Source organism: Bradyrhizobium sp. SZCCT0231 (assembly GCF_018130245.1).
Classification (GTDB): Bacteria; Pseudomonadota; Alphaproteobacteria; order Rhizobiales; family Xanthobacteraceae; genus Bradyrhizobium; species Bradyrhizobium japonicum_F.
This window is the reverse complement of sequence record NZ_JAFCKP010000022.1, coordinates 1-86,398: the sequence shown is the minus strand read 5'-3', so window position 1 is coordinate 86,398 and position 86,398 is coordinate 1. Positions and strand designations below refer to the sequence as shown.

Here is an 86,398-nt window from a genome sequence, read left to right as displayed (position 1 = left end):
CCCTCGCACCGCGCCAAACTCACTCAAGCCAACCGAAAGGCCTTGACTCGCAAATCCCCATATGAGGGTGGGCAAAGCGTAGCGTGCCCACCATCGCGTGCGACACTGCCGATGAATGGTGGGCACGGCGCGCGAAGAGCGCGCCTTTGCCCACCCTACGAACTCGCCACTCGCTCCCGTCATTGCGAGGAGCCCTTGCGACGAAGCAATCCAGACTGTCTCCGCGGAAACGTCACTGGATTGCTTCGCTTCGCTCGCAATGACGGTGTTTGTGGCGACGACCTATCACAATCAGGACACCTCCATGGCCTCCATCCACAACGACATCTCCCTCCCCGCCTCCGCGCGCGACGTCTGGGACGCGGTGCGCGATTTCGGCGCGCTGCATCAGCGGCTGGTGCCGGGCTTCGTCACGGCGTGCACGCTCGACGGCGATGCGCGCATCGTCACCTTCGCCAATGGTTCGGTCGCGCGCGAGGTGCTGGTCGATTGCGACGATGCGCGGCAGCGCCTCGTCTATGCCATCAACAACGAGCGGCTGGAGCATTACAGCGCCTCGGTGCAGGTGATCGCCGAGGGCGATTCACGATGCCGGCTGGTCTGGATCATCGACATGCTGCCGAACGAGCTCGCGCCTTACGTTCAGGGGCAAACCAAAGAGGCCGTGATCGCCATGCACCGGGCATTCCCGCCTGCGTAGCTCTTTGTCTGAGCATGATCTTTTCGGAAAACCGCTGCACACTTTTCCGGATCATGCTCGCGTGCGTGATGTTTTTCACAGAGCCACGCCCTCGCCGGCCGTAACCATGCCCCGCGTGCGTCCGGTTGGCTCTGCTCTCCCGGCGGCGCCACGCACGCGAGGAGCATGCCATGAGAGGTGCGGACAAGGTGATCTGCCAGGCGGCCGCCGTGCTGCTGCTGTTTTCGATCTCGAGCGTGCCGGCAAAGGCGCAGCTCCTCGGCGGCGGCGGTGCCGGCAGCGAGGACATGATGACCCAGATGGCGCCGATGTTGGAGATGATGAAGGCGAAGATGGGCAAGCGCCGCTTCGCCATGCTGATGCAGACCATGGGCCCGATGATGAGCCGCATGATGGAAAATGGTGGCGGTGGACTTGGTGGTGGTTTTGGCGGCCTGAATGGTCTGTCCGCCGGCAATCTCGGCGGCGGCTTCGGCGCGCCCAATCACGGCGGCTATTCGCCGATGGGCGGCGGCACCATGCCGGCCGGCTTCGGCGGTGGTGGCGGCGACATCATGGGCATGCTCGGTGGCGCCGGTGGCGGCGACATGATGGCGATGATCCCGCAACTGATGCGGCTCGCCAATGTCGGCGCCGGCAGCGGCCATCGCCGCCACAAGCATCGTTAGTCGGCGGCGCCTGATAGCGCCGGTCTGATCGCAGCCTTGCTCGCACGCGGTCCCCAGCGCGTCAGCAAGACGCTGGAGGATGAGAGCAGGCCGAGCACGACCATCGAGCTCGCAGCCAGCCAGAAGAAGCTCTGCGCGGTGGCCTCATGGGTCGACAGCCACCAGCCGACCCCGGAGATGTAGGCCAGCCGCGCCGTCTGCGCCAGCACCGGCCCGATCACCTTGGCCGCGCCTTGCGAGGAGAAATACATCGTCGTGGCAAGGCCGAAGAAGGCGTAGAACGGCCCGACCGTCGCGAGATATTGATGGCTCGCCGCGCGCACGGCCGCGCTGTCGGTGAAGATGTTGATCCAGAGATCGGGGAACATCGCAACGACGCACGCCGGCGCGCCCACGGCGACGAAGGCGGCGGCACTGGCGATCCAGGCGACGCGCCGGGCGCGCGCGATGTTGCCGGCGCCGATTGCCATCCCCACCATCGGCACGCAGGCGATGCCGAACGAGAACGCGATCGAGGTCAGCAAAAATTCCAGCCGCGCACCGATGCCGTAGCCGGCGAGGATCGCTGTGCCGAACTTCGCCAGCATGTGGGTGAAGATCGAGATCGTCAGCACCCCTTGCAGCGGCGAGAAGCAGGCGACGGCGCCGACCTTGAGGATGTCGAAGAACATCGCCCATTGGATGCGCAAGCCGCGCAGCCTCAATGCGATCCGCGCGCGGCCGGAGAACAGGTACCAGCCCATGATGCCGATGTTCATGGAATAGGCGATCAGCGCGCCGGCCGCGACGCCGCGCATGCCGAGCTGCGGCACCGGGCCGAGCCCGAGGCCGAGCGTGCCGCCGAGCAGTATCTGCCAGGCCGCGGAGTTGAGGATGAGGAACGACGGCAGCTTCATGTTGCCGGTGCCGCGCAACACGCCGGCCATGGTGTTGAGCAGCCAGGGCAGCACGGCGCCGCCGAAAAACACCTGCGTGTAGGCGATCGCATGCGTCAGCACATCGCCGCGGCCGCCAAGCATTTCGAGCACTTTTGGCCCGAAGATCAGCATGCCCAGCATGAAGACGAGGCCGAAACTGATGCCGATCAGCATCGCATGCATGGCAAGCGTGCCGGCACGCTCGCGATCGCCGGCACCGAGCGCGCGCGCGATGGCGGACGCCACCGCGCCGCCCATGGCACCGCCGGACATGGTCATGGTCAGGATCACGGTCGGAAACACCAGCGCCATCGCAGCCAGCGCCTCGACGCCGAGCCGGCCGATATAGGACGTCTCCGCGATGACGACGCACATGCCGGCCGAGAGCCCGATCACGTTAGGCCAGGCGAGGGAGAGCAGCGTGCGCAGGATCGGCCCGTCGGTCAGCGCGCTCTTGACGGGACTCGGGGGCGGCGGCAGCGGGCGCTCTTGCTCATCGACCGGGATCTCGGCGATGTCGGACATGTCCTCTCCCGGACGCAGGCGCCATTCGCGGCGCGGCAATCATTTGGTGTGCCAATGACTTTGTTCGCGCCAAAGGCGCGGCAGGAGCTTGTTAGCACGGCGATTACCGATTCCTCCTGCGCAGGGCGCAGCCGTGCCCTGCGGCAGCGCATTTCAATGAGAGGCGAAGTGCGCGGCGATAGCATCGCCTACTCGATCGTCCAGACCAGCGGCGGTCGACCGCCTGCGGCAGTGCGCATCTGCACGCCGATGTGCCGACCACATCCCGCAGCCAGCCCTTCGAACAATCCTTCCAGCACTTTGGCGCAGGCGCGGTGATAGTCGGCGACGCCGTCCATCAGCTTCCAGCTCTGCTGGCGGATTTCGAACGTGCCTTCGGACTGCGCCATCTCGGCGGCGTCATCCTGCGCGGCGAACAGCGCGTTCAGGAACGATGCGAACTCGCCCGCTCCGCCGCGGCTCATCGACAGCGCCGCTGCAACCTCGTCGAAATATTGCATCCCGATCAGCTTGCCGGTGAGGTGCAGCAGATAGCCGGCATCCTCGGGGCCGAACAGCTGCACCATCACGGGCGCGGCGGTGCGGACATATTCCATCGCGTAGTTGCGATAGGCTTTTTCCAGCCGCGGCTTCGGCCAGCTCGCGACCGGGAGCGCCGGCGCGGTCTTCACATCGAACAACGGTGCTTCCAGATGCCGCGCGAACACCAGGCGCTGGTCCAGCTCGAGCGGATGGTCGTATTGATGATAATAGCCTTCGAGCCCGTCCTGGCCGTCGACGCTCTGCTTGGTGCAGACGAAGCCGAGGCGGAGATCGCCGAGCGCGACGCCGTTGTTGGCGTGCCAGCCGCGCAGCATCGCGCGTGAGACCTCGCCCGGCACGCCGCAGATCGCGGTGCCCTTCCAGATCCAGCGCGGCGGCGGATAACGGATCCAGGCCTTGGTGTCGCTCTCATACATGTATTCGACATGCACGCCGCCGATCCAGTTGGAGAGATAGTGATATTGCGCCGCAGCCACCGCCGGCGGCAGATGGTCGATGCCGAGCTTTTGCAAGCCGGGCAGGAAGCGCTCCTGCTGCTGGCGGCGGAACACGCGGAAGACGAATTCGGCCGCATCCGCGGTGCCGCGGCGCGTGACCACGGTGAGGATGAGGCCGGTGAAGTAGGCGTGATAGAGGTCGGCGACCGCGCGCCACCGCTTCCATTGCGCTTCCTGCGCGGCGTCTGATGCGGCTGTCATGTTCACTCCCGGCTTGTTGTTTTGCGGGAGTGTGTCATCGCGGATGGAACGACGCAACCGGACGCGATCTCGGTGTCATCGCCCGCGAAGGCGGGCGATCCAGTACTCCGAGACGGTCATGCTTGAATCGAGAGGCCGCGGCGTACTGGATTCCCCGCTTGCCGCCTGCGCCAAAGCTTCGGCGCGCCTAAGACCGAAACCTCGGCGAAGCCTTGGCGTAGCCGGGTCGCGGGGAATGACAGCGGAGGCGGAGGCTGAGGCTGGCACTACACCCTGAAATGCTTGCTGAGCTTCAGGCCCTGCGCCTGGTAGTTCGAGCCGATGCGCTGGCCGTACATCGCGTCGGGGCGCGCCAGCATCTTCTCGTAGACGAGACGGCCGACGATCTGGCCGTGCTCGAGGATGAACGGCACCTCGCGCGAGCGCACCTCGAGCACGGCGCGCGATCCTAGCCCGCCCGCACCGGCATAGCCGAAGCCGGGATCGAAGAAGCCGGCATAGTGCACGCGGAATTCGCCGACCAGGGGATCGAACGGCACCATCTCCGCGGCGTAGTCGGGCGGCACCTGCACCGCTTCCTTGGAGGCGAGGATGTAGAACTCACCGGGATCGAGGATCAGGCTGCCGTCGGGACGGGCCGAGATCGGCTCCCAGAAATCTTCGACCGCGTAGCCGGAACGGCGATCGACGTCGACGACGCCGGTATGGCGCTTGGCGCGGTAGCCGACGAAGCCGTTGGCTTTCTCGCCGGAGAGATCGACGGAGACGGCGACGCCGCCGGAGAGGTCGGCATCGTCGATATCGACGAGGCGCTCGGCGGCATGCAGCGCCTCGAGCTCGTCGGCGTTGAGGATGGCATCGCCGGTGCGGAAGCGCACCTGCGACAGGCGCGAGCCCTCGCGCACCAGCACCGGAAAGGTCTTCGGGCTGATCTCGGCGTAGAGCGGCCCGTGATAGCCGGCGCCGATCATGTCGAAGCGGCGGGTGCCGTCGGCGATCACGCGGGTGAAGACGTCGAGCCGGCCGGTCGAGCTCTTAGGGTTCGCCGCCGCGACGATCTCCGGCGGCAGAGCCAGGCTTTCGAGCAGCGGCACGATGTAGACGCAGTTGGTCTCCAGCACCGCGCCGTCGGCGAGGCTGAACTCGTGCAGCTTCAACTCGTCGATACGCTCGGCGACGGTGGCGCCGGGACCGGGCAGGAAGCTGGCGCGGACGCGGTAGGCGATGTCGCCAAGGCGCAAATCGAGGCTCGCCGGCTGGATCTGGCTCTCGACGAAATCGTATTCGGGCAGGATGAGGCCTGCCTCCGCCATCGCCGCGATCATGCGGTCGGGCAGGATACCATTGGCGTCGGCGGCGACCGTGAACGTCAACCGGGGGTCCTCATCAGGGGTCAAACGCATCCCGAAATGCGGGACATACCAGCTTTTTACGGCTAGCCGATGGACGCCTTGACGGAAAGGGGATTGCGGAATATGAGCATCACTTATCCCGTGGTGATTTGAGCCGGCCGGCTTGCAGCCACGTTAAATAAGTCGCTAAACAGGCCGGGGACCTCTGTGATCCCGGCCAGTGGAGATATCCAGGCCGGTTTTTTTGTGACCATTTTTGCCCGATGGTCATGTCGGAGGACCCTATGTCGAAGTCGCCTGCCAACTACCGCCCCGAAACCCGCCTGGTCCATTCCGGGACCCTGCGCTCGCAATTTGGCGAGACGTCGGAGGCGCTGTTCCTCACCCAAGGCTACGTCTACAACAGCGCCGAGGAGTGCGAGGCGCGGTTCAAGGGCGAGGATCCCGGCTTCATCTATTCGCGCTACTCCAATCCCACGATCGCGATGTTCGAGCGGCGGATGATCGAGCTCGAAGGCGCCGAAGCGGCGCGTTCGGCGGCAACCGGCATGGCGGCGGTGACGACCGCGATCCTCGCACCGCTCAAGGCGGGCGATCACGTCGTGGCTTCGCGCGCCCTGTTCGGCTCGTGCCTCTACGTCATCCAGGATCTGTTGCCGCGCTACGGCATCGAGACCACGCTGGTCGACGGGCTCGATCTCGACCAGTGGCAGCGGGCACTTAAGCCCAACACCAAGACGTTCTTCCTGGAGAGCCCGACCAACCCGACGCTCGACGTGCTCGACATTCCCGGCATCGCCGAGATCGCGCACAAGGGCGGCGCGCGGCTCATCATCGACAACGTGTTCGCAACGCCGATCTGGCAGAGCCCGCTCGCGCTGGGAGCCGACGTCGTCGTCTATTCCGCGACCAAGCATATCGACGGCCAGGGCCGATGCCTCGGCGGCATCATCCTGTCCTCGGAAGCGTTCATCGCCGAGCACATCCACAATTTCATGCGCCAGACCGGCCCGTCGATCTCGCCGTTCAACGCCTGGGTTTTGCTCAAGGGCCTGGAGACGCTCGGCGTGCGCGTGCGCGCGCAGACCGACACTGCGGCGCGCATTGCCGAGGTGCTGGCGAGCCATCCGAAGATCTCGCGGCTGGTCTATCCCGGCCGCGCCGATCATCCGCAGGCGGCGCTGGTGAAGAAGCAGATGCGCGGCGGCTCGACGCTGGTCGGCTTCGAGGTCAAGGGCGGCAAGGCGGCGGCGTTCCGCGTGCTCAACGAGCTGAGGCTTGCGAAGATCTCGAACAATCTCGGCGACGCCAAGAGCCTCGTCACGCATCCGGCGACCACGACGCATCAGCGGCTGAAGCCGGAAGACCGCGCCGCACTCGGCATCAGCGAAGGTTTCATCCGCTTCTCGGCGGGACTCGAGCATGCGGACGATCTGATCGAGGATCTCACGGCGGCGCTGGAGAAGGCGTGACGAGCGAATGAGCTCTCGTAGGGTGGGCAAAGCGAAGCGTGCCCACCATTCAAACCTACACTGCCGATAGATGGTGGGCACGGCGCGAAGAGCGCGCCTTTGCCCACCCTACGACACCTGGAGAAGGCGTGAGCAGCGAATGGCGAATAGTGAGTAGCGAATAGATCAAACCCTATTCGCTACTCGCCATTCCCTGCTCGCCTCTACATCGGCCGGTACGTTCTCACATCAGCCGGCACGTTCACACCCAGCTTGATCTGGCCGACGGAACGGATGATGTCGTCGCCGAGCAGCTGGGCGAAGCAGGCGTAGCCCCAATCGTTCATGTGCAGGCCGTCGGCGATCACGAAGCTCTCGACCGGGATCGATTGGTTCTCGTGCCAGTCGCGCATCACCTCGAAGCGCGGGAAGATCCCGACGTGGCGGAGCTCGGCAACCTTGCCGAGCAGCTTCACCATCTTGCCGGCACTCTCCTTGCGCTGGTTGACGGCCGGCGAATATTGCGGATCGACCAGCACGATATCGGCGCCGCCGGCGGCCTGAATGCGGCTGATGCCGTCCTCGACCAGCTTGGCGGTGTCGCCGGGATCGAGATTGCGCAGCACGGCGTTGGTGCCGACCTGCCAGATCACGAGATCCGGATGCACGTCGATCACCTGCGTCTGGAGGCGCCTCATCATCTCGGGGGCGTCCTCGCCACCGACACCGGCATTGACGACGGTGATGTCGGCGATCGGATAGTGCCGGCGCAGCTGCGCGGCGAGACGATTCGGATAATTGAACTCCGGCGAGCTCGCGCCGAACCCCTGGGTCGACGACGAGCCGAACGCGACGATGACGACGGGCTGGCCGGCGACGAGCTTGCCGGCGACGTGCGGCAGCGAGCCCATCGCCTTCGAACCGCCCTTCGGCGGCAGGCAGGGCACACGGTTGAAGATGTCGCTGGCGGATTTGGCGGCCTGCTTCACCTTGTCGATGGCGCGCGCCGCGATGCCGCGCTGCTCGGGCGAGGTCGCAGCGACGGTGGTCTGGGAGGGCGAAGCGGCAGCGGGATCAGCCGGCTGGACAGGTGCGGGTGTCGCCTGCGCGGCTTGCGTCTGCGCATGCGATTGCGAGGCCGGCGTCAGCAACAACAGCACTGCTGCTGCAGGCGCAGCCAGCCATGACATCGGGCAAAAAGGGCGGAGAGAACTCATTAACGCTAGACCTCAATTTTGCTGCTGGGCCGGCTCCAGATGAGCTGCGTCGATCACGAACTGTGCCAACGCCCGGCCAAGGCAATCATGGACCTGCTTCGCCAGCTCAGGCCCGCGGGACGGGCTGAACAGGTCGAACTGGCCCTGATCATTCCACTGCCGCATGATCGCGAAACGATCGAACAGCGGGATGTCGTGCTCCTGCGCCACCACGCGCATATTATCGAGAAAAGGCTGCGCCGAAATCATGGTTTCGGTGCGCGGGCTGTATTGCAGATTCATCAAGACGACGTCAGCCCCCGCCTTTTGCAGCGCAGCAACCCCGTCGGTCACCGCGCTACGAAATTCGTCGGGATCGATGGATCGGATAGCATCCACCGTCCCGGTCTGCCAGATCACCAAGGTAGGCGTTTTTGCTTCCATCAGCTTAACGAAGGTGGAGGCGGTCTCCTCTGCCGTCTTCTTGCTCTGTATTTCTACGGAGACGTGCACCGCCTCGGACGCCGGCAGCTTCTCCTTGAGATTCGCCTCCATGCGCGCCGGATACGAGCTGCTTTCCGAAGACGGAATCGTGGTCGAGCGGCTGCCGACGACCAGGATGTCGAGCGGTTTGCCGGCCTTGACCGCATCGGCGACCTTGGGCAGCTGGCTTTCGCTGGTCAGTAGATAGGACGGCAATTCGCAGGCCGCGGGCGCAGGGGAAGCGGCAGGCGTAGCATCGCCCGCACGCGCCACAGGCGCGGCGAGGCCACCGCATAACAGGATCAGGCTCAGGAGAACCTTCGCCTTCATCAGCCCCCTCCCGCCAGATCGGCGTTGCCGACGGCGTTTTTGGTTTTCGCACCGCTCTTGTCAGCCACGCGCTTGTACCACGAAATCACCCAGGCCACGCCCCACATGATCAGGACTCCAGAGAGACTTATCAGCGCATGCATGGCTGCGCCGCCGGAGACTTCGGCCAGGATGAAATGGCCGGCAAAGGCCAGGAAGACGCCGAGACAGAAGATCTCGAGGGAATGCTGGCCGCACAGGATCAGCGGCCGCAGCCAGGGCGATTTCAGGCCCGGCCAGTCCGTCGGCAGGAAGCGCACGGTGAGCGCGGCCAACGCCAGGAAATGCGTGAAGCGCAGCACGTCGAGGTCGGTCTTGTCGATCGGATACATCCATTGCTCGATCAGCTTCGGCATGAACTGGGAGAGCTGCGGCACGTACCAGGTCATCGTCACGTAGAACGCCGCAACGAGATAGGCGATCGAGATCCACATCGTCACGGGCGAGGCCAGGATGCGCGACATGCGGCGCGCACCCCCGAGCGCGCACCATGCACCGAACACGAACAGCAGCTGCCAGGCAAAGGGATTGAAGGCCCAGAAGCCGTTCGGATAAGCCGATAGATAAAGATCGTACTCCCAGGTCACCACGTAGAGCACGACCGAAAGGCCGAGCGTGACGTCGGGCCGCCATTTCATCGACCACAGGATCAAGGGCAGCGCCAGCATCAGCACGATGTAGAGCGGCAGCACGTCCATATTGACCGGACGGAAGCGCAAGAGCAGCGCCTGCACGATGGTGACGTCGGGCTGCTTGAGGAAGTCCATGATGCCCATCTCTTCGGTATAGAGCGGGTTCTCGAACCTGGTCGCCACATAGGAGATTTCGGCGAGGAAGATCGTGAACAGGAAGACGTGGGCGACGTAGATCTGCCAGACCCGGCGCAGGATGCGCGCGGTGGCGATGACGACGCCGCTCTCCAGCATCGCCCGGCCATAGACGAAGGCGGCGGTGTAGCCGGAGATGAAGATGAAGATCTCGGTGGCGTCGCTGAAGCCGTAATTGCGGATCGTGAACCAGGTCAGCAGACTCGGCGGCAGATGGTCGATGAAGATCAGCCATAGCGCGAGCCCGCGGAACAGATCGAGCCGGAGCTCGCGCTCGCCGATGGCGGGCAGCGTGATGGCCGGCGCAGCGGCGCGCGGCTTGGTCCCCGCGGTTCCCGCGATGGTCGATCCCGTCACTTGGTCGGCAATGGTCATCGGGGGCCTAAAAACCCTTCCGCAAATCGCGACGTTGAAGGAGTGTAATGGTCCGGCTGTCGTCTCGCAAAGCGGCCGGATCACATAAAGGGTATCTCGCTTGAAGGGTATCTCCCTTGGGGGTGTCCTTTCCCTCGAATTCTGGCGGGACGATGTCGCCAAAGCCGTCCGCGGCGTTTGGTTCCCGGGACGGATTTCGGTATGATGGCAACCATGTACCGCGCCGTGACCCGCCAGATCGAAGTGACCGTCGAGCCGAACTTTGTTCCGGAGCAGTCGTCGGCCGACCGCTCGCGCTACTTCTGGTCCTACACCATCGTCATCACCAATTCGGGCGAAGAGACCGTGCAGCTCAAGACGCGGCACTGGATCATCACCGATGCCTCCGGCCGCCAGCAGGAGGTGAAGGGCGAGGGCGTGGTCGGCGAGCAGCCGATCCTGGCCCCCGGCGAGCGCTTCGAATATACCTCCGGCGTGCCGCTCTCGACCGCCTCGGGCTTCATGACCGGCCGCTACCAGATGGTCAGCGAAACCGGCGAGCGCTTCGAGATCGACGTGCCGACGTTCTCGCTGGACAGCCCGGACAACAAGCGGGTGTTGAATTAATCGCGCACCGTTCACCTCGTGTCCCGGACAAGCTGCAGCGCGGAAGCGCTGGTGCGCCGAGCCGGGACCCAGGTCCACACGGCGTAGTGCAGCGAGATGGACCCCGGCTCTGCAGCGCACCGTCGAAGTGACGCTGCGCTGCGTCCGGGGCACGAGAGCAGAGTGTGGTGTAGGCACTCTCAACGTCGTTGCGAGCGCAGCCAGACTGCCACCTCGGAGAGACTCCGGATTGCTTCCGCCTTCGCCAAGGCTTCGGCGGACAAGTCGCTGCGCTCGCAATGACGAAGGAGATGCCTACGCGTCCTCCGCGCCCGCCTCGTGCGGCGTGAACTGGTACACCGAAGAGCAGAACTCGCAGGTGACGACGACCTTGTCGTCCTTGACCATCGCTGCGCGGTCGTCGGGCGAGAAGCTCTTGAGCATCGAGGCGACCGCATCGCGCGAGCAGGAGCACCGCGCATCGAGAGCTTGCGGATTGAACACGCGCACACCGCGCTCGTGGAAGAGGCGGAACAGCAGCCGCTCGCCGGAGAGCTCGGGATCGATCAGCTCGACGTCCTCGACGGTCTCGATCAGCGAGCGCGCCTCGACCCAGGCGTCGTCCTCGGCGACGCTGTGCGCCTCGGCGCCTTCGGGCGCATCGCCGGGATGCAGATCGGCCTGCCGCGCGCGCTCCGGCGCCTTCGGCAGAAACTGCATCAGCATGCCGCCGGCGCGCCAGCGATGCTTGCCGCCGTCGCTACTGCGCCACTCCTCGCCGACCGCGAGGCGCACGCGCGTCGGGATCTGCTCGGAGCGCAGGAAATATTCGTGGGCGGCGTCTTCCAGGCTGCCGCCATCGAGCGCGACCAAGCCCTGATAGCGGCTCATATCGGGGCCCTGGTCGATGGTCATGGCGAGATGGCCGCGGCCGAGCAGCGTGCCGGAATCCTTAGCCGTGCCCAAGCGCGAGGCATCGAAGCGGGCATAGGCGCGCAGATGGTCAGGCGCCTTGTAGTCCACCACCAGGAACGACACCGGGCCGTCGGTCTGGGCCTGAAGAATGAAGCGGCCCTCGAACTTCAGCGCCGATCCGAGCAGCGTCGTCAGCACGATGGCCTCGCCGAGCAGCTTGCCGACCGGCGCCGGATAATCGTGCTTGGTGAGGATGTCGTCCAGCGCCGGACCGAGCCGCACCAGGCGCCCGCGCACATCGAGGGCGTCGACTTCGTAAGGCAGCACGGCGTCGTCGATCGGAACCGCCGATGGTGCGCGAACCGGGCCCTCAGGCCCGGTTTTCATGTCAGGGGATTGAAAAACCATGGCGCTCTATCTGGGGTCGGAGGGCGGGGATTGGAAGGGGCAGGATGCAAGTTGAACCATACCAAGCCACCTCAAACTCGACGTCGTCCCGGACAAGCGCAAGCGCCGATCCGGGACCCATAACCACAGGACTACGTCACGACGCGAGATGGCAACTCCGAGTCATCGCCACACGACGTCTTGTGGCTATGGGTCCCGGATCGGCGCGCGCTTTTGGCGCGCTTGTCCGGGACGACGGCGAAGCGTGGCGCAGCCGCGTAGCCCGGATGGAGCGAAAGCGTAATCCGGGAAGGTCGTTCCGCGCGTTGAGAACCCCGGATTTCGCTGCGCTCCATCCGGGCTACAAGAAGCCTACTTCACCGCATCAAAGCACCAGGCCAAAATGCCCTTCTGCGCATGCAGGCGGTTTTCGGCCTCGTCGAACACGACCGATTGCGGACCGTCGATCACTTCATCCGTGACCTCCTCGCCGCGATGGGCGGGCAGGCAGTGCATGAACAGCGCGTCGGGCTTGGCCAGCGACATCAGCTTGGCATTGACCTGGTAGGGCTTGAGCACGTTGTGGCGGTGCTCGCCCTCCTTGTCTCCCATCGAAACCCAGGTGTCGGTGACGACGCAATCGGCGCCGCGCACGGCAGCTTCCGGATCGGTGCCGAGCACGATCGGCGCGCCCGACGTCTTGATCCAGTCGCGCATTGCCTTTTTCGGCGCGAGCTCGGGAGGCGTTGCGACGTTGAGCTGGAACTTGAAGCGCTCGGCGGCGTGCGCCCACGACGCCAGCACGTTGTTGTCGTCGCCGGTCCAGGCCACGGTCTTGCCCTCGATCGGGCCGCGATGCTCCTCATAGGTCATGAGGTCGGCCATCACCTGGCAGGGATGCGAGCGTCGCGTCAGGCCGTTGATGACAGGCACGGTGGCGTTGGCCGCAAGCTCCAGCAGAGCATCGTGATTGAGGATGCGGATCATGATGGCGTCGACATAGCGCGACAGCACGCGCGCGGTGTCGGCGATGGTCTCGCCACGGCCGAGCTGCATCTCGGCGCCGGTAAGCATGATCGCCTCGCCGCCGAGCTGGCGCATGCCGACGTCGAACGACACGCGGGTGCGGGTCGAGGGACGCTCGAAGATCATCGCCAGCGTCTTGCCTTCGAGCGGCCTGACCGGCTGATGCGCCTTCTGCTTCGCCTTCATGGCGGAGGAGGCGGCGAGCATGCTCTTGAGCTCCGACAACGGCAGCTCGTTGATGTCCAAAAAGTGCTTTGGAGCTTTATTGGGCGTCTTGCTCATCAGCTTGCCGCCCGCTTTGTCTGGCTGGACGAGATCGCAGTGCAGGCGCGCTCGAGCCGCCCGACGCTGTCCTCGATCTCCGCCTCGGTGACGATCAGGGGTGGCAGGAAGCGCACGACATTGTCGCCGGCGCCGACCGTGAGCAGTTTTTCATTGCGCAAGGCCGCAACGAGATCGCCCGAGGGCACGACAGCCTTGATGCCGATCAGGAGGCCCTCGCCACGCACCTCGCTGACGACATCAGGATGACGGTCGATCACGGAGGCGAGCTTCTGCTTGAGCAGCAACGACATCTTCTGCACGCGGTCGAAGAAACCGGGCTTGAGCATGACGTCGAGCACGGCATTCGCAGCCGCGATCGCGAGCGGATTGCCGCCGAAGGTCGAGCCGTGGGAGCCCGGCCCCATGCCAGCGGCCGCCTCCGCGGTCGCCAGCACCGCGCCGATCGGGAAGCCGCCGCCGAGCGCCTTGGCGAGCGACATCACGTCAGGTGTGACGCCGGTGCGCCTATAGGCGAAGAGATCGCCGGTGCGGCCCATGCCGGTCTGCACCTCATCGAAGGCGAGCAACAGGCCGTGCTCGTTGCAAAGCTCGCGCAGCGCCTTCAGGAAGCCGGGAAGCGCAGAACGAACGCCACCCTCGCCCTGAATCGGCTCGATCAGGATGCCGGCAGTGTGCGGGCCGATCGCCTTCTTGACGGCGTCGAGATCGCCATGCGGCACCTGGTCGAACCCGTCCATCGGCGGACCGAAGCCCTCGAGATATTTTGCAGATCCGGTGGCGGCGAGTGTCGCCAGCGTCCGGCCGTGGAAGGCGCCCTCGAAGGTGATGATGCGGTAGCGCTCCGGATGTCCCTTGGAGAAGTGATGGTGGCGCACCAGCTTGATCACGCCCTCCATCGCCTCGGCGCCGGAATTGCAGAAGAACACGAAGTCCGCAAAGCTCTCGCTGCACAGACGCGCGGCGAGTTTCTCGCCGTCCGGGCTCTGGAACAGGTTCGACATGTGCCAGAGCTTTGTCGCCTGCTCCTGCAGCGCCTTGACCAGCGCGGGATGGGCGTGGCCGAGCGCGTTCACCGCAACGCCAGAGGTGAAATCGAGATAGCGCTCGCCATTGGTCGCGATCAGCCAGCAGCCTTCGCCGCGCTCGAAACCGAGGTCGGCCCTGGCGAAAACGGGGAGCAAATGCGGCGCGGCGCTGTTGGTCATGACGTCACTTGAATGTTGCGGACGGTGTGACGCGTGCATTACGCAACGCACCATTGACCGGCCCGGAAAACGAAACGTGCCGCCTTTTAAGGGCGGCACGTGGGACTATCTTATGCCTGGCAAGACGGGTGTCAATGCCGCCTGGAAAGCCTCGCGAAACGCTGAATCCGTAGTCTTGCGGTGCCGATTTTGCGGGGTTTTCACCACGGAACATGTGGACGCGAGTCGGCGGACTCTTGCGCGGGAGTCACGCCATATTGTAGCGTTTGGGCTGTCAGATACGACATCTCGTGCAGCGGTTCTGATCCCAAGAGTCCTCATGTACCGGCGTAAACGTTCGGGCGTCTTGAGCGCGCCCGGCGAGCCTTAAGGGATTCTGGCGGCACGGGTTTTTCAAGGCTTAGGCAATCGCTGCGAAGGCCCCAGCATGGCAGGCGCGCAGCGAGGGAAAGGGTGCAATGACGGTTTTGACCTGGTCCGATGATCGCGTCGAGCAGCTGAAAAAGCTCTGGGAGGCCGGACTTTCGGCCAGCCAGATCGCGGCGGAGCTCGGCAATGTGACCCGCAATGCCGTGATCGGCAAAGTGCATCGGCTCGGTCTGTCCGGCCGCGCCAAGAGCCCTTCATCGGCGGCGCCCCGGCCGCGCAAGGCGCGGCCCGCGCAGCACATGATGCGGGTGACGCGCCCTGTCGCGCGCGGCAATACCGCGCTGGCGCAGGCCTTCGAGGTCGAGGTGGAGGCCGAGCCTGTCACCTACGACAACGTGGTGCCGATGAGCCAGCGGCTGTCGCTGCTGGAATTGAACGAGGCGACCTGCCACTGGCCGGTCGGCGATCCCTCCAGCCCGGATTTCTTCTTCTGCGGCGGCAAGGCGCTGTCCGGCCTGCCCTACTGCGCCCAACATTCGCGCGTGGCCTATCAGCCCGCAGCGGATCGCCGTCGCGCGCCGGCGAAGCCCGGCACGCGGTGAGTTTGCGGATTTAGCTGACTGCAAAGTCGGCAGCCGTCGCACGACGGTGCCTCAACACATCCGATGTCGTCCCGGACAAGCGCGCCACAAGCGCGCGCAGATCCGAGACCCATAGCCACCGCGAGCTGTGGTTACGAGGACTCGGAGTTACCTTTTCGCAAGACAACCACTGTTTGTGGTTATAGGTCCCGGATCTGCGCTTTCGCTTGTCCGGGACGACACTGAACGTGTGGCGATAGCTCGCTAAACCAACGCCTGCAAACCTTACGTCTGCTCGGCCTTCGCGAAACGATCGTCCAGCGCATAGCCGGCGCCGCGGACGGTGCGGATCGGGTCCTGCTCGCGGCCGAGATTGAGCAGCTTGCGCAGGCGGCCGATATGGACGTCGACGGTGCGCTCGTCGATGTAGATGTCGCGCCCCCACACGCTGTCGAGCAGCTGCTCGCGCGAGAACACGCGGCCGGGATGCTCCAGGAAGAACTCCAGCAGACGATATTCGGTCGGGCCGAGATCGATCGGCCGGCCCGAGCGCGCCACGCGGCGCTTGTCGCGATCAAGCTCGATATCGCCATAGGCGAGCACGGTGGCGAGCCGCTCGGGGCTGGCGCGCCGCAAGAGGCCCTTCACACGCGCCAGCAGCTCCGGCACCGAGAACGGCTTGACGATGTAATCGTCGGCGCCGGTCGCAAGTCCCCGCACCCGCTCGCTCTCCTCGCCGCGCGCGGTGAGCATGATGATCGGCAGCTGCTTGGTTTCGGGGCGGGTACGAAGCCGCCGGCACAGCTCGATACCTGACAGGCCCGGCAGCATCCAGTCGAGCACGATCAGATCGGGAATGTGCTCCTTGAGGCGGGTGTCGGCGTCATCGCCGCGCATCACCGTCTCGACGTCATAGCCGTCGCCTTCGAGGTTGTAGCGGAGAAGCTCGGTGAGAGCTTCCTCGTCCTCAACCACCATAATGCGTGCGCCCATGTTGTCGTCGCTCCTTAGGTATTCGGCACCGTCGTGGCGAAGGTCGTCATGTCGCCCTTCGGCCGCTTGTCGGTGATCGCCTGGCCCTCGATCATGTAGAACACGGTCTCGGCGATGTTGGTGGCGTGGTCGCCGATCCGCTCGATGTTCTTGGCGCAGAACATCAGATGGATGCAGAACGAGATATTGCGCGGATCCTCCATCATATAGGTGAGGAGCTCGCGGAACAGCGAGGTGCAGATGGCGTCGACTTCCTCGTCGCCCTTCCACACCGCCATCGCCGCCGGCAGATCGTGCGCGGCATAGGCGTCCAGCACCGACTTGACCTGCTGCTGCACGAGGTCGGTCATGTGCTCCAAGCCGCGGAACAGCTTCAGCGGATGGAAATCCGTCTCCAGCGCCGCGACGCGCTTGCCCATGTTCTTGGCGAGATCGCCGATGCGCTCGAGATCGGTCGCCACGCGCATGGCGCCGACGATCTCGCGCAGATCGACGGCCATCGGCTGGCGCCGCGCAATGGTGAGCACGGCGCGCTCCTCGATCTTCTTCTGCAGCGCGTCGAGCTCGGCGTCGGTGGCGACGACGCGCTGGCCGAGCGCGATGTCGCGGCGGATCAGCGCATCGACGGAATCGACGATCATGCGCTCGGCGATGCCGCCCATTTCGGCGACCAGGCGGGTGAGCTCCTGGAGGTCGGTGTCGAAAGCTTTTGCGGTATGTTCAGAACCCATGTCCCGTCTCCTCAGCCGAACCGGCCGGTGATGTAATCCTGCGTCCGCCGGTCGCTCGGCGACGTGAAGATCTTGCTGGTGTCGTCGAACTCGATCAGCTCGCCGAGATACATGAAGGCGGTCTTGTCGGAAACGCGCGCCGCCTGCTGCATGTTGTGGGTGACGATCGCGATCGTGTAGTTCTCGGACAATTCCTGGATCAGCTCCTCGACCTTGGCGGTCGAGATCGGGTCGAGCGCCGAGCAGGGCTCGTCGAACAAGATCACCTCGGGCCGCACCGCGACGGTGCGGGCGATGCAGAGGCGCTGCTGCTGGCCGCCGGAGAGCGACAGGCCGGACGCGTTGAGCTTGTCCTTGACCTCGTTCCACAGCGCGCCGCCGCGGAGCGCCTTCTCGACGCGGTCATCCATCTCCGACTTCGAGATCTTCTCATAGAGACGAATGCCGAAGGCGATGTTCTCATAGATCGTCATCGGGAACGGCGTCGGCTTCTGGAACACCATGCCGACCCGGGCCCGCAGCAGGTTGAGATCCAGCTTGGGGTCGAGGATGTTGGTGTGGTCGAGCAGCAGCTGGCCGGTGGCGCGCTGGCCCGGATAGAGATCGTACATCCTGTTGAAGATGCGCAGCAGGGTCGACTTGCCGCAACCCGACGGGCCGATGAACGCCGTGACACGATTGGTGCCGAGCGCCAGGTTGATATTCTTCAGAGCGTGGTGCTCACCGTAGTAGAAATTCAGGTTGCGCGCGGTGACCTTGGCGGGCGCCTCGGGCAGCGGCTGCGAGCCGGGATGAACGGTCGGCGCGCTTACGGAAATGGACATTTCACTCATTTTGCGGTCCTCTCGGCACCAAGGATGCGGGCGCCAATGTTCAGGGCAAGCACAGTCAGGGTAATGAGCAGCGCCCCGCTCCAGGCGAGTTGCTTCCAATAGGCGTAGGGGCTCTGCACGAAGTTGTTGATGGTGACCGGCAGGTTGGCCATCGTCTTGTCCAGGCTCAGGCTGAAGAACTGGTTGGACAGCGCGGTGAACAGCAGCGGCGCGGTCTCGCCGGCGACGCGGGCGGTGGCGAGCAGCACGCCGGTGATGAGGCCGGAGCGCGCCGCACGGTAGGCGATGCGCTTGATCACCAGCGAGCGCGGCAGGCCGAGTGCGCTCGCGGCTTCACGCAGCGGGTTCGGCACCAGCAGCAGCATGTCCTCCGTGGTGCGCACCACGACCGGGATCACGATCACGGCGAGCGCGAGGCTGCCTGCAATCGCCGAGAAGCCGCGCATCGGCACCACCACCGCGCCGTAGATGAACAGGCCGATGATGATCGAGGGCGCCGACAAGAGGATGTCGTTGATGAAGCGGATCACCGAGGTCAGCTTGTCGTTGCGGCCGTACTCGGCGAGATAGGTGCCGGCGAACAGGCCGAGCGGCGCGCCGATGCCGACGCCGATCACGGTCATGATCAGCGAGCCGACGATGGCGTTGAGCAGGCCACCCTCGCTCGATCCCGGCGGCGGCGTGTTCTCGGTGAAGATCTGGAGGTTGAGACCGGCCAGACCGTTGTAAAGCAGCGTGACCAGGATCAGCGCGAGCCAGGTGACGCCGAAGGCCGCGGCTGCGATGCAGAGACCGCGAATGACGATGTCCCAGCGGCGGCGACGTGAATAGATCGGGTTCATGGCTTCACTTCCCGGCCTTGGTTTCCAGGCGCATCAGCATCAGCCGCGCGGCCGCGAGCACGAAAAACGTCAGCACGAACAGGAGCAGGCCGAGCAGGATCAGGCCGGACTGGTGCAAGCCGTCGCTCTCGGCGAACTCCGATGCGATCGCCGCCGAGATCGTGGTGCCCGGGGCGAAGATCGACGAGGAGATCCGGAACGAGTTGCCGATGATGAAGGTCACCGCCATGGTCTCGCCGAGGGCGCGGCCCAGCGCCAGCATGACGCCGCCGATGATGCCGACGCGGGTATAGGGGATCACCACGCTGCGGACGACTTCCCAGGTGGTGCAGCCGACGCCGTAGGCGGCTTCCTTCAAGACCGGCGGCACCGTCTTGAACACGTCGACCGAGATCGAGGTGATGAAGGGCAGCACCATGATGGCGAGGATCAGCGCGGCGTTGAACAGGCTGAGATAGGACGGGGGACCTGCGAAGATCGCCCCCAGCACGGGAACGCCGTCGAAGACCCTGATCATGAAGGGTTGGAAGGTGTTGGCCAGGAACGGGCCCAGCACGAAGAAGCCCCACATGCCGTAGATGATCGAGGGAATGCCGGCGAGCAGCTCGACCGCCATGCCGATCGGGCGGCGCAGCCATTGCGGGCAGAGCTCGGTGAGGAAGATCGCGATGCCGAGACCGACGGGAATAGCGATCAGCATCGCGATGAAGGAGGTGACAAGCGTGCCGTACATCGGCCCGAGCGCGCCGAGCACCGGCGGATCGGCCGATGGCGCCCAGCGCTGCGTCCACAGGAAGGAGATGCCGTACTCCTTCATCGCCGGGAACGCACCGACGATCAGCGAGATGATGATCCCGCCGAGGATCAGCAGCACCGAGATCGCGGAAAGCCGCGTGATCCAGTAAAAGGTGACATCGCCGAGCTTGAACGCGCTCAAAGCCTTGGCGCGATCATACGGTCCGGCGGCATCAATTACGTTGCTCTCGACAGCCATCTCAGCCACGCCGATCCCCTGTAGCCGTTATTTATATACGCTTGTTGTTGGTGGCGCGCTCCGGATGTGGCGCGAGGCCGATCCGGAGCGGAGGTCTTGGATCATCCCGGCACCATGTCCGGGACACGCGAGCTTTACTTAGCTCTTGATCTCGGCAGCCCAGGTCTTCTCGATCTGCTGGACGACGCTGTCGGGCATCGGGATGTAGTCGAGCTCTTCAGCCGCCTTGCCGCCGCTCTTGAAGGCCCAGCGGAAGAACTTGATGGCTTCCTGCGAGGCCGCCTTGTCGGTGGCGGACTTGTGCATGAGGATGAAGGTCGCCGCGGTGATCGGCCAGGACTTGTCGCCAGGCTGGTCGGTCAGGATCACGTAGTAGCCCGGAGCCTTGGCCCAGTCGGCGTTGGACGCGGCCGCCTGGAACGCCTCCACGGTCGGCTGCACCGTTTTGCCGGCCTTGTTGACGAGACCGGCGTAGGTCAGCTTGTTCTGCTTCGCATAGGCATACTCGACGTAGCCGATCGAGTTCTTGGTCTGGCCGATGTTGCCCGACACGCCCTCGTTGCCCTTGGCGCCGACGCCGACCGGCCACTCGACCGCGGTGCCCTCACCGACCTTGCTCTTCCAGTCCGCGCTAGCCTTGGAGAGGTAGTTGGTGAAGTTGAAGGTGGTACCCGAACCGTCCGAGCGGCGAACCACGGTGATCGCCTCCGACGGCAGCTTCACGTTCGGATTGAGCTTCTTGATCGCGGCATCATCCCACTTGGCGATCTTGCCGAGATAGATGGCGGCCAGGGTCTCGCCATCGAACACCAGCTCGCCGGACTTAACACCCTCGAGGTTGACGACGGGGACGATAGCGCCCATCACCATCGGCCATTGGACGAGGCCGTCCTTATCGAGCTGCTCGGCCTTGAGCGGCGCATCGGTGGCGCCGAAGGTCACGGTCTTGGCCTGGATCTGCTTGATGCCGCCGCCGGAGCCGATCGATTGGTAGTTCAGACCGTTGCCGGTCTCCTTTTTGTAGGCGTCAGCCCACTTCGAATAGATCGGGAACGGGAAGGTCGCACCGGCACCGGTGATGTCGGCCGCAAAGGCTGCCGTCGTCGATGCGGCGACCAAGCCAGCAGCGACCATAGTTTTGAGGAAATTCATGCTGGTCTCCATACAGGGGAGCGAAGCGCCATCCGCGCCCGATCGCGCTCCCCGCGCCGCCCCCTTTAGGAGCGGTCGGCTGTGCTTTTACGAAGGTTTCGTGACAGCTGGATGACACACCCAAGCAATTGGAATTGCTCGAGTTTTAGGTCTAAACCGGAGTCTTGGTCTGGGGAAAACAGGCCGTGAAAGTGGCACCCTGCCGGGGCACGCTTTCGATCAGAAGCCGGCCGCGATGGCGGTTAAGAATATGTTTCACCAGCGATAATCCGAGCCCGGTGCCGCCTTGCGAGCGGCTGTCGCCGACATCCACCCGGTAGAAGCGCTCGGTCAACCGCGGCAGGTGCTCGGGCGCAATGCCCGGGCCGAAATCGCGGACCATGACCCGGATTTCCTGAGTTCCATCAGTGGCGGGGCTTGATGTCAGCGACACGATGACGCGTCCGCCCGAAGCGCCGTATTTGAGCGCGTTCTCGATCAGGTTCTCGAACAGGCGGAGCAGCTCCTCGCGGTCCCCCGCGATCATCACCGGCGGCTCCGGCAGTTGGATCTCGACCTCGACCTGGCGCTCGCGCGCCAGCGGCTCCAGCCCGTCGGCGACCTGGCGAATGATCGGCACGAGATCGACCAGGGTGTCGGGCCGGACATGGGCTGACAGCTCGACGCGCGACAGCGACAGCAGATCGTCGATCAGGCGCGCCATGCGGGTGGCCTGGTTGTGCATGATGCCGAGGAAGCGCTCGCGCGCCTTGGGATCGTCCTTGGCCTGGCCCTGCAGCGTGTCGATGAAGCCCGACAGCGCGGCCAGCGGGGTACGCAGCTCGTGGCTGGCATTGGCGACGAAGTCGGCGCGCATTTCCTCGACCCGGCGCAGCGGCGTCTGGTCGTGGAACGTCATCAGCATGCACTTGTCGGCGCCGCCGAAGCTGGTCGGCACCGGCACCGGCGTGATCATGAGCTCCATCCAACGATCGACCGGAACATGGTCGAGATAGGTCGCGCGCCGCGGCTCGGTGGTCGCGATCGCCTCGCGCAGCGCAGTGATGATCTCCGGCGAGCGCAGCGCGAACTGGGCGAGCTCGTTCCTGCGCAGCGCCGGCGCAAGCTGGGCGGCCGCGGCGTTGAGGTGGATGACGCGGCCGGCGCGGTCGAGCAGCACCGCTGGATCCGGCATGCCGGCGACCACTGCGGCCACCGCCGCGCTCTCGACCGGGTTGATGCGCCTGACGTCGTCGCGGGAGGCGGCGGGATCGTGCAGCCGCCACGGGATCAGGGCAGCCGCCGCGATGCAGAGGAACACGATTGCGGCGTGCAGTGCCGACAATTCGCCGAGCGAGACCACGACGGACAGCGCCAGCGCCGCGGCGATCAGGATGATGGTCGAGTGCCGCAGCCGGTCGGACCAGGGCTGGGCGGAGGGAGAAGATGGGGCGTCGATCGCCATCGGGGCGGGCTTCTCCTGGGGGACTTGTCCTAAGGACCTTGTCTTAAGGGCCTGGCACCGGTCAGGCGCCGCTGTCGCTGCGCTCTCTCACATAGGCGGCTTCGGGCGCCGGGCCGGGGTCCAGCTTGAGCGCCGCCTGCTGCAAGCGCTTCGATCGCGCGCCGATGATAACTTCGCGAAACGTCAGCAAGATTACAGATAGGACGAAAGGAGACAGATAATAGAGGACGCGGAACAGGAGCATGCCGCCGAGGAGCTCCTCCCGGTCCATCTGCCAGAGGCCGACCAGCATGGCGGCGTCGAATACGCCGAGGCCCCCGGGCGAATGGCTGGCGAAGCCGAGCAGGGTCGCCGAGACGAAGATCACCGCGACCACGACGAAGCCGAGATTGGGCTCGTCCGGGACCAGCACGTACATTGCCAGGGCGCAGAAGCCGAGGTCGACGATCCCGATCGCGATCTGGAGCAGCGTCAGCGGCCCGCCCGGCAGCACCACGGTCCAGGGACCGCGACCGACGACCCGCGGCTGGGTCCAGACCCAGACCACGTAACCGACCAGCGCCATGATGATCATCAGCGCCAGCGTCCGGTTCAGCCAGGGCGGCAGCTGGTCGACCGCGGCCGCGGCCTCCGGATGGTAGGAGATGCCGAGGCCGAGCACGGCGGCATTGCCCAGCCAGAAGGTCAGGCCGGCGAGGAAGCAGATTTTTGCGACGTCGATCGCGTTCAGCCCATAGGCCGAATAGATGCGGTAGCGCACCGCGCCGCCGGTGAAGACGCTGGCGCCGACATTGTGGCCGATCGAATAGCTGGTGAAGGCCGCGAGCGCGTTGATGCGATAGGGCACGTGGGCATGACCGATCGCGCGCGTGGCGAACAGGTCGTAGAAGGTCAGGGTGAAATAGCCGGCGGCCACGAACAGCGCGGCCATCGCAATCTGGCTCGGCTCGGTGCTCTTGATCGCTTCGAGGACCTCGTTGAAATCGATGCCGCGCAGCATGTGGTAGAGCACATAGCAAGCGATACCGATGACCGCGATGCTGATCACAACTCCAAGCTTATGCAGGATTTGCTTCTGGCGCAGAAACGTCATCGCCCTGCGTATGGCTTCCAGCATCTAGACCTCGAACAACGCTTCGGCGGCCAGGACGGCCGGCGAACAGGCGAACGACGCACAGGCACGCGACGGCCCCTCACCGCCGGCTCCGGCATCGCGCATGCCCCCTGCCCCTCCAGTAGCGCGTTTTCGGGCGAAGTGGAATTCGCCAATTCGAACAAAAACACGTGCCTTCAATATTTTAGGCAGGGTTACGGCTCCTGATGCACGGTTTGGCGCTTTCGGCGGCAAGGCTGACGCGAATCTCCATGGCAATCCTGCGCAGACGCCATGAAGTTTTGATGATTTCGACGGCACAATGTTCCGTCACGACTTAAGCCGACGTCAATCTATGGGGCACCCCTGCCTGTTGAAAGAGGGGTGACCGAAGCGGCCGGTCGCGGGTTTCCGATGCGCCAAAGGGCCGCGGCGGACGCGCACCCGTCCATCGAGTGAGGGTGCACGGCAACATCACACAGCGGCTGGCGGCGCGGTGCGCGAGACCACCCGGTCGCGCAACCAGGCGCCGACGGTGCAGCCGACGAGGTAGCACGCGGACATGATCAGGCCGAGGTCGAGCCAATAGCCGAAACGACCGGGCACCACATGGGTGAGCGAAGCGGCAACCAGACCCGCGGCAAGCGCAGCGAGCCACCGCGCGGTGACCTTCGAGGTGCCGTTGCCGCGCTGGACCACCGAGATCCAGCCCATGCAAAAGCCCAGCAGCAGCGAGCCGATCAGCCAGCCCAGATGGAACGAGACGAGATAGGGCATCGTCACCTCACCAGAAATTCGATGCGGCGGTTCTGCGCCTTGCCCTCATCGGTGTCGTTGCCGGCGACGGGCTGCGTGCTGCCATGGCCGACCGCGGTGAAGCGGCTGGCGGGCAGGCCCGCCTTGACCAGATAGTCGATCACCGCCTGCGCGCGCTTTTCCGAGAGGGCCTGATTGAAGGAGTCCTCGCCGTCGGCGTCGGTATGCCCGGCGACCTCGATATTGGTGGTGGGGCAGCGCAGCGCCGTCTCGATGAGACGATCGAGGATGCCGGCCGAATCAGGATCGATGTCCGCGCGCCTGGTCGCGAAGCGGATCTTACCCTTGGTCAGGAGCTCCGAGAACAATTGCTGGCATACGGTGCCGTCGACGGGGCCTGCCGCCGGCTTCACGGTGATTTCCGGCTTGTACTGCCAGTTCTTCGGAAAGTCCTTGCCGAGGCCTGCGCGGATATCGTTGGCGGCTCCTTCGTAGAGCGCATCGCCCGACAGCTTCACCTCGCGGTCGGAGACGACGAGCGTGCCGGTCGACAGCCGCGACAGCGCGCCGAGCGCTGCGACGACCGCCGTGCTGAAGGAGCCGGGTGCGCCGATGCTGGCCTTGAGATTGTCGACGACCTTTTCGGTGAAGAACTTTCGCGAGGCGCTGGTGGCGATCGCCGCGTGGACGTTGTTGTCGGGAACATAGCCGGTCAGCGTCACCGTCGCCGCCACCGGATCCTTGTAGGCCTGGAAGATGTAGGGCGGCGCCTTGATCTCGTTGGCGGCAATCGAAAAACCCTCCGGCAGGTTCTTCAGCGCCGCCGCAATCGCCTCACGGCCGCCGAGCTCGCGCGCCATGCCCGACAGATTGACCTTGGTGTCCGTTATCGTGATCTTGCCGTCCTTGAGCTTGCCGATCTGATCCAGCAACAGCATCGCGGCGGCCTCGAACCGAGGCGGCGCGCCGCGGGCCAGCCCCATCTGGTCGGCCACCTCGACGCCGCCGACCTCCTTGCGGGCGGCCTCGGTCAGCCGGGCCTTCATCGACGGCAAGGGCGCGGAGCCTGACAGCGTCACCCGCACCACGTCGCGCTCGGCGTTCCAGACGAAGGGCTTGGCCTCAGGAACAAGGCGCGTCCGGTCGTCGACCAGCCGCACGCCGGGGACGGTTTCGACCGCCATAACGGCGTCACGGCGCCCCTCCTCGGAGAAGGCGTCCGCGGCCAGGCCGACGTCGCGGCCATCAACCGCGATGCGGGTCTTGTCCAGAACGGTATCCTTCAACGCAGCCGAGCTGCGGGCCGACAGATCGGCCTCGACCGGTAGGGTATTATTCCAGGCCGCAAATCCCCACATGACGGCCAGGGGGATCAGCCCCGGCCACCATTTGCTGGCCCACCTGAAAAGCTTCTGCATTCGACGACCCGAACTCTGGAAACGGAGACAAAACAAACCCTTGGCAGGCTGTCAAACCGGAAATGGTGCCGTTCCGAAGGCCCGGGTCGGTCAATCGGAATAACTTTTTCTTCAAGGGTTCTTCCATAAGTTGAAGGCGGAATGCCAGAGTCCCCCAGCCGGTCATGAAACAACTGCGTAACAACGTCATCCGCGCCGGGCTGGGAGCACTCTATTTCAGCGGCGCGCACCACCTGTTACGCCCGCTTTTGTCGGGCGTCGGCGCCATTTTCATGCTGCACCACGTGCGGCCGGCCCGTAATGCCGCGTTCCAGCCGAACCGGCATCTTGAAGTCACCCCCGAATTCCTGCGTGCGACACTGTGCCATTTGCGCTCGCGCGACATCGACATCGTCAGCATGGACGAGCTGCATGAGCGGCTGGTGCAGGGCCGGTTCGACCGCCGCTTCGCCGCCTTCACCCTCGATGACGGCTATCGCGACAATCTGGACTACGCACTGCCGGTGCTGCGCGAATTTGACGCGCCGCTGGCGGTCTATGTCGCGAGCGATTTTGCCGAGGGCACCGGACGATTGTGGTGGACGGCGCTGGAGGCCGTGATCGCCAAGGCCGAGCAGGTCGACGTCCAAATCGGCAATTCCGCGCTGCGGCTCGATGCGACGACGACTGCGGCGAAGCAGGCGGCGTTCGACCGCCTGCACGACTGGCTGCGCGCGCTGCCGGGCGAGCACGACCTGGCGCGCGAGATCGGGGCGCTGTGCACGACGTACGACGTCGACATGGAAGCGCTGTGCCGCAGCCTGTGCCTGTCCTGGGCCGAGGTGAAGACATTTGCCGCCGATCCGCTGGTCACGATCGGCGCGCATAGCGTCAGCCATTGCAACCTCGCCAAGCAGGCGGAAGACATCGCCGCGCGGGAGATGGCCGTGAGCCGCGCGCGGATCGAGCAGGCGCTGGAGCACCCCGTGCTGCATCTCGCCTATCCCTATGGCGACCGCGAGGCCGCGGGGACGCGCGAATTCGCCCTTGCCGCATCCGCCGGCTTCAAGACCGCGGTGACGACACGGCCCGGCATGCTGTTCGCGGAGAATGCCGGCCACATGACCGCGCTGCCCCGCGTCTCGCTCAATGGCAACTACCAGGACACGCGGATCCTGCCGGTGCTGACCTCGGGCGCCGCGACCGCGATGTGGAACGGCTTTCGCCGGATCGCGGCGGCGTAGGCGCTCCAAGCTCCGCTGTCGTCCCGGACAAGCGCGCCCTGAGCGCGCGCCGATCCGGGACCCATACCGCGGAATCTATCGATCGCGATCAGTAGATGTACCGAACGACGAGTCGTCGCCAAACTACTCCCTGTGGTTATGGGTCCCGGATCGGCGCTTACGCTTGTCCGGGACGACACCGGGTTGGTTAAGCCGCTGTCGTGCCCCGCTCTGATCTCATCGCAGCCTTCCTTGACTCCCCTCCCTGCCCCGCTCACAACCAGCGCCAACCAAGGGAGGTACCATGTTCAACGATCTGTTCTCGCTCAAAGGCCGTGTCGCGCTGGTGACCGGCGGCTCGCGCGGCATCGGCAAGATGATCGCAGCGGGATTTCTCAGCGCCGGCGCGGCAAAGGTCTACATCACCGCGCGCAAGGCCGGACCGTGCGAGGCGACCGCGCAAGAGCTCACCGCGCAATATGACGGCGAATGCATCGCGCTGCCGATCGACATCTCCACCGTCGAAGGCTGCAACAAGCTCGCCGGCGAAATCATCAGGCTGGAGCCGAAGCTCGACATCCTCGTCAACAATGCGGGCGCAGCCTGGGGCGCGGAGTTCGACGAATTCCCCGAAAGCGGCTGGGACAAGGTGATGGACCTCAACGTCAAGTCGCTGTTCTTCCTGACCAAGGCGCTGGCAAAGCCGTTGCGCGCGGCAGCCAGCGCCGAGCGGCCGGCGAAGGTGATCAATATTGCCTCGGTCGACGGCATCTTCGTCAATCCCAGCGAGACCTATTCCTACGCCGCCAGCAAAGCCGCCGTGATCCATCTGACGCGGCGCATGGCGACGAAGCTGATCAAGGACAACATCAACGTCACCGCGATCGCCCCGGGCGCGTTCAAGTCCGACATGAACCGCGCCGCGCGCGACCATGCGGACGAGGTCGCAAAGCGCATTCCGGCGCGGCGGATCGGCACGGACGAGGATATGGCAGGCGTCGTAATCTATCTCGCCTCGCGCGCGGGCGATTACGTCGTCGGCAACACCATCGCCGTCGATGGCGGCGTGGTGTATGCGAATGCGGGGCTGGAGATTGCGGGGTAGCAGTGCGCGCGAATGGCGACTAGCGAATGGCGAGTAGCCGCTCCTTCGCTACTCGCCACTCACTATTCGCCAACCACCTCACGACTCGATCTTCACGTACTCGAAATCGCCCGGCTTGTTGTCGATGCCGACCTTGGGCGGCGAGATCCAGGAGGCGAACTGGCCGATCTCGGTGACGGGCTGCATCAGGGAGGTGATGAAGTCGCCGTCGCTGGCCGACGGCAACCATTCGTCCCGTCGCTTCGCCCAGGTGGCATCGTCGATCAGGATGCCGTCGGGCGTCGCGTGCACGTCCTTGAACTCGCCGATGTGGCGGTGGAAGGCGACGTTGGGCAGCGTCAGCTTGAAGTCGTAGCCCGCGGTCGAGATCACCTTGTTCCAGCGCAGCATGCCCTTGACGCAATCCTGGCTGTAATCGTCGCGCAGGCGCATGTTGAGCGCGGTCAGCGCCGGCTCGTCGACCAGCTTGACCTCGCCGTTGATCAGCTTGAGCACCGGATAGGTGGAGTTCTTGAGCTGGTGATCGTCGTCGATCTGGGTCTCGTGATAGCGGCCCTTGATGCCGGCGTTGAAGGCGTTGGCCGCGTTGGTCGAGACTTCCGAGCCGAACAGGTCGAGCGACAGCGTGTAGTGCAGGTTCAGCTTCTTCTGGATGGTCGGAAGATCGATGACGCCGAGCGCGCGGACTTTCGCAATGTCGGTGGGATCGGTGATGCCGGCCGCCTTCATCGCATCGCAGGTGCGCTGCACGACGCGGGTAATGCCGGTCTCGCCGACGAACATGTGGTGCGCCTCTTCCGTCAGCATGAAGCGGCAGGTGCGCGACAGCGGATCGAAGCCCGACTGCGCCAGCGAATGCAGCTGCATCTTGCCGTCGCGGTCGGTGAAATAGGTGAACATGAAGAAGGACAGCCAGTCCGGCGTCGCCTCGTTGAAGGCGCCCAGCATGCGCGGCGCGTCGGCATCGCCGGAGCGGCGGCGCAGCAAATCATCGGCTTCCTCGCGGCCGTCGCGGCCGAAATATTTCTGCAGCAGGTAGACCATCGCCCAGAGATGGCGGCCTTCCTCGACATTGACCTGGAACAGATTGCGCATGTCGTAGAGCGAGGGCGCGGTCTTGCCGAGATGGCGCTGCTGCTCGACCGAGGCCGGTTCGGTGTCACCCTGGATCACGATCAGGCGGCGCAGCATGGCGCGATGCTCGCCCGGCACTTCCTGCCAGGCCGGCTCGCCATAATGTTCGCCGAAGGGAACGACGCGATTTTCTTCCTGAGGAGCAAGGAGGATGCCCCAGCGATATTCGGGCATGCGGACATAGTCGAACTTGGCCCAGCCGCGCGGATCGACGGAGTAGGCGGTGCGCAGGTAAACCAGCGATTCCTGGAAGCCTTCCGGTCCCATGTCGCTCCACCAATCCATGTAGCCGGGATGCCAGCCCTCCAGCGCCTTGAGCACCTGGCGGTCTTCGGCGAGATTGACGTTGTTGGGAATCTTGGTCGAGTAGTCGACGTTCATGATGTTCATATTCATGGTGGACCTCCCGCGGGGGACTTACTCGTTTGAAGGGCGCGAATGGCGAATGGCGAGTAGCGAATGGAAATCCCTATTCGCCATTCGCCACTCCCTATTCGCTAGACTCGCGTCATATCGAATTTCGGTTTCTGGCCGCTGCCGTAGCGGCGCAGCGCGCCTTCCTCGCCGACGGCGTTCGGGCGCTGGAAGATCCAGTTCTGCCAGGCGGTGAGGCGGGCGAAGATCTTTGATTCCATCGTCTCAGGGCCGACGAAGCGCAGGCTCGCTTCCATGCCGGTGAGACTGTCGGGCGAGAAGCTGGCGCGCTCCTCCAGGAACACGCGGACCTCGTCGTCCCAGTCGATGTCGTCGAGCGCGAAAGTGACGAGGCCGAGCTCTTCCGCCTGCTCGGCATCGAGGCTGGTGCCAAGCGTTGCCTCCGCACGCTCCACATCGGACGGATCGGCCTGGAAGCGCGCTTGAAGCCGCGTCAGCCCATGGCTCATCGGATACGGGCCGAAATTCATCGCGGACAGCTCGATCGAGGGCGGCGGGCGGTTGTCGCCCTGACGCGTGCCGATCAGCATGTAGGAGCGGTCGGCGGCGAACACGAGCTCCGCCAGCGTGCCGGCAAAGCAGGAGCCCGGCTCGACCAGCGTCACCAGCGTGCGCGAGGTGACGTCGATGCGCTTGAGCACGCGCTTCCAGTAGTGACGGATTTCGTTGACCAGCCAGTGCGCCTTGTTGGCTTCGAGGAAAGCATCGCACGCGAGCACATCGGCGCGGTCGCCATGGCTCTTGAACACCAGCATGGCAATCTCGAGCTCGTTGATGCGCAAGTGCAGGATGGCGTCGTCGAGCTCGCGCGCGACCTGGAGCGGCCAGAACGACGCTCCCTGCGCCATCATGCCGTCGATGTCGGCGAGCGGCGTGGCTTCGGGGGCCTTGATCGAGATGGTGGCAATGCGCGCGGCGCGATCGATATCGACGGTGACGAAGCCGTAATGGATGCTGGTCTCGCCGATCACGCGCTTGAGCGGCGTCAGCGCAATGCCCTTGCCGCCGGCCTTGCGCTTCGAGGCCGCCGCAAACTCCTTGGCGCGCTCGACGACCTTGGCCTCGAGCTTCGAATTCGGCGCGATCTCGTCGACGAGACGCCACTGCACAGCGCGTTTGCCCTTCACACCCTCCTCGATGGTGCAAAAGACATCGGCGTGGTCGCGGCGCACCTTGCGCTTGTCGACGACGCGCGTGAGACCGCCGGTGCCGGGCAGCACCGCGAGCAGCGGCACCTCAGGCAGCGCAACGGCGGATGAGCCATCATCGGCGAGGATGATATGATCGGTCGCGAGCGCCAGCTCATAGCCGCCGCCGGCGGCGGAGCCATTCACCACCGTGATGAAACGCTGGCCGGAATTCTCAGAAGAATCTTCCATGCCGTTGCGGGTCTCATTGGTGAACTTGCAGAAGTTCACCTTATGCGCGTGCGTCGAGCCCGCGAGCATGCGAATGTTGGCGCCGGCGCAGAACACGCGGTTCTTGGCCGAACGCATCACCACGACCTTCACCTCGGGATGCTCGAAACGCAGGCGCTGGACCGCATCGGCCAGCTCGATGTCGACGCCGAGATCGTAAGAGTTGAGCTTGAGCAGGTAGCCCTCGAACAGGCCGCCATTCTCGTCGACGTCCATGGTCAGCGTCGCGACGTCGCCCTCGACCGCCAGCCTCCAATGCTTGTAGCGGGACGGTTCGGTCTGGAAATCGATGAATGTCGCGCCGCCTGCGAGGCGCCGATCTTCCCCGGCCATGGGTCATCCCTGATTATGTGTTTTGGCTTGAGCGTTAGATGCACAATAGTGCATCTTTTAGAGCAAGTCTAGCCCTTAACAGTCACAGCATGCACTTTGTTTCATGGCAACCATTCTGCGCCGCCGTCATGCGGCGCGTCCCTGCAGGCCCTGATCGTCGCGCAGGGCCGCTCGTGCGAATTGCTCGACCGCCTCGAGCGTCGGCCCGGGCGCTTCACGATGCGGAGAATGTCCCGCGCCTGAAATGATCTTCAGATCGACCGGGCAGTAACACTCCTCCTGCGCGATCTCGACCTGGCGCAGGGTGCCATATTGGTCGTCCTCGCCCTGCACGACCATGATGGGGACGCGGATATAGGCGAGGTATTCCGAGATGTCCCAATCGCGGAATTTCGGATCGAGCCAGGCGCCGTTCCAGCCGTAGAAGGCGTTGTCGACGTCCTTGTGCCAGCGCACCAGCTTTGTCTTGAGATCCGTGGTCTCGAACGTCGTCTTGATCGCGGCGATCGACTTGATCGAGATGTCCTCGACGATGAAATGCGGCGCGATCAGCACGAGACCGTTCAGGCGATGATCCTGATGCGCCCCGGCATAGATCGTCGCGATCGAGGCGCCGTCGGAATGGCCGAGCAGGAGACCGCGCTTGAAGCCGATCATGTCGAGCAGCTTCGGCAGCACGTCCAGCGCCTCGCGATGCATGTAATCGAGCGGCCGCGGCAGCGCGACCGGACTGGACTGGCCGTAGCCTGCGCGCGAGTAGACGAAGATGCCCGCGCCCGTGGCTTGCTGGAGCTTCTCCGCGAAGTCGCCCCAGAGGCCGACGGAGCCGAGGCCTTCGTGGAGCATGACGATGGTCGCGGCGTCGGCAGATTGCGGCGCGAGCCATTTGTATTCGAGGCTGGCGCCGTTGACGCTGAGAAAGCCGGTGGGGGTGAGGTTGGTCATTTCTGCGCTCTTCTCTCTCGATCGTCATGCCCGGGGCTTGACCCGCCTGCGCGGCCGAAGCCGCTTCGGCGAGGCGAAGGCCCGGGCATCCACGTCTTTGCTCATGCGTGGCCGCGCGTGGATGGCCGGGTCAAGCCCGGCCATGACGGCCTGTTGCACGTGGCCAACTAATGCGCCCCTTCCCGCAGCTTGAACCGCTGGATCTTTCCCGTCGCGGTCTTCGGCAGCGACTCCACCACTTCGATCCAGCGCGGATACTTCCACGGGCCGATCTTCTGCTTGACGTGCTCCTTCAGCATCTCCTGCAAGTCCGTCGTCGTTGCGCCCGGCCGCAGCACGACGAAGGCCTTGGGCTTCAGCAATCCTTCCGGATCGGCCTCGGGGACAACGGCGGCCTCCAAGACGGCCGGATGCGTGATCAATGCGCTCTCGACCTCGAAGGGCGAAACCCAGATGCCGGAGACCTTGAACATGTCGTCGGCGCGGCCGCAGAAGGTGTAACGGCCGTCCGCGTCACGAACATATTTGTCGCCGGTGCGGGTCCACGGCCCCTCGAAGGTGCGCCGGCTCTTGTGGCGCTGATTCCAATAACCCTCGCCGGCGGAGGGCGCATCGACGAGGAGCTCGCCGACCTCGCCGTCGGCGACGTCCTGGCCGGCTTCATTGACGAGCCGTACCGCATAGCCCGGCACCGGCTTGCCGGAGGAGCCGTATTTGATGTCGCCGGGCGCGTTCGAGAGGAAGATGTGCAACAGCTCGGTCGAGCCGACGCCGTCGAGGATGTCGACGCCGAACCGCGCCCTCCAGCTGTTGCCGACGGATTCCGGCAGCGCCTCGCCGGCCGAGGTGCAGATGCGCAAGTTTTTGCCGCCGCGCTCGGCCTTCATCGCCTCGTCGTTGAGCATGGCCGCGAACAGCGTCGGCACGCCGTAGAAGATCGAGGGATTGTAGCGGTTCATCAGGTCGAACATGCGCGCCGGCGTCGGCCGCTCGCTGTTGAGGATCACGCTGGCGCCGACCGACATCGGGAAAGTCAGCGCATTGCCGAGGCCATAGGCGAAGAACAGTTTTGCCGCCGACAAACAGACGTCGCTCTCGCGAATGCCGAGCACCTGCTTCGCATAGGTATCGGCAGTCGCCTGCAAATTCGAATGCAGATGGCGCACGCCCTTGGGCATGCCGGTCGAGCCGGACGAGTACAGCCAGAACGCCGGTTCGTCCGGATGCGTCGCGGCAGTGGTGAATTGGTCGCTCTCGCCTGAGAGCTCCTCGGCGAGCTGCTTGTGGCCATTCTGCTTGGCGCCGGACACCACGACATGCTCGAGATCCGGCATGCGGCCGACCACGTCCTTGATGACGGGATAGAGCGCCTCGGACACGAACAGCACGCGCGCGCGGCAGTCGGCGAGGATGTAGGCGTATTGGTCCGCCGTCAGCAGCGTGTTGAGCGGCACCGGCACGATGCCGGCGCGGATCGCGCCCAGGAACACGATCGGGAAATCGACCGTGTCCAGCATGATCATCGCCACGCGCTCCTCGCGGCGGACACCGAGCCGGCGCAGCATGTTGGCGGCGCGCCGGGTCTGTTGCTGGAGCTCGCCATAGGTGAGCCGCGAGACGGTGTCGTCGAAGGCAAGCTTGCTACCGCGGCCCTCCTCGACGTTACGGTCGAGCAGCCAGGTCACCGCGTTATAGGATCCCTCGCTCACAGACATCTCCCCCGAATTTAGAATTATAATTCATAGAAAGACACTGCGGCGGCTTGCTGTCAATGCCAGCAGGCACTATGTTTCATTAAAACGCGCCGCAGGACATCTGTAAAGAAGGCTCATGACCGAAAGTCCCGACGCCGAATCTCGCTTCCTCGAACAACTCGGCCAGCGCGTGCGCACCATGCGCGCGCTGCGCGGCATGTCGCGCAAAGTGCTCGCCAAGGTGTCAGGGATTTCGGAGCGCTACATCGCGCAGCTCGAGAGCGGCAAGGGCAATGTCTCGATCGTGCTGCTGCGCCGCGTCTCCGACGCGATGGGCGCGCATCTCGAAGACCTGCTGCCTAGCGCCGATCCGACGCCGGACTGGCAGATGTTTCGCGACCTCTTGCGCAAGGCGACGCCGGCGCAGATCGCACAGGCCAAGGATCTGCTCACTGGGGGCATCGCCTCCGCGCCGCGGCGCGCCCCATTCTGCGGCATCGCGCTGATCGGCCTGCGCGGCGCCGGCAAGTCCACGCTCGGCAGGATGCTGGCGAAGAGGATCGGCTGGAGCTTCGTCGAGCTCAACAAGGAGGTCGAGCAGCAAAACGGGCTCTCGGTCGCCGAGATCATCGCGCTGTACGGCCAGGAGGGCTTTCGCCGCATGGAGCAGGCGGCCCTGCAGCAGCTGCTCGCGCGCAACGAGCTGATGGTGCTGGCAACCGGCGGCGGCATCGTCTCCGAGCCGCTGACCTTCGACCGGGTCCTGACCTCGTTCTACACGATCTGGCTGAAGGCCGAGCCCGAGGAGCACATGGCGCGCGTGCGCCGCCAGGGCGACCTGCGCCCGATGGCGGATGATCGCTCGGCGATGACAGAGCTGCGCAACATCCTGCTCAGCCGCGAGCCGCTATATTCGCGCGCGACGGCGGTGGTGGACACAGCGGGGCTGTCGGTCGATGCCGCAGCTGCGCGCCTGATCGATGCGGTGCGGCCGGTGCTGCAGAATGAAGCCCGCAGCTTCGGTCTGCGCAGCGTGGCGCTGTAGATAGTTGAACCACCCTCCATCGTCGTCCCGGACAAGCGCGCCACAAGCGCGCGCCGATCCGGGACCCACACCCCCAGGGAGGAGCTGTTGCGCGAGCTGGCAACCACGAATCTTCGCAAAACAACTTCCTGTGGTTATGGGTCCCGGATCAGCGCTCGCTGACGCTCGCTTGTCCGGGACGACGGCGGAGTTTGTGGGCGCGCCGCGATGTCACTATATCCAGGCCCAACAGAAATCCTTGGGACCAACGATGACCGATGGCGACGTCGCAATCTCCATGTTCGAGCGGATCGGCGGCAGCGCCACGATCGATCGTCTGGTCGACCGCTTCTACGACCGCATGGACACGCTGCCGGAGGCGAAAGTCGTCCGCGCGATGCATGCGGACGACCTCGGCCTGATCAGGGACGTCTTGAAGCGCTATCTCACCGAATGGACGGGCGGCCCGAAGCTCTATTCCCCCGAGAAGGGCCATCCGCGATTGCGGCAGCGGCACATCGGCTTTGCCATCGGTGATGCCGAGCGCGATGCGTGGATGCTCTGCATGCGTGGAGCGCTGGAGGAGACGGTGACAGACAGCGCCGCGCGGCAGGATCTCGACAGGGCGCTGTCCGGTCTTGCCGATTGGATGCGCAACCGGCCGTGACGCTGCTTACCGGGGCGTAGATACTTCCGACGCAGCTAGATCGACCAGTAATGCGGATGCGGGTGCGGCCGCGAGCGGTCGCCCCAGTCGAACGCGTCGCCATCGAACTCGCACGGGCCGCTGCTGAGCTCGTCCAGCGTCAGCTCGGTCTGGAACGCCTGGCGGTTTGAATCGTATTTCAGCGCGCTCCACTGGAGAGGGTAATGGTGACGCGTACCGAGCAGCCCGCCGGTCTTGATCACGGCGTAGGCGACCGTTCCGCTCATCTTGTCCAGCATCAGTCGCTCGATCGTGCCGAGCTTCGTGCCGTCGCGTCCGTAGACGGCGACGTGCTCCACGCGATCACTGGGAACCATGGTGTGGTTCATGGTGTCCTCCCTATTCTCTTGTACTTGCAGTCATTATAGCACCAGTTTCGATGCGGCGGGAATGCAGCTACAGAAGCTGCGAACGCACCGCCTCCGCGCCGTCCCGCAACAGCGGCAGGAAGCGGTCGACGAGTTCCTGCGCCGGCGCTGACCTACTTCAGCTGGATCGTGTCGACGCGACGACACCGGATACAATTATAGGCGTGCTCCGGAGGCAGCGTGACTATTCCAGGTGGTGTCGCCAGGAACCCGATGCCTCGCTCACACGCCTGTGAGGCGACTTCATCGGGACTGTTCCGATGACATCGGGCCGGTACCGAACGAAGCCATTTTCTCCATGCCGAGAAAAACGCCGGAAAGGCGCGCGGTCTATAAGTCAGCTGATGATCAACAATGGAGTTCGGTCATGTGGGGTCAATTGTTCAGCCTGATCTATCGCCTGTCCTGCCGGGCTACCCTGATCGAGATCGGGACGCATCGCTTCACGCGTTAGCCGCCGGTGCGTGCACAATAGGTAAGACGGATTGACCAGATGATGAGGGGTGTCATGCACAAGCTGATCCTGATCGCAGCGATGTCGCTGCTCGCAACCGGGGCTTACGCCGGCGGTTCGCGGAGCCTGAGCCTCGCGGCAACCGATGCTAGTCAACGGACCGTCGAGCAGCCGGGGACGGCGTCACCGCAGGCGACCCAGGCTCCGGCGCCAAACGTGCAGACGGCGACGACGGCACCGGCTTCAACGTCAGTCGCAACCGCTCCGGCAACGCCAGCGCCAGCCGCGACGGCCCCCACCCAACCAACTGTTGCGCCGGTGGCCAGCACGACCGGGACGGCCAAGCCGAAACGCCGCCAACCCTCGACCGAGGCGCGCGTGATCCGCGAGCTGCACCGGCACGGAATTTATTGGTAAGAGATCACATCTATCTCTTCCGTCATTGCGAGCGCAGCGAAGCAATACAGAATCTTTTCGCCGCGGCAGCCTGGATTGCTTCGCGGAGCCTGTCATCGGGCCGCGCTTTGCGCGGACCGGTTGGCTCGCAATGACGACGCTGCTGGAGCGGGGCTCAAATACCGAGATACTTGTGCTGCAAGTCCGGCTCGGCCATCAGCTCGTTCGATGTGCCGCTCCACACGGTTCTGCCGCGCTCGATGATGTAGTGGCGATCGCAGATGCGGGCGAGGTGGTCGACGTTCTTGTCGACGACCAGGATCGACTGTCCCCGGCTCTTGAGCAGCGACAGGCAGCTCCAGATCTCCTCGCGGATCAGGGGCGCGAGGCCTTCGGTCGCCTCATCCAGGATCAGGAGCTTTGGGTTCGTCATCAGCGCGCGGCCGATCGCGAGCATCTGCTGCTCGCCGCCGGAAAGCTGGTTGCCCATATTGGACGCACGCTCGGCAAGGCGCGGGAACAGCACGTAGATTGCGGCGAGTGTCCAGGGATTATTGCTGTTGAAGCGATCCGCCGCGGCCGCGACCAGGTTTTCGCGCACGGTGAGGTTCGGGAAGATCTGGCGTCCCTCGGGAACGAGGCCGACGCCGAGCTTTGCAATTCTGTAGGACGGAAGCTGCCGCACCTCGCCGCCAGCGAAGCGGATGCTGCCTGCGCGCGCCGGCGTCAGGCCCATGATGGAGCGGATGGTGGTGGTCTTGCCCATGCCGTTGCGGCCCATCAGCGAGACCATCTCGCCCGGCTTGATCGACAGCGACAGGCCGAACAGCACCTGGGACAGGCCGTAGCAGGTCTCGATGCCGTCGACGTCGAGCAGCGTGTCAGCCATGATGCGTCACCACGTGCTGATCGCCGAGATAGGCGCGCTTGACGTCCTCGTTCTGGCGGATGGCGGCCGGATCGCCGGAGGCGATGACGCGGCCATAGACCAGCACCGAGATGCGGTCGGCCAGCGCGAACACCGCCGGCATGTCGTGCTCGACCAGCACGATCGAGACTTCTTTCCGCAGCTCCTGGAGCAGCTTCACCATGCGCTGGGATTCGGTGACGCCGAGGCCGGCCATCGGCTCATCGAGCAGCAGCAGCTTCGGCTTGCTTGCGAGCGCGACCGCAAGCTCGAGCTCGCGCCGCTCGCCATGGCTGAGCCGGTTCACCACGACATCGGCGCGATGGGCGAGACCGACGCGATCGAGCGCGGCGTGGGCGGCATCGCGCAGGCCCTTCTCCTTGCGCGCGTTGGCGAAGAAGCGGAACGAGGTGCCGGCATGCGCCTGTGCCGCCAGCGCGACATTGTCTGCGGCGGTGAAGTCGAGCAGCAGCGAGGTGATCTGGAACGAGCGGGCAAGCCCCAGCGCGCAGCGGCGATAGGCCGGCAGATATGTGATGTCGCGCCCCGCCAGCGAGACGCTGCCGGAATGCGGCGCGAGATGTCCGGTGAGCTGGCTGATCAGCGTGGTCTTGCCGGCGCCGTTCGGACCGATGATGGCATGCAGTTCGCCGCTGGCGACGTCGAGCGAGACGTTGTCGGTCGCGATGATGCCGCCGAAGCGGCGCACCAGCTTTTCGACGCGGAGCAAGGGTTCAGCCACGGCCAGCCCTCCCGAGCACGCCCATGATGCCGCCGCGGCCGAACAGGACGATGAGCAGCAGCAGCGGGCCCATGATCAGCGCCCAGTATTCGGTGATCTGCGATAGGAATTCTTCAAGCAGCAGGAACACCACCGCGCCCATGACCGGGCCGAACAGCGTGCCCATGCCGCCCAGGATCACCATCACCATGAGGTCGCCGGAGCGCGTCCAGTACATCACGGCCGGGCTGACGAAATCGGTGTTGTTGGCGAGCAGCGCACCGGCAAGGCCGCACATGGTGCCTGATATGACGAAGCAGACCAGCTGGTAGCGCTTGGCGGGAAAGCCGATCGCCTGCATGCGCTGCTCGTTGGAGCGCAGGCCCTGCACCACGAGGCCGAAACGCGAATTGACGATGCGCCAGATCAGGAAGATGACGCCGAACAGGCAGGCGAGGCAGAGATAATAGAACTGCGTGCGGTTCGACAGATCGATCAGCCCGGAGAAATCGCTGCGCTTGTAGACGGTGAGGCCGTCATCGCCGCCGTAGCGCGCCAGGCCCGAGGCGACGTAATAGGCCATCTGGGCGAAGGCGAGCGTGATCATGATGAAGTAGACGCCGCGGGTGCGAAGCGAGAGCGCGCCGATCACGAGCGCATAGATCGCGGAGGCCGCGAGCGCGACCGGAAACTGGATGAAGCCGGAACCGACGCCTTCCTGCGCCAGCATGCCGACGGCGTAGCCACCGATGCCGAGATAGGCGGCATGACCAAAGCTCATCATGCCGCCGAAGCCCATGATGAGGTTGAGGCTCGCCGCCGCCAGCGCCAGGATGATGACGCGGGTGAACAGCGTCAGGATGAAGATGTTGCCGGACAGCTGCGAATAGAGTGGCAGCAGCACGAGGCCCGCCAGCATCAGGGCCGTGACGGCCTTGCTCACGCTCAAACTCTTCATCGACGGCTGGCCGGAAACAGCCCCTCCGGCCGCACCACCAGCACGATCGCCATCAGGAGATAGATCAGCATGGAGGACAGCGCGGGCGCGGCGGTAGAAGCGGCGGCGCCGCTCAGCACCTGCCGCAGCAGATTGGGCAGGAAGGCGCGGCCGAGCGTGTCGATCATGCCGACGAAGATCGCAGCCAGGAACGCGCCGCGGATCGAGCCGATGCCGCCGATCACGATGATGACGAAGGCGAGGATCAGGATGTTCTCGCCCATGCCGATCTGCACGGTCAGGATCGGCGCCTGCATCAGGCCGGCAAGACCGGCGAGCGCAGCTCCCAAGCCGAACACCAGCGTGTAGAGCAGCTTGATGTTGATGCCGAGCGCGCCGATCATCTCGCGGTTGGAGGCCCCGGCTCGGATCAGCATGCCGATGCGGGTGCGCATCACGCCGAGATAGAGCAAGAGCGCGACCAGCAACGCCACCGCGATGATGGCGAGGCGATAGGCGGGATAGTGAATGCCGGGCAGGATCGGCACCGGCACGGTGAGCCAGGCCGGCAGCGGCAGCGCCAGGCCCGCCGGGCCCCAGATCAGCCGTACGGCCTCGTTGAAGAACAGGATCAGGCCGAAGGTCGCGAGCACATGGTCGAGATGGTCGCGGCCATAGAGATGCCGGAGCGCCGTCACCTCCAGCACGATACCGAGCACCAGCGTGGCCCCTAACGCCATCAGCGCGCCGAGCAGGAAGCTGCCGGTCCAGGCCGCGAAGGTCGCGGCGAAATAGGCGCCCATCATATAGAGCGAGCCGTGCGCGAGGTTGACGAGATCCATGATCCCGAACACCAGCGTCAGGCCCGCAGCGAGGAGGAACAGCAGCAGGCCGAACTGCAATCCGTTCAAGAACTGTTCGACGACGAGCAGCATCAAGACTCTTTCAGGCGCACGCAGCGTCGCGCCGATGTTCGAACACAGTCGCCATCAGTGAAAGAGCTCCCCCTGCCTCTTCAAGGCCGAAAAATGGGTAATGGCAGTATCGTTCCGAGGCAAGAGCGATTCGACACCAAACATGCACTTTGTTGCATGCCGATGCATGCGATCGAAATCGATCTTGCAAGAAAGCTGCCGTGCAGGCTGGGGCAACCTGCCGCACCCAAACGAGCCCCCTCTCTCCGTTTGCCGCGGGCTCTCGCATATGACCCGTGCACTTTTGGGCACGATAGTCTCTACGTCGTCATGGCCGGGCTTGTCCCGGCCATCCACGCCTTGTCCGCAGCACGAAGAACGTGGTGCCCGGGACGAGCCCGGGCATGACGACCTCTTTTGAAGGTTCAAATGCGATCGCCCTCCCCCCGTCGCCGGGAGGAGGGCGTTGGAAAATGTCGGATCGAGGAGATGCGTCTAGTGCGACGTCATCTGCCGGGGAAGGTCGTCGGCTTCGGCGAGCACGCTGTTGGCCGTCGAGGCCTCCAGCGCCGCCATCCGGAACAGATAGGCGAGCGTCGCCAATCCAGAATCGTCCGCCATCTGCGCCAGTTCGAGCGCCATGTCCGACATGTAGCCGAGATTCTCGTCCTTCGTTTGCGCCATGATCTGGCTGTCCCGCATCATGTTCGACATCTCAGGCGCTCTTTCGTTGGGCGGCGAGGCCGCAAAGGTTGGCTCGGGCGATGCAGTCAATACGCGGACCGTCCTGCTGGACGACGCTCGTCAGCCCGATACGGTCACGCACGATATCAAGCGACTCCTGGCGGATATCGATCGTCGCGGCCATGGTCCAGGAATTCTCGACCAGCGCCGGCAATCCCAGCGGCGTCACGACGAATCCGATGTCATGGAAGCGCGGCAACCACCAAGTCTCCATGACGAGACAGAGTCGCTCGATGCCCTGATCGAGACAGAACTCCTGCGCTGCCGCCATCAATTGCAGATTGAACACGCCGTCGCGGCGCTCGCGCGAAACGAAGAATCGCGACCACTCCCAGGCCAGCGGGTCCGATGGGCAACCGCGCACCGCGGCGAGATGCGGGAAGACCTCGCTCATCATCGTCGGCTTGGTGGTCGGATACAGGCGGAAGCCGCCGAGCACCCGGCCGTATTCGAGAGCCAGCAGGTAGACCGCGTCCTCATTGTCGTAGGTATCGATCTCGCGCCCGTCGGGCTTGCGCAGCGCCTCCCATTTCCGCTCCTCGACAAAGATCTCATGACGGACCCGAAAATACTGTTCGAGGATGCCCTCGTAGAGGTGCCGATTGACGACAGAAATCACATGAATCATGAACTCCCCCTTGGCTCGAAATGGGGGGAGCCTCAGCGAAAAAGGCAAAGCCGACTATTGGGAAATTTCCCAGTAGGCGAGGATTTCAAGGACTGATGATTCTGTGGCGGATCGCGATCGCGACCGCATGCGTCCGGTTGACGGCGCCGAGCTTGCGCGCGGCAGTTGCAAGATGCTCTTCCGCCGTGCGTTGCGTGATGTTGAGGATCTCGCCGATCTCCCAGGCGGACTTGCCTTGCGAGGCCCAGGCGAGCACCTCGCGCTCGCGGGGGGTGAGCCGGGTCGACGGATGCGGCGTTGGATCGAGCAGACGGCGAATGTGATCAAAGCCGTACATCGCGATCAGATGCAGCGCCGGCTTGCTGCGGGCGTTGAGATCGAGATGGACGCCACCGAGCGAGACGCCGGCCTCATAACCGGTCAAGCCGTGGATCGGCACGACGAAGCCGCGCGACATGCGGAAATCGGCGGCGCGCCGCATCACCTCTACTGCGCCCGGCTCCAGCTCCGGATCATACGGCGCTTCGGACCACTCGAAAGGGTTCACCGTCTGCCGGCATTTGCGGATCACGGGATCGACGCGGTCGTAGCTCTTTTGGGTGTAGAGGCTGAACCACTCCGCCGGCCACTTCTTGGCGAGCACCATCTGGGAGAAGCGCTGATCGGGATTGGGCAGGCCCGTTACGATGATGTGTTCGAAGCCGTATCGGCCGAACGCGGTCGAAAGCGCATCCACGGCGTCCGGAACCTTGGTATAGGCGCTAAGCCCCTCGATGAAGTCGAGCGCCTCCCGGCCATAATCTACGGCATCTGCGGCAGACATCGGTGCGTTTCCTGAACCTCGCCCTGCCATATAGCATGTATTTGGGGGCTACCTCAATTCGCTGCTCCGTAGTTTGCCGGTGTTCCGCCTGCTCCGAAGATTTAATCTACTTGTGGAAGAAGTGAGGTCAAGTTACACCTGAGCGCGTCCGAAGCGGGAAAACCACGATGGAAGACGAGGACATCGCCCTCAACAGCGTGCTCGGCCTGGAATTGAACCGCGTGTTTTTTGCCGTCCGCGAAACGGCCAACAAGCAGAAGATCATCGAGTTTGCGCGCGAGGTGCTGCAAAGCGAGCGCGCGGAGCCCGATGACCGCGTGTCGCCCGAGGGCCCGGCGAGCTAGAACGCAGTTGCAACAAACGACGCCGAAGCCACACATCGCGCGACGACGCCCTTCCATTTGAACGTGCTGGATTTGGTCGAAACACTCTGACCGCGAAGTTGGGCTTCCCTTCTCCCCTTGTGAAGATGGTTGACGTGTCCGGCCGCACTCGCGTGCCCCGGACGCAGCGCAGCGTCTCTTCGACGATGCGCTGCAGAGCCGGGGCCCAGCCATCCGACATTTCCCCTCCGGCTGTCTGGGTCCCGGCTCTGCGCCGCAACGCCAAACGCGTTGCAGCGCGTCCGGGACACGAGAGCAGCTCGCCAGCCTCCGTCCACATCGACGCACACTTGCCGCTGGATGGCATCACGACTCTCGTGAGATGATCGCCGCCACGATCGTCTTTCGGATGCCAAGGACATTTCAAGGCCATGATGACGCTACGCCAGGTTGAAGTGATCCGTGCCGTGATGGTGACGGGCACCATCGGCGGCGCGGCGAAGCTGCTCAACGTATCGGCGCCGGGCATCAGCCGTCTGGTCAAATACACCGAACGCTCGCTCGGCATCCGCTTCTTCCAGCGCCAGAACGGGCGCTACTTCCCGACGCCGGAAGCCGAGAACATCTTCGAGCAGATCAACGGGGTCTACAAGAAGGTCGACGATCTCTCCGAGATCATCTCCAAGATCGGCCGCGGCGGCCTGTCGGAGCTGCGCATCGGTTCGGTGCCGAGCATCTCGCAGGTGATGGTGCCGCGCGCGATCGAGCGCGTCCGCCGCCGCTATCCCGATCTCGGCATCGACATCAACATCCTCAAGCTCGAGGAAGCCATCGACTACCTGATGCTCGGCCGCGGCGAGTGCGTCGCGATGAGCTACCGGCTGGAGCATTCCGGGCTCGACTTCATGCCGCTCGCCTCGGGCGAGCTCTATTGCATCGTGCCGCCGGGCCACGAGCTGGCCGGCCGCAAGCAGGTCTCCGCCGCCGAGATCACCCGCTATCCGCTGATCGGCATCGATCCCAACGACCCTTACGGCCGAATCATGGCCGGGATCTTTGCGCGCAACCGGCTCGACTACAACATCACCATCCGCGCGCGCTTCGGCACCACGGTCTGCGCGCTGGTGAAGGCGGGGCTCGGCATCGCCATCATCGACCAGTTCACGGTCGCCCATGGCGGCTATCCCGGGATCGAGCTTCTGAAGATCACCGAGCCGACGCGGTTCGACACCTACATCGCAGTCAAGCGCGGCACGCCGCTGTCGCTGCATGCGGAGTACTTCATCGAATCCCTGCGCACCGAGATGCGTGCGGTCGAGCCGTCTCGCGGCAATGGCAAGGCCGCCCTGGCACGCGGGCGAAAGAAATAACATGATGTTAGGTTTGCTGGATAAAAGGGTAATTGTGTTAGGCGGCGGAAAGGCTATCGTCGCAACTGGAATTGCGCGGGCTTCCCCGCTAATGGCCGGGGACCGGACGCTCCCAACGAGACGATAGCCAACCATGCCGAAGCGCGGATACGCCGCCAGCAAGAAGCTTCTCACCGGCCTGATCGGCGCCCCGATCGCGCATTCCGCGTCCCCCGCCATGCATGAGCGCGCCGCCGAGGCGCTTGGCCTGCGCGGCCATTACCAGCTCATCGAAGTCGCCGGCGCCGACGCGGCCGAGCTGCAGATGATGCTCGAAGGCGTGCGGCGGCTCGGCTTTGCCGGCGTCAACGTCACCTATCCTTACAAGGAAGCAGTGGTCCCGCTGCTCGACGCGCTGGCGCCGGGCGCAGCCGGCATGGGCGCGGTCAACACCGTCGTCGTCGGGGATGGCCGGCTGACCGGCCACAACACCGACACCACGGGTTTTGCACGGGCGGTGGCTCCATTGCTGGCGCCGTCCGGCAACGCCGTCGCCGTGATTGGCGCCGGCGGCGTCGGCAAGGCCATCGCGTTCGCATTGGCGAGCCTGAAAGTGGCCGACATCCGCATTTTCGACAGCGAGCCGGCGCGCGCCGAGAAACTCGCCTCGCTGCTTGCCAGACAAGGCGGCGCGACGGTGGCTGGAAGCGTCGAGGATGCGCTCGATGGCGCAACCGGTCTCGTCAACGGCACGCCGGTCGGCATGCTGCCGAGCCGTGACACGCCGGTACCGGCGGCGCTGCTCAGGCCGGACCTGTGGGTCGCCGACGCCGTCTATTCGCCGTTGATCACGCCGCTGCTTGCCGCAGCGCAAGAGAAAGGCGCCCGGATCATGACCGGGCGCGAGCTCGCGATCTACCAGGCCGCCGACGCCTTCGAACTGTTCACGGGCCTTGCCCCATCGACCGAGATCATGGGAGAGGCTTTTGATGCCGTGATGGCGGCGCGCAGCGCAGCCTATCAGGCAGCTTGAGGCGAAGCGGCCGGATACAAGGCCGCTGGCAAGATTTGAAACGGGAGGAGAGGACGATGAAATCAACGCTATTGGTGGGCGCGCTGCTCACCGCCATGACCGCAACGAGCGCCCTTGCCCAGGCGATCAAGCTCGCCGACGTTGCCGAGCTCTCGGGCGGCGGCGCCACTGTCGGCACCAACTGGAAGAACGGCATCGACCTCGCGATTGAGGAGATCAACGCCAAGGGCGGTGTGCTCGGCCGCAAGCTCGAGGTCACCCACGCCGACTCGCAGTCCAACCCCGGCGTGGCGCGCGCCCAGGTGCAGAAGGCGCTCGACGCTGAACCTTACGTGCTGCTCGGGCCCGGCTATTCCGGCTCGGTGAAGGTGACCGCGCCGCTGGCGGCCGAAGCCGGCATCGCGCAGATCATGGGCGGCGAAGCCGCCGAGCTGACGCAAGCAGGCAACAAGTTCCTGTTCCGCACGTCGTTCGGCCAGCAATCCTCGATGCCGAAGGTCGCAAAGTACATTCACGACGAGATGAAGGCGAAGACCGTCGCGGTGGTCTGGGTCAACAACGACTTCGGCCGCGGTGGCCGCGACGTCGTGGTCAAGGAGCTCGACCGGCTCGGCTCCAAGGTTGTTGCCGATCTCTCCACTGAGGCGGGCCAGGCCGATTTCGCCGCCGACGTCGGCAAGATCAAGGCTGCCAACCCCGACGCCGTCTTCGTCTATCTCAACGAAGAGGAGAGCGCGCGGATCCTGAAAGAGCTGAAGCGCCAGGGCGTCACCGCGCCGCTGATGGGCGAGACCACGCTGATCGGCCAGAAGGTGATCGAGCTCGCCGGCGACGCCGCCAACGGCGCGCGCGGCCATGTCGGCCTCACCACCGACGCGCCGGTCGATCTGATCAAGGCGTTCCGCGAGAAGTTTTCCAAGAAGTACAATTACGTCCCCGATCATAACGGCCTGAAGGGCTATCTCGCGGTCTACATGGTGAAGGCCACCACCGAGAAGATGGGCAAGGTCGATCCGAAGAAGTTCGCCGACACGCTGCACGGTCTCACCATCAAGGCGGCGGACGAGCCGGGCATCCTGATGGACGTCACCTTCAGCGACACCGGCGACATCGACCGCCAGAGCTTCCTGGTCGAGGTGGTCGAAGGCAAGCAGGTGGTGAAGCAGGTGCTGCCGAAAGTGAAGTGATCTTCGCCTCTCCCCGCGCCTGCCTCGCCGAAGCTTCAGCGAACGCGGATGCGGGGATTTCTTCTCCCTCGCCCCGCTCTTCGCGGGGAGAGGGTCGGGGTGAGGGGTGCTTCCGCAGTCACGGTGACAGCTGAGTTCGCGGATAGAGCCCCTCACCCCACCCTCTCCCCGTAAGAACGGGGAGAGGAAGAGATAGACCTGAATTCGCGGCACTCCAGTTCACTCGGGCTCCAACGATCAAAGAGAACCCATGTCCAACCTATTTGATCTTCTGGTCGCGGGACTTGCCACCGGTGCGATCTATGCGCTGGTTGCGGTCGGCTTCACGCTGCTGTGGCAGACCTCGCAGACCATCAATTTCGCGCAAGGCGAGTTCGTGATGCTGCCGGCGTTCCTGATGCTGGCGGCGATGCATGTGGGCGCGCCGTTCTGGCTCGCGATCATCCTTGGCATCCTCCTGTCGATGATCCTGCTCGGCCTTGCCTTCAAGCTGCTGCTGGTGGACCCGATGATGCGTCACGGCGTGCTGCCGCTGGCGATTGCGACCATGGCGCTTGCGATCGGCATCAAGGAGGCTGTCAAGCAGTTCTTCAGCGCCGAGGCCTCGCCCTTCCCGTCGATCGTGCCGACCGGTGATATCTCAATCCTCGGCCACGCCGTGTCGCTGCAAAGCATCGGCGTCCTCGTCGTCGCCATTCTCGCCGTCCTTGGACTGACGACACTGCTGAACCGCACCTCGCTCGGCCACCAGATGCAGGCGGCGGCGCAGAACCCGACGGTGGCGCGCATCATTGGCGTCCCGGTCGAGCGCATGATCCTGCTGACCTTCCTGATCAACGCCTTCCTGGTGGCGCTGGCCTCGCTGCTGATCACGCCGATCTACCTCGCAAAGTTCTCGTCAGGTGAGGTGCTGGGCCAGGCCGCCTTCATCGCGGCGATCGTCGGCGGCTTCAACCAGGTGCGCGGCGCGATCGCCGGCGGCCTGTTGATCGGCGTGCTCGACAATCTCGCGGCCGCCTATGTCTCGACGCAGTACCGCGCCGCCGTGCCGATGATCTTCCTGATCGCCGTCATCCTGTTCCGGCCGCAGGGCTTGCTCGGCCGCGCCGAGGAGCGCACCGTATGAGCGGCTTCGCCAAACCGTTGAAGATCGCGCTCGGCCTTGCCGTCATCGCCGCGCTGATCGTGGTCCCCATGAACTTCAACCGCTATGGCCTGTTCATCCTCAGCCAGTGGGCGGTGATGAGCATCGCCGCGATGGGGCTGAATCTCACGCTCGGCTACGCCGGCCAGGTCTCGCTGGCTCAAGGAGCCTTCGTCGGCATCGGCGCCTATGCGGCGGCGATCATGACCACGCATGGCTGGCCGCTGCCGGCGGCGATCCTTGTCGCGATCGTGTTGAGCTTCGCGGTCGGCTGGGTGCTCGGCTATCCCGCGCTGCGCGTGCAGCACCATTACCTCGCCTTCGTCACGCTCGCCTTCTCGACGCTGGCCTTCCTCGTGTTCCGCAACGAGAGCTGGCTCACCGGCGGCATCTACGGCATCTCCAACATCCCGCGCCCGCACATCTTCGGGCTGGCAACCAACAGACCGCTGCCGTTCTATTATGTCTGCCTCGGTTCGCTTGCGATCGTCTCGCTCGCCGTGTGGTGGCTGATCCGCTCGCCCTGGGGCCGCGCCTTCATGGCGCTACGCGAAAATCCGCTGCGCGCGCAATCGCTCGGCGTCGACACGCGCCGCTACACGCTGATGGCCTTCGCAATCGGCTCGGCGCTCGGCGGCGTCGCCGGCGCGCTCTACGCGCCGCTGACGCAATATATCGACCCCGTGCCCTTCAACCTGTCGCTCTCGCTCGACCTGTTGATGATGGTGATCGTCGGCGGGGCCGGTTTCTATTTCGGTCCGTTCCTGGGGGCGATGATCGCGGTGCTGCTGCCGGAATGGCTGCGCTTCACCGAGGGCTACTATCTGATGCTGTACGCGGTCGCCGTGATGCTGCTGCTGATCTGGTCGCCGACCGGCATTCTGGGAATCCTGGATCGATATCTCGCCGAACGACGCACCAAGGCGGCGTCCGCGCTGCGCGCCGTCGCAAAATCCCGCCTGGAGACGGTGCAATGAGTGCGGTTCTCGAAGTCACCGACATCAAGAAGAGCTTTGGCGGCATCCACGCCGTCAACGGGGTCTCGTTCGACGTACGCGAGGGCGAGATCCTCGGCCTGATCGGTCCTAACGGCTGCGGCAAGTCCACGCTGTTCAATTGCATCCTCGGCCAGCTCACGCCGTCGGGCGGCGAGGTGAAGCTCGACGGGCAGGTCGTCACGGGCCTGCGCCCCTCCGAGCTCAACAAGCTCGGGGTCAGCCGCACCTTCCAGCTGCTGCAGGTGTTCCCGAAGCTCTCGGTGCGCGAGAACCTGATCCTTGCGGGCCAGGAGCACCAGGGCAACATGGCCTCGCGCCTGGTCGGCCGCTCCGACGCCGGACTGACGGAGGCCGCCAACCAGATGATCGGCTTTTTCAAGCTCGACCATCTCGCAGACGAGCCCGCGGGCGGTCTCTCCTACGGCCAGCAGAAACTGCTCGATGCCGCCATGGCCTTCATGGGTGGCCCGCGCCTGGTGCTGCTCGACGAGCCCGCCGGCGGTGTCAATCCGTCGATGCTGGCTGACCTGAAGGAGCGCCTGGTCGCGATCAACCGCGAGAAGGACGCCACCTTCGTAGTGATCGAGCACAACATGGAGTTCGTGATGTCGCTCTGCTCGCGCGTGATGGTGATGGCGGAAGGCAAGGTGCTGGCAATGGGACGGCCGGACGAAGTGCGCAAGAACCCCGCCGTGATCGAAGCTTATCTAGGACATTGAGGAGCCGACCATGAGCGACCCGATCCTCTCGGTTCACAACCTCGTCGGCGGCTACGGCAAGATGACGATCCTGAACGGCACGAGTTTCGCCGTGCCGGAGGCGACCATCACCACCATCATCGGCCCCAACGGCGCCGGCAAGTCCACCGTGTTCAAGGCGATCTTCGGACTGCTCAAGCTGCGTGACGGCAAGATCAGCTTTGGGGGTCGCGACGTCACCAATTTGAGCCAGCGCGCACTGCTCAATGCCGGCATCTGCTACGTGCCGCAGGGCCGCAACATCTTCCCCGAGTTGTCCGTGCGCCACAATATCGAGCTCGGCGGCGTCGCCGCCGACAAGGGCCTCGACCTGCCCAGGCGGATCGAGGCTGCGCTGGACCTATTCCCGGCGCTGCGCCGCAAATCGGCACAGCAGGCCTCGACGCTATCGGGCGGTGAGCAGAAGCAGCTCGAGATCGCCCGCTCGCTGCTGCTCGAGCCGAAGCTGGTGCTGATCGACGAACCCTCGATCGGCCTGTCGCCGCTGATGGTGCAGCAGACCTTCGATATCCTCAAGAGCCTGCGCGACCGCGGCGTCACCATCCTGATGATCGAGCAGAACGCGCGCTCGGCGCTCGAAATCTCCGACATCGGCATCGTGCTCGAGCTCGGCCAGACCCGCATGGTCGACAAGGCGGAGCGCATTTTGAACGATCCCCGCATTGGGCAATTGTTCCTTGGGGGCGCGATGGAGGACAACGCAGCATGACCAAACGCTCGATCGCGACCGTCTCCCTTTCAGGCGCCCTCGACGAAAAGCTCCGTGCCGTCGCGGCCGCGGGTTTCGACGCGGTCGAGATTTTCGAGAACGATCTGCTGTCGTTCGGCGCGAGCCCACGAGACGTCGCAAAGCTCTGCCGCGATCTCAATCTCGAGATTTGCGCGTTCCAGCCGTTTCGCGATTTCGAGGGCATGCCGGAACCGCAGCGCTCGCGCAATTTTGCCCGCGCGATGCGCAAGTTCGATCTGATGCAGGAGCTCGGGACCGATCTCTTGCTGATCTGTTCCAACGTGTCGCCCGCCTCGCTCGGCGGCATCGACCGCGCCGCGGACGATTTTCGCGAGCTCGGCGAGCGCGCCGCCAAACGTGGCTTGCGCGTCGGCTACGAGGCACTGGCCTGGGGCCGCCACGTCAACGACTACCGCGATGCCTGGGAGATCGTGCGCCGCGCCGATCATCCCGCGATCGGCGTCATCCTCGACAGCTTCCATGCGCTGGCGCCGGGCTTTCCGACCCGCGCGATCGCCTCGATCCCCGGCGACAGGATCTTTCTGGTGCAGCTCGCGGACGCGCCAAGGCTCGAGCTGGACATCCTGTCCTGGAGCCGGCACTTCCGCTCCTTCCCCGGCCAGGGCGACTTGCCGGTCGGCGAGTTCATGGCCGCGATCGCGGCGACCGGCTATGCCGGGCCGCTGTCGCTTGAAATTTTCAACGACCAGTTCCGCGCCGGCTCGGCCGCGCAGACTGCGATCGACGGCCTGCGTTCGCTGATCCTGCTGGAGGACCAGCTCGCACCGGATTGGCCGAAATTTGCCAGCGAGCCGCTGGCGCCGAAGGCCAAAAGCCGCGGCACCGGCTTCGTCGAGTTCGCCGTCAACGAGACCAAGGCCGGTGAGCTTGCCCGCCTGTTTTCGCAGCTCGGCTTCCGCAAGACCGGCCAACATCGCAGCAAGGCGGTGGAGCGCTGGTCGCAGGGCAAGGTCGAGCTTGTCGTCAATTGCGAGACCGACGGCTTTGCGCATTCGCATTACGTCACTCACGGCCCCGGCGTCTGCGCGATCGCGCTCGACGTCGACAATGCCGGCCTTGCCATGCAGCGCGCCGAGGCGCTGAAGGCGCGCACCTTCTACCAGCCGGTCGGGCCAGGCGAGTTGGAGATCCCGGCCATCCACGGCGTCGGCGGCAGCCTGCTCTATTTCCTGGATCAGGCCGGCAAGAACTGGGACACCGATTTCGAGCCGATCGCAAGCGATGCAAGCGCCGATGCCCTGGTCGCCGTCGACCACATCGCGCAGTCGATGCCCTATGACGAGATGCTGTCCTGGCTGTTGTTCTACACCGGCATTCTCGACCTGAAGCGCCTGCCGCAGATGGAGATCGCCGATCCCAGAGGCCTCGTGCAAAGCCAGGCCATCATCAACGCCGATCAGAGCCTGCGCTTCGTCCTCAACGGCTCCTCCGCCAACCGCACCCTGCCGGCGCGCTTCATCTCGGAATTCTTTGGCTCAGGCGTGCAGCATGTCGCCTTCGCGTGCCGGGACATCTTTGCGACGGTCGCCGCGATGCGCAAGCGCGGCGCGGACTTCCTGGATATCCCCGAGAACTACTACGACGACATCGAAGCCAAGTACGACCTCGCCCCCGAGCTGATGGCACAGCTGCGCGCCAACCACATTCTCTACGACCGCGAGGGCGACGGCGAATTCTTCCAGGTCTACACCCACATTTTCGACGAGCGCTTCTTCTTCGAGATCGTCGAGCGCAGGAATTACCAGGGTTTTGGCGCAGCCAACGCCGGCATCAGGCTCGCGGCGCAGGCCCGCGAGGTGCGGCCGGCGAGCATGCCAAGGGTGTGACGACCTCTCCCTTCGCCTCTCCCCGCTTGCGGGGAGAGGCCGGAATTCGAGCGCAGCTTGAATTCCGGGTGAGGGGGAATCTCCGCGAGTCACATCGCAATCGGGAGCAACGCTCCCTCAACACCTCATTGCGAGCCACCGGGTCCGCGCGAAGCGCGGCCCCGGTGGCTCGCAATGACGATGTGGGGACTATTGAGGAATTCAAGCAACTCCGTCCTCGGGGAGAGAGAGCCCCTCACCCCACCCTCTCCCCGTAAGAACGGGGAGAGGGAGAGGAGACAGTCCACCTCACTTCATCTTGCACTTGTCGTGGAAGCGATCCTGGTCGTTCTCGACGATGGTGGCGACGGTCTTCAGCGCGAGCTGGCCTTCGGAATCCTTGACCACATCCTGCAGGTAGAAGTTCTGGATCGGGATGTGGTTGTTGCCGTACTTGAAGGCGCCGCGCACCGATTTGAAGTTCACCTTCTCCATCTCGGCCTTCATCTCGTCCTTCTTGGAGGTGTCGCCTTTCACGGCGACGACGGCGCTGTTGATCAGGTTCGCGGCGTCATAGGACTGCGCGCCGTAGAAGGTCGGGCGCAGGCCGGTATGCTTCTTGCGGTAGTCGGCGACGAAGCGCTTGTTCTGCTCGTTGGGGAGATCGTTGACCCATTGCTGCGCGCCGGGCACCCCGAGCGCGTTCTCCTTCTGGAGCGGCAGGGAGAGCTCGTCGATGGTGAAGGCGGTGTAGAGCGGCATCGTGCTCTTCAGGCCGGCCTGCGCATATTGATTGAGGAATTGCACGCCGGCGGCACCGGGGTAGAACACGAAGATCGACTCGGCGCCGGAGGCACGCGCCTTGGAAAGCTCGGCGGAGAAGTCGAGCTGGCTCGGCCACACCGTGTATTCCTCGCCGACGACCTGACCCTTGAAGGTGCTCTTGACGCCGGCCAGCATGTCCTTGCCGGCGGCGTAGTTCGGGCCGATCAGGAATACGGACTTGACGCCCTTCTGGTTCATATAAGTACCGACCGCCTGCGGGGTCTGGTCGTTCTGCCACGAGGTCGAAAACACGTAAGGCGAGCACAGCTCGCCGGCGAGCTGCGACGGGCCGGCGTTGGCCGAAATCAGGAAGGTCTTCGAATCCACCGCGGTCTTGAGCGAGGCCAGCAGCACGTTCGACCAGATATAGCCGACGATGAAATCGACCTTGTCGGACTGCACGAGCTTCTCGGTCTTCTGCTTGCCGACGTCGGGCTTCTGCCCGTCGTCCTCGTAGATCACCTCGACCGGCTTGCCGCCCATCTTGCGGCCGAGATGGTCGAGCGCGAGCTCGAAGGAGTTGCGCATGTCGTTGCCGATCACGGCGGTCGGGCCGCTGAAGGTCGAGACGAAACCGATCTTGACGGTGTCGCCGGCGAATGCCTGATTTGCCAGCACCAGCGCCGCTGCGCCCGCCAGCCAAAATGCCGTCCTCATAACCACTCCCCTCCTTATTATCGGTCCCGGAAACGGGGTGATCGCCGCCCCGGGCCTGTTTCTATTGAACGCAAAATTTGTCGAGCCGCCAATGGCTCAGCGCCCGCCCTGCACCATATTTCGCCTCAATTGGCGATGGCAAGAAATATAATTCTACTCACTTCGGCCGAGGCCGGCCCAGGGCCTGCGGCGCTTTTTCGCGCCAGATCGATGCAATCGATACATCAGGCCTATGCGGCCATTGATGACGGCTATTGGACCGCGGCGCCCAATCCGCACTTAAATGATAGAGAGCAGCAGCGAGATTCGAGGGTGCATCATGGCCGCAAATCCCCATCGCGTCGTCATCGTCGGCGCCGGCTTCGGCGGGCTGGAGGCGACCTACCGGCTGGCGGGCGCTCCGGTCGAGATCACGCTGATCGACCGCCGCAATCATCATCTGTTCCAGCCGCTGCTCTACCAGGTCGCGACCGCCTCGCTTGCGACCAGCGAGATCGCCTGGCCCATTCGCCATCTCATGCGCGACCGCCGCGAGGTGACGACGCTGTTTGCCACAGTGAGCGGTGTCGACACGGCACGTCGCTGCGTGCTGATCGACGACGGCAGCGAGGTCCCCTACGACACGCTGGTGCTCGCCACCGGTGCGCGGCACGCCTATTTCGGCCATGACGAATGGGAGGCATGGGCGCCCGGCCTGAAGACGCTGGAGGATGCGACCACGCTGCGCCGACACATCCTGGTGGCGTTCGAACGCGCCGAGCGCGAGACCGATCCGGCGCGGCGCGCGGCGCGGCTGACCTTCGTCATCGTCGGCGCCGGCCCGACCGGCGTCGAGCTCGCCGGCACCATCGCCGAGATGGCGCATCACACCCTGCCCGCCGATTTCCGCAACATCGACACGACCAAGGCCCGCGTGGTGCTGATCGAGGCCGGGCCGCGTGTGCTCGCGGGCTTCGCCGACGACCTCTCGGCCTACGCACAGGCCTCGCTGGAAAAGATCGGCGTCGAGGTCGTGCTGGGACAGGCCGTCACCGAGATCAACCGCGAGGGCGTCGTGTTCGGCGGCCAACTGCTCGAGGCGAAGACAAGAATCTGGGCCGCCGGCGTGCGCGCCTCGCCCGCCGCGGAGTGGCTGGGCGCACCCAGCGATCGTGCCGGGCGCGTGCAGGTCGAGGCCGACCTCACCATATCAGGCCATCCCGAGATCTTTGCGATCGGCGACACCGTCAGCATCAATGCCTGGGATGGCAAGCCCGTGCCCGGCATCGCGCCGGCCGCCAAGCAGCAGGGCCGTCATGTCGCCGAGACCATCAAGGCGCGGCTGCGCGGAGAGACAAAGGGCGCGTTCCGCTACAAGCATGCCGGCAGCCTCGCGCAGATCGGAAAACGGCTCGCCGTGATCGACTTCGGCAAGGTCAAGCTGCGCGGCACCATCGCATGGTGGATCTGGGGCATCGCCCACATCTACTTCCTGATCGGCCTGCGCCACCGCCTCAGCGTCGCCCTGAGCTGGCTCTGGATCTACGCACGAGATCAGCGCGCGGCGAGGTTGATCACGCAGGGAAGCAGCAAGGTGGTGTAGAAGGCGATGACGCAGCGTGGCCCTCTTACCCTCCCCTGGAGGGGGAGGGTCGGCTCACATGGAGCGCAGCGAAATGTGAGACGGGGTGGGGTGACGGTCTCTCCACATCCAACAGTGCCCGAGTGGAGAGATCACCCCACCCCGCTCGCGCTGCGCGCGATCGACCCTCCCCCTCCAGGGGAGGGTGAAAGATCGCGCTCCTAGCTACATTCACTTCACCAGCTCACATCCGCCTTCTGCCAGCGGGCGGAACGCCTGCTCCGCGGGAATCGTTGAGACCAGCTTGTAGTAATCATATGGATATTTCGACTCTTCCGGCTTCTTCACCTCGAACAGATACATGGGATGCACGACGCGGCCATCCTGGCGGATCGTGGTGTCTCCGAACAGCTTGTCCTTGCCCTTGAACTTCTTCATCTCGGGCACGGCGTCCTTGGCATTGTCGCTGCCGGTCGCCGCGACCGCGTTGAGATAAGCGAGCGTCGAGGCATAGACGCCGGCCTGGTTGCCGCTCGGCATCTTGCCGTTCATGCCGGGCCGTGCAGCAAAGCGTTTGGCGAAGGCGCGGGTGTCGTCGTTCATGTCCCAGTAGAACGCTTCCATGAGCTGGAGACCCTGCGCGACCTTGATGCCCATGCCGTGGACGTCGTTGATGAAGAGCAGGAAGGCGACGAGCTTCTGGCCGCTCTGCTGGATGCCGAACTCGGCGGCCTGCTTCACCGCGTTGATGGTGTCGCCGCCTGCGTTCGCCAACCCAATCACCTGCGCTTTGGAGCCCTGCGCCTGCAACAGGAAGGACGCGAAATCGGAGGTGCCGAGCGGATGCTTCGAGGAGCCGAGCACCTTGCCGCCATGCGACTCGATGTATTTCTGCGCCTCCGCCTCGATCCCCTTGCCGAGGGCGTAATCGACCGTGAGGAAATACCAGTCCTTGCCGCCGCGCGACATCATCGCGGCTGCCGTGGTGTTGCCGGTCGCCCAGGCGTCGTTGACCCATTGGATGGTGTTGGGCGAGCAAGCCTTGCCGGTAAGGTCCGAGCTCGCGGTCGAGGACGCCAGGAAGGTCATGCGGCTGTCGCGCAGCAGCGTGTTGATGGAGAGGCCGACGGCCGAATTCGGCACGTCGACAATGGCATCGACGCCTTCGACATCGAGCCATTTGCGCGCGATGGCATTGCCGACATCGGCCTTGTTCTGGTGATCGGCATAGACGATCTCGACCTTGATGCCTTTGCCGCCGCCGTTGAAATCCTCCGCCGCCATGCGCGCGGCCTCGACCGAGCCCATGCCGTTGGTGTCCTGGAAGATGCCGGAGATGTCGTTGAGCACGCCGATGCGTACGACGTTGTCCGATATCTCGGCGGTCGCCGCGCCGGTTATCAGGCTCGCGGCCAGCGCGAGCGTCCACTTCAGATGCTTCATCATTCCCTCCCCTGTTGGATCGATTGCCGCGCCGGTCGATGCCGGCGCGTTTGAGAAAAAATCAGACCTGCCGTTCGGGCAGTCTCAGCACGAGCCCATCGAGTGCGGGCGTGATCTTGATCTGGCAGGACAGCCGGCTGTTCGGCAGTCGCTCGCTCGCGGTACCGTCGAGCAGCGCATCCTCGTCGTCCGCCATGTCCGGCAGGCGCGCGAGCCAGCTGTCATCGACGTAGACGTGGCAGGTCGCGCACATCGCGTTGCCGCCGCATTCGGCCAGGATGCCGTCGAGGCCGTGACGGGTCGCGGCCTGCATGGCGCTTTCGTCGCCCGCGGTCTCGACGCGATCGGACTTGCCGTCGGGATGGATAAAGGTGATGGCGGGCATCAAGACTCCTCGTCAGGCCGGGGTGATGGTGACCGGCAGGCTGTCGAGCCCGCGCAGAGTGTTGTTGAAGCGGCGCTTCGGCTCGCCCGTGATCTCGATCTTCGCGATGCGCCGGGCCAGTGCCGTCAGCATCACCTCGCCTTCGAGGCGGGCGACGAGCTGGCCGACGCACATGTGGATGCCGGAGCCGAAGCCGACATGGCCGGAGGTGCGGCGGGTGATGTCGTAGCTGTCCGGCTCGTCCCAGCGGCGCGGATCGCGATTGGCTGCCGCGAGGAACATCAGCACCTTCTCGCCCTCGCCGATCCTCGCGCCTGACAGCTCGACCTCGCGCGTGGTGGTGCGAAAGAAGGTCTGCACCGGGCTTTCGAAGCGCACAGCTTCCTCGAAGGCTCCGCGCGCCAGCGTGAGATCCTCGCGCAGGCGCTGCCATTGATCCGGAAAGCGTGCGAGACAATAGAGCGCCGCACCGATGCCATTGACGGTGGTGTCGAGGCCGGCCGACAGCAGCGAGCGCACTAGCAGCGGCGCTTCGGTGGGCGTGATAGCACCCTCGTCGACCTGCGCATGAATGCAGGCGCCAAAGCCGCCGGGCGCAAGGTTCTCCCGCTGGCATTGCTCGGCAACATAGGCCTGGTGAGGCATCGACCGTTCGATCGCCTCCTGGCGCAACTGGTTGGGCGGACCGAACGCGTTGAACACGACGCTGGCATAGGGAATCAGATGCTCGCGCCCCTCCGGCTTGAGGCCGAGCGCATCCGGAAAGATCGATAGCGGATAGGCTTCCGCAAGGTCGGTGATCGCATCGAAGCTGCGCTTGTCCAGCAGCGCATCCACCCGCTCCACCGCCGCCGCGGCAAAACGATCGCGCACCTGCTTCATCACGGTCGGCGACAGCACTTTTGACAGCACGGCGCGGGTGCGGGTGTGCGCAGGTGGATCGGCCTCGAGGATCAGGCTCGGCGGCCGCCACGGCGTCTCCTTCTTGAAGTCGGACAGCCCGACGCCGCGGCTGGAGCAGAAGGTGGCGGGATCGTTCAGCACGGCATGGACCTCGGCATAACGCGCCACGCCATAGACCTTCCATTTGTCGAGATAGACCACGGGCCCCGCCTCCCGCAGCAGCTCATGCGTGGGATAGGGGTCGGCAAAAAAAGTCATGTCGAAGGGGTCGACGTCGAGATGCGGGACTCCCGATCCCGCGGAGCCGGATCCGGTCATGGAAGACCTCCCTCATTTTGATCTTGTGAAAGGGCAGCGCATGCCCTTAGGTCTCTGGGCACGCCGCGAGTCAGAAGCCCGATATGCCGCCGTCCTCGACCAGAGCCCGCCAGAAGCCCGCGCCCGCTGATGCGGGGCCGACGCTCGATCTCGAGCGTTACGTCCCGGCGTTCATTACCTTCATCGCCAACAAGCTTTCGAATAGTGCGACCGGGTTCTATCAGAAGCAGTTCGGCGTCAACGTCACGGAATGGCGAATCATGTCGCTGCTGGCGATCGAGCCCGGCATTCCCGCCTCGCGCATCTGCCACGTCATCGGCTTCGACAAGGGCCCGGTGAGCCGGACGCTCGCGGGTCTGGAGAAGCGCGGGCTGATCTCGATCCGCACCGACCCCAATGACGGCCGCACTCATTCGATCTCGCTGACCGCAAGGGGTCGGGCCACGCATGACAAGGTGATCGTGGCGGCATTCGAGCGCGAACGGCGCCTGCTGTCGTGCCTGAGCAAGGACGAGCGCGAGGTGCTGATCGATCTGCTCCGCCGGCTGCACGAAAATCTCGGCGCGGTGACGGACAGCAGCTACAGCTGACGCGCCGCGTCGCGGCTGCGTCGTGCTGACGTCTTCAGGCATGCGCCCGCGTTTGCCCGCGGCACCATTCCTGCCGAGCATTGTTTCCTCCAAGATCGGACGCAGCGGTTCGCCCGCCGTCGTCTTCGTCCGGAAGGGTTCGCACAAATTAGTTGCTTAGGCAACAAAAGAATCGGCAGGATATTGCGACAGGATGGCTGGCTTATCGGCGCCGCCCGCTCGCGTGTCGCGGACGCGGCGCGGCATGAAATGACGCGACGCAGAGCCGGGACCCAGGCGCCGCGTGCACGACGAGAGATGGGCCCCGGCTCTGCAGCGCATCACTGCGTGCTGCGCTGCGTCCGGGGCACGAGAGATGCTAGTGTTACAGCCCGATCCACTCTTCCGACGCATCATCATTCAACCGCGCCACCGCCTCCGCACGTCGCGTCAGCACGGCGCGCTGGTTGATGTAGCCCTTGTCGGTGATCTCGCCGCCGTCGACTGATGGCGGCTCGGCGAGCAGCAGCGCACGCGTGGCGTGGCCGGAGGAGTTTGCGCCCTGCTGCTTCAGCTTTGCGAGACCGTGCGCGATCGCACTGCGGACCTTGGCATGCGCCAGCACATCGCCCACAGCGGCCGTCTCGGGCAGCCCGGCAAGGGCGCGGCAAGCTGCGATGTTCGGAAACACCAGGAAGCGCACCTCGTCGCCGCCGTGACCGGCGACGACGATGTCCTGCGCCAGCGGCGCCAGCGCAGCGATGCCGGCAACGCGCAGCGTGCCGACGCTGACCCAGGTGCCGGAGTTGAGCTTGAAGTCTTCGGCGACGCGGCCGTCGAAGAACAGGCCGCGCTCGGGCCGCGCGCTATCGGCAAGCTTCACGGCGTCGCCGATCAGATAGAAGCCCTCTTCGTCGAAGGCCTGCCTGGTCAGTTCCGGCGCCTTCCAATAGCCCGGCGTGACATTGGGGCCGCGCACCCGCACCTCGAGCTTGTCGCCCGACGCGACGAGCTTCAGCTCGGTGCCGGGAATGGGCACGCCGATGTTGCCGGAGCGCTCGGCGAGGAAATGACAGTCGGTGGCGAGCGGTGAGGTTTCCGTCGAGCCCCAGGCCGAGACCATCGGCAGCGTGCGACCTACGGTCTTGGTCGAAAGCTCTGCCAAGGCATCCCACAGATTCTGCGGCAGCGCCGCGCCGGCATAGAAGGCGAATTTCACCTCGCTGAAGAAGCGGCGACGCAGCTCATCGTCGGCGCGCAGCGCCGCGATCAGCATGTCGAAACCGCGCGGCACATTGAAATAGACCGTCGGCATCACGCTTTTCAGATTGGCGAGCGACGTCGCGAAGAGACCAGGCGCGGGCTTGCCGCCGTCGATGTACAGCGAGCCGCCATTGCGCAGCACGAGATTGAAATTGTGATTGGCGCCGAACGTATGACTCCAGGGCAGCCAATCGAGAATGACGAGATCGCGGCTCTGTTCTAGGAAGGTCCAGGTCTGCGCCTTGGCTTGCTGGCTGGAGGTCAGCATGCGCTGGGTGTTGATGACTGCCTTGGGCGTGCCGGTCGAGCCCGAGGTGAACAGGAATTTTGCGATCGTATCAGGCGTGAGCGCAGCAAAGGCTCTTGCAACGTCAGGCGTCTCGGGCGTTGCCGCAACGGTGCGGAACGCGAGCGCGTCGGCGTCATCGGCATTGCCGCTGATGATCTGTGCCTGGTGCAGCGGCCTGATGGCAGCCAGCGCTGGCGCGAATGGCTTGGTCGCAGAGACATAGATCGCGCCCGGCCCGAGCAGCGCAATCATGCTCTTGAGCTTGTCGAAATCCTTCGACATCAGCGAATAGGCCGGCGAGATCGCCGCCGAGGGCACGCCCACATGCTGGGCGGCGAGCGCGAGCAGCGCGTGATCGATGCCGTTGTCCGAGAGGATCGCGAGCGGGCGATGCGCGCTGAGCTTTTGCGCCAGGATCCAGGACGCAGCGGCGCGCACCTTCCGCAGCGCCTGCGCATAGGTGACGGTGGTCCAGGGCGCTTCGACATTGCCGCGTTCGGCCAGGAAGATCGCATCCGGCGTTTGCCGCGCCCATTGCTCCAGCCAGTCGCCGACGCAGCGCGCGCCGTCGCGCAACGGATCCGGCGATCGCAGCACGATGCTGCCGTCGCCGCGATGCTCTGCGACGGTCCTTGGCGTTGCGAACAGGCCTGCAACGTCACCACCTGGAGCGACTGTCATGTGTTTCCTCCTCCACCCGATACAGGATCGGCCGCAGCCTCGTTCCGGGCCGCTTTGGCCATAATGTTGGGCACGGCAATTGTTGTCGTCAACAACAATCTTTCTCTCGAGGCCGCGCGGCGCTAGGATTGCGCGACAGGAGACACCGACGTGACAGCCAATCCAGCCCGGGCCGACATCCACCTCTCCGCACGCAAGCGCGCCGGCAACGGCGCGGCACCTCGCGACGTCGCCGATGACATCGGCCTCGATGCCCTGGTCGGCCACGCCGGATATGCGGTGCGACGCTTCCAGATCTGGATTTTCCAGGACTTCATCAGGACGCTCGGCGATGTCGACATCAGGCCGACGCAATATTCGGTGCTGACGGTGATCGGCGCCAATCCGGGCCTGTCACAGATGGCGGTGGCAAAGCGCCTCGGCATCGAGCGCGCCCGCCTGGTGCATTTGCTCGACAGCCTCGAACAGCGCAAGCTGGTGAAGCGGACCAAGTCGAAGGAGGACCGGCGCTCCCATGCGCTGCACCTCACCGCGCAGGGCGAGACGGCGCTGGCGAAGTTCAAGCGTCTCGCCGCCGAGCATGAGCGGCATGTCGAGGCCAAGATCGGCAAGGCGAACCGGGAGCAGCTGCTTCGGATCCTTGCGGGCTTCACCTGATGTCGACCGCCCATGATTTGGGCAGATGCACGCCATAGGCCGCCGTTGCAACGACCTATGCGCCTGCCGGAATATCCCTCAAGCCACTGATCGCACGATAATAACCGGAGTTTCCGTCCTGCCCGGATAATGTACACAATGGCACATCGCTTGCTTCACTCGGGGTGAGGACGAATTGCCGGAGTTTGGACGCCATGGGGGCTGAACAGCCTGAAACGATCGCCGCGATCGTGGCCGCGCATCGCGCGGACACGCTGACGCCGGCAGAGACGATCGCGCGGACCTATCGGCGCATCCGCGATCACAACGATCCTGCCGTGTTCATCAGCCTGCGCGACGAGAAGGACGCGATCACAGAGGCCGACAAGATCGCAGCCCGGGCGGATGCTGCCAGCCTGCCGCTCTACGGCGTGCCGGTCGCGGTGAAGGACAATATCAACGCGCTGGGCTTCCCGACCACGGCGGCCTGCCCGGCTTTCTCCTATACGCCCGCCCACGACTCGACCGCGGTGGAGCGGCTGCGCGCGGCGGGCGCCATCATCATCGGCAAGACCAATCTCGACCAGTTTGCAACCGGCCTCGTCGGCGTGCGTTCGCCTTATGGCATCCCGCGCAACTCGATCCGCGAGGATCTCATTCCCGGCGGCTCGAGCTCGGGCTCGGCCACCGCCGTCGGCGCCGGCCTGGTTCCGTTGTCGCTCGGCACCGACACGGCTGGCTCTGGCCGCGTGCCGGCGATGCTCAACAACATCGTCGGGCTGAAGCCGAGCCTCGGCATGATCTCGACCGCGGGCCTGGTGCCGGCCTGCCGCACGCTCGACTGCATTTCGGTGTTCGCACTGACAGTGGACGATGCCGCGCTGGCGCTGTCGGTGATGGCCGGCCCGGACCAGGCCGATCCATTCTCGCGCGACCGGCCGCTTGGCGCGATCACGCAATTCCCCGCGAATCTGCGCCTCGGCGTGCCGCGCAACGGGCAGCTGATCTTCTTCGGCGACAAGAAGGCGGAAGCCGCGTACAGCGATGCAGTGAAGCGATGGACTGCGCTTGGAGCCACGCTCGTCGAGTTCGACCTCGAGCCGTTCTACGAGACGGCGCGGCTGCTCTATGAAGGGCCGTGGGTCGCCGAACGTTATCTCGTGATCAAGGATCTGCTGGCATCCGCGCCCGACGCGATTCACCCCGTCACCCGCGAAATCACCGCGGCCGGCGCGCGGCTGACTGCGGCGGAGACCTTCTCGGCGCTCTACCGTTTGCAAGGCCTGCGCAAGATCGCCGAGCGCACGTTTGCGAATATCAACGCGCTGGTGCTGCCGACGGCGCCGACGGCCTACACGACCGCACAGGTGCTCGCCAACCCGATCGAGCTCAACAGCCGGCTCGGCACCTACACCAACTTCGTCAACCTGCTCGACCTCTGCGGCCTCGCCGTGCCGGCATCGATGCGCGCCGACGGCACTCCGTTCGGCATCACGCTGCTGGCGCCCGCAGGCCGCGATGCGATGCTGGCCAGCATCGGCCGCGTCTTCCATGCCGATACGAAGCTGACCGTTGGCGCCAAGGGCGTCGCGCAGCCCGCACTCGCGCCGCTGCCTGCCAGCAGCGACGACGAGATTCCGATCGCGGTGGTCGGTGCGCATCTGTCCGGCATGGCGCTGAACGGCGAGTTGAAGGCGCTGAACGGACACCTGATCGAGGCGACAAAGACTGCGTCCGACTACAAGCTCTATGCGCTCAATACCACGCCGCCGAAGCCGGGCCTGCTGCGCGTCGAAGCCGGCAAGGGTGCGCCGATCGAGCTGGAGATCTGGTCGCTGTCTGCGGCGGCGTTCGGCAAGTTCGTCAACGCCATTCCCGCGCCGATGGCGATCGGCACGATCCGGCTTACTGATGGGCGCAGCGTGAAGGGTTTTCTCGTCGAGCCCGAGGTGCTGGGCGAGGCGCGCGATATCACAGCGTATGGCGGGTGGCGGAAGTATATGGAAGCAACGAAGACGTAGCTCTCGTAGGGTGGGCAAAGCGAAGCGTGCCCACCATCACCGTCAATTTGGAGAGACGGTGGGCACGGCGCTTTGCGCCTTTGCCCACCCTACCGCACCGAGCGCGCTACACCGACACCGCGTAGATCTCGTACTCCCCGCGCACCAATTCGATATGCGCGCGCATCGCCGCGGCGGCGCCCTGCTTGTCGCCGCGCATGATGGCGACGACGACGCGGTCGTGCTCGGCCTGCGATTTGGCCAGACGGCCGAGGTTGCGGAACTGGGCACGGCGGAACGGCTGCACGCGCACGCGCGTCGCCAGCGTGATCTCGGCGATATAGCCGTTCTGCGAGCCCGCATAGATCGTGTTGTGGAAGCGCTCGTTGACCTCGTGGAAGCGCTCGGGATTGCCGGCGTAGCTCAAGAGCCGCAGCTCCTCGTGGACGGCCTCGAGCGCATGGCGCTCGGCCGGCGACATGCGTTCGGCGGCGAGGCCTGCGCACAATGCCTCGAGCTCCGCCATCGCCTCGAACATGCCTTTCAGCCGCTCGACGGATGGCTGCGCCACCACAGCGCCGCGGTGAGGCCGCGCCTCGACGAGGCCGCTCGCCACCAGCTGGCGCAGCGCCTCGCGCACCGGGGTTCGCGAGACGTTGAAGCGCCGCGCAATGTCGGTCTCGTCCAGCGGCGAGCCCGGCGCCAGGGTTCCCCGCACGATCTCGTCGGCAAGCTGCAGGCGCAGCTCCTCGGCGCGCGTGACCTTCTGCAGCGACGGCAGCGCGCGGTCAACGCGGGGCACCACCGGCTCGGCCGGCAGTGTCCCAGGCGGAAGATCGTCAAGCGTCATACGGTCTCTTTCGGCTCGTCGATGATGCTGACATGGGCCGCGACGACGCGCCAGCCCTCCGGGAAACGAATCCACGTCTGCATCTGCCGGCCGACCTTGCCGGGCGCCGAGTCGCGATAGAACAAGGTGGAGGCGACGGCCGTGTCGCGGCCGTAGCTGCTGATGACCGTCTTGGCGGTGCGGCGGTTCAGCCCGACCGGCGAGCGCGCGGCGCGGAAGCCGCTTATCGCCTCATAGCCATAGAGGTTCTCGCCGATGCCGTAACGCAAGGTGCGGGGATCGTTGCGGAACAGCTCGCCGAGCACAGCGACGTCGTTGCTGACGAGGGCCTGCTCATAGCGGTCGAACGCGGCTTTGACTTCCGCGATCACGTCGGGGAGATCGATCTCCATCTCAGAATCCTCTCAAAGCCCCCTCGGCGCGGGCGCAGCGACGACGCCCATCTTCTCCAATGCGTGCGCGACACGCAGCGCGATGTCCTCGCGCCATGGCGCGCAAATGATCTGCACGCCGATCGGCAGCGGCTCGAGCGGAACCGGCACCGCAACGACGGGCAGGCCGATGAAGGAGATCGGCTGGGTGTGGATGCCGATATTGGCGCGCACCGGCAGCTCGACGCCGTCGAGATTGAAGTTGACCTGGCCGAGTTTGGGCGCGGTGCAGGGCGTCGCCGGCGCCAGCAGCACGTCGACCGATTTGAAGATCTCGGCAAGCTGTGCGCGATACCAGCGGCGGAATTTTTGCGCGCGGTCGACCAGCGCTGCCGGAACCATGGCGCCCGCGATCAGCCGGTCGCGCACGGCCGGATCAAAGTCGTTCGGGCGCTTGCGCAGGCGGTCGAGATGTAGCGAAGCGCCTTCGGTGGTGGTGATGACGTAGGCGGCGGCGCGGGCGCGCGAGGCTTCGGGGATATCGATCACTTGCGTCGCGCCAAGCGCCTTGGCAACGCGGCTGACGGCTTCGACCGCTTCCGGAAACACGTTCTTCTGGAAGTGCCCGCCGGCGATCGCAACGCGCAAGGTGGAGATGGATTCGCCGAGCAGCGGCGTGACGGGTTCGACATCGCGCGTGGTGCAGGCACCGTCGTCGGCATCCGGTCCCTGCATCACGTCATAGGCGAGCGCGAGATCGGTGACGGAGCGCGCGAACGGGCCGAGATGATCGAGGCTCGCCACGAACGGGAACGAGCGTGCGCGCGACAGCCGGCCATAGGTCGGCTTCAGGCCGAAGATGCCGCAGAAGGACGACGGCACGCGGATCGAACCATTGGTGTCCGAGCCGAGCGCGATCGGCACCAGCGCACCGCCGACGGCGCTGCCCGAGCCGCCCGACGAGCCGCCGCTCATCCGCGTGGTGTCGTGAGGATTGCGCGAGGGGCCGTCGTGGATGTTCTCGCCGGTGAAGTCGTAGGCATACTCGCCCATGTTGAGCGCGCCGACGAGGACGGCGCCGGCCACTTCCATCCGCTCGATCAGAGTCGCGTCGCGCTTGGCCGGCGCGAGATCGCGGTTGATCTTCGAGCCGGCGCGCGTCGGGAGCCCAGCTACGTCGAAGAGGTTCTTCACCGCGAAGGGCACGCCGGCGAGCGGGCCGACGGCCTTGCCCGCGGCGATGTCAGCATCGATCGCGCGCGCCTTCGTACGGGCACGTTCGGCGGTGACGTCGGTGAAGGAATTGAGGATGGTGTCGTGCTGCTTGATGCGTGCGAGCGCGGCTTCGGTGGCGGCGAGCGCGGACAATTGGCCGCCGGCCACCGCTTTGGCGATGTCGGCCGCGTTCATCTCTGGCTTGGTGGTCATCGCAACATCAGGCCGTGAAGATCGGCGCCGGCTCGGTTTCGTCCGGCAGCGCGAATTCGTCGACGAGGCGGGCGAGCCGCAGCGAGACTTCGAGATTGGCGCGCACCGCCGGTCTCCAGGCCTCCTCGACCGGCAGCGCCAGCGCTTTCGATACGGCGTCGATATAGTCGTCCAGGGGTTCGGCCATCACGCTCTCAAACAATCAGTGTACTCTCAGTGTACCTGCAACGGCGGATGCGGGATCGCCGTCAGCAGCTCCTTGGTGTAGTCGTCCTTGGGATCGCTGAGCACCTGCTCGGAAGAGCCTTCCTCGACGATTCGACCGGTCCGCATCACAATGACACGATCGCACAACAAGCGCACCACATTCAAATCATGCGAGACGAACAGATAGCTCATACCTAGCCGCGCCTTGAGGTCCTGAAGCAGATTGAGGACCACGGCCTGGACCGAGACGTCCAGCGCTGCGGTCGGCTCGTCCAGGATGACCAGCTTGGGATGCAGGGCGATGGCACGGGCGATGCCGACGCGGGCCTTCTGGCCGCCGGACAATTGGTGCGGGAAGCGGTCGAGCAGATTGTGCGGCAGGCCGACCATGGTGGCCAGCTCCTCGCAGCGGGCGCGGAGCGCGTCGCGCCCCCTGATGTCGCCCAATTGCATGATCGGGTCGGCAATGGCGCGCGCGGCGGTGAAGCGCGGGTTGAGGCTGTCGGTCGGATCCTGGAACACCATCTGGATGCGGCTGCGCTGCGGCAGCCGGGCGAAGGCGGCAGGCTGGATGCCGCCGATGTCCTCGCCGTCGAACTGGATCAGGCCGGAGGTCTGATCCAGGAGCCGCATCACCATCATCGACGTGGTCGATTTGCCGCAGCCGGATTCGCCGACGAGGCCGACGCTCTCCCCATGGCCGATCGCAAAACTGATGCCGTCGACGGCGCGGAACACGTCCGGCTCCACCGGCGGCTTGCGGCTGAACAGTTTTCCGAGCACGGCGGTGGCGCCCTGGCGGGGGTATTCCTTGACGAGCTTGTCGATGAGGAGGAGGGGTGTCTTCTCCCTCTCCCCGCTTGCGGGGTCGCGACGAGCTTCGCTCGCGCTGGGAGCGTCGGGGTGAGGGAGACTCTCCGCGAGCACGGTGCTGGGAGAGTCCCCCTCACCCGCCGCACTCGTATCTTCTTCCGGCAGCAGATCCCGCAAGTTCACCCCGAGCCGCGGCGTCGCGCGCATCAGCTTCTTGGTATAGGGGTGCTGCGGGTTGGCGAAGATGTCGGCGGCCTTGGCGGTCTCGACGACGCGGCCCTTCTCCATCACCACGACGCGGTCGCAATAGGCGGCAGCCAAGCCGAGATCGTGGGTGATCAGGATGGTCGACATCGCGCGGCGTTTCGTCAGCTCGACGATCAGGTCCATCACCGCCTTCTGTGTGGTGACGTCCAATCCAGTCGTCGGCTCGTCCGCGATCAGCAGCTGCGGATTGCAGGCGAGCGCGAGCGCGATGACGACGCGCTGGCACATGCCGCCTGACAGCTCGAACGGATAGGCGTGATAGCGCTCGCGCGGGCGGGCGATCTTGACTTGCTCCAGCGCCTCGATCGCCTTCTCGCCGTGATCGGCGACTTGGGCCTGCTGCACATGGGTGCGCAGCACGTCCTCGATCTGGTCGCCGACTTTGCGGATCGGGTTGAGCGCCGCACGCGGGTTCTGGAAGATCATCGAGACTTCGCGGCCGCGCAGGTCGCGCATCTGGTCTTCGGTCGCGGCCTTGACGTCGATGCCGGAGAACATCACCGAGCCCTCGGCGATCCGCCCGGCGCGATCGAGGATGCGCATCACCGCGTAGGAGGTCACCGACTTGCCGGAGCCGGACTCGCCGACGATCGCAAGCGTCTCGCCCTTGGCCACGGAGATGTTGACGTGCTGCACGGCTTTGACGATGCCGCGGCGGGTGCTGAATTCGACGGTGAGGTCCTGGACGTCGAGCAGGGGCTGGGCGGTCATGGGCGGCTGCCGTCACTCATAAGCTCGAAAACAACCCCATGCACAGTAGAAATGAGATTGAAATCATTGGAGAATTTCTGCGGCGAATTTGGACCAGGGCCACTCATCACGTCCTCCGCTGGGGGTCGACGATGTCGCGCAGGCCGTCGCCGAGGAGGTTGAAGCAGAACACGGCGATCATCAGGGCAAGGCCGGGGAAGAGCGCGATCCACCATTCGCCCGACACCATGAAGCCCGCGCCTTCGGCGACCATGATGCCCCATTCGGCGGTTGGCGGGCGGACGCCGAGGCCGATGAAGGACAGGCCCGCGGCATTGAGGATGGCGTAGCCCATGGTCAGCGACATCTGCACGATCATGATCGGCATGATGTTCGGCAGGATGTGCACCAGGAGGATGCGGAACTCGCCGTTGCCGGATAGCCGCGCGGCCTGCACGAAGCCTGCATTGCGGCGGACATTGGCTTCGGCGCGCGCGACGCGGGCATAGAGCGGGAAGTTCACGATGGCGGTGGCGAGGATGATGTTCTGCACGGTGTTGCCGAGCGCGGCGACGATGCCCATGGCGAGCACGAACAGCGGGAAGGCCATGATGGTGTCGGCGATGCGGCCGACGATGCGATCGGTCCAGCCGCCGAAATAGCCTGCCGCGATGCCGGCGAGGCCGCCCATCAAAAACACCAGCACGACCGAAGCGATCGCGATGAAGAAATCGAGGCGCGTGGCGACGATGACGCGGCTGAAGATGTCGCGCCCCAACTGGTCGGTGCCGAACCAGTGCGCCGCCGACGGCGGTTTCAGTGCAGCGGCGGTGTCGGACGCGAGCGGATCGTAGGGCACCACGTAGGGACCGAACAGCGCGGCGAAGACGATGATCAGGAGCAGCGCGAAGGCGAAGCCCGTGACCTTGTTTTCGCCGAGAACATAGCGGGTCTGTTCGAGCACCGCTGATAGTCCCGACGTGCGGGCGGGTCCGACAGGTTCAACAGCAGGCGCAACCGAGCTCATGATTAGCCCTCCAACCGCACGCGCGGATCGATCACGCCGTACAGAATGTCGATCACGAGATTGAGCAGCACATACATGACCGCCATGGTCAGCACGAAACCTTGCACCGGCGCGAAGTCCGACGAGATCAGCGCTTCCACCGCATAGGAGCCGATGCCGGGCCAGGCGAACACTTTCTCGACCAGCACGTTGGCCCCTAACAGGAACGAGAACACCATGCTGAGCGTGGTGATCACCGGGAGCATCGCGTTGCGGAAAGCGTAGGTGACGATGACGGTCGCCGGCGACAGGCCGCTGGCGCGCGCGGTGCGGACGAATTCGCTCGCGAGCACCGCCAGCATCGAGGCGCGCGTCATGCGCGCGATCGGGGCCAGCGAGAAGACCGCAAGCGTCGTCGCGGGCAGGATCAGCTGGCTCAGGGCCGAGCGGAATGCCTCGACATCGCGCGCGATCAGGGTGTCGATCAGATAGAAGCCCGTCACCGTCGGCGGCGCGCTGTAGAACACGTCGAGCCGGCCGAGCGGCGCCGGCGACCAGCCGAGCCGGAAGTAGAAGATATAGACCAGCACGAGGCCGGTGAAGAACACCGGCAGCGAGACGCCGGCCGTCGTCGTGACCCGACAGAGATGGTCGATCCATGATCCCGGCCGTGTCGCTGCCAGCACGCCGAGCGGAATGGCGATCGCGATCGAGACGAAGAGGCCGAGCAGCGTCAGCTCGGCGGACGCCGGCAGGCGATTGCGGATCTCGGTCGCGACAGGCTGGCCTGTCGTCAGCGAATTGCCGAAATCGCCATGGGCGAGATCGTTGGTGTAGCGGAAGAACTGCTCGATCAGCGGCTTGTCGAGACCGAGCTTCTTGCGGATCTGCTCGACGGCCTCCTTGGTCGCGGCGGGGCCGGCGAAGTATGCGGCGGGATCACCCGGCAGCGCGCGCGTCAGCAGGAAGGTGACGATGACGACGCCGATCAGCGAGGGTATCGCGAACATCAGGCGCTTGCCGATCATGGTCAGCATGGTGCTCGCTCCGCTCGCGCGAATGGCGAATAGCGAGTGGCGAATGGATATTCGCACCTGTCGGCCATCACGTCCCCCTATTCGCTATTCGCCACTCCCTATTCGCTTTCCTCACCCCTTCGCCATCGCGCGATAATCGAGCCTCCGGTGGAACCAGTATTGATAGCCGCTGATGTTCTTCTGCATCGCGACGTTGACGAAGGGCTGGTAGAGCGGGATGCGCGGGACGTCGGTGAAGGCGAGATCGACGAAGCCCTTCACATCCTTGTCGTAGGTCGCGGTGTCGCCGGTCGCAGCCGCCGTGCGCGCGCCGTCGATGAACTTGTCCATCTCCGCCGACTTGTAGCTCATGGTGTTGAAGACGGAATTGTTGCCGTGATAGCACCAGTAGAAGAAGTACTCGGGGTAATCGAGCCAGCCCGAGAACACGTTGGTGAAGAGCGGCATCTCCTTCTTGTTGAGCTCGGTGCGCCAGTTGGCGCCGGGCACCTTGTTGATGGTGGCCTTGATGCCGAGCTGGGCGAGGCTCTCCTGCACCAGCACGCAGAGCGGCTCGTTGACGCCGGCGAAATTGAGGTCGAACGAGATCGTGGTCTCGAAGCCGTTGGCGTAGCCGGCCTCGCGAAGCAGCGCCTTCGCCTTCGCCATGTCGGTGTTGTATTTGTGCGGCTGCGGCCAGGCGACCTCCGTGGCCTTGTCCTTGGGCGCGCCGAACATGGGATTGCCGAGCCCGAACAGCACGGCGTCCATGATCTTCTGGTACGGCAGCGCATAGGCGATGGCCTGCCGCACTTTCGGATTGTCGAACGGCGGCTTGGTCACGTTCATGCCGATATACTGGATGCCGTTGGAGAACGGCAGCGACACCACGTTGAGCTTGCCGCTCGCCTTCATCTCCTGAAAGTCCTTGAACGGCAGCTCGTAGGAGATGTCGGCATCGCCGCGCTCGAGCAGCGCACGGCGGTTGCCGGCCTGCGGCACCATGCGCCAGATCACGCGCTTGATCTTCGGCAGGGGCCCGCCGACCCAATCATCGTTGCGCTCCATCACCACTTCGGTGCCGGCGGTCCATTTCGTCACCTTGTAGGCGCCGGAGCCGGCGGTCTGCTGCTTGGTGAATTCGAGACCCCACGGATCCTTCTCGCTGGCGTTCTTCTTGACGAGCTCCGAATTGACGATGCAGGGCACGATCACGGCGAGGTCGGGGATGGTCAGCCTGTCCTTCTTCAGGAAGTCGACGCGCACGGTGTGATCGTCGATGACGACGAACTGCTCGGCCTTGGTCAGCGAGCCCGCGCTCATCTGGAAGGTCGGGAAGCCGCCGACGCTGACGGCGCGGTCGAGCGACCATTTCACGTCCTTCGCAGTGACAGGCGCGCCGTCGTGGAATTTGGCGTTCTTCTTCAGCTTGAAGGTGACCGACATGTCGTCGATCTTGAAGTCCTCGGCGAGCTCGCCCTTGAACTTGTCGCGGTCGTAATACGGCACGCCGCCGGGACCGCTCTTCATCTCGTGGCTGATCAGCCGGTCGTAGCAATTCCAGGACACCTCATAGCCGGGCACGTTGGTGCCGACGCCGTGGATGTCGAGATTGTTGGGGCCGCCTTCCGAGACGATCAGCAGCGTCTCCGAGCGCGCATCGGCCTTGGCCGAGGAGATCACTGACGGCACGGCCGGAAGCGCCGCACCAGCGGCCAACCCGGAAACGGATTTGAGGAAATCGCGGCGCTTCATGAAATCGCTCCAACACAAAGGTTTCTGGTTGGAACCGGATTCGCAAGGTTCGTGCCAAGGCTTAATGAGCGGTTACGATCAAGGTAAGATCCTGAGACCACTTATGAAATGTCGATCTAGGTGCGTGCGCGGTCGTCGTCGCGGCCACGGCATTGCATACAAAGATGCATATTTGCTTATTTAATGAGCTTACTTGGAGAGGCGCCCGCCCAATAAGCATGGTTGTCATTCCGGGGCGATGCGCAGCATCGAGCCCGGAATCCATCGGGCGGCAGAACGCGCGGGACAATGGATTCCGGGCTCGTCGCTGCGCGGCGCCCCGGAATGACGGCGAGAGGTGGAGCGCGAGCGCTCACCCCGCCCAGATCAGCTCCTGCAGCTCGACGAGATCATTCGCCTGGTCCTGCCAGCCCTCGATACAGATGTGGCTGTTGAGGTCGCTGGCGCGGTGCAGCAGCATCAGGGCCATCAGGCGGCGCTTCAGCGCGAAATCCAGCTTTGCATAGCCGAAGCCTTCGAGCAGGCTCTTCACCCTGCCCGGCCGGCCCGCGGCCATGAAGGCGCTGGGGCCGAGCAAATCGTAATCGCGCCATCCCGCCAGGACATCGCCGAAGTCGAACAGACCGGCAAGCGACCATTGACCGTCGTCGCAGGCGAGCAAGAAGTTCTCGGGAATGTATTCGCCGATCAGGATCACCGGCGGTGCGTCCTTCGGAATGAGCCCTGCGGCATCGCGCAGGAGGTCATCGAGGCCGGCGAGGAATTTCGGCGCAAGCCCGAGGCGCTCATGCCGCGCCCTGCAGCCCTGCATCTGCCGCCGCATGAACTCGTCCCAGCGCGGCTCGATTGTAGCGAGCGGTCCGAGCGGGGCACGCTGCACAGCGGCGATGGTCTCGCCGATCTGGCGCAGCAGGCGCTCCTTCTGGTCTTCCGGCAGGTGCGGCCACACCTCCGAGCCGAGCGTTCCGGCAAGGCGCGTGATGATCAGGTACGGCCAGCCGTTGCGCATCCCTTCCGCGACGATCTCGGGAATCGGCAAATGCAAGCGGCCGGCAAGCTGCGTCAGCGAGCCGCGCTCGGAGACGAATTGCGCACGCAACAGCGGCGGGAAGATTTTCAGGATCAGCTTCTCGCCGAGCCCGACCACGAGATTGGTGCCGGTCGCAAAGACGTGCGGGGCGCCGGCATCAAGACCGTGGCTGCGCGCGATGTCGCGCGCGATCGGCAACCAACGTGAGGGAGCAGTGCGAAAGGCGCGGAAGCTCTCCGCGTCGGTGAGGTGAGGGAGCGTCATCGGCGTCGCAACCCAATTGCATTTGAGTCCGTCATGCCCGGGCTTGTCCCGGGCATCCACGTTCTTCGTGCTGTGGCCAAGGCGTGGATGGCCAGGACAAGCCCGGCCATGACGCTGTGGAAGGATCTTGCCCTCTCAAGCCGAGCCTCTCGCCCACTGCTACCGTTCCGGACTTGCGCGCTCGAACTGGCGCAGCAGCTTGTTGCCGCGCTCGACGGCGGAATCGAGCGCTTTCTGCGCGCTCTTGTGTCCGGCGAAGGCCTGTTCGAGCTCGTCCTCGATCGCGCCGCGGATCAGGACGAAGGAGCCGAGCCGGATGCCCTTGGAGTTCTCCGTCGGCGGATTGAGCGTGATCTGCTCGAACGAGATCGCCGAGCCCGGATTGCGCTCGTAGAATCCTTGAGCGCGCGTCAGCTCGAAGGCGGCGCGGGTCACAGGGAGATAGCCGGTGTTCTGGTGCCAGGCGGCCTGCACGCCGGGCTGCGACAGGTAGGCGAAGAACCGCGCCACGCCGTTGTATTCCTCGCGGGGACGGTCGCGCAGCACCCACAGCGTGGCGCCGCCGATGATCGAGTTCTGCGGCGCGCCCTTCACGTCCGGCCAATACGGCATCATGCCGTAGCCAATCTCGAATTTCGAATTCGCTCTTATGTCGGCGCGCGTCGCCGAGGAGCCGATGAACATGCCGCATTCACCGTTCTGGAAGCGCGGCTCGGCCGACTGGCCGCGGCCGCTATAGTCGAACAGTTTTGTCTTTTGCCATTCGGCGAGCTGGGTGACGTGTTTGACGAGAGGCGGATTGTTGACGGTCAACTCCGCATCGAGGCCAGCAAAGCCGTTCGCGCGCGTGGCCAGCGGCAGATTGTGAAACGCCGAAAAATTCTCGACATGGATCCAGGACGGCCAGGAGGTGGTGAAGCCGCAAGGTGCGCCACGATCGCGCAGGCGCTTGGCGGCCGCCCCCAATTCCGGCCAGGTCTTCGGCGGCGCCTCGGGATCGAGGCCGGCGTCGCGGAACATGGTCTTGTTGTAATAGAGGATCGGCGTCGAGGAGTTGAACGGGAAGGACAGCAGATTGCCGGCCGCATCGGTGTAATAGCCGGAGACCGCGGGCAGATAATCATTGAGCGAGAACGGCGCACCCTGGTCCCGCATCAGGCTGAACACCGGATAGATCGCGCCCTTGGCCGCGGTCATGGTGGCGGTGGCGACCTCGTTGACCTGGACGATCGCCGGCTGGCTGCGCGAGCGGAAGGCGAAGATCGCGGCCGTCACCGTCTCGGTGTAATTGCCCTTGTAGGCGGGCACGATGCGGTAATCGGGCTGCGAGGCGTTGAAATCGGCGGCGAGCTTGTCCAACTGCCGGCCGAGCTCGCCGGACATGGCGTGCCACAACGCAATGTCGGTGGCGGCGCGCACCGGGGCGGCCAATGAGAGCGCCGCAAGGACGGCAACGAGCTGCAAAAGGCGCAAGGCTGACATCAGGATGGCTCTTCCCAGGCCGCGGTCGACAAGGCGGCTGTCCTGCTTAAGGCGCTGCATCTGCGGTTTCAACCGGGAATGAACGCCGGCCGCGCCGCACAATCATCCCGCGGACCGCGCGCGGGATGGCCTTCCCTTTACCATCTGCTAGATTGCATTGAACCTTTTCCTTCCGCCATAGACTCCACCACTGAGGGGTTGAGTGTGCCAGTGCTGAGCCGTGCCGAACTCTCGCGGACCGGGGTGATCTTCGTCGCGCTTCTGCTTGCCGTCTGGACGACGGGCGGCGTTGCGCGCGAATTTCGCGCCGCCGATACCCAGACCGAGGATTACCCGACGGTCCAGGCGCTGCGCTACATGGGCGCCCTGATCGCCGAGCACACCAAGGGCCGGCACGAGATCAAGGTGTTCCACTCCCGTCAGCTCGGCGAGGAAAGGGAGACCATCGAGCAGACCCGGGCCGGCGCGATCGATCTCAACCGGACCAACGTGGCGCTGATCGGCAATTTCGTTCCCGCGATGAACGTGCTCGCCATGCCGTTCCTGTTCCGGTCCATCGAGCACATGCAGAAGGTGCTGGACGGACCTGTTGGCAGCGAGATCCTCGGCAGCTTCGAGCCCTACGGCTTCGTCGGGCTCGCCTTCTACGATTCGGGCGCGCGGTCGATCTACAACGGCGTCCGCCCGGTCCGGAGCGTCGCGGATCTCAAGGGATTGCGGATCCGGGTGCAGCAGTCGGAGTTGATGAGCCAGATGATCCGCTCGCTCGGCGCCGAACCGGTCGAGATGCCCTATGGGCAGGTGCTCACCGGGCTTGCCAACCATCTGATCGACGGCGCCGAAAACAACTGGCCATCCTTCATGACGACGGACCATTACAAGCATGCCGGCCATTACACGCTCACCGAGCACACGATGAGCCCGGAGGTGCTGGTGATCTCGCTCAAGGCCTGGAAAAGCCTGTCGGCGGAGGAGCAGACGATTTTCAAGGAGGCCGCGCAGCGCTCCAGCCGGTTCATGCGCGAGAAGTGGCGCGACCTCGAGGAGCAGTCGCAGCGCAAGGCGCAGGAAGCGGGCGTGACCATCATCAAGGACGTCGACCGCAAGCCGTTCGAGGACGCCATGGCCGCAATCTACGCCAAGGCCGGACGCGATCCTGCGGCGGCCGCGCTGATCGAACGCATTCGCAAGGTGGAGTGAGGCCCGTTGGCTGCGCTTGGACATAGCGAACACGCGGACAGGCCGCCCGGCCCGATCGGGCAGCTGCGCGCGCGTCTCGTCGGCGTGCTGCGGGCGGTGCCGATCCGCTGGCGCATCCTGTCGATCGCGGCGCTGAACTCTGCCGTGGTGATGGTGCTGGTGGGAATGATCTGGAACGGCGCGCAGGTGCTCGGCTCGGCCTGGGACGACGTGCGCCAGGTGCGCGAGTCCGACCGGATCCTGGCGCTGCTCGAAAGCGAGACCGGGCGGCTGCAGAACCTGATCCACCGCTACATCAACCAGCCGAGCCCGGACCTGTTCGCGGAGATCCTGCTACTGCGCGAGGCGGTGCTGGGCACGCTGACCGGCCGCGCAGCCAAGGACCCGATGCTGTCGGGCTCGGTCGAGGAGCTGGAGCGCACTACCGACCGCTTCCTCAACGGCTTCGGCGAGCTGCGCAGCGTGCAGGCGACCATCGCCAAGACCTATGAGGAGCAGGTGCAGGGCCCGGCCAGGGACATGGCCGGCCTCTACTCCATCATCGAGGGCGCCACCGGCCATCGCGACGCGCTGATCTGGCCGTCGCTCGGCAAGTCCCGCGAGGCCTTTACCGCGATGCTGGTCGCGGCCAATTCCTATTATCTGTCGCAGTCATCGGGCGCGGCCGACGACGCGCGCCGCCACACCGAGACGATCGAGAGGACCATTCCGGTCATGATCGATCTCGCCGACAACGACCTCCAGAGGATGGCCTTGCGGCGGCTCGCGGCGCGGACCATGGCGCTGCGGGAGGGTTTTGCAAAGCTCTCCGAGCAGCTGGCGAGCCGCACCGAGCTGCTCCGCAACACCATCGATGCCAGCCAGGCCGAGGCAATCGGCGCCATCGACGACCTCTCCACCAAGATGCGCCAGCGCGAGCAGAAGGCGCAGGAGACCTTCGACCGCACGCTGGCCGACATTTCCCGCCGGGTGCTGTCGATCGCGGTGATCTTTCTCGGCATCATCCTCACCGCGGGTGTGCTGATCGCGCTGTCGATCCGCCTGCCGCTGCAGCAGATCATGGCGGCGATGCGCGCGATCACGCTCGGTGACCTCGACCGCGAGGTGCAGGGCACCAAGGCACGCGACGAGGTCGGCGCCATGGCGCGCGCGGTGGAAGTGTTCCGCGAGAACGCGATCGCCAAGCGCGAGACCGAGGACGAGTTGCGCGCCTCCAAGGAAAAAGCCGAGAGCGCACTGCTCGAGCTCAACACGGCGCAGCAGAACCTGATCGATGCCGAGCGGCTCGCCGCGCTCGGCGGCCTCGTCGCCGGCGTCGCGCACGAGGTCAACAACCCGATCGGCATCAGCCTCACCGTTGCCTCGAGCTTTGCCCGGCGCACCGAGATCTTCGAGGCTCAGCTCAAGGGCGAGGGCGGCCTGCGCCGCTCGCAGCTGGAAGAATTCGTGCAGTCCTCGCGCGACGCCTCGCAGCAGCTCGTCGCCAACCTCCAGCGCGCCGGCGAGCTGATCCAGTCGTTCAAGCAGGTCGCGGTCGACCGCTCGCATGCCGAGCGGCGGCAGTTCAGCTTAAGCGAGGCCACCGACCAGATCATCGCCAGCCTGCGCCCGGTGCTGAAGCGCTCGCCGATCACGCTGGAGGTCGACGTGCCCGAGGGGCTGCTGCTCGACGGCTATCCCGGCTCCTACGGCCAGATCCTGACCAACCTCTTCCTCAACGCCGCAAATCACGCCTTCGCCGACGGGCGCGCCGGCACGATCTCGATCTCGGCGCGGCCGCGCGGGACCGAGGACATCGAGATCAGCTTCGCCGATGACGGGGCCGGCATGACCCCCGACGTGCAGCGCCAGGCCTTTGACCCTTTCTTTACCACCCGGCGCAATGAAGGCGGCACGGGACTTGGCCTGCATATCGTCTATAACCTCGTCACCCAGCAGCTCGGCGGCCGCATGATGCTGGAATCCAAGCTGGGACAAGGCACTACTTTTCGCATTATCATGCCCCGGGTCGCCAAGGGCGGCGCGCAAAGCACAGAGACTGACGGGACTTCTCAATGGCCGAACAGGACGATGTCCTCCACCTGATCGACGATACCGGTACCGCGTCGGAGGAGAGTAACGCCCGAAAATGGAAGATCGCCGTCATCGATGACGATCCGGCCGTGCATGACGGCACCCGTTTTGCGCTGTCGGACTACAGCCTCAACGGCCAGAGCCTTGAGATTCTGTCGGCCTATTCCGCGGCGGAAGGCCGCAAGCTGATGGCCGAGCACGGCGACATCGCCGCCGTGCTGCTCGACGTCATCATGGAGACCGACGTCGCCGGCCTCGAGCTGGTCGAGTTCATCCGCAACGAGATCCGGAACGAGACCGTGCGCATCATCCTGCGCACCGGCCAGCCCGGCCAGGCGCCGGAGCGGCGCGTGATCGTGCAATACGACATCAACGACTACAAGGCCAAGACCGAGCTCACCGCCGACAAGCTGTTCACCTCGCTGACCGCGGCGCTGCGCTCCTATCAGCAGCTCGAGCGCATGGTGCAGACACGGCGCGGGCTGGAGATCATCATCGACGCCGCCTCGACGCTGTACGACTTCAAGTCGATGCAGCGGCTCGCCGAGGGCGTGCTGACCCAGCTTGCTTCGCTGCTCAACGTCGATTGCGCCGGCATCCTGGTGCTGCGCGACAATGGCGGCACCGATCCCGAGCTGTCGGTGCTCGCCGGCAGCGGCTGCTACAGCCGCTTCATCGGCACCACCTCCTCGAAGGCGCTCGACCCCGAGCTGCGCGAGATGGTGGAGGCCGCGTTTCAGCGCCGCAAGAACGAATTCGCCGACCACCGCAGCGTGATCTATTTGCGCACCGGATCCGGCCGCGAGGTCGTGGTGCTGCTGCAGGCCGAGCGCGAGCTGTCGGAGACCGACCGCTCGCTGGTCGAGATCTTCTCCTCCAGGCTCTCGATCGCCTTCGACAACGTGATCCTCTACCAGCAGCTGCAGGACGCCAACGCGCAGCTGGAGGACCGCGTCGCGCAGCGCACCCGCGCGCTGATGCAGGCCAACCGCCGGCTCTCGGCGCAATGGCTGCGGCTGCAGCGCGCCAACGGCTTCAAGAACGAGATTCTGGGCACGGTCGCGCACGACCTCAAGAACCCGCTCGGCGTCATCCTCGGCCGCACCGAGATGCTGAAGGAGCTGATCTCGACCGGCGCATCGATGGGCGGCGTGGTCGCCCAGGTCGACCACATCCGCGACGCCACCAAGCGCCTGACCACGATGGTAGACCACCTGATCTCGGATGCGATGGCCGATGCTTTCGACATCACCATCCGCCGCGAGCCGGTCGACGTCGCGGCCCTGGTCAAGGAGGTCGCCGAGGCCAACCAGCCGCTCGCGGTCAACAAGCAGCAGGCGATCAGCGTCACCGCGCCGCCCAACATCACCACCATGTGCGACACCGACCGCATCCGCGAGGCGATCGACAATCTCATCAGCAACGCCATCAAATACTCGCCGATCGGCGGCAAGATCGGGGTCGCCGTCACCCATGAGGGCAGCGACACCATCGTCCGCGTCAGCGACGAGGGCGCCGGCCTGTCGCCGGAGGATCTCGGCCGCCTGTTCGGCCGGTTCCAGCGGCTGTCCGCCAAACCGACCGCCGGCGAGAGCTCGACGGGGCTTGGGTTATCCATCGTCAAGCGTATCATCGACATGCATGGCGGCGACGTGACCGCCGACAGCGAGGGCCCCGGCAAGGGCTCGACCTTCACCATCACCCTTCCCGCGACCGAGATGCCGTGATCTGAAGCCCATGACCCAAAGCCAGCACATCATGATCGTCGACGATGAGGCCCCGGCCCGGGAGATGGTCGGCGATTACCTCAAGATGCACGGCTTCACGGTGACGCTGTGCGACGGCGGCAAGTCCTTGCGCGCCGCGATCCAGGGCAGCATGCCCGATCTCGTCGTGCTCGACCTCAACATGCCCGAGGAAGACGGGCTCTCGATCATCCGCGACCTCAAGAGCCGCATCAACGTGCCTGTCATCATGCTGACGGCGACCGCGAGCCCGATCGACCGCGTCGTCGGGCTCGAGCTCGGCGCCGACGACTACGTGGCAAAGCCGTGCGAGCTGCGCGAGCTGATGGCGCGCATCCGCTCGGTGCTGCGGCGGAGCGGGCCGGCCAAGGCTGCTACGCAGGACGCATCGGCGGCGAAATCGGACAAGGACCAACTGGTGCGCTTCGGCACCAAATGGCTCGATCTCGAAGCGCAGGCCTTGCGCGACGACGAGGGCAACGAGCATCCGCTGACGGCGTCCGAGTTCGGGCTGCTCAAGGTGTTCGCGGCCAATCCGAAACGCGTGCTGTCGCGCGAGCGCCTGCTGGAATTGGCCAATGCGCGCGACGCCGAGGCCTTCGACCGCGCCGTCGATCTCCGCATCATGCGCATTCGCCGCAAGATCGAGCCCGACCCGGCCAAGCCGGCGGTGATTCGCACCATCCGCGGCGGCGGCTATCTGTTCTCGCCGGCGGGCGAGAAGGCGTAGGGGCGCGCGGCGCAGACAGGTGCTGTAGGGTGGGCAAAGCGAAGCGTGCCCACCATTCCTTCGATAATTGCGAGAGATCGTGGGCACGGCGCTTTGCGCCTTTGCCCACCCTACGAGACCGGCATCTTGACTGCGCGCGCCTCGGGACGACAGGGGTGCGTGTGGCGCGACCGAACGCAAATCGCCGAGATTCGTTCCGTGGCACCTCCGCGCGGCGGCCCCCAAATCCCCGCCCCGTATTTTCCGCACATTGAAACTCCACGGCTTTTTGCCTCGAATGTTTCGTCGCGCCCCTTTCGACGAAACAATTTGGCGGCGCACGAAACCATTTTCCGCTTTTCGTGCAGACGTCCCGAAACGTTGGCTGATTAACACTTTGGTCCAAGGAAACGCCGCTCGGTTGCGGCGCTACGGGGAGCCAAGTCCATGCGGAACGTCATTGCCATCAACGCCCAAGCCAGCCAGAGCATCATTGCCGCTCAGGCGACCTCGGACGACATGCTGCTCGAAAGCATCGCCGACGGCAACCGGACCGCCATGCACATCCTTTATTGCCGGCACAATGTGCGGGTGTATCGCTTCATCCTGCGCATCGTGCGCGACGCCACCACGGCGGAAGACCTGGTCAGCCAGGTGTTTCTGGACGTGTGGCGGACCGCCGGCCAATTCCAGGGCCGCTCGCAGGTCTCGACCTGGCTGCTCTCGATCGCCCGCTTCAAGGCGCTGACCGCGATGCGCCAGCGCCGCTTCGAGGACATCGACCAGGAAGACGTGCGCCAGATTCCGGACGGTTGCGACACGCCGGAGACCTCGCTCGACCGCAGCGACACCAGCGCCATCCTGCGCGCCTGCGTGCAGAAGCTGTCGCCGGCGCATCGGGAGATCATCAACCTCGTCTACTACCACGAGAAGTCGGTGGAGGAGGTCGGCCAGATCATCGGCATCCCCCAGAGCACGGTGAAGACGCGGATGTTCTACGCCCGCAAGCAGCTGGCCGATTTGCTTAAGGGCGCCGGCGTCGACCGTTTCGCCGCGTAAGGATAATGATTTCAAAGGGATAGGGCCGAAGTTCTGGTCCCATCCCAGGACACGGAAGCGTTACCGCTGACGAAACAATTGAAACAAACGACAACATCAGGCGGAAAAACTTCCCCCCTATAAAGCTCCCATACGGTTTCGTTAAACCTCCCAAGACCTCCAGCGACCCGGACGATGCCCCCGTCCGGGTCGTTTTGTATTTGGGGGCCAGGCTCTTGCCGCGGGCCCCCGCTAGCGGGGGAGGGAGCGCACCGACTGCGGAGCCGGCACAGTGCTCTGCCAAACAGTAAGCCCCCTCACGAAAGCGTGACGCCGCGTAACGATCCGCGCCTCCATCCCGAACAGCCCTCGTGACCTCCCTCACGAGTGCCTCATGCTCGAACTGCTGTTCGCTCTCCTCGCCGGCATCCTCACCATTGCCGCGCCCTGCACGTTGCCGATGTTGCCGATCCTGCTCGGCGCCTCGATCGGGCGCGCGGGGCATCTGCGACCCGCGATGATCGCGCTCGGCTTCGTCATGTCCTTCTCCGCAGTCGCATTGCTGCTCGGTGCGATCACGCGGGCATTCGATTTCGATCCGAACGTGCTGCGCGAAGCCGCATCGATCCTGCTGCTCGGCTTCGGCCTGTTGATGCTGTGGCCGGCCCCGTTCGAATGGTTGTCGATCCGGCTCAATGGCTGGCTCGATCTCGGCAGCTCAGGCGGCGCGCAGCGCGAGGGCGCGCTCGGCGGGCTCGTGCTCGGCACCACGCTGGGGCTGGTCTGGACACCCTGCGCAGGACCGGTGCTCGGCTCGATCCTGACGCTGGTGGCGACGTCGAAAAACGTTGCCTGGGCCGGCACGCTGCTGGTCGCCTACGCCATCGGTGCTGCGATCCCGATGCTGGGAATAGCCTATGGCGGACAGGCCGCGACCACGCGCGTGCGCAGCCTCGCGCGCATCTCGCCACGGCTGCAGCAGGGCTTTGGCGTGGTCGTGATCGGCTTCGCGGTCGCCGCCTATTTCCAATACGACACGCTGATCGTGGCGTGGCTTACCGCCTTCTACCCCACCGGCCGGATCGGCCTGTGATCACCCCTCATCTTCACCGGAGGACGCTTCCATGACTCTCAAACTGCTCGCAATGTCTGCTGCACTGATCGGCATCACCGTCACCGGCGCCGTCATCCCCGGCATCTGCGACGAGGCCGCGCGCGCCGCGCCGATCACCGTCGCCGCGGCGAGCCAGCAGGCTGCGCCCGATTTCACCGGCATCACCAACTGGTTCAACTCGAAGCCGCTCAGCATGGCCGACCTCCGCGGCAAGGTCGTGCTGGTCGACTTCTGGACCTATGGCTGCGTCAACTGCGTCAACACGCTGCCGCACGTCACCGACCTCTATGCCAAGTACAAGGACCGGGGTCTCGTCGTGGTCGGCGTGCACACGCCGGAATTCCCGTTCGAGCGCTCGGCCGCCAACGTGCAGGCCGCGCTGAAGCGCCACGGCATCACCTATCCGGTGGCGCAGGACAACGATTCCAGGACCTGGAACGCCTATCGCAATCAATACTGGCCGGCGCAATACATCATCGACCAGACCGGCAAGATCGTGTTCCAGCACGCCGGCGAAGGGGCTTACGACCAGATCGACCGCACCGTGGCAAGGCTGCTCAACGCCAGCAGCTGACGCCGCGCGGCCGTCGCGGGGCGGGTTTCAGTTGTCGCCCTTGTTGCTTGACTCCACGGACCCGTCCGTGGAGTTTCGCGAGCGACGCAATCAGCCGCCCGCAATGGACGACACGCCCAGCCATAGCGACATTCGCCTTCGTGAAGGCTCCTCGATCGCGCAGCGGCTGATCGTGGCCGGCTCTGCGGCCGCCGTTGCGCTCTGCTTCACGCCGGGCCTATTCACGCAAGACACGCTGGAAATCATCATATCGGTGGTGGCGCTGTTGGTTGGCGCCGGGTTCGTCGTCGGCATCATGATGGCGCCGGCGGTGGTGTGGATCATCACGCCTGATGAGATCCTGATCGGGCATCAGCGTCCCTTTGGAAAGCTCCGCACGCGGATCGTCGGGAAGGACGACATCGCGGGGTTACAGGTCCCCGGCAGCAAGAGGGTGAAAGCCCGCTTTCAACTCGTCTTCACGCTTGTCTCGGGGGAGCGCCTGACCTCGCCGCCGATCTCTGATGTCACCCATGTTCGTGACACGGTCGCCCGGGTCGCGACGCAGTTCGAGGTTCCCAATGTCGAGGAGCCCGTCAATCCGCTCGATGCCAGCAATCCCGAGATGCATCTCGGCGAGCCTCTCGAGGCGTTTTCCGCGCGGGACATCCGCATCGTCGCGCTGATCGCCGTGGCGTTGTCCGCCGTGCCTTACGCCTACAAGCTCTGGCGTGGCCTCTCCCCCAGCCATGTCGATATCCTGTTGCTGCCGCTCGGTGCGATCGCTGCATTCGCCGTCTATCGCTACGCCAACCTCGCCACCGGCGCCTTCTGGATCATCCGGCAGAACGATATTCGCGTTGAGCGCCTGTGGGGCGACGGCAGCCTGCGCGCCGACCATATCGAGGGGCGCAACGTGAAGGCGATCACGGTCGAGCGCCGTGGCCGCTCCGAGGACGAGCACTGCATCGTCTCGATCCGGCTGCATTCGGGACCACGGTTTCGCAGCCCCCGCATCGGGTCGAGGCTGGAGGCACGCGCGGTGGCGGCCGAGATCGTCCGGCGGCTCGGAATCGCGGCGGGGAGCAACAACATCTGAAGCAAAGTGGCTTCGAGTAGGACTCGATTGGCGCGGCGGGCTCCCTTAGCCTCTCCCGCTTGCGGGAGAGGCCGACGCGACTGGGCGATGCGGAGCATCGTCCCGCGCGGCGGGTGAGGGTTCTCTCCTCTGGGGGAGTATCCCATTGCGGAGATACCCTCTCCCCGACCCTCTCCCGCAAGCGGGAGAGGGAGCGCAGTACCACCTCGGCCACGAACACTGCTTTTCGCGCCATCCCCTGTTCGTGGCATTGCCCCGGCCCCGTCAAAAAACCAAAGCATTCTCGTGACATGCCAGGACGGCGCGCCATCAACTTGCCATGAACTTGCCCCTCAGGTTTGATGGATCCGAATGATTTGCGCTGTGGCAGCGGGGAGAGCTTGAAATGACGGATTATCGTCGCCTGACGGGGGCGTTCATCACGGCCCTGAGCCTGGTTCTGACCACCTCATACGCCTTCGCCCAGCAGCCCGATCGCGGCGACGAGCCGGGCCTGGTCGCGGACGATGCCTACCAGCTCGAGCCGGAATGGCAGAAGCAGGTCGTCTACTTCCGCACCACGGAAGCGCCGGGCACCATCATCGTCTCGACCGCCGAACGGCACCTCTATCTGGTGCAGCCCGGCGGCCGCGCGATCCGCTACGGCATCGGCGTCGGCCGCGACGGTTTTCAGTGGCAGGGGCTGGTGACCATCACCAACAAGAAGGAGTGGCCGGACTGGACGCCGCCGCCGGAGATGATCCAGCGCCAGCCCTATCTGCCGCGCTTCATGGCCGGCGGTCCCGGCAATCCGCTCGGCGCCCGCGCCATGTACCTGGGCACCACGGTCTACCGCATCCACGGCACCAACCGTCCTGACACGATCGGCACCAAGGTGTCCTCGGGCTGCTTCCGTCTCGTCAACAACGACGTCGCCGATCTCTACGATCGCGTCCCTGTCGGGACCAAGGTCGTCATCCGGCAGAAGCCCGAACTCTAAGGGCTATGGTTTGAGCATGATCGCACCGATCATGCTCCGGCCCCTCCCAATTCCTTTTCCCGAGACTTTCGAGAGAGAGACATCATGCGTACTTTTCGTGGCGGCCTGCTGATCGGGCTCGCGGTCGCCGTGCTGGTCGGCGCCCTCGCCATCATCTATGAATTCTACGACACCCGCACCCTGAAGCGCACCGTTCGCCGCGGCGAAGTGCTGTGCGGCGTCAACAAGGGCCTGCCTGGCTTCTCATACTCGGAAGACAACAAGAACTGGACCGGCTTCGACGTCGATTTCTGCCGCGCGGTCGCCGCGGCGATCTTCAACGATCCGGGCAAGGCGAAATTCATTCCGCTCGACGCCGGCGAGCGCTTCAGGGAATTGCAGAGCCGGAAGGTCGACATCCTCTCGCGCAACTCGACCTGGAGCATGGCGCGTGAGCTCGACTACGATCTCTATTTCCCTGCCGTCGCCTATTACGACGGCGCAGGCTTCATGCTGCCGCGTTCGCGCAACAAGGAGACCTCGCTGGACCTGACCGGCAGCAAGGTCTGCGTGCAGGCCGGCACCACGACGGCGCTCAACGTCGCCGATTACTTCCGCGCCAACAACATGAAATATGAAGAGGTCAAGTTCGATAACCTCAACGAGGTGGTGAAGGCCTACGACACCGGCAGGTGCGACACGCTCTCCGCCGACGTCTCGCAGCTCTACGCGCTGCGGATCAACCTGTCCAAGCCCGGCGACAACATGATCCTGCCGGACATGATCTCCAAGGAGCCGCTCGCCCCCGTCGTGCGCCAGCGTGACGACGACTGGATGATGATCGTGAAGTGGACGCTGTATGCGATGATCAACGCCGAAGAGCTCGGCGTCAGCTCGGAGAACATCGACGAGGCCCTGAAGTCGAAGAAGCCGGAAGTGATGCGCCTCGTCGGCACCGAGGGCAATTACGGCGAGCAGCTCGGCCTCACCAAGGACTGGGCCGCGCGCATCATCCGCCACGTCGGCAATTACGGCGAGATGTACGAGCGCAATATCGGCGAGAAGTCCAAGCTGAAGATCCCGCGCGGCATGAACCAGCTGTGGAACGCGGGTGGCGTGCAGTACGCCCCGCCGATGCGGTAGGCGGGGCGGTCTCTCCGCTGTCATTGCGAACTCGTAGATTCCATGGGCGGTGAGCGTGGCCTTTCCGATAGGTTTGGGTTTCCACACTCGAACCCACGGAGAGTCAGA

General features: G+C 64.9%; 79 protein-coding genes and 1 riboswitch. Of the genes, 33 read left to right on the top strand and 46 right to left on the bottom strand.

Going from position 1 to position 86,398, the window contains the following annotated elements; translation table 11 throughout:
- Window positions 1-304: 304 nt before the first annotated feature.
- Window positions 305-700, top strand: a complete 396-nt coding sequence (locus tag JQ566_RS31445; protein WP_212379618.1) for an SRPBCC family protein — start codon at window positions 305-307, stop codon at window positions 698-700.
- Window positions 701-870: 170 nt separating this feature from the next.
- Entirely contained in the window at window positions 871-1,368 is a 498-nt protein-coding gene (locus JQ566_RS31440; protein WP_212379616.1) for a hypothetical protein, read from the top strand.
- On the opposite strand, the gene JQ566_RS31435 is transcribed toward JQ566_RS31440, so the two are convergent.
- The 3 genes from JQ566_RS31435 to JQ566_RS31425 form a co-directional block, all read right to left on the bottom strand.
- Window positions 1,365-2,810, bottom strand: a complete 1,446-nt coding sequence (locus JQ566_RS31435) for an MATE family efflux transporter (protein WP_212379614.1) — start codon at window positions 2,808-2,810, stop codon at window positions 1,365-1,367. The genes JQ566_RS31440 and JQ566_RS31435 overlap by 4 nt on opposite strands.
- Before the next feature lie 188 nt (window positions 2,811-2,998).
- Window positions 2,999-4,051: a hypothetical protein gene (locus tag JQ566_RS31430; RefSeq protein WP_212379612.1), complete on the bottom strand. Its 1,053-nt coding sequence runs from the start codon at window positions 4,049-4,051 to the stop codon at window positions 2,999-3,001.
- 266 nt (window positions 4,052-4,317) lie between these two features.
- On the bottom strand, window positions 4,318-5,454 hold the full coding sequence (locus JQ566_RS31425; RefSeq protein ID WP_434057846.1) for a 2'-deoxycytidine 5'-triphosphate deaminase: 1,137 nt from the start codon (window positions 5,452-5,454) through the stop codon (window positions 4,318-4,320).
- Window positions 5,455-5,534: 80 nt separating this feature from the next.
- A riboswitch (SAM riboswitch) is annotated at window positions 5,535-5,614 on the top strand.
- Window positions 5,615-5,687: 73 nt separating this feature from the next.
- Here JQ566_RS31425 and JQ566_RS31420 point away from each other — a divergent pair.
- Entirely contained in the window at window positions 5,688-6,875 is a 1,188-nt protein-coding gene (locus tag JQ566_RS31420) for an O-succinylhomoserine sulfhydrylase (RefSeq protein WP_212379609.1), read from the top strand.
- Between the two features lie 203 nt (window positions 6,876-7,078).
- Here the strand turns inward: JQ566_RS31420 and JQ566_RS31415 are convergent, their stop codons facing one another.
- The 3 genes from JQ566_RS31415 to JQ566_RS31405 are packed head-to-tail and all read right to left on the bottom strand — an operon-like array spanning window position 7,079 to window position 10,104.
- Window positions 7,079-8,071: an SGNH/GDSL hydrolase family protein gene (locus tag JQ566_RS31415; protein WP_212379607.1), complete on the bottom strand. Its 993-nt coding sequence runs from the start codon at window positions 8,069-8,071 to the stop codon at window positions 7,079-7,081.
- A 12-nt stretch (window positions 8,072-8,083) separates the two neighbouring features.
- A complete protein-coding gene (locus tag JQ566_RS31410) occupies window positions 8,084-8,863 on the bottom strand; it encodes an SGNH/GDSL hydrolase family protein (RefSeq protein ID WP_212379605.1) in 780 nt (259 codons plus the stop codon).
- Window positions 8,863-10,104: an OpgC domain-containing protein gene (locus tag JQ566_RS31405; RefSeq protein ID WP_212379603.1), complete on the bottom strand. Its 1,242-nt coding sequence runs from the start codon at window positions 10,102-10,104 to the stop codon at window positions 8,863-8,865. The genes JQ566_RS31410 and JQ566_RS31405 overlap by 1 nt, the downstream gene beginning before the upstream one ends.
- A gap of 213 nt (window positions 10,105-10,317) precedes the next feature.
- Between JQ566_RS31405 and apaG the strand changes: the two genes are divergently transcribed.
- Complete coding sequence (gene apaG / locus JQ566_RS31400; RefSeq protein WP_024337101.1) at window positions 10,318-10,710, top strand: Co2+/Mg2+ efflux protein ApaG; 393 nt, start codon at window positions 10,318-10,320, stop codon at window positions 10,708-10,710.
- Between the two features lie 294 nt (window positions 10,711-11,004).
- Here apaG and JQ566_RS31395 read toward each other — a convergent pair whose 3' ends face one another.
- The 3 genes from JQ566_RS31395 to JQ566_RS31385 form a co-directional block, all read right to left on the bottom strand.
- Complete coding sequence (locus JQ566_RS31395; protein WP_212379601.1) at window positions 11,005-12,012, bottom strand: Hsp33 family molecular chaperone; 1,008 nt, start codon at window positions 12,010-12,012, stop codon at window positions 11,005-11,007.
- A 351-nt stretch (window positions 12,013-12,363) separates the two neighbouring features.
- Window positions 12,364-13,299, bottom strand: a complete 936-nt coding sequence (argF, locus tag JQ566_RS31390) for an ornithine carbamoyltransferase (RefSeq protein ID WP_212379599.1) — start codon at window positions 13,297-13,299, stop codon at window positions 12,364-12,366.
- Entirely contained in the window at window positions 13,299-14,507 is a 1,209-nt protein-coding gene (locus JQ566_RS31385) for an aspartate aminotransferase family protein (protein ID WP_212379597.1), read from the bottom strand. The genes argF and JQ566_RS31385 overlap by 1 nt, the downstream gene beginning before the upstream one ends.
- A gap of 458 nt (window positions 14,508-14,965) precedes the next feature.
- Between JQ566_RS31385 and JQ566_RS31380 the strand changes: the two genes are divergently transcribed.
- A complete protein-coding gene (locus tag JQ566_RS31380; protein WP_024337097.1) occupies window positions 14,966-15,478 on the top strand; it encodes a GcrA family cell cycle regulator in 513 nt (170 codons plus the stop codon).
- 264 nt (window positions 15,479-15,742) lie between these two features.
- Here the strand turns inward: JQ566_RS31380 and phoB are convergent, their stop codons facing one another.
- The 10 genes from phoB to JQ566_RS31330 all read right to left on the bottom strand — a co-directional run bounded on the left by phoB (window position 15,743) and on the right by JQ566_RS31330 (window position 25,713).
- Window positions 15,743-16,450: a phosphate regulon transcriptional regulator PhoB gene (gene phoB, locus JQ566_RS31375; RefSeq protein ID WP_008143479.1), complete on the bottom strand. Its 708-nt coding sequence runs from the start codon at window positions 16,448-16,450 to the stop codon at window positions 15,743-15,745.
- Window positions 16,451-16,464: 14 nt separating this feature from the next.
- The gene (phoU, locus tag JQ566_RS31370) at window positions 16,465-17,181 is read right to left on the bottom strand and encodes a phosphate signaling complex protein PhoU (RefSeq protein ID WP_212379595.1); all 717 of its coding nucleotides are present in this window, start codon (window positions 17,179-17,181) and stop codon (window positions 16,465-16,467) included.
- Between the two features lie 11 nt (window positions 17,182-17,192).
- Window positions 17,193-18,014 (bottom strand): phosphate ABC transporter ATP-binding protein PstB, encoded by an 822-nt coding sequence (gene pstB / locus JQ566_RS31365; protein ID WP_194390320.1) that lies wholly within the window; start codon window positions 18,012-18,014, stop codon window positions 17,193-17,195.
- The gene (gene pstA, locus JQ566_RS31360) at window positions 18,011-18,856 is read right to left on the bottom strand and encodes a phosphate ABC transporter permease PstA (RefSeq protein WP_212379593.1); all 846 of its coding nucleotides are present in this window, start codon (window positions 18,854-18,856) and stop codon (window positions 18,011-18,013) included. Before pstA ends, pstB begins: the two co-directional genes overlap by 4 nt.
- 4 nt (window positions 18,857-18,860) lie before the next feature.
- Complete coding sequence (gene pstC / locus JQ566_RS31355; protein WP_212379624.1) at window positions 18,861-19,850, bottom strand: phosphate ABC transporter permease subunit PstC; 990 nt, start codon at window positions 19,848-19,850, stop codon at window positions 18,861-18,863.
- Between the two features lie 138 nt (window positions 19,851-19,988).
- A complete protein-coding gene (gene pstS / locus JQ566_RS31350; protein WP_212379591.1) occupies window positions 19,989-21,002 on the bottom strand; it encodes a phosphate ABC transporter substrate-binding protein PstS in 1,014 nt (337 codons plus the stop codon).
- A 151-nt stretch (window positions 21,003-21,153) separates the two neighbouring features.
- Window positions 21,154-22,446 (bottom strand): ATP-binding protein, encoded by a 1,293-nt coding sequence (locus tag JQ566_RS31345; RefSeq protein ID WP_212379589.1) that lies wholly within the window; start codon window positions 22,444-22,446, stop codon window positions 21,154-21,156.
- A 61-nt stretch (window positions 22,447-22,507) separates the two neighbouring features.
- Complete coding sequence (locus tag JQ566_RS31340) at window positions 22,508-23,563, bottom strand: putative bifunctional lysylphosphatidylglycerol flippase/synthetase (RefSeq protein ID WP_212379587.1); 1,056 nt, start codon at window positions 23,561-23,563, stop codon at window positions 22,508-22,510.
- A 450-nt stretch (window positions 23,564-24,013) separates the two neighbouring features.
- A complete protein-coding gene (locus JQ566_RS31335; RefSeq protein ID WP_212379585.1) occupies window positions 24,014-24,316 on the bottom strand; it encodes a hypothetical protein in 303 nt (100 codons plus the stop codon).
- 2 nt (window positions 24,317-24,318) lie between these two features.
- Window positions 24,319-25,713 carry an OmpA family protein gene (locus JQ566_RS31330; RefSeq protein WP_212379583.1) on the bottom strand — a complete coding sequence of 465 codons (1,395 nt, stop codon included), beginning with the start codon at window positions 25,711-25,713 and terminating at the stop codon, window positions 24,319-24,321.
- Between the two features lie 164 nt (window positions 25,714-25,877).
- On the opposite strand from JQ566_RS31330, the gene JQ566_RS31325 reads away from it, so the two are divergent.
- Together JQ566_RS31325 and JQ566_RS31320 are read left to right on the top strand one after the other, a co-directional pair.
- A complete protein-coding gene (locus JQ566_RS31325; protein ID WP_212379581.1) occupies window positions 25,878-26,936 on the top strand; it encodes a polysaccharide deacetylase family protein in 1,059 nt (352 codons plus the stop codon).
- 283 nt (window positions 26,937-27,219) lie between these two features.
- Window positions 27,220-28,020 (top strand): SDR family oxidoreductase, encoded by an 801-nt coding sequence (locus JQ566_RS31320; protein WP_212379579.1) that lies wholly within the window; start codon window positions 27,220-27,222, stop codon window positions 28,018-28,020.
- Window positions 28,021-28,098: 78 nt separating this feature from the next.
- On the opposite strand, the gene boxB is transcribed toward JQ566_RS31320, so the two are convergent.
- The 4 genes from boxB to JQ566_RS31300 all read right to left on the bottom strand — a co-directional run bounded on the left by boxB (window position 28,099) and on the right by JQ566_RS31300 (window position 33,994).
- On the bottom strand, window positions 28,099-29,550 hold the full coding sequence (gene boxB, locus JQ566_RS31315; RefSeq protein ID WP_212379577.1) for a benzoyl-CoA 2,3-epoxidase subunit BoxB: 1,452 nt from the start codon (window positions 29,548-29,550) through the stop codon (window positions 28,099-28,101).
- A 101-nt stretch (window positions 29,551-29,651) separates the two neighbouring features.
- Window positions 29,652-31,340 carry a 2,3-epoxybenzoyl-CoA dihydrolase gene (gene boxC, locus JQ566_RS31310; RefSeq protein ID WP_212379575.1) on the bottom strand — a complete coding sequence of 563 codons (1,689 nt, stop codon included), beginning with the start codon at window positions 31,338-31,340 and terminating at the stop codon, window positions 29,652-29,654.
- Window positions 31,341-31,466: 126 nt separating this feature from the next.
- Complete coding sequence (locus JQ566_RS31305; protein ID WP_212379573.1) at window positions 31,467-32,285, bottom strand: alpha/beta fold hydrolase; 819 nt, start codon at window positions 32,283-32,285, stop codon at window positions 31,467-31,469.
- 167 nt (window positions 32,286-32,452) lie between these two features.
- Window positions 32,453-33,994 carry a benzoate-CoA ligase family protein gene (locus JQ566_RS31300; RefSeq protein ID WP_212379571.1) on the bottom strand — a complete coding sequence of 514 codons (1,542 nt, stop codon included), beginning with the start codon at window positions 33,992-33,994 and terminating at the stop codon, window positions 32,453-32,455.
- Between the two features lie 121 nt (window positions 33,995-34,115).
- Between JQ566_RS31300 and JQ566_RS31295 the strand changes: the two genes are divergently transcribed.
- Entirely contained in the window at window positions 34,116-35,024 is a 909-nt protein-coding gene (locus JQ566_RS31295) for a helix-turn-helix transcriptional regulator (protein WP_212379569.1), read from the top strand.
- A 250-nt stretch (window positions 35,025-35,274) separates the two neighbouring features.
- On the top strand, window positions 35,275-35,670 hold the full coding sequence (locus tag JQ566_RS31290) for a group II truncated hemoglobin (protein ID WP_212379568.1): 396 nt from the start codon (window positions 35,275-35,277) through the stop codon (window positions 35,668-35,670).
- Window positions 35,671-35,705: 35 nt separating this feature from the next.
- On the opposite strand, the gene JQ566_RS31285 is transcribed toward JQ566_RS31290, so the two are convergent.
- Complete coding sequence (locus JQ566_RS31285; protein WP_212379567.1) at window positions 35,706-36,038, bottom strand: PRC-barrel domain-containing protein; 333 nt, start codon at window positions 36,036-36,038, stop codon at window positions 35,706-35,708.
- A gap of 547 nt (window positions 36,039-36,585) precedes the next feature.
- Between JQ566_RS31285 and JQ566_RS31280 the strand changes: the two genes are divergently transcribed.
- Window positions 36,586-36,948 (top strand): hypothetical protein, encoded by a 363-nt coding sequence (locus JQ566_RS31280; RefSeq protein ID WP_212379566.1) that lies wholly within the window; start codon window positions 36,586-36,588, stop codon window positions 36,946-36,948.
- 154 nt (window positions 36,949-37,102) lie between these two features.
- On the opposite strand, the gene JQ566_RS31275 is transcribed toward JQ566_RS31280, so the two are convergent.
- The 7 genes from JQ566_RS31275 to JQ566_RS31245 form a co-directional block, all read right to left on the bottom strand.
- Window positions 37,103-37,816, bottom strand: coding sequence for an ABC transporter ATP-binding protein (locus JQ566_RS31275; RefSeq protein WP_212379565.1), 714 nt, complete (start codon window positions 37,814-37,816; stop codon window positions 37,103-37,105).
- Window positions 37,809-38,576 carry an ABC transporter ATP-binding protein gene (locus tag JQ566_RS31270; RefSeq protein WP_212379564.1) on the bottom strand — a complete coding sequence of 256 codons (768 nt, stop codon included), beginning with the start codon at window positions 38,574-38,576 and terminating at the stop codon, window positions 37,809-37,811. The genes JQ566_RS31275 and JQ566_RS31270 overlap by 8 nt, the downstream gene beginning before the upstream one ends.
- Window positions 38,569-39,513 carry a branched-chain amino acid ABC transporter permease gene (locus JQ566_RS31265; protein WP_212379563.1) on the bottom strand — a complete coding sequence of 315 codons (945 nt, stop codon included), beginning with the start codon at window positions 39,511-39,513 and terminating at the stop codon, window positions 38,569-38,571. Before JQ566_RS31265 ends, JQ566_RS31270 begins: the two co-directional genes overlap by 8 nt.
- Window positions 39,510-40,427 carry a branched-chain amino acid ABC transporter permease gene (locus tag JQ566_RS31260; RefSeq protein ID WP_212379562.1) on the bottom strand — a complete coding sequence of 306 codons (918 nt, stop codon included), beginning with the start codon at window positions 40,425-40,427 and terminating at the stop codon, window positions 39,510-39,512. Before JQ566_RS31260 ends, JQ566_RS31265 begins: the two co-directional genes overlap by 4 nt.
- Before the next feature lie 474 nt (window positions 40,428-40,901).
- Entirely contained in the window at window positions 40,902-41,120 is a 219-nt protein-coding gene (locus JQ566_RS31255; protein WP_212379561.1) for a hypothetical protein, read from the bottom strand.
- A gap of 1 nt (window position 41,121) precedes the next feature.
- A complete protein-coding gene (locus JQ566_RS31250; RefSeq protein WP_212379560.1) occupies window positions 41,122-41,778 on the bottom strand; it encodes an acyl-homoserine-lactone synthase in 657 nt (218 codons plus the stop codon).
- Window positions 41,779-41,863: 85 nt separating this feature from the next.
- Window positions 41,864-42,601: a helix-turn-helix transcriptional regulator gene (locus JQ566_RS31245; RefSeq protein WP_212379558.1), complete on the bottom strand. Its 738-nt coding sequence runs from the start codon at window positions 42,599-42,601 to the stop codon at window positions 41,864-41,866.
- Between the two features lie 167 nt (window positions 42,602-42,768).
- Here JQ566_RS31245 and JQ566_RS31240 point away from each other — a divergent pair, with 167 nt between their 5' ends.
- The 9 genes from JQ566_RS31240 (at window position 42,769) to JQ566_RS31200 (ending at window position 51,970) form a co-directional block, all read left to right on the top strand.
- Entirely contained in the window at window positions 42,769-42,945 is a 177-nt protein-coding gene (locus JQ566_RS31240) for a hypothetical protein (protein ID WP_212379556.1), read from the top strand.
- 410 nt (window positions 42,946-43,355) lie between these two features.
- Entirely contained in the window at window positions 43,356-44,294 is a 939-nt protein-coding gene (locus JQ566_RS31235) for a LysR family transcriptional regulator (RefSeq protein WP_212379554.1), read from the top strand.
- Between the two features lie 133 nt (window positions 44,295-44,427).
- The gene (locus JQ566_RS31230) at window positions 44,428-45,306 is read left to right on the top strand and encodes a shikimate dehydrogenase (RefSeq protein WP_212379552.1); all 879 of its coding nucleotides are present in this window, start codon (window positions 44,428-44,430) and stop codon (window positions 45,304-45,306) included.
- Window positions 45,307-45,362: 56 nt separating this feature from the next.
- Window positions 45,363-46,493: an ABC transporter substrate-binding protein gene (locus JQ566_RS31225; protein ID WP_212379550.1), complete on the top strand. Its 1,131-nt coding sequence runs from the start codon at window positions 45,363-45,365 to the stop codon at window positions 46,491-46,493.
- Window positions 46,494-46,743: 250 nt separating this feature from the next.
- Window positions 46,744-47,619 carry a branched-chain amino acid ABC transporter permease gene (locus tag JQ566_RS31220; RefSeq protein ID WP_212379548.1) on the top strand — a complete coding sequence of 292 codons (876 nt, stop codon included), beginning with the start codon at window positions 46,744-46,746 and terminating at the stop codon, window positions 47,617-47,619.
- On the top strand, window positions 47,616-48,614 hold the full coding sequence (locus tag JQ566_RS31215; RefSeq protein ID WP_212379546.1) for a branched-chain amino acid ABC transporter permease: 999 nt from the start codon (window positions 47,616-47,618) through the stop codon (window positions 48,612-48,614). Before JQ566_RS31220 ends, JQ566_RS31215 begins: the two co-directional genes overlap by 4 nt.
- Window positions 48,611-49,354 carry an ABC transporter ATP-binding protein gene (locus JQ566_RS31210; RefSeq protein WP_212379544.1) on the top strand — a complete coding sequence of 248 codons (744 nt, stop codon included), beginning with the start codon at window positions 48,611-48,613 and terminating at the stop codon, window positions 49,352-49,354. The genes JQ566_RS31215 and JQ566_RS31210 overlap by 4 nt, the downstream gene beginning before the upstream one ends.
- A 10-nt stretch (window positions 49,355-49,364) precedes the next feature.
- Window positions 49,365-50,102, top strand: coding sequence for an ABC transporter ATP-binding protein (locus JQ566_RS31205; protein WP_212379541.1), 738 nt, complete (start codon window positions 49,365-49,367; stop codon window positions 50,100-50,102).
- Complete coding sequence (locus JQ566_RS31200; RefSeq protein ID WP_212379539.1) at window positions 50,099-51,970, top strand: bifunctional sugar phosphate isomerase/epimerase/4-hydroxyphenylpyruvate dioxygenase family protein; 1,872 nt, start codon at window positions 50,099-50,101, stop codon at window positions 51,968-51,970. The genes JQ566_RS31205 and JQ566_RS31200 overlap by 4 nt, the downstream gene beginning before the upstream one ends.
- Before the next feature lie 288 nt (window positions 51,971-52,258).
- Here the strand turns inward: JQ566_RS31200 and JQ566_RS31195 are convergent, their stop codons facing one another.
- Complete coding sequence (locus tag JQ566_RS31195) at window positions 52,259-53,431, bottom strand: ABC transporter substrate-binding protein (RefSeq protein ID WP_212379537.1); 1,173 nt, start codon at window positions 53,429-53,431, stop codon at window positions 52,259-52,261.
- A 319-nt stretch (window positions 53,432-53,750) separates the two neighbouring features.
- Here JQ566_RS31195 and JQ566_RS31190 point away from each other — a divergent pair, with 319 nt between their 5' ends.
- Window positions 53,751-55,013 carry an NAD(P)/FAD-dependent oxidoreductase gene (locus JQ566_RS31190; protein WP_212379535.1) on the top strand — a complete coding sequence of 421 codons (1,263 nt, stop codon included), beginning with the start codon at window positions 53,751-53,753 and terminating at the stop codon, window positions 55,011-55,013.
- Between the two features lie 210 nt (window positions 55,014-55,223).
- Here JQ566_RS31190 and JQ566_RS31185 read toward each other — a convergent pair whose 3' ends face one another.
- The 3 genes from JQ566_RS31185 to JQ566_RS31175 all read right to left on the bottom strand — a co-directional run bounded on the left by JQ566_RS31185 (window position 55,224) and on the right by JQ566_RS31175 (window position 58,041).
- Window positions 55,224-56,435, bottom strand: coding sequence for an ABC transporter substrate-binding protein (locus JQ566_RS31185; protein ID WP_212379533.1), 1,212 nt, complete (start codon window positions 56,433-56,435; stop codon window positions 55,224-55,226).
- Between the two features lie 61 nt (window positions 56,436-56,496).
- Window positions 56,497-56,820, bottom strand: a complete 324-nt coding sequence (locus JQ566_RS31180) for a 2Fe-2S iron-sulfur cluster-binding protein (protein ID WP_212379531.1) — start codon at window positions 56,818-56,820, stop codon at window positions 56,497-56,499.
- A 12-nt stretch (window positions 56,821-56,832) separates the two neighbouring features.
- Window positions 56,833-58,041: a cytochrome P450 gene (locus tag JQ566_RS31175; RefSeq protein WP_212379529.1), complete on the bottom strand. Its 1,209-nt coding sequence runs from the start codon at window positions 58,039-58,041 to the stop codon at window positions 56,833-56,835.
- Between the two features lie 83 nt (window positions 58,042-58,124).
- Here JQ566_RS31175 and JQ566_RS31170 point away from each other — a divergent pair, with 83 nt between their 5' ends.
- Complete coding sequence (locus JQ566_RS31170) at window positions 58,125-58,631, top strand: MarR family winged helix-turn-helix transcriptional regulator (RefSeq protein ID WP_212379527.1); 507 nt, start codon at window positions 58,125-58,127, stop codon at window positions 58,629-58,631.
- 364 nt (window positions 58,632-58,995) lie between these two features.
- Here JQ566_RS31170 and JQ566_RS31165 read toward each other — a convergent pair whose 3' ends face one another.
- Window positions 58,996-60,843 carry a feruloyl-CoA synthase gene (locus JQ566_RS31165; RefSeq protein WP_212379525.1) on the bottom strand — a complete coding sequence of 616 codons (1,848 nt, stop codon included), beginning with the start codon at window positions 60,841-60,843 and terminating at the stop codon, window positions 58,996-58,998.
- A gap of 150 nt (window positions 60,844-60,993) precedes the next feature.
- Between JQ566_RS31165 and JQ566_RS31160 the strand changes: the two genes are divergently transcribed.
- Window positions 60,994-61,500, top strand: a complete 507-nt coding sequence (locus JQ566_RS31160; protein ID WP_212379523.1) for a MarR family winged helix-turn-helix transcriptional regulator — start codon at window positions 60,994-60,996, stop codon at window positions 61,498-61,500.
- 194 nt (window positions 61,501-61,694) lie between these two features.
- Window positions 61,695-63,500 carry an allophanate hydrolase gene (atzF, locus tag JQ566_RS31155; protein ID WP_212379521.1) on the top strand — a complete coding sequence of 602 codons (1,806 nt, stop codon included), beginning with the start codon at window positions 61,695-61,697 and terminating at the stop codon, window positions 63,498-63,500.
- A 106-nt stretch (window positions 63,501-63,606) separates the two neighbouring features.
- On the opposite strand, the gene JQ566_RS31150 is transcribed toward atzF, so the two are convergent.
- The 10 genes from JQ566_RS31150 to ugpB all read right to left on the bottom strand — a co-directional run bounded on the left by JQ566_RS31150 (window position 63,607) and on the right by ugpB (window position 74,658).
- Complete coding sequence (locus JQ566_RS31150; RefSeq protein ID WP_212379519.1) at window positions 63,607-64,329, bottom strand: GntR family transcriptional regulator; 723 nt, start codon at window positions 64,327-64,329, stop codon at window positions 63,607-63,609.
- Window positions 64,326-64,721, bottom strand: a complete 396-nt coding sequence (gene hpxZ / locus JQ566_RS31145; protein WP_212379517.1) for an oxalurate catabolism protein HpxZ — start codon at window positions 64,719-64,721, stop codon at window positions 64,326-64,328. Before hpxZ ends, JQ566_RS31150 begins: the two co-directional genes overlap by 4 nt.
- 12 nt (window positions 64,722-64,733) lie before the next feature.
- The gene (locus tag JQ566_RS31140) at window positions 64,734-66,128 is read right to left on the bottom strand and encodes an AtzE family amidohydrolase (protein WP_212379515.1); all 1,395 of its coding nucleotides are present in this window, start codon (window positions 66,126-66,128) and stop codon (window positions 64,734-64,736) included.
- A gap of 7 nt (window positions 66,129-66,135) precedes the next feature.
- Window positions 66,136-66,315: a DUF4089 domain-containing protein gene (locus JQ566_RS31135; RefSeq protein ID WP_018316853.1), complete on the bottom strand. Its 180-nt coding sequence runs from the start codon at window positions 66,313-66,315 to the stop codon at window positions 66,136-66,138.
- Window positions 66,316-66,341: 26 nt separating this feature from the next.
- On the bottom strand, window positions 66,342-68,126 hold the full coding sequence (locus JQ566_RS31130) for a dipeptide ABC transporter ATP-binding protein (protein WP_212379513.1): 1,785 nt from the start codon (window positions 68,124-68,126) through the stop codon (window positions 66,342-66,344).
- Between the two features lie 106 nt (window positions 68,127-68,232).
- Window positions 68,233-69,132 carry an ABC transporter permease gene (locus JQ566_RS31125; RefSeq protein WP_212379511.1) on the bottom strand — a complete coding sequence of 300 codons (900 nt, stop codon included), beginning with the start codon at window positions 69,130-69,132 and terminating at the stop codon, window positions 68,233-68,235.
- A 2-nt stretch (window positions 69,133-69,134) separates the two neighbouring features.
- On the bottom strand, window positions 69,135-70,148 hold the full coding sequence (locus JQ566_RS31120) for an ABC transporter permease (RefSeq protein ID WP_212379509.1): 1,014 nt from the start codon (window positions 70,146-70,148) through the stop codon (window positions 69,135-69,137).
- A 111-nt stretch (window positions 70,149-70,259) separates the two neighbouring features.
- Entirely contained in the window at window positions 70,260-71,882 is a 1,623-nt protein-coding gene (locus tag JQ566_RS31115) for an ABC transporter substrate-binding protein (RefSeq protein ID WP_212379507.1), read from the bottom strand.
- A 352-nt stretch (window positions 71,883-72,234) separates the two neighbouring features.
- Window positions 72,235-73,176: an aminoglycoside phosphotransferase family protein gene (locus JQ566_RS31110; protein WP_212379505.1), complete on the bottom strand. Its 942-nt coding sequence runs from the start codon at window positions 73,174-73,176 to the stop codon at window positions 72,235-72,237.
- Between the two features lie 159 nt (window positions 73,177-73,335).
- Window positions 73,336-74,658 (bottom strand): sn-glycerol-3-phosphate ABC transporter substrate-binding protein UgpB, encoded by a 1,323-nt coding sequence (ugpB, locus tag JQ566_RS31105; protein WP_212379622.1) that lies wholly within the window; start codon window positions 74,656-74,658, stop codon window positions 73,336-73,338.
- Window positions 74,659-74,862: 204 nt separating this feature from the next.
- On the opposite strand from ugpB, the gene JQ566_RS31100 reads away from it, so the two are divergent.
- The 10 genes from JQ566_RS31100 (at window position 74,863) to JQ566_RS31055 (ending at window position 86,290) form a co-directional block, all read left to right on the top strand.
- Window positions 74,863-75,858, top strand: a complete 996-nt coding sequence (locus JQ566_RS31100; protein ID WP_212379503.1) for a TRAP transporter substrate-binding protein — start codon at window positions 74,863-74,865, stop codon at window positions 75,856-75,858.
- 6 nt (window positions 75,859-75,864) lie between these two features.
- Entirely contained in the window at window positions 75,865-77,943 is a 2,079-nt protein-coding gene (locus JQ566_RS31095) for a sensor histidine kinase (protein ID WP_249139911.1), read from the top strand.
- Window positions 77,913-79,658 carry an ATP-binding response regulator gene (locus JQ566_RS31090; protein WP_212379501.1) on the top strand — a complete coding sequence of 582 codons (1,746 nt, stop codon included), beginning with the start codon at window positions 77,913-77,915 and terminating at the stop codon, window positions 79,656-79,658. The genes JQ566_RS31095 and JQ566_RS31090 overlap by 31 nt, the downstream gene beginning before the upstream one ends.
- Window positions 79,659-79,668: 10 nt before the next feature.
- Window positions 79,669-80,406, top strand: a complete 738-nt coding sequence (locus tag JQ566_RS31085; protein WP_212379499.1) for a response regulator — start codon at window positions 79,669-79,671, stop codon at window positions 80,404-80,406.
- A 426-nt stretch (window positions 80,407-80,832) separates the two neighbouring features.
- Window positions 80,833-81,444 carry a sigma-70 family RNA polymerase sigma factor gene (locus JQ566_RS31080; protein ID WP_100236098.1) on the top strand — a complete coding sequence of 204 codons (612 nt, stop codon included), beginning with the start codon at window positions 80,833-80,835 and terminating at the stop codon, window positions 81,442-81,444.
- A 373-nt stretch (window positions 81,445-81,817) separates the two neighbouring features.
- The gene (locus JQ566_RS31075; protein WP_212379497.1) at window positions 81,818-82,516 is read left to right on the top strand and encodes a cytochrome c biogenesis CcdA family protein; all 699 of its coding nucleotides are present in this window, start codon (window positions 81,818-81,820) and stop codon (window positions 82,514-82,516) included.
- A gap of 31 nt (window positions 82,517-82,547) precedes the next feature.
- On the top strand, window positions 82,548-83,111 hold the full coding sequence (locus JQ566_RS31070; RefSeq protein ID WP_212379495.1) for a thioredoxin family protein: 564 nt from the start codon (window positions 82,548-82,550) through the stop codon (window positions 83,109-83,111).
- Window positions 83,112-83,214: 103 nt separating this feature from the next.
- Complete coding sequence (locus JQ566_RS31065; protein ID WP_212379493.1) at window positions 83,215-84,189, top strand: hypothetical protein; 975 nt, start codon at window positions 83,215-83,217, stop codon at window positions 84,187-84,189.
- A gap of 385 nt (window positions 84,190-84,574) precedes the next feature.
- The gene (locus JQ566_RS31060) at window positions 84,575-85,168 is read left to right on the top strand and encodes a L,D-transpeptidase (RefSeq protein ID WP_212379491.1); all 594 of its coding nucleotides are present in this window, start codon (window positions 84,575-84,577) and stop codon (window positions 85,166-85,168) included.
- Window positions 85,169-85,252: 84 nt separating this feature from the next.
- Window positions 85,253-86,290, top strand: a complete 1,038-nt coding sequence (locus JQ566_RS31055) for an amino acid ABC transporter substrate-binding protein (protein WP_212379489.1) — start codon at window positions 85,253-85,255, stop codon at window positions 86,288-86,290.
- Window positions 86,291-86,398: the final 108 nt, after the last annotated feature.

What these genes read in the sequence shown, in the direction of transcription:
- JQ566_RS31445 (WP_212379618.1), top strand. Translation starts at nt 305, where the DNA reads ATGGCCTCCATCCACAACGACATCTCCCTCCCCGCCTCCGCGCGCGAC.
- JQ566_RS31440 (WP_212379616.1), top strand. Translation starts at nt 871, where the DNA reads ATGAGAGGTGCGGACAAGGTGATCTGCCAGGCGGCCGCCGTGCTGCTG.
- JQ566_RS31435 (WP_212379614.1), bottom strand. Translation starts at nt 2,810, where the DNA reads ATGTCCGACATCGCCGAGATCCCGGTCGATGAGCAAGAGCGCCCGCTG.
- JQ566_RS31430 (WP_212379612.1), bottom strand. Translation starts at nt 4,051, where the DNA reads ATGACAGCCGCATCAGACGCCGCGCAGGAAGCGCAATGGAAGCGGTGG.
- JQ566_RS31425 (WP_434057846.1), bottom strand. Translation starts at nt 5,454, where the DNA reads ATGCGTTTGACCCCTGATGAGGACCCCCGGTTGACGTTCACGGTCGCC.
- JQ566_RS31420 (WP_212379609.1), top strand. Translation starts at nt 5,688, where the DNA reads ATGTCGAAGTCGCCTGCCAACTACCGCCCCGAAACCCGCCTGGTCCAT.
- JQ566_RS31415 (WP_212379607.1), bottom strand. Translation starts at nt 8,071, where the DNA reads ATGAGTTCTCTCCGCCCTTTTTGCCCGATGTCATGGCTGGCTGCGCCT.
- JQ566_RS31410 (WP_212379605.1), bottom strand. Translation starts at nt 8,863, where the DNA reads ATGAAGGCGAAGGTTCTCCTGAGCCTGATCCTGTTATGCGGTGGCCTC.
- JQ566_RS31405 (WP_212379603.1), bottom strand. Translation starts at nt 10,104, where the DNA reads ATGACCATTGCCGACCAAGTGACGGGATCGACCATCGCGGGAACCGCG.
- apaG (WP_024337101.1), top strand. Translation starts at nt 10,318, where the DNA reads ATGTACCGCGCCGTGACCCGCCAGATCGAAGTGACCGTCGAGCCGAAC.
- JQ566_RS31395 (WP_212379601.1), bottom strand. Translation starts at nt 12,012, where the DNA reads ATGGTTTTTCAATCCCCTGACATGAAAACCGGGCCTGAGGGCCCGGTT.
- argF (WP_212379599.1), bottom strand. Translation starts at nt 13,299, where the DNA reads ATGAGCAAGACGCCCAATAAAGCTCCAAAGCACTTTTTGGACATCAAC.
- JQ566_RS31385 (WP_212379597.1), bottom strand. Translation starts at nt 14,507, where the DNA reads ATGACCAACAGCGCCGCGCCGCATTTGCTCCCCGTTTTCGCCAGGGCC.
- JQ566_RS31380 (WP_024337097.1), top strand. Translation starts at nt 14,966, where the DNA reads ATGACGGTTTTGACCTGGTCCGATGATCGCGTCGAGCAGCTGAAAAAG.
- phoB (WP_008143479.1), bottom strand. Translation starts at nt 16,450, where the DNA reads ATGGGCGCACGCATTATGGTGGTTGAGGACGAGGAAGCTCTCACCGAG.
- phoU (WP_212379595.1), bottom strand. Translation starts at nt 17,181, where the DNA reads ATGGGTTCTGAACATACCGCAAAAGCTTTCGACACCGACCTCCAGGAG.
- pstB (WP_194390320.1), bottom strand. Translation starts at nt 18,014, where the DNA reads ATGAGTGAAATGTCCATTTCCGTAAGCGCGCCGACCGTTCATCCCGGC.
- pstA (WP_212379593.1), bottom strand. Translation starts at nt 18,856, where the DNA reads ATGAACCCGATCTATTCACGTCGCCGCCGCTGGGACATCGTCATTCGC.
- pstC (WP_212379624.1), bottom strand. Translation starts at nt 19,850, where the DNA reads ATGGCTGTCGAGAGCAACGTAATTGATGCCGCCGGACCGTATGATCGC.
- pstS (WP_212379591.1), bottom strand. Translation starts at nt 21,002, where the DNA reads ATGAATTTCCTCAAAACTATGGTCGCTGCTGGCTTGGTCGCCGCATCG.
- JQ566_RS31345 (WP_212379589.1), bottom strand. Translation starts at nt 22,446, where the DNA reads ATGGCGATCGACGCCCCATCTTCTCCCTCCGCCCAGCCCTGGTCCGAC.
- JQ566_RS31340 (WP_212379587.1), bottom strand. Translation starts at nt 23,563, where the DNA reads ATGCTGGAAGCCATACGCAGGGCGATGACGTTTCTGCGCCAGAAGCAA.
- JQ566_RS31335 (WP_212379585.1), bottom strand. Translation starts at nt 24,316, where the DNA reads ATGCCCTATCTCGTCTCGTTCCATCTGGGCTGGCTGATCGGCTCGCTG.
- JQ566_RS31330 (WP_212379583.1), bottom strand. Translation starts at nt 25,713, where the DNA reads ATGCAGAAGCTTTTCAGGTGGGCCAGCAAATGGTGGCCGGGGCTGATC.
- JQ566_RS31325 (WP_212379581.1), top strand. Translation starts at nt 25,878, where the DNA reads ATGAAACAACTGCGTAACAACGTCATCCGCGCCGGGCTGGGAGCACTC.
- JQ566_RS31320 (WP_212379579.1), top strand. Translation starts at nt 27,220, where the DNA reads ATGTTCAACGATCTGTTCTCGCTCAAAGGCCGTGTCGCGCTGGTGACC.
- boxB (WP_212379577.1), bottom strand. Translation starts at nt 29,550, where the DNA reads ATGAATATGAACATCATGAACGTCGACTACTCGACCAAGATTCCCAAC.
- boxC (WP_212379575.1), bottom strand. Translation starts at nt 31,340, where the DNA reads ATGGCCGGGGAAGATCGGCGCCTCGCAGGCGGCGCGACATTCATCGAT.
- JQ566_RS31305 (WP_212379573.1), bottom strand. Translation starts at nt 32,285, where the DNA reads ATGACCAACCTCACCCCCACCGGCTTTCTCAGCGTCAACGGCGCCAGC.
- JQ566_RS31295 (WP_212379569.1), top strand. Translation starts at nt 34,116, where the DNA reads ATGACCGAAAGTCCCGACGCCGAATCTCGCTTCCTCGAACAACTCGGC.
- JQ566_RS31290 (WP_212379568.1), top strand. Translation starts at nt 35,275, where the DNA reads ATGACCGATGGCGACGTCGCAATCTCCATGTTCGAGCGGATCGGCGGC.
- JQ566_RS31285 (WP_212379567.1), bottom strand. Translation starts at nt 36,038, where the DNA reads ATGAACCACACCATGGTTCCCAGTGATCGCGTGGAGCACGTCGCCGTC.
- JQ566_RS31280 (WP_212379566.1), top strand. Translation starts at nt 36,586, where the DNA reads ATGCACAAGCTGATCCTGATCGCAGCGATGTCGCTGCTCGCAACCGGG.
- JQ566_RS31275 (WP_212379565.1), bottom strand. Translation starts at nt 37,816, where the DNA reads ATGGCTGACACGCTGCTCGACGTCGACGGCATCGAGACCTGCTACGGC.
- JQ566_RS31265 (WP_212379563.1), bottom strand. Translation starts at nt 39,513, where the DNA reads ATGAAGAGTTTGAGCGTGAGCAAGGCCGTCACGGCCCTGATGCTGGCG.
- JQ566_RS31260 (WP_212379562.1), bottom strand. Translation starts at nt 40,427, where the DNA reads ATGCTGCTCGTCGTCGAACAGTTCTTGAACGGATTGCAGTTCGGCCTG.
- JQ566_RS31255 (WP_212379561.1), bottom strand. Translation starts at nt 41,120, where the DNA reads ATGTCGAACATGATGCGGGACAGCCAGATCATGGCGCAAACGAAGGAC.
- JQ566_RS31250 (WP_212379560.1), bottom strand. Translation starts at nt 41,778, where the DNA reads ATGATTCATGTGATTTCTGTCGTCAATCGGCACCTCTACGAGGGCATC.
- JQ566_RS31245 (WP_212379558.1), bottom strand. Translation starts at nt 42,601, where the DNA reads ATGTCTGCCGCAGATGCCGTAGATTATGGCCGGGAGGCGCTCGACTTC.
- JQ566_RS31240 (WP_212379556.1), top strand. Translation starts at nt 42,769, where the DNA reads ATGGAAGACGAGGACATCGCCCTCAACAGCGTGCTCGGCCTGGAATTG.
- JQ566_RS31235 (WP_212379554.1), top strand. Translation starts at nt 43,356, where the DNA reads ATGATGACGCTACGCCAGGTTGAAGTGATCCGTGCCGTGATGGTGACG.
- JQ566_RS31230 (WP_212379552.1), top strand. Translation starts at nt 44,428, where the DNA reads ATGCCGAAGCGCGGATACGCCGCCAGCAAGAAGCTTCTCACCGGCCTG.
- JQ566_RS31225 (WP_212379550.1), top strand. Translation starts at nt 45,363, where the DNA reads ATGAAATCAACGCTATTGGTGGGCGCGCTGCTCACCGCCATGACCGCA.
- JQ566_RS31220 (WP_212379548.1), top strand. Translation starts at nt 46,744, where the DNA reads ATGTCCAACCTATTTGATCTTCTGGTCGCGGGACTTGCCACCGGTGCG.
- JQ566_RS31215 (WP_212379546.1), top strand. Translation starts at nt 47,616, where the DNA reads ATGAGCGGCTTCGCCAAACCGTTGAAGATCGCGCTCGGCCTTGCCGTC.
- JQ566_RS31210 (WP_212379544.1), top strand. Translation starts at nt 48,611, where the DNA reads ATGAGTGCGGTTCTCGAAGTCACCGACATCAAGAAGAGCTTTGGCGGC.
- JQ566_RS31205 (WP_212379541.1), top strand. Translation starts at nt 49,365, where the DNA reads ATGAGCGACCCGATCCTCTCGGTTCACAACCTCGTCGGCGGCTACGGC.
- JQ566_RS31200 (WP_212379539.1), top strand. Translation starts at nt 50,099, where the DNA reads ATGACCAAACGCTCGATCGCGACCGTCTCCCTTTCAGGCGCCCTCGAC.
- JQ566_RS31195 (WP_212379537.1), bottom strand. Translation starts at nt 53,431, where the DNA reads ATGAGGACGGCATTTTGGCTGGCGGGCGCAGCGGCGCTGGTGCTGGCA.
- JQ566_RS31190 (WP_212379535.1), top strand. Translation starts at nt 53,751, where the DNA reads ATGGCCGCAAATCCCCATCGCGTCGTCATCGTCGGCGCCGGCTTCGGC.
- JQ566_RS31185 (WP_212379533.1), bottom strand. Translation starts at nt 56,435, where the DNA reads ATGAAGCATCTGAAGTGGACGCTCGCGCTGGCCGCGAGCCTGATAACC.
- JQ566_RS31180 (WP_212379531.1), bottom strand. Translation starts at nt 56,820, where the DNA reads ATGCCCGCCATCACCTTTATCCATCCCGACGGCAAGTCCGATCGCGTC.
- JQ566_RS31175 (WP_212379529.1), bottom strand. Translation starts at nt 58,041, where the DNA reads ATGACCGGATCCGGCTCCGCGGGATCGGGAGTCCCGCATCTCGACGTC.
- JQ566_RS31170 (WP_212379527.1), top strand. Translation starts at nt 58,125, where the DNA reads ATGCCGCCGTCCTCGACCAGAGCCCGCCAGAAGCCCGCGCCCGCTGAT.
- JQ566_RS31165 (WP_212379525.1), bottom strand. Translation starts at nt 60,843, where the DNA reads ATGACAGTCGCTCCAGGTGGTGACGTTGCAGGCCTGTTCGCAACGCCA.
- atzF (WP_212379521.1), top strand. Translation starts at nt 61,695, where the DNA reads ATGGGGGCTGAACAGCCTGAAACGATCGCCGCGATCGTGGCCGCGCAT.
- JQ566_RS31150 (WP_212379519.1), bottom strand. Translation starts at nt 64,329, where the DNA reads ATGACGCTTGACGATCTTCCGCCTGGGACACTGCCGGCCGAGCCGGTG.
- hpxZ (WP_212379517.1), bottom strand. Translation starts at nt 64,721, where the DNA reads ATGGAGATCGATCTCCCCGACGTGATCGCGGAAGTCAAAGCCGCGTTC.
- JQ566_RS31140 (WP_212379515.1), bottom strand. Translation starts at nt 66,128, where the DNA reads ATGACCACCAAGCCAGAGATGAACGCGGCCGACATCGCCAAAGCGGTG.
- JQ566_RS31135 (WP_018316853.1), bottom strand. Translation starts at nt 66,315, where the DNA reads ATGGCCGAACCCCTGGACGACTATATCGACGCCGTATCGAAAGCGCTG.
- JQ566_RS31130 (WP_212379513.1), bottom strand. Translation starts at nt 68,126, where the DNA reads ATGACCGCCCAGCCCCTGCTCGACGTCCAGGACCTCACCGTCGAATTC.
- JQ566_RS31125 (WP_212379511.1), bottom strand. Translation starts at nt 69,132, where the DNA reads ATGAGCTCGGTTGCGCCTGCTGTTGAACCTGTCGGACCCGCCCGCACG.
- JQ566_RS31120 (WP_212379509.1), bottom strand. Translation starts at nt 70,148, where the DNA reads ATGCTGACCATGATCGGCAAGCGCCTGATGTTCGCGATACCCTCGCTG.
- JQ566_RS31115 (WP_212379507.1), bottom strand. Translation starts at nt 71,882, where the DNA reads ATGAAGCGCCGCGATTTCCTCAAATCCGTTTCCGGGTTGGCCGCTGGT.
- JQ566_RS31110 (WP_212379505.1), bottom strand. Translation starts at nt 73,176, where the DNA reads ATGACGCTCCCTCACCTCACCGACGCGGAGAGCTTCCGCGCCTTTCGC.
- ugpB (WP_212379622.1), bottom strand. Translation starts at nt 74,658, where the DNA reads ATGTCAGCCTTGCGCCTTTTGCAGCTCGTTGCCGTCCTTGCGGCGCTC.
- JQ566_RS31090 (WP_212379501.1), top strand. Translation starts at nt 77,913, where the DNA reads ATGGCCGAACAGGACGATGTCCTCCACCTGATCGACGATACCGGTACC.
- JQ566_RS31085 (WP_212379499.1), top strand. Translation starts at nt 79,669, where the DNA reads ATGACCCAAAGCCAGCACATCATGATCGTCGACGATGAGGCCCCGGCC.
- JQ566_RS31080 (WP_100236098.1), top strand. Translation starts at nt 80,833, where the DNA reads ATGCGGAACGTCATTGCCATCAACGCCCAAGCCAGCCAGAGCATCATT.
- JQ566_RS31075 (WP_212379497.1), top strand. Translation starts at nt 81,818, where the DNA reads ATGCTCGAACTGCTGTTCGCTCTCCTCGCCGGCATCCTCACCATTGCC.
- JQ566_RS31070 (WP_212379495.1), top strand. Translation starts at nt 82,548, where the DNA reads ATGACTCTCAAACTGCTCGCAATGTCTGCTGCACTGATCGGCATCACC.
- JQ566_RS31065 (WP_212379493.1), top strand. Translation starts at nt 83,215, where the DNA reads ATGGACGACACGCCCAGCCATAGCGACATTCGCCTTCGTGAAGGCTCC.
- JQ566_RS31060 (WP_212379491.1), top strand. Translation starts at nt 84,575, where the DNA reads ATGACGGATTATCGTCGCCTGACGGGGGCGTTCATCACGGCCCTGAGC.
- JQ566_RS31055 (WP_212379489.1), top strand. Translation starts at nt 85,253, where the DNA reads ATGCGTACTTTTCGTGGCGGCCTGCTGATCGGGCTCGCGGTCGCCGTG.